The organism is Clostridiales bacterium, from assembly GCA_015243575.1.
In the GTDB taxonomy this organism is placed as follows: Bacteria; Bacillota; Clostridia; order Peptostreptococcales; family Anaerovoracaceae; genus Anoxybacterium; species Anoxybacterium hadale.
Map to the genome: position 1 here is coordinate 2421790 of CP042469.1, position 115343 is coordinate 2537132.

The following is a 115343-nucleotide window of genomic DNA, read 5'->3' on the forward strand; positions in this document are numbered from 1 at the left end:
TTCTCTCCGTTTACAAGCGCATAATCTGTGAAGTCTATGGTGTCAATAACAGCAATTTTTCCGCCGTATTCCTTCTGAAACCGTGGCATATGATACCTTACCTGAGGACCCAGCAGCAGGATGTCTGTATGGTCAAGCCTGTCGTTTGCCTTATCAAAGGGGGCAGCGTCAACATCAACACTGATTCCCTTTGCTTCCGCAGCTTCTTTTATCCTGTCAATGAGCATGCCCGTGGACATCCCTAAGTTGCACAATAATGTAATTGTAAGCATTTAAACCGCCCCCTCTTTCATCGTTTCGTATAAATGAATGAATTCTTCCGCCATATCCCGCATCAGCATCGCTGCTGTCAGGTGATCCTGTGCGTGTACCATCAAAAGAGTAATTTCTGTTTTTGTCCCCAGCATTTCCCCCCTGATCAGTTCAGTCTGTACTTCATGGGTTCTAACCATGCCTTCTTTTGCTTTTTCGATACATTCCCGAGCTTCGGTAAAATTTCCTTCTCTTGCATGGGATATGGCTTCCATCGAATAACTCCGTGAGTCACCTGCACCGGCAATTAACTGCATTGCCATTTCAAAAATGTCCACTTCTGTCTCCTCTCAGTTTTCTCCGAATTTCATTGCAAATAACTCTTCAAGTGTCTTTGCTGCTACCGTTTCATCAGAACCTTCAATTTCTACCGTTAAAGATTCTCCGTATTTCGCATTCAGCGTGATTACGCCCAGTACAGTTTTTAGATCAAACACCTCACTTTCCTTCTTTACGAAAATTGAGCTTGCAAAGCTGCTGGCGCAGCGTACGATCCTGCTCGCAACGCGGGCATGAATTCCAAACTCGTTCAAGATTTTAAGTTCCATTGTTATCATCGTCTTACCTCTTTATGACTAAATTGTTGTTTCAAAAACTCCTCCAGTTCCTGAGCTGAATCAAAAAGCAAAGCTTTTTTCATGATTTCTGCCGCATCGGAGCTTCTGGTTTCGCAGATGATTTTCCTGACCTTGGGAATCGCAGGAATACTCACACTGAGGTTATCAACCCCCATTGCCACCCATAATGGAATGAGTGCGGGGATTTCACCTGCCTGACCGCAGATATCCACTTCAATTCCATTTCGTTTTCCGCATTCGCAAATATGTTTGATTGCTCTTAATAATGTCGGTTGGAAATATGAGTTCAAACCGGTTACCCTTTGATTCATTCGGTCAGCAGCAAAAAGATATTGAGTCAGATCGTTTGTCCCGATACTAAAAAAGTCTACTTCTCTGGCAAACCGATCCGCATCAAATGCAGCAGCCGGTGTCTCTACCATCATCCCTATGTGAATGGCTCCAGCATGAGGGATTCCCTTTTTCTCCAGTTCCGCCTTGACTTCTTCCGCAAGTGCTCTCGTTCTTAAAACCTCGTCAATGGTAGCAATCATCGGCACCATAAACGATGTATTTCCTCCGGCTCCTGCCCGCAATATGGCAGAAATTTGTGTTTTAAAGAGCTCCGGATGATCCAAGCAATATCGAATGGCACGATACCCCAGAAATGGATTTTCTTCCTTTTCAATCCCCAGGCTCCCGATATTCTTATCACCGCCAGCATCCAGGGTTCTGATAATCAAAGGCCGCCCTTCCAGCCTCTTAGCTATGTTCGAATAGACCTTATACTGAAGCTCTTCCGTCGGTAAGCTTTCACCAGCCATATACAGAAATTCTGTCCGAAACAGCCCCACTCCTTCTCCCCCGTTTTCCAGCAAAGCTGTCACATCATTTTCCGAGGTGATATTGGCATAGACCTGCATCTTTGTTCCATCCAGCGTCTGCGTGGCGCATTTCTTGTATCGATCAAGCTGCTGCTTTTCTATCTTTTCTTTTGCGGTATATGCCTCATATTCCGCCGTCTGCGCCTGGGTCGGATTGGTGATTACCTCGCCGGTACTGCCGTTCATGATTACCATTTCTCCGTGAATCGCCTGATCCAAAAGTCCCTCTATCCCTACGATACAGGGTATGTCCATGGCTCTGGCAATAATTACGCTGTGGGAGGAGCTGCCTCCCTTCTCAAGCAGGATTCCCTTTACTCTATCACGGTTGATTCCTGCCGTTTGTGACGGGGTCAAGTCGGCGGCGGCTACAATGGAATCTTCCAAGATACCAGTCAGGGTTTTCTGTTCTTTCCCCGTGAGGATAGCGTTGAGTCTTCTTGAAATATCAACCATATCGATGGTACGCTGCTTCAAATAATCGTTGTCCATATTCTCAAAAAGCGCTATATACTTTTGAGCCGCAATATGAACCGCATATTCGCAATTGACCTGTTCCTTTTGAACAGCAGTCTGAATGAGACCTAAAAAACCGGTATCCTCCAGCAGTAAAAGCTGGTAATCAAAAATCTCCCGGTTATCTGCTGCCATATGTTCAGGCATTGCCCCCATAATTTCTTCCAACTGTGCCCCACAGACTTCCTTTGCTGCTAAGAAACGCTGATATTCTGTTTCAGGGTCATCAACAATTCTCTTTTCTATTAGAACGGTATCTTCATCCAGAAGATACGTTTTGGCCTTTGCCATTCCTGGCACAACACCGATTCCAACCATTTTCATCACCCTAATCATTACTGTTTTATCTGTGTTATCCTCAATTAAACATAATCTTAGCATGGTGCATTTTAAAAAGGAACGGTGCAAAAGTCCATTTAATTGCCAAAACGATATGGAAAAGAAGATTACTTTTTTAGAATATAATGGAATAAGAATCCATCTTGTAGAAAATAACGAATTTATTGCTACATTGGCCACACAAAAAACCGTTCGTTGCCGAACGGTTTTTGTGAGTAAGCGATGATCGTTATCTTCACACTGCTGCGCTTACAGCGTTATAATATCGTTATGTTCACACTGCTGCACTTACAGTGTTATAATCCTGATGTGTTTGCGGATTGTGAGCAGGTTGAATGCGGCCACCTACAGATCTACTTCTGTACCATAATAAATGCAAGTAAAGAGTTGTTCCATTTCTGCAGGAGTTATTGGTCTCGGGTTGGAACCGGTACAGGCATCTCCTACTGCCAGTTCAGCAATCAGCGCGATCTTTTCCTTGAACTCGTCTTCCAGAATGCCGAATTCCTTCAGGCTCTTTGGAATGCCAAGGGCAACATTGTAAGCATCAATCTTGTCACAGAGCTGCTTCACTAATTCAGCATCAGTTCCCGTGAGGTCGACACTTCTGGCGATATCCGCATATCTTGCCTCTGCGTTCTTTGCATTAAACTTGATAACATAAGGCAGGTAGATTGCATTGGCACAGCCGTGAGGAATATGTCCCGTGGAGAATGCTGCCCCCGTTTTGTGGGCCATAGAATGGACGATTCCCAGCAATGCGTTGGTGAACGCCTGACCTGCCAGACATTGGGCATAGTGCATCTGCTCTCTTGCCGCCATATCTCCCTCAAAGGAAGCAGGAAGATATTCAAATACCATCTGGATTGCCTTGATGGCAAGGGGATCGGTGAACGGTGAATTCAGCGTGGATACATAAGCTTCCACCGCATGGGTCAGAGCATCCATACCAGTATGTGCCGTTAAGGTTGGCGGCATGGTCTCTGCCAGATCCGGGTCAACGATGGCGATGTCCGGTGTGATATTATAGTCAGCCAGCGGATACTTTACGCCCTTGGCATAGTCAGTGATAACGGAGAAAGCCGTTACTTCCGTCGCAGTACCCGATGTGGAAGGAATGGCAACAAACTGAGCCTTCTTTCTGAGTGTAGGGAAGGAAAACGGCTGGATGATATCTTCAAAGGAAGTCTCGGGATATTCATAAAATACCCACATGGCTTTGGCTGCATCAATGGGAGAACCGCCGCCCATGGAGATGATCCAATCTGGTTCAAATTCTCTCATCATCTCCGCACCCTTCATAACGGTCTCCACCGAAGGATCGGGCTCAACATTTTCAAATAATTTGGTTTCAATTCCGGCTTCTGTCAGATACGCCACCGCACGATCCACAAATCCAAACTTTTTCATAGAACCGCCGCCCAGGACGAGTACGGCTTTTTTTCCTTTCAGGCTTTTCAGCTGTTCCAGGGAACCTTTTCCGTAGTACATATCTCTTGGTAATGTAAATCTCATCGTAACAACCCACTTTCTTCTTAGAACGCGTCTAAAATCTCACTGCACGCTTACGGCACAAGTAATATTCAAACATGTTCCAATGTTAAAAAAATAATTATCCAATATGTACTTTTTAATTTGCAATTGTCGTGCCAAGTAGCAAATGACTTCATATCCTCAGTTATTTCAACGTTCGCAATCGAAGTATTTTTATAAAAAAAAGAAGCGTTGCATATTCCAACACTTCTTGCGATTATATACGATGCATTTTCCAACACTGTTGTTTTTTTCGACAGTCTGTTTCCTGCATATTGCCAATAGTTTAACATACCTCGTTCAGAAACGCTGCGGACTCCTGCATGTTTCTATAAGAAAGCACATGTTTCAAATGTCCGCAGGTTTCAAATATCCGCAGGTTTCAGATGTCCGCAGGTTTCAAATATCCGCATTTTTAAATGCCCTTCTCTTTCTGATACCTGTTGATTTTAGCATGAAGTGTGCTTCGGTTCACCCCTAGCACCTGTGCCGCTCTGGTGATATTCCCTCCGCATTTTTCAACACAAGTCAGGATTGCTCTTTTTTCCCATTCTTCCAGGGAGCACATGTCGTAGAAAGAACCCAAAGGCGTCTCCACTTGATATGGTTCCGACTCTTGAATTTCAAATTCCAGTGAAGTATTTCCGTCCATATTCACAATGTTTTCAATACAGTTTTCCATTTCTCTGATATTCCCGGGCCAGCGGTATCTTAGCAGCTTTTCATAAACGTCCAGCTGAACCTTTGGGATGGGTTTTCCCAGCTTTACCGCTTTCACTTTTAAAAAGTGCCTGATCATCAGTTCTATGTCGCCTTCCCGCTCCCTCAGCGGCGGAACATAGATGGGAATAACGCTTAATCGGTAGTAGAGGTCTTCCCGAAAGGTACCCCGTTCTATTTCTTTTTTCAGATCTTTATTGGTCGCTGCTATAATTCTTACGTCGGTTATGGTGCACTTATTCCCTCCCAGCCGATTGACACAGCCCTCCTGGAGCACCCGCAAAAGACTCACTTGCATATCCAGCGGCATTTCCCCGATTTCATCCAGAAACAGGGTTCCTCCATTGGCTAGTTCAAATTTCCCAGGATGGCCTCCCCGCTTGGCTCCCGTAAAGGCGCCCTCTTCATATCCAAAGAGTTCACTCTCAATCAGGCTTTTGGGAATGGCTCCGCAGTTGATTGCTACAAAGCTGCTGTTTTTCCTGCTGCTGTTGTTATGGATGGACTGGGCAATCAACTCCTTACCCGTGCCGCTTTCTCCCTGAATCAAAACGGTAGAGGGACTGTCAGAGATGCTTTTCACCTGAGCTTTCAGCTTCACAATACTTTTGCTTTCTCCGATAATGTCATCAAACGTATAAGCCGCAATCATCCCTGTATATTTGTTGATCATATTATAAACATTTTGGATATCCTTAAAAACCGCCACGGTTCCGGTAATCTTTCCATTCGGGTTCTTGATAGGATATACGCTTAAATCAAACCGGTTCTTCTTTTGATTTCCAAAGTAGATGATCTCCCTGTTTTCAAAGGCATTCTTCTCCTTGAGCTGGGTGATGATCCACTCCCAGTTTTCCAGTATCTGACGTGCTTTTTTTTGCAGAATTTCCCCTCTGTCGATTTCCAGCATCCTGCACAGATTATTGTTGACCGCCTTTACCACGCCGTTTGTATCTGCCGCAAAAAAGCCAGAATTCATAGAGTCCATTACGGTACTGAGGTAATCATAGGCTCCTTTTAATTCCGTTTCGGCTTTCTCCGCCGTAAGCTGATGTTCGATGGACTTAACCGCTGCAACCACAAGCCCCAGCGTGTGGGGGTGGGCAGACTGACGCCAGCCGGTGAGATTCAGGCATCCGATGATTGCCCCGTTCTCGTCATGAATCACTGCAGCAGAACAGGTCCAGATATAAAAAGCCCTGATATAATGATCCTCACCCGAGGTTTGAATGGAGCAGTCCTCATGGAGTGCCGCACCCATGGAGTTGGTTCCAGTACTTTTTTCACTCATATCCGAACCAACCACGATTCTGGCCTTGGCTTGTCCTTCCAAAATGTCTTCGTCCCCAATAATGGTCAAAACCACCCCGCTTCGGTCCGTGAGATAGATGGAAAAGCCAGAATCCCGGAGCACGTCATACAGGATCTCCATAAATGGTTTAGCGATTTGAATGAGTGCATCGTTTTCTTCCAGTACCGCCGCGAGTTCTGCTCCCTGCAAGATCCATGCAGGACCCGGACGATCCTTATCTACACCATATTGAGCCGAACGCTCCTGAGAGCGCCAGATAATATCTTTATATTTTGCTGTTGAGTTCATCGATCGTTCTCCTCATGGGATTGAATTTTGCATAACTGGCTTTATGGCTATATTAAAGCACAAACCGCAGATAGAAATCAATTTTTTTCATTAGCTGAACTTATTTCAATCGTTCTGGCATTACGTATCGAGATTCTCAAAGGTTACGATTTTACCAGCTTCATCAACATAGAAGTTCGCCTCATATACACTGCTTATGGAACCATACACAGAATTGTCATTGTACTGCTTTATAATGGAGGCTTCACCAATACCGCACTTTTGAGCATACTGCCTTGGGGACAGAATATTGCCCGTCTCATTGTCATAATACCAAATAATCCGGTGACGTCCGCCTCCCGCATCTACGATACCATATGCTTCATTCAGCACAAGAGCCGCTGTGTTTTTCCATGTGTGTACCTCGTAGTCAACGGAATATTCCGCCAGTCTTCCCTGATAGAGCGGCGAATCATCTCCCGCTTCCAATTGACTGAGCAATTCCTGATAGAGCTCCAGATCGATATTTGCGTTAATTGCATCCCCGTTAGGGACATTGTCAGAAACCTTTGGCAAACGGATCTTGACGTGGGATATATATGGAGGATTGGCATTCGACGGATCTCCCAGCTTCTCCCATGGAAGTTCTATGTCTTTGGAAAAATCCGCGAGGGTTTCAACCTGAAACGCGCTTTTTTTGTTTACAGGCTGATTGACTAAGTTTTCTGGATTACCCGCACCGTCATAAACATACCTTCTCTCATATGCAGCGATCATTTCGATGGAGGAAACCTTTCCGTTCTTGATGTAAAACGTAATATCATTGGAGGTCTGATCATCCGGGTAGTAGAAATAGGCATACTCAACCCCCTTGTTTCTTTTACCAATCGGGCTACTGTCAGATGACCTTGCATTTCTGAGATAATACAAATCATCAGGATACAAGCGCAAGAGTTCCCTTTGAGAGGATCCCACGGAGATTCCTCGGTAGGTTTTCGGCCCCCACGGTCTGTCGGTACACATATAGCTGACGACAGCAAGCGCCTCCTTGGAATCAGGCATATTGTAGTGTAAGGTCTGGATGAGAAAACCGGCTATTTCACCAGAAGTGGTAAGATTACCTCTGTCTTCATATTCAGTCAGGGCCGAATAATCTGCAAAATAATCGGTATATTCCACCTTCCTGTTTGTTAGTCTCAGATAGGACGGTACGGTGTATTGTTTATCGTTCAAACTAATGCGCAAAGGTTCTGACCCATCTTCAAAAATAAAAGAGTACTCATCAATGGTACGGTAGGCATCTTCATTAAAATCCGCATCATAATCGGGGAAGTGTTCCTTGAGATATTCTACACACCACGGGTCTGAAAATTCCGGGATTCGTACAACATTGCTTCCGGTAATCTTGTCATCTACATAGCTGACAATCAAAATTAAATCGCCTGGCGCCGAATCAGCGGTGTAGGGTGTTGTCTTTTCAAAGGAAATCCAGCCTTCTTTGTCCAGTTCGAAAGATAGGCTTTTTCCTTTTAAAACATTTGCATCGGGCAAAAGCCGATAAGAGAAGTAATAAAATTCCTCGTATGCTGATTTGATGCCATCGATGACTCGTTGACCTACCAGCCTGTCGTAAATATCAACTCGCTTTGCAAGCTGCAGGTTGGTGATCTCACTATCCAGAATTTTAATTGCTGCAAGCGAACCATTGTCGTCCAGCAGATTCCAGCCGCTGGTATAAAATTGTATCGTCTCATCAACCTTTTGCTGGGCCTGCGCAAGAACCTCCGGCGAAGCAGCCACCTTTTGTTCCTTAGGCAGCACCGGCACATCGCTTTCTCCGCTATCTTTCTGGCAGAGTCTGTAAATCCCCAGGCCGGAAAGAAATAAAACGCAGGCCAATAGAACCCATAGAATTTTTTTGTCCCGGAAGTGAATCAAGATTTGTTTCATGTTAACCATGCCCTTTCTGATTTTTTTACGTACTGACAAAGAGTACGCCATAGAAATCACATGAAAGATGTTCTATTAAAGCGATGCATAGAGAAAACAAGGCGTATTTTTATATCTATAATAACAGAATTAGTAACCACAATATTTACAGAGGATATCACAAAGAAAGCTTCAATACCGTTAGTATATCACAAGAAAAAAGATGCCGTCTATCGCACAGACGAAAATAGAGGCGTGCTGCGCCTCTATTTTCGTTGTTAACCTATTAGCCCAAGGAAGCACTGATTCAATCATCAGTTTAATCGTTTCCCTGTTCTACTCCCGATCCGATCTACATTCCAATATACTTTACATAATCCTGGACGGACATAAGGGGCATCTCCAATTTTGCCTTTGTTATTTCTGTAACCTCCCCACTATGTGCCATCTCAAAACCGGCCCGTTCTACGACCTCCAAATATTCATCAACCGTGCTTTTGACTGCTTCATCGGTACTTTTCAGGAGCTTTCCGCAGTTTCTGTAGATTTCCAAGCTGGGGTTACATGGCGCAGAAACCGCCTTCATGATCTCGAAATTCTTATCCCCGGGGAAACCGCAGTTTGATATCACTACGAATTTCTGTTCCTTAGGTTTGGTGTCGGCCAGATCAAAAGTTTCGTTGGTCTGTACGATTAACGGCGATTTCAGGGGCACGAGACGATCCAGAAAATTTTTCAGCACTGCCGTCATATTCCATGTGAAAACAGGGGTACCTAAACATACGACATCAGCTGTCATATACTTTTCAAGCAGCTCGGTCATATCATCCTGCATAATGCACTGACCCGGTGTTTTAAACCAACATGCAAAGCAGCCCTTACAGTATCCGATGTTCTTATCAATCAAAAATACAGTTTCCGTTTCTGCCCCTGCCCGCTGGGCCCCCTGCAGAAATGCTTTATCTATCACATGGGTTGCGCTGTTTTTTCCGGCAGGGCTTCCATTAAAATTCACAAATTTCATTTTTCTTTCCTCCTCATATTCATCATAATGTACTCCCGAAAGATTATCAATCTACGCTTCGTAGAGCTGTGGCAGATAATATTAATATGGGCTTTGCTTTTCTGTAATAGAAACCCAGTCGTAGATTATCTGCAATCAAAAGACGGCTGCTATTGAGGTTTTGATCTCAATAACAGCCGCCTTCAATTTAATGATTACCGACGTCGCTTATAAACAAAATAGTACGTTGCCAGAGGCCACCAAGCCAGTGCAAAAATGGGGTAGACTGCCCAGATGGTATGCGGTGTGGTGATCACATTCGTAGAAATGAAGAATGCCGCGCTCAGAAGTGTACCGCATATTGAAAATGACATGGCATGCCCTCGTTTGGCAAGCCCAATGCTAAGCGGCCACCAAAGCAGTACATATGCCGGAAAAATAGCCCATGGGAATCCGGTATAGATCCGCATATTTAGTACAATATAGTAGGCGATCCCTACTGCGCTCAATCCGACAGCTGCCATCGGTCCATACGCCCTTTTGCCCAAAAAAACACAGATGGGCCACAGAAGAACGGGGAAAATTGTGAAAGGCACCCATGGATAGGATGGTGAATTCATAAAATTATCTGCGGTGAAAAATGCGAGAATGACGAGCGAACCGATGACCGAATACGCTTTGGCAGTACTCGGCCTCATCAGAGAGACGCTAAGCGGCCACCAGATCACAGCAAAGGAGGGGTAGATAAACCAAGGAGAACTCCACGAAGTCAGATAATTTGTGATAAAAAGAAAAACAATGATTACGATACTTCCCACAATGGAAAAGCCCATTGCATAACGGCGGTTATTTTCAATATACTTATTCAATGATATCATCCTCTCTGTTTCTTTCACGAAGCTGGTTGAAATACATTGCAATAGGCCACCATATCACTGCAAAGGCTGGATATATAAACCAAATCGATCGTGGGCTGTAGTAAAAATTCATAAATAGAAGAAGCGCTAGAATGAGGACAAAAGCTGCCACAGAGTATAGAAATGACATACTCTTTCCGCTTTTTTGACGGAACCAATAAAAGAAAATCGACATAGGCCACCATATCACGGCGAATACAGGGTAAACAAACCAGATATGTTCGGGTGTGTAATAAAGATTGATAAAAAGGAATAGCACAGTGATGATAGCACCACCCCAAATCGAAAAACCAAGTGATAGTCCTAGGTTTTTGTTTTCTATGATCCGAGCACTGTCTACAAGTTCTTTCTGGATATCATCGATATCACCAAAATCCTCAATCGTGATTTGGATCGCTTCGTCTTCTGACTGACCCTGAGAAATCAAGTCAGCCACTTTATCGCTAAGATCCTGGTTTATTTCCAGCATCATCTCAGTTTTTCTTTTGCTATCGGGAATATCCCGAAAAAGCCTGTTGATATGTGTTTCTATTTTTTTCATTCTAACCCCTCCATAAAAATGTCGATGATCTCGCGAGCTTTGTGCCAGTTTTTGATTTCTTCTTCAAGATAAGCCTCGCCAGATTCGGTTATACTATAATAACGGCGTCTGCTTCCATTGGATACATTGCCAAGATATGATTCGATATACCCCTTTTTTTCGAGCCTTTGGAAGACTGCATAGAGCGTTGCCTCTTTTATCTGAAACTCTTTACCAGTTCGGCTGGCAATCTCTTTTGAGATCTCATAGCCGTAACAGTCCTTTTCAAAAATCATCCGTAATATGATCGCGTCCAGATGCCCCCGTATAATATCACTGCTTATCAATAAAACTCCTCCTTATCCTTGCCTCAAAGATGCCTCAACGCAACGGAGAATACTCTGTCAGGCAGTACTCTATCAGGCATAGTTATTTTAGCACAATTATCGTAGCATGAATTACTCTATCTGTCAAAGTAATTTTTATATTTTTTATCACGTGCAGTAAATAACACTTTTGAATCCCATAAAATAACCTTGAGATTCAAAGATTACTTACTTTCTTACGATTGTATGTTTAATTTGACCACATAAAGTGGTAATATAAAGCTATGAGTAAAGAAAATATAAACACACAAAAAACCTCCTATTTGATTAAGAGGTTCATACCTTATTTCAAGCCCTACAAGCACATCCTTGCATTGGATCTGTTCTGCGCCACTCTGACTACCTTATGTGATCTGGTTTTACCCGTGATTGTACGAAGCCTGACAAATAAAGCTGCATATCATTTAGAGCAGCTAACCCCCAGGCTGATCCTGACCATAGGCACGATCTATCTGGCGCTGCGTATTGTTGATGTAATTGCCAACTATTATATGGCCAGCGTCGGCCATATCATGGGTGCTCGTATCGAAACGGATATGCGAAAGGATTTATTTGAGCATTTGCAGCAGCTTTCTTATTCCTTCTATAACAACACGAAGATCGGACAGCTGATGGCCCGAATCACCAGTGATTTGTTTGACGTTACAGAGTTTGCCCATCATTGTCCGGAGGAATATTATATCGCCCTTGTAAAAATCACCGTAGCCTTCTGTATTTTAGGTGCAACAAACATATGGCTTACGCTGCTGATCTTTGCATTAATCCCGGTCATGATCATTTTTGCAATGCGATATAGTCTCAAAATGAGAACTGCATTTAAAAAATCCCGAAATCAACTGGGAGAAATCAATGCGCAAGTGGAAGACAGCCTACTCGGGGTGCGGGTGGTAAAATCCTTTGCCAATGAAGATCTTGAGGCAGAGAAATTTAGAAAAGGCAATGAGGGGTTCCTCGACGCGAAAAAGGAAGTCTATAAGTATATGGCTGCATTTCAGAGCACGACCCGCTTTTTCGACGGGCTCATGTATCTTGTTGTAGTGGTTGCCGGGGCGATTTTCATGATGAAAGGACTCATAACCCCGGGAGATTTTATGGCATATCTCCTGTATGTTGTCATGCTCCTTGCGACGGTAAGAAGAATCGTGGAATTCACAGAGCAATTCCAGCGCGGTATGACCGGCATCGAACGTTTTATTGAAGTGATGGACGAAGAGGTCGAGATCAAAGATGCAGCTGACGCAATTCCGGTACAGAAAGTAAAAGGAAATATACGGTTTGACCATGTCAGCTTCCATTATAAAGATGATGATGAGAATGTGTTGACCGATCTTAATTTTGAGATCAAAGAGGGAGAAAACATTGCATTGGTAGGGCCGTCAGGCGCAGGAAAGACAACACTCTGCAATCTGATCCTGCGGTTTTATGATATCACGGCAGGTTCCATACAGGTTGATGGAAACGATATCCGAAATGTCACAACACATAGTCTGCGATCCCAAATCGGAATGGTTCAGCAAGATGTCTATCTGTTCTCAGGTACCGTTTACGATAACATTGAATACGGAAGACCGGGAGCAACCCACGAAGAAATCGAAAAAGCTGCCAGGCTGGCAGGCGCAGACAAATTTATCGAAGAACTGCCAGATGGCTACAATACCTACGTGGGCGAGCGGGGCGTTAAATTATCAGGCGGACAAAAGCAGAGAATTAGTATCGCACGGGTGTTCCTGAAAAATCCCCCGATCCTGATCCTGGATGAAGCGACATCTGCCCTTGACAATGAGAGCGAACGGCTGGTTCAGCAATCTCTGGAAGAGCTTACAAAGGGACGAACCACCCTAACCATTGCCCATCGACTGACGACGATCAAGAATGCAACGAAAATATTCGTCCTCACCGACGACGGGATTGAAGAGTCGGGAAATCATGAAGAGCTGCTGGCAAAAGGCGGCTTGTATGCGCGGCTCTGGATGTAAGGTGAAGACTATTGTAAAGCTTCTATTGCAATACTTCCCCCTCTGGCAATTTCAACGGGGCTGCTGACCCGTCCGCGAAGTAGTTTTATCAGCTGGTCGTTTTCTTTTTCTGACCGCACGCATTCCAATAAAACAGAATCTTTATTAAAATCCAATATATTTACACCGTAAACCTGAGCAAATCGAAAGAGCTCTGTTTTTTCCGCTTCCGAGCACTTTAGAACCTTGAGATACATGAGCTCTTTGTTATGGATTGGAAGATCGGTATAATCAATCACCTTGATCACCTCAACGACGCGGTTGATCTGTTTCTTGATCTGCTCAAATGTCGTATCATCGCTGGATAGGCCAATCGTCATTCTTGAAATCGTCTCATCCTCCGTGGCACCTACCGTCAGGCTGTCCAGATTGTATGATTTCCCGGAAAATAGCCCTGAAATACGGGCAAGCACGCCCACCTCATTTTCGACAAACAGGCAAAGCCATCGTTTCTTCATAGAAAAACCTCCTCCATTTCGCTGTCCATAATCATTTCGGTAAGCGGGCTTCCCGGCGGGACAATTGGCAGAACATTTTCCTCCGGCGCAATCATGAATTCGATTACCGTAGGAACAGAGCGATTCCTTCTCGCAGCCTGAAACGCCGCCTCTATCTCCTCAGACCGCGTCACCCGAATGCCAGACGCGCCATAGCTTTCCGCCAGCTTGATAAAATCTGGAATATAGGGCGGACAGCTGCTTCCAGGATTGCTGCACTGCGCTTCGCATTGTTTTCGATACCGCAGACAGGTGCTGGAATAGTGTTTCTGATAGAATAACTGCTGCCACTGCCTCACATTGCCGAGGTAACCATTATTAAAGATACATATGATCACGGGCAGCTCCTGAACCACAGCGGTCGCCATTTCCTGAAGATTCATCTGCATTCCACCGTCTCCGCATATGGCGATGACGTCTTTATCAGGGTTTCCCAGTTTTGCGCCCAAGGCGGCAGGGAATCCGTATCCCATGGTCCCCAGCCCCCCGGAGGTCAACATCATCCTGTTTTCATCCAGCTCCAAAAACTGCGTCGTCCATAGCTGATTCTGACCAACATCGGTCACTACAATAGAATTTTGAAAGCTATGGTTTATTTGCTCAAGAATCCCTTGGGGTGTAAGTCCTTCGCTCTTTCTCTTCAGCGGATAAGCTTCTTTCCATCCTGCGATTTCACTGAGCCAGTCCCTGCAGTCCAAACGGCTTGTTTTTTTCAGCAGCAGTTCAATCGCTTTTTTCGCATCTGCAACGATAGGAATATCTACCTTGACGTTCCGGGAAATAGAGGCAGGATCAATATCAATATGGATCAGCGTGATATCTTTTGCAAAGGTCTCTGTCTTTCCTGTGATCCGGTCATTAAAACGAGTTCCGATGGAAAGCAGCACATCGCAGTCACTGATGGCCCGGTTCGCAGCATAACTTCCGTGGATCCCAATATTACCAATATACAAAGGATGGTCTGTTGGAATGGCACCCTTTCCCATAATGGTTGTAACAACAGGCATTCCGATGGATTCAACAAGCTGTTTCATTTCTTTCTGCCCTTGCGCAATATTGACTCCGCCGCCGATCAAAAGCAAAGGTCTCTTCGCCTGTGCAAGAACACCAATTGCTTTTTTGATTTGCCCCTCGTGGGCTGTACTTCCAGGCTTATAACCTCTGAGCGCAACCGTTTCAGGATAGGTATCCTCTCCAAGCGCACGCTGGATATCCTTCGGCAAATCTACTACAACAACACCCGGCTTTCCGGTTCTCGCAATATAGAACGCCTTTTTAATAATTTCTCCGAGGTCTTTGCGATCTCGAACCGTAACAGAATACTTGCAGATATTCCTTGTGATGCCCACGATGTCAACCTCTTGAAACGCATCATTTCCAATCAGGCTTGTGGCCACCTGGCCCGTAAAACAGACCAGCGGCACGCTGTCATAATTGGCTGTCGCAATACCGGTGACCAGATTGGTTGCCCCGGGACCGCTTGTTACGAGACAAACCCCTGTTTTACCCGTGGATCGCGCGTAACCATCCGCCGCATGGATCAACCCCTGTTCGTGGCGAGGAAGAATCACCTCAATCTCATTCTGCCCATACAGGGCATCAAAAAGATCGATTGCCTGACCGCCCGGATAACCAAACAAGATTTCAACCTGTTCTTCCTTTAATGCTTTTACAAAAAGCTCCGCACCTGAGATTTCCATTCTTTCCTCCTATTCCAAGGCAATGCAAGTGAACACTTGCATTTCATGTAATTTTAATGGCACCATCTGTTTGACGGTACCATTAAAATTCTTCTATTTAGATCTGTTCTAAATATATAAGGATTGTAAGTTCGTTAAGATATCCAAATGGTTAATGAATAACGTTTCGTTTCCTCTTTTCAGGCATGCTGTATCCCGGTGAGAAACAAGGATATGCTGTTTCTAATGTATTCTTCCTGCTTTACCCCTGTCAATTCGTCTCCGAAGGATGCTTTCAGAAAAGTAAAGCCAAAGGTGGCCGAAAAGATGGTCATGGCAAGGGATTCAAAATCACAGCTTTCGATTTTACCCCTTTGATGCATCTGTTCAAAGTACGAAATCAATGCCTTCAAGAAGGCTTCTGGAATTTTCATAATATATGGCTTGGTCTCTTCATAGATCTGCGGAGCGCGCAGACCCACCGAAAGGCTGACAAAATCCTGTGTGACACGCTGCAGGTAATTTCTCATGAACATTTCCAGATCAGGCTGCAGTTCCCATTTCACATTCTGAAAGACAGCCTGTGACACATTTGCCCGCCATTTCTCCTGCTCCATACCCGATAATACGATATCCTTCTTCCCGTCGAACTTTCGAAATATGGTGCATTCATTGACGTGGGACCTGCTTGCGATATCCTTCGTCGTTGTTGCAACATAGCCCTTTTCCTTGATGAGCTCCATCGTGGCATCGATTATTTTTTGTCTGGTTTCGTCCAATGCTGATCCTCCGTACGAATGCTGTTCCACGTGCAATTGCTGATCTTCCTCGTGCAAATGCTGTACCTCATGCAAATGCTGTTCCTCGTGCAAATGCAAGACCTGACCGTGCAAGTGATTACTTGCATTCTATCTTGTTTCTACGGAAGTGTCAAGAAAAATAAACTCGTAGGCCCATTGTTGTTTGTTTGCTTTATTGAACAATCAGAAGAACGCGCAGCCAAAGCCACCTCTTTAACCTTTGCTATTGATAGGATATTCCTTCTGCTTCAGTTTCACGTAGATAAAGAAGGGAATACCGATCAGGATCAGCAGAAAACCATACATAACGTACTCCGCCCCTGACCCGAAGACTGTGTACACTGAGTAGTAAAAGGCGATCAGGCTGACGGCTCCTTTGCGGATAAAGTCCATGATGTTCAGCGGTCTTCGGAATTGTACTGACAACATCAGATCTGAAGCCGCTCCAAATGCATAAAAGATCAGGTAGGATACAACCGCCAGAAGCACCAGAAAATTATAAAGGCTTATGCTCGTATTGAAATAGCTCAGGAACATGACAACTGACATAAGAACTCCATTGAGCAGCAGAGCGAAATCCGGTGTCCGATATTTCGGATGGGTCTGAGCAAACTTTTTAGGAAATAGTCCCTGCTCTCCCAGTGAGTAAGCAACACGTGCGCCTGACAAAATCCACGCGCCTATGCATCCAAAGGCCGAAACAACGACGCCCAGAGAAATCAATCCGCCTGCCCAGTACCCGCCGGTAGCCTGTTGTATGATATCTGAAAAAGGTGAAGCTGAAGCAACCAGCTTATCCTGAGGCATATTTCCCGCCGCCAGGATGATGAGAATCAGATAGATTAGGACAACAAATATCGTTCCGATCAATGTAGCCTTTTTCACCGTAGCAGCATCTTTGACTTCTCCTGCGTTGACACTCGCCCCCTCAAACCCGATAAAGGACCAAAGGGCGAAGGCAACCGCAATAGGAAGCGTGGAGATTCCGCTTACGTCTGGACTGCTGACAGTGCTGTAATTTTGCGGATCAATGTGGAACGCTGCAATTACCATAAAAAGCAGCAGCGGCACCAGCTTCACCAGTGTCAGAATCAAATTGAGGTTTCCCGCCGCTTTAACGCCCAAATAGTTGATGGCAGTATAAATCCAAATGACCACCACCGATAAAACGATCTGACTGAGCGTACTGTTGGCCAGTGCGGGGAAGAAATATCCAGCGTAGCTGATTCCGCCTACGATAATTGCTCCGTTTGCGATCCAGCACCCACACCAGTAGGACCAACCGACGATAAAGGCGGGCAAGTCTCCGAAGGCTTCTTTTGTATAAGCGACAGCCGATCCGGTTACCGGGCTGCGCTCTCCCAACCGAGCAAAGGATACGGCCAGAAAGACTGTTCCGAGCCCGGTGATGACTAGTCCGAGAAAAGAAGCTTTGGGGTTGCTCAATTGAGCAAACCCCTGGGGTAGCATATAAATTCCGGTACCGATCATTTGCCCCACGATGATTGCCGTTGCCGACCATAGTCCGATTTCCCTTTTCAGTTGACCGGATTGCTCTCCCGAGCAGGTAGGACTGGACGATCGATCCCTGATATTCTTAATCAATTTCATAAGCTTACCAACTTTCTATACTTGAGAGAAATATTGGCTGGAACCATGGGTTTAATCCTGCATTTGTGCTGCGACTGCCCGTTTTCTGATATAGAAGGATGCGATAATACCGATGACACTGACAATTCCCAGGTACAAGAATACATAGGTATAGCCGCTTCCACCATACTTGTCAATCCAGGAGCCGAACAGCGTCCACATGAAGAAGTCAGGGGAATAGCCGATCACGGATGCGATACCCACGGCAGTGCCCATTATGAGAGCAGGAATCCTTGTCTCACTTGCGATAGAAAACATGATACCATACAATGCGAGACCAAACAAGCCGGGCAGCAGGGTATAATAGCTCACCAGGGTCACACTGGCCGTTGATGGGATTGCCAGTACCCCGAAATACAATAAGGCCAGCAGGGTGAACAGAATCATGAACCAGCGGCTGGTGGAATGGAAGACCTTGTCTGCAATCATACCGCTGACAGGCGCCAATAAATAGAAAATATAGGTTCTGATGATGGACAGAACGCCGGATTCTTCTGGAGTGATACCGACCACTTCCGTCAGATAGGGGGTAAACATGGTTCCTCCGCTGTATCCGACGGTATAGGCAGCAAAGATGATGAACGCAAAAACCCATACAGTAGGATTGCGCAGCACTTCTCCAAGCTGGCTGACCTTGAATTCATTGATTTTCACATCGGTTCCGATATACAGCTTTTCCTTGACAAAAATAAATACCAACAGTGCGGCAATCAGCGTACTGGCGGCATAGGTCAACACGCAGATGGTAAACTTTGCAGATCCGTCAGCACCCATGCTTGAAAGATTCAGTGCCACGGAATTCACGATGGCGCCAGTTACGCCGTTGCCCAGGTAGTAAAGGCCGAACAGGAATCCCTGTTCCTGCTCCGTACCAATCATACGGATGGTTTTCATCAGAGAACCCCAGAACACAAATGTTGTTGAAAATGCAAACAGGAACCAGATCATCAGAGCTGTCCCATAACCTGATGCAACGCTGAGGATTCCAGTCAAGATTGAGGTTGCAAGCAAAGAAATCAAAATGCACCTTTTCGTGGATAACTTGTCTGCTATCATTCCTCCAGGGATATAGAGGGCCATACAACCGATGGCATAAGCCGTGGATAATACACCCAACTGCGTGTTGGTGATGGACAGGGCTTCAAGCTGCCAATCATAAAACACATAACGGATATAAGGGATCAGATAAATGGACCCGCCGGCAACACCAAGAGACAGGATTGCCAGATACTTGCTGGTTCGACTCATAATAACCTCCTTAATAAATGTAATAAAGAATAAAATGAATAGGATAACATTGCTTGGCCGGAGCCGCCCGCAGACGCAGAGTCTGCGGTGCCTTTTCCGGCTGGGGTTATTGTTTGATTTACAGGGATCGTTTGATTTACAAGTGGCGTGATTATTGTTTGATGTACAGGGCATCCACTGCGCAGATCCCTTTCTCATAAACAAATATGGGGTTGATATCCAGTTCCCTCAGTTCCTTTGCCCGTTCCGCCGCCATCTCTGAGATCCGGACGATTGCGTCCGACAGCGCATCAAGATCGCTTTTTGGTGCACCCCGATATCCATCCAGTATGCGAAAGCTCTTTAGCTTCCTTATCATATTGTCCGCTTCTTTCCTTGATATCGGAGCCAGCGCCATGGACGTATCCTTAAAGATCTCGACAAAAATTCCGCCGAGACCGACCAGAACGCAGGGTCCGAACTGAGGATCATTGTTAACCCCCAGAATGACTTCCGTGCCTTTCTCCGCCATACTGCAGATCTGCACGCCCCTGATATCTGGATTTTCGAAATGCGTCTTTGCATTTTTCAGTATGGTATCATACGCTTCCATTACTTTTTCGGGGGAATCGAGATTTAGAATAACGCAGCCCACATCGGATTTATGAAGGATATCAGGGCTGTCAACCTTGGCCACAGCCTTCACAAGCTTCAGTCTGGTGAAGATTTCCCCAGCTTCTTCCCTATTACGTGCTACTTCGAAGATGCCGCAGTCGATGCCATATTCCTGGATCAGTATTTTGCTTTCACTCTCCGTAAGTGCAGTGCTGGCTCTGCAGGCCGCTTCTTCCGGCTGCGGTTCAGCCTTCTCTTCTTTGAACAATTCGGCTTTTTCTGCCAGCGACGACATTTGGTTCGGTACCAAATCGCCGAGGATTGCAACTTCCAGATTATGATCCTCAGGCCGGTAGCCTGTAAAATCCAATATGTTTTTTATAATCTTCAGCGCATAGAGTGAGGTTGGAAGCACCGGGACACCGATGCACTCCAGCTTCTTTACATAATCCCTGTTGCGTGTATTCTCTGCAAACGGAAGCATTAAGCAAGGTTTTGCCCATTCTTCCTTCATGACCCGTTCCAGCGCCTCCGACATATAGTAGATTGCATTATCGGAAATTTCTTCCAGCAGGGTATAACCGATTGCCACGATTCCCACGGCGGGATCCTTCATGACTGCTTCACAAACAGATGCGAATTTATCGATGTCATAGGACAGCGATGCCGTAGAATCCAGCGGATTATTGACGGTAGCATAGCTAGGAAGGATCGCTTCCAGAGCCTTTACGGTTTTTTCGCTGAAGTCTGGATAATTCAAACCGGTGATCTGACCGAGATCGGCGCAGATACCCGTCTCTCCGCCTGATAAGCTGATACTGGAAAATCCGTTGTTTTCAGGAAGCTTTTTCAGAACCGCCAGCGCTTGAGCTGTAGAAATGAGTTCTTCCAAATCGTCAACGCGGATGACACCGAACTTGTCAAACAGAGCATCAAATACTTTGTCACTGCCGGAAAGGCTTCCGGTATGAGAGGCTGCCAACGCCTGACCCTTTGCAGACCTTCCGGTCTTCAGCACGACGATGGGCTTACGCCTTAGCGCCGCTTTCTTCAGGGTTGCGGCTAGCTTCGCAGGCTGCTTGCTTCCCTCCATATAAAGAGCGATGACCTGGGTATCCTCGTCGTCTACTAAAAAATCCAGATAATCTTCTATGGTGGTGATCTTCCCGTTTCCGGACGAAATGGCGTAGGAGAAGCGGATGCTTGGGGCTTCCATCATGGAAAGAACCAGCTGGCCGCTCTGTGAAACCACTCCTACAGCGCCCTTTCTATCTCTTTCATTTGAAATAAACGCGTAAGGATAAATCATATCCACATAATTGGCATAACCTGCACAGTTGGGACCCATAAGTGCAATATCAAGCTCCTGACAGAGTGCCTTGAGCCGCAGTTCAGCCTGAGCACCTTCTTCGGTGCCCACTTCGCCATAGCCGCTGGCAAATACAACTGCCCCGCGCACCCCCTTTTTCGCCCCTTCCCTCAGAAAATCTTCTACGGTGGACATCGGCGTTGCGATGACGAGCAGTTCAACGGGCTCCGGCAGGTCGGAAATGGAAGGATAGCAGCGAACACCTTGAACCTGATCCCGCTTTGGATTTATGAAATAATAATCTTCGGGATTCATATAACGGATGATGTTTCTGCACGTATCGCCTCCAAACCCTTCTTTTTCGCTGGCTCCGATGACGGCTATCTTTTTCGGCTTTAATAATTTACTGATATCCATCTTTCCGCTCCTTATATTTCTTTTTTGCTTGTTTCCGTAAAACCTGTATAGAAAACAAGCTCGTTCTTTGGATTGCTTTTCCCTTTTTCCAGGAAGAAGTTTTCGATTCCCTTCCATGTGATCTCTGCGTCAAACATTGCGCCGGAGGCTGCCAGAGCTCCCAGCATGACGATATTTGCTCCTTTGGGATTCTCTGCTTCGTCCGCGATGCGGGTGGCATCCACTTCATAGACCTGAATGTCTTTACGGAAATTATATTGACCGATCAGCGTTTTGTTGGCAATGACCACGCCGCCGGACACCACGTTTTCTTCAAACTTGGCAAGAGAAGGCATGTTCATAACAACCAAAATATCGATTTTTGTTACAAAGGGGCTGGCTATTTTTCCGTCGGAGATTTTTACGTTGCAATTGGCGGTTCCGCCTCTCATTTCACTTCCGTAGGAAGGTATCCATGTTACGTTTTTACCGACATCTACGCCGGTTTTTCCCATGATGAGACCAGCTGTAAGCACACCCTGCCCGCCGAATCCTGCAAATATAAGATTCATTATTTGCCACCTCCTTTGAACTCGCCCAGAGGGTATACGGTCTGAACCGTCTGGTTGATCTGCTTGCATGCGTTTAGCGGTGTCATTCCCCAGTTGGTAGGACAAGGCGACAGGATTTCCACAAGGCTGTATCCCTTTTTGTTTTTCTGCGCCTCAAAGGCTTTGCGGATATATTTCTTTGTTTTTGTAATTTCCTTGATATCCGTCATGGTTCCTCTTGCCAGATAAGCGACATCCAGCGTGCTCATGAGCTTGATCACGTCCAGCGGGTTTCCTGTGATGGAAACATCCCTGCCATAGGGCGAGGTTGTCGTGCGTTGATTCTCCAATGTGGTGGGAGACATCTGACCGCCAGTCATGCCGAAGTTATTGTTGTTGATGAGGATCACAGTGATGTTTTCATTGCGGATTGCGGCATACATGGTCTCTGAAAATCCGATGGCAAGGGCGTCTCCGTCGCCCTGATAGGAGAAAATCATGTTGTCGGGTCTGCACCGCTTTAAGCCCACCGCAACGGCGGCAGCGCGTCCATGCTGAGACTGAACAATGTCGACACCATAGGTATCAGGCATCAATGAGGAACATCCAACAGCAACGGCACAGATTGCTCCCTTGTCCTCATTCATTTCCTCCAGCACCTCCGCAACAAGCCGGTTTACAATACCATGTCCGCAGCCGGGACAAAATTTATGATCCACGTAAAGGATTTCCGATCGTCGTTTTTCCATTTTAGTAAACCTCCTTTGCGTTGCCGGCAAAGATGTCCCTTACAGCCGACAGGATTTCTTCCGTCTCGTAAACCTTCATTCCTCCGCGGATCGGATAGGTGGGCCTGCACCGTGAGGCCATCACCACGTCCTCAATCATCTGAGACAGGCATGACATTTCCACACTTGCGAAATACTTGACATGCTCCAGATTTTCGAACGCTTTTACCGGGAAAGGATAGAGAGTGATCGGACGGATCAGCCCGACCTTCATGCCTTCTTTTCTTGCAGATTCCACGACTTCCTCGCAGATCCTGGACGAAATTCCATAGGCAACCAGAACCAGCTCTGCATCCTCGGTCTGGACTTCTTCCCACCGCTGCTCGTTTTCAACCATTTTATCGTATTTGTTTTTTAGGTAATTGTCATAATCCAGGTTGTAATACATGATGGAGGTGTGGCGCTTGTTCTGACCGACACCTTTCCCCTTCATGGCCCATGGCAGAGCGTCCTGATCATGGTTTTTCATCTCCGGAAAATCCACCGGCTCCATCATCTGGGCGATGGAGGCGTCGGAGAGGAGAAGAACAGGATTTCTGTACTCTTCCGCTTTGTCAAAGGCAACAACCATTAAATCAACGGTCTCCTGTACGGAATTCGGGGCATAAACGAGACATCGGTAGTCTCCGTGGCCGCCATTTTTTACCGCCTGCCAGTAGTCTCCCTGACCGGTATAGATATCCGCCAGACCGGAGCCATAGCGCTGCACATCCACGACCACGCAGGGAAGCTCAGCGGATGCGATGTAGGAAATCCCCTCCTGCATCAGGCTGAATCCAGGCCCGGAAGAGCTTGTAAAGGCTCTGGCACCGGCAGCAGCAGCACCGTAGACCATAGAAATTCCCGAAATTTCGGATTCTGTCTGAAGGAAGACTCCTCCGACCTCCGGCATTCTCCATGATAAATATTCCAGAATTTCGCTTTGGGGAGTGATGGGATAGCCTGCGAAAAATCGGCATCCGGAGCGGATAGCAGCCTCAGCCACTGCATCATTCCCTTTCATCAGTTTCTTCGTCATGCCTTGGCCTCCTCCTCAAATATCTCATATACATAATCCGGGCACACATTGTAGCAGATTCCGCAGGTAATGCACTTATCCCGGTCCACTTCCGTTGTCATATATCCGGCGCTGTTGATGGGGCCGGTCATGGTCAGAGCTCCTTTGGGACAGTTGACGATGCAGTAATGACAACTCTTGCAGGATTCTCTGTGAATGATAAGCTTCTCCATAATCTCCTCCGTCTATATGTCAGGTGTATCAAAGGTGTCGGGAACAAACAATTCCCGGGCAACCTGCCTCGTTGTTTTCTTCTCTGCCGCTGCCTTCTCAAAGACAAGACGGGTGTTCTTCCGGATCAGAGATACCGTGTCATCTACAATGGCTTCGGGAACACAGGGCACCAGACCGAACACAGCTACATCGTAAATCCGAATGCCTCCGAGATTTGTCACAAAATCCACGCAGATATCCACGTTTCTCTTTGCCAGAATTTCGTCCGCTTCGGCAGTGACCGGAATATTGGCCGCTTCTACGATCAGGCTGGCTTTTACCTTATGAGCATTGTCCTTATGGATCACGTCTTCCAGTGCAGCAGGAACGAGAATATCACAGTCCACATCCAGCCATTCGCTATTCTTCAGTACCTGATAATGGGGTTCGAATGCGCTCTGATCCAGCTCTCCCTTTGCTTTTCTGGTTTCTACGAGCTTCTTGACATCCAGCCCATCCTGACATACCACCAGGCAATTGGCATCGGCAATTCCCACAACCTTATATCCCATTTGATCAAGATTAATGGCCATGGAAGCGCCTACGCAGCCGAAGCCCTGAAGGACGACAGCAGCGCCTTCTCTTCCTGATTTCATTTTCCAGGCTTCATCCAATCCTGCGGCACAGCCGTAACCGGTGATCATGTCATACATCTTAAACCCATCATAGGTCATATCGCAAAGCTTGTCGTGTTCCTCGATACATTTGATGATTCTTGGATCCGTCTTCATCTCCTTTGTGGCTGGCAGCCCGATCCCAAGCTCGTCCAGAATCCCCAGCACATCACCGTAATCGACCCCTAGATCCCCTCCAATGGATACCCCTGCCTTAATGTAGGGAGCCATGGCAATCAGATATCTTCTTAAGACGTCCTTTGCGTCAGGTGCTTTATAATCATAAGCGATTCCGCCCTTACAGCCTCCCGTGGTCTTTGATTCGGAAGCTTTATATTTATATCCCATCGTAGTTGCCAGACGGACGACTTCTTCTTTGGTAACCGTCGGGTGCATTCTGGTACCGCCCCCGCAGTAATGGTTTACAAAATTATAGGCACAAAGCCACCCTTTCGCATCGCTTTCTACATCATTCCATTCGACAATCGCATAAGGTCTTTTTTCCATACTCTTATTCCTCCATCTTCATCATCAACTGACAAGGCGCAAGGTGCGTCATATTTTGTCGATTGATGAATACTAGAACGTGCTCCATTAACTGATAACAAGCGCTTGTTTGCCTCAAGTGTATATGCATACTGCAAGCTGTGTCAATGTCAAAAAATCCGGCGAATACTTGTGTTCTAAAGCAAAATATAGAATCAAACGTCTAATTTTTAATGTTATTTTTTGTATTAAATTAAAAACATAATTCTACGTATACGTGTATATTTTTATATTGCATTATCTTGTTGCGTTGTCCCATATACGTGTGTTATATTTTAAACAAAGATGAAAAAGGAGGTGATTATTTGGATATCACATCTCTGCGGCATATGGCCATGGATAATATCCTATCTAAAATTCACAGCGGCGAGTTTTCACAGGAGAACATCATTACAGAAACGATGATTTGTGAAGCGCTGAATATCAGCAGGACACCGGCGCGGGAAGCGCTGATCGAGCTGGTGGCCAACGGGGTTTTGGAAAGGGTTCCCAGAAAGGGTTACGCGATAACAAAGTTTGATCATAAAACAAAGCTGGGGGCCTATGAAATTCTGGCGAATATGGATGCGCTGGCAGCCAAGCTGGCCCTTCCCAACATGACCACTGCCGATCTCGACAAGATGCGGGAGCACATCGATCTGGCTAACGTTGCAATCAAATACAAGAATTACCCGGCTTACTGCGAACAGCAAGAAAATTTCCACAGCGTTTATATCAACAAATGCGACAACAAGCAATTGATGGCGCTGTTAAAGCAGATCAAGGCGACGCTGGACCGATACACGTATTACAGTAAAGATGAGACTGAGCTCTTTGCCATATGCGCTTCCATGAATAAGGAGCACTTGGAAATCGTAGAGCTTTTTGAAAAGGGTGATAAAAAGAAGCTGTTTGAATATCTTTCTGACAACCATTGGTCGACAAAAGCACCTCATTTAATATGAAGGAGCCGCTTTGTCGAGGCTAGCGAACTGGAGGCGAAGCCATTGGATTCCGTTGTATCCTTCCCGTTGCAGGCGTGTTCGGGACTTACACCGACAGACATGGTCCCGCTTCGCCGGACATACGCCCACTTACATCAAAACATGCCGCCAACCGGCAGCATGTTTTGGTGGGAATTATGTTATGGCTAGGAATTATGTCATGGATCGAAATTATGTTATAGATCGGAATTATGTTGCTTGACCGGTATGTTTATACTTCCTCGTTTATGATTTCACAAGAAAGTAAATCCTCAAAGGTTTGTCTGCGGATTGACAGCTGATCCGTTCCGTTCTTGATAAATACAAGCGCCGGCTTTGGTGTCATATTGTAATGGTTCGACATGGAATAATTGTATGCTCCCGTATCTAAAACCGCCAGATAATCTCCCCTCTCCAGTTTCGGCAAACAGATATCGTAAATCAGAACGTCACCTGTTTCGCAGCATTTCCCTGCAATAGTTACCAGCTCTCTTTTGGGTTGATCTGCTTTATTTACGGCTACAGCATTGTATTTTGCCCCATATAGGGACGGACGAATATTGTCTGGCATGCCGCCGTCAACGGACACATACGTCCTGATGCCCGGGATTTCCTTAATGGTTCCAACAGAATATAGCGTGATTCCTGCGTTTGCGATGATCCACCTTCCTGGTTCGACGTACAGCTCTGCCAATTTCAGTTCATTTTCCTGAAGCAAGTGATTCAATTCGCTTACAATTGTATCCATGAACACTGCAAAATCAACGGTTTTATCCTTTTCGATGTAGTCAACGCCATAGCCTCCACCGATGTTAAGCACCTCGGTATCAATTTGTAATTGATCCTTGATCACTTTCATCTGAGCAACTATTTTTCGGATTGCTTCTAAATAAAATTCCACCTTAAAAAGCTGCGAACCAATATGAAAATGCAGCCCTGAATAATGCAGATGGTCTGAAGCCATGATTATTTTTATAGCATTCTGCAGTTGGCTCAGCGAGACGCCAAACTTGCTGTCCTTTTGCGCCGTATTCATGTGCCGATGCGTTTCAGCTTCAATGGAAGGATTGGTTCGAATCAACAGCTCCACCTTTCGATCAAGTCCGGAGACTAAGTCTGAAAGCAATTCAATCTCGGAGATGCTGTCTACGACGATTTTGCCAACATGATTCGATATCGCATATGTAAGGTCATCTGGGGTTTTATTATTTCCGTGAAATACGATATGCTCAGGGTTGACACCAGCTTTTAGTGCAGTATAGATCTCACCGCTGGAAACCGCATCTACACCTATGGTTTCGTCCATCAATATTTTGCACATTCTCTGTGTCAGGAAGGCTTTGCTTGCGTAAAATGCCTTTGTACCAGGATACTTATCAAGTAGCGATTTTCTGATCACACCTATTTTTTCCCGGATGATGTCCTCACTCACGACATAGAGCGGAGTACCATATTTTTGGGCCAGCGCCACAGTGTCCATTCCTGAAAAGTAGTAGTTGCTGCTTTTTTCCATTTTGTTACTCCTTGTAAGTTATTTCAAGTGGATATCCCGCTGTTCCATCAGTATCAGAGCAATGCATTTTCGAGGATGGACAGCGTGCATTGATTTGCATCCAGTCTGGCTCTCGCACCAATCGGTATTGTCATCTTGTGTACTCCATGACCGCATTTCAGCCCTCTTATCGTTGGAATTCCAAGCGGTACGATGATGTCTTGAATCACTTCCTCCAGCGTAAGCGTATCCTCGAGGCCGCTTTCATAATCCAGAAATTCTCCGATTACAATACCAGCGCATTGCTGCAGCTTGTTTGCCAATTTGAGCTGATTCAGCATCCTGTCAATTCGGTAGACCTCTTCATCAATGTCTTCAATAAAGAAGATTTTTCCCCCGGTATCAATTTCGTATTTCGTTCCTATGGTAGATAAGATCAAAGCCAGATTCCCCCCTATGACAGGGCCTTCCGCCACACCTCCCACAAGGCTGCAAAGGTTCTCCCCTTCTGGGTTTTTCAGAAGGCCAATCGGCTCGGAAGCGGTGATGGCACGAAGAAAGCATTCCAGGCTATAGTCGCTGTCATCCACAGAAAGGTCTGTAGCAACCATCGGACCGTGAAAGGTAATCACATTGGCAAGTTGACTAAATGCAATATGAAAAACCGTAATATCGCTGTATCCAACAAAAACCTTTGGATGTTTTCGAATAAGGTCGTAATCAATCATATCCAGGAGCCTGCCTGATCCGTTGCCTCCCCGCACGCATAGAATGCCGTCAATCCCATCGTCCGCAAACATACGGTTGATATCGTCTGCTCTGATGTCATCACTCCCCGCCAAATACCCTCTCTTGTGATTGAGGGACTCTCCGTATACCAGATTGAACCCATATCGTTCCAACAAGTCTGCGCCCTTTTTTACAGCTTCCTTAGATGCGGCGCTCCCTGGCGCAATCAGACCGATCGTGTCGCCCGCTTTTAAATGTCTACCTTTGTTCATATCATGAAACCCCCTTGTCAATTAACCAGATGCACCCATGTAATGGATCAGTGCTACAACAGAGAAGCGCTGATTTTGGAATTTATCAACGTTACACTAGATCCGTTCTTCTTCTTTTGTATCCCAATAATCGGTCTTAATGCCAATCACTTCAGACGTAAATCGTTCCCCCTTTGTCCTTATATAATGGTCTGTTGCCTTGATTACGTACTTGGAACCGATCAATATAATCGGAACGTTTGCAAGCACCACCATGAGGTTCGTAAAGTCAGAAAGATACCACAGGTTTCCAAGTTCAATTCCTGCAAGAACGATCAAAGCACCAAACGGTACGAGAATACAGGCGCCCAGTATTCTGATTCCAATTGTAACACGTCTGTCTTTGGAGATTCTGCTCACTGCAATTTCCGCAAAGCTGATCATACCGATCAGCGTGGTGTGAGCAAACAGGACATAGCCAAATGCTGTAATAAATTGCGCTGCAGTGCCGAATACAGCGCCTGGTGCCAATACTTTCACCGATGCGAGATAAAGCGGTAATTTTGAAGCCTTGATGGAATCCCATGCAACACTGCTGTCACCCGTCCAAATATGAGCCATTACAATCACAAAGCCCGACATGGTGCAGATGATCATGGTATCTAGAAAAACACCCAAAACCTGAACAAAGCCCTGCTCACAGGGATGATCGTTATCAGCGGTAGCAGCCGCCATGGTGATGGTTCCCTGACCAGCTTCATTTGACATAAGGCCTCTCTTGATGCCCTGTGCGAGAGCTACCCCAAATCCGCCGCCAAATATCGCTTCAGGCTTAAATGCCCCTGTAAACACAGCACCGAAAAAGTATGGGATTTGATCGAGGTTGAGCAGGATCAGGATAAAAATCATTAGAGTGTATAGAACCGCCATTACAGGTACCAATGCGTCGGTAACCTTTGTTACTCGCTTGATTCCTCCCATGATAATTGCGATCGTCGAAACAACCAGAACAATTGCAATTACGTAATATACCGCGGACTGGCGGCCAAAAGTGGTATGTGCTACAACGTCAGCAACAGCTCCGACCGATGTGAATACGTGAAAGGTTTGTCCAGGAAGACAGAGCAAAGCATACATCACAAAAACGATAGAGAGAAAAATACCTGCCCCTTTTTTATCCGCCAGCAGCTTTTGACCGTAAAAAGGAAGTCCACCCACAAATTCATTGCCTTTCTTTTCCTTAAAGATCTGTGCGAGAACTGCTTCCGAATAAGCGGTAGCCATTCCAAAGAAAGCAGACACCCACATCCAAAATAGCGCTCCGGGACCTCCCACTGAAATCGCGCCGGTAACTCCGATAATGTTGCCCGGGCCAATTCTCATGGCTGAGCTGAGAAAAAAAGCAGAGAGGGGACTTAGCCCTGTATCCGACACCTTCTTCTTGATCAAAATTTGAAGCCCTTTTCTAAAGTGACTGATCTGAATAAACCGGGTTTTAATTGTATAATAAATGCCTGCGCCTACCAGCAGGATGATTGCAAAAGAAAATTTACCAAGCACCGGGATACTCGCATACCAAGCAAGATTGGTCGGAAACTCCCAAAGGAAATCTGTAATCGGTACCATAAATTCGAAAAAATTGTTGATCATTTCAAATATTCCATTCACTTATTCTTCCTCCTAATTTCATCGTTTATCGAAAGGGATTTTAGAGAAATGCTGATTGAATGGAGGGTTCACAGATGTAATTTATCAGCACTTCCTTAGCTTCAAATATCAAGCATCTTTATCTGTGCGCTGAAATTTGCAGCGCCTGCAAGCTGAATATCGCAGTATTTTTGATCCGAGTCAAATTTCATCCAAACCTTATTATCACCTCCCAAGTTTTTCACCAGCACCGGAGACTTCATGCCCCAGAGCATTGATGCGACCACCGCACTAGCGCAGGAACCCGTCCCGCAGGATTCCGTTATGTCCTCCACGCCCCTCTCATACGTGGTATTTTGTATCATATTATCATAGAGGGTCTGTACAAAGTTCACATTGGTTCCTTCGGGAAACACTTCATGATTGCCGTCCAAATACCTCCCGATCCTCTTCATTTCTTCCAGACTTTCCACACAGTTCTTTTCAGAAATGATCACAACATGAGGCACCCCAACTACCAGATAAGTGTACTGAATGATCCCATCCCCGTATGCGATCGTGTTCTCAAGCGTCAGGCTGGAAAGGTCCACTCTCCCCATCGAAATCATCACTTCATTTCCCAGGATTTGCCCTTCGACAATCCCCGCCAAGGTTTCAAATCGCATTTTTTCACTGGCCATACCGCTATAGAACGCATATTTCGCAATACATCTTGCACCGTTTCCGCACATTTCTCCTTCCGTACCGTTGCTGTTAAAAAGTCTCATTTTAAACTCGGCGATCTCCGATTCTTCGATTACAAGGATTCCATCGGCTCCAATTGAAAATTTTGTATTGCACGCCTGAATCGCCAAATTCCGCAATTCCTCATTCGTGTATGCCCTTTTAAAATTCTCCAGCACCAGAAAATTGTTACCGTTGCCATTCATTTTAGTAAACTCAATCAATTTGCTAACCTCCACACCAATGCGTTACGGATATGATTACGCAAATAGTATGCCAACGTTGAAATTGCTTGACTTTCTAAAAAGAAAAGGATTATAAGTTCACATAAATGAACCCATAATCCCTCAAGTATCTCTTTTTTGCCGCATATCCGTTATCGCGAGTTCACATTAGCGAACTCACGGTTCATTATTCCGAACCTTTTCAATTTCTTTGTATTTATTGAAGAAATTTGTCTTACCAATGCCCAGCAGCTGGTATGCCTCCTTCTTTTTTCCGCCGCATACTTCAAGGGCTTTTAAAATGGCGCTCTTCTCCGCTTCCGACAAAATCTCCTTCATGCTTGAAAGATGAAGGATCTCCACTAGATTTTCTTTATCACCCTGTGCAGGCTTTATCTTGTCAGTATGGAATATGTAATCCGGAAGACTGGTTTTAAATAAAGTCCTCCCCTGTGATAAGGTGATCGCTCTTTCGAGAATGTTCTCCAGCTCTCGAACATTCCCCGGCCAATCGTAATGATACATCGCTTCAGTAAACTCTTCAGAAATATGCTCTATGTTCTTATGACACTTGTCGCATAGTACAGGCAGCATACTTTTCATGAGATAATAAATATCCTGTTTTCTCTCCCGCAAAGGAGGTATGGAGATCGGAAAAACATTGAGCCGATAGAACAGGTCTTCCCGAAAGTTTCCAGCCTCCATAAGCTTTCTAAGGTTCTTGTTGCTTGCGGCGATCACTCTGACGTCTATCTTGATATCATTGATTCCGCCAACTCTTGAAAAGCATTTGCTTTGAAGCACGTGTAGAAGCTTTGCCTGGAGTGAGAAGGGAACATCTCCAATTTCGTCCAGGAAAATGGTTCCTTTATCTGCAATCTCAAATTTTCCGATCTTCTGGTAAAATGCCCCTGTAAACGAGCCCTTTTCATGTCCGAACAACTCGCTTTCAAGAAGATTTTCCGGTATTGAGGCACAGTTGACATAAACAAAGCTATTCTTTCTCCTGGCGCTCGCTTGATGGATCGCTTCTGCAAACAGACCTTTACCGGTACCACTTTCGCCTTGTAGCAGTATGGTCGAATTGGTTTCTGACGTTAGTTTTGCCATCCTGATTGTCTCATGCATCACAGAACTTTCACAAATAATGCTTCGAAATGCTTTATCTTGTATTTGCTTCAGCTCACTATAGTCACGATCCGAATGATCAGAGCCGCCTTCCATGCTGATGGACCGCAGTTCACTCAACTCAGTGATATCCAGTATTTTCAGCATTGCCCCCTGTATTTCTTTGTTTTCTTCAATGGGATAGATGGAGCATCTTACCGGAATACCATTTAGTGATGATTCCATGGAAGTCACCTGGGCTTGCTTCCCCTTTGCCACTTCCAGCAGCTCATTGATAATAAAGGAGGATGTATGGAGGTTACTGATATGTCTGTTGATGATTTTAACCGGTTTTAAGTCCTTGCCTTTCCCTGCATAGCTGCATCCATAAAGAATATTCTTCAGTTCTTCCGCTCTTGCGGTGTATCCCTTTGATTGATAAAACTTGATCTCCAGGCTGTCTTTGTCAAGGATTACCATATGGCCTGCACACCATAAATAATCGTAATCAAACCGGTCGTCTCCAACTTTAATCGTCAGGCACCGTTTAACAAAGTCTATCCTACCTTCCAGCTCTACTCCCTTTATCTTTTTCTTTAGGATCAGACCGCTTTGGACCGGCCCATTCATATCAATCCATTTGGCCTTCCCGCTTCCCAGCTTTTCTCCTTTGGCGCCGATTGCAACAATCGCATCCCCGGTTTTTACGCCAGAGGAAGGAATGCCGATCAAATTCAGATCGGCAGGCTGTAACCCTCCGTCATCACCGCCAAGTAAATTGTCAACAAGAATTACGATGTCCCCATCCTTGATCTGCCCCCCCTTATGGGTTCTCCCAGAATGGAGCGACAATCCGAAAATGTCCTGCGCGACATGATTGTACACTTTAATCATGCCCTCCTTATTGACAATGATGACCCCTTCATCGATCAGATCCAGAGCTCTGTTTAAGAAATTCAATCGCAAACACTCCCTTATATCGGTTTCTGCTATCGCCTGCCCTTTTCTGATACCTATCCTAAAGTATTTTCCAGCATAGTTCAATAAACTGTATCAAAAACATTAATTAATCTTTTGTATTTTCAGCAACAACCTTTCCAGTATCTAAATCAATTGTTAAGATCACGCTGCTTTCAGCTGAATTAGAACTGACCTTCCTGCATTCAATTGAAAGTAAGTTGTTGTTTATTGAAGGTTCTGAGGCAACAAAAGCACCCGAATTGTTCTTTTTCACATTAAAATAATAATCACCCTGAATTTGATTTTCCAAGCTGTATTCCCGTTCATCGCCGCCACGTTTTCGGATAATAAGCCTATAATTGTTATCCCATGTCGTTGTAGGATACCCCACATAGTATTTATCGCTATAATAGTAATCCGTTCCCGTTGCCCTAGGCAATGTTGCACCAATTACACTGTCGGATATAATTGGGCGAAATGGATCACTGCTCTTTATGTTCAGTCCATTTTGTTTATCATATGAGTATTCCCAACCAAATTCCTCGACGGCAAACCTCCAGGTCAGAGGGAAATAGGTTATGCCGCGAAAGTTTAGAATGGGATATTCTTCCTTTTGATTATCAAGATATTTACTCGGATTTGTTGTATTTAGAGCAATGCCATATTCTGCAACTGTGACAGGATACTGTTTCTTGTTCGGTGTTTTCGTTGATGACATTTTTAATTCTCCATTACGATCCTCCGCAACTCCGACAAACAAAACGCTTTTGTTTCCATAAGAACGGCTCTTTTCATACCAATTTACTTTTACATTCAAAAATCTCGCATTATCATATGTCATTGGGAAATACGTAATACCCATATATAACAAGAATGGATATTGGTTATATACACTCTCCATTGCTTGCCCGTTGACGGTAACTGGAAACGTTGGAATGGAGGCGGTTACAGTTTTTGCATATACTTCTGCCGGAGCTAATAGAATCGTCAGACTCAACAAGATAATTAAGCTTGTACTCTTCACGGTATATTTCCTTCGATTTCTCCATTCATATCTTCGCATGATTGTTCACCTCCCCTAGTCACGGTGATCGGAACCGTTCCTTACTTCAGCTTTTCAACATTGATTCGATTGGTGGTATTATTATAATAGCAGATGTTATCCCCTTCTATAGAAACAGAATTGAGCCTGATATCTCCTTCCCGCTCCATGATCAGCTTGCCGTTTTTGTCGTAAACCCACATCCATTGGCTTGCGACACCATTCTCTTTTGCAGGATTCTTTCCGATATCGCAGATCAGGTATTGCTCTCCTTTATCACCTCTCAGTGCCATATTAGAGCAAAATATGATTGGGCTCTCCGCGGGAATTGAAGCTGCAGTCCCTTCTGAACTTGAAGCCGCAATCCCTTCGCCTCCTGCTGTAATGAACATCCTGTTTCTGTCTGAGAGATATAGCTTGCCGTTTAATACAGCAAAATCGGAAGCAAAATTCGTAGCAGAATTATTAAAGTTATAGAGGGATACTTCCGTGCCGTCTTGGAGATTCCTTTTCATAATTTCCTTATCCGTGTTGTAATAAAGGTAATTTCCCTCAATTTGAAGTCCCGATGCCTGATCGGTAATGCGCACGGCCTCGTCCGTCTTGATATTTACCCGGTACACCGCTTTTCCCGCATCCCCGGAAAAAGGCTGCGCCAGAAGGTAAAGCTCATCTCCTGCGAGATATACGCCTGGCCGTCCGCTGTATCCATCCATCTCACTTTTGTAATCATAGTAGTTTTCTCTCCCGCCCAGATTGACATAGGTACCATCTTCCGCCTTCATCTCCAGCCGCGAATCTTGTCCCATCTTCAGCTCCCGGAAGGCAAATGTCTTTCCTCCTGTGGAATAAACCTCTCCTGCATATTCTCTGCTGCCATTCAGCTCCCTCAAGCTTCCGTCCGGGTTTAAAGCAAATTGATGAGGGGTTCCCATGGACGCGCCCTCCGTATGAAAGTATAGCCTCGCCACACCATTTTCGTCGTTAAAAAGATTGTTGATCCATCCCATGCTATGATAAATCGTTTTCGTTTTCGTCAGATCGGCAAAGGACGTCTGCATGATGTCGTTATTCTCACCAAGGTAGTAGATGTAGCCATGGTTTACGATGATCTCGGGCTTATCTCCCTCCTTGACTTTGTACTGGGGAAGTTCAAACTGACCTACAGGCGTAATCGCAGGCTGAGGCAACGGCGTATCCTGATTTTCCTCTATGCGTACCGTCTTGGCTGCCCCATCCCAGGAAACCGAATACCCAAGAACCTCAGACACCGCACGGATGGGCATATAGGTTCTGCCCTCAATGATGTGCGGAGCCGCATCGAGCTGGTATAACGTGTCTTTGTTGACTCGCATAATCTGGTCTTCAGCGATCAGCTTGATGACGCTTTTATCTTTAGATATGAGAATGTTTCGTTCCCCAGAGCCCGGATCTGTCTCAAATGAGACCGTGGCCCCAATTTTCTCCAGCGCTTTTCTTATGGGCACCTGTACTCTGCCCGCATTGTCAATAAAGGGAATTCCCATCCCGTCGTCGCCGGAAAAAATCAGCGCTGTCCCATCAATGATAATGCTGATTTCCTTCTTTTCTTCTGCATAAACCACACCATCTTTTTGACAGGCCGCCGCCTGAAAAGATAATGTTACAACCAATGCCATTACTATGGCTCCAATACGCTTTGCCATGTTGTCTCCCTCACTTTTATCCGATTAATTTTTAATGTATTATGTAATCGTTCCAATTAATTTAGACGCGATACCCCGTTAGTTGGTTCCCTCCTGCTATTTGACTATAAGGGTGTAACAAAATCAATTGAGCGGCTCTGATCTCAATTCAGTATTTGTTAGAAAATCTACTGGAACCCTAATTATTATACCAACTGCGAAGAGGTTCGTTAGGGAAAAATCGTCTTGATCAATTCCATAAAACATGCCGCCTATGAGGGCGGCATGTTTTATGGAAATTATGTGTCTTCTCCTAAGGGCGTGTAAAACCCACCCTACTGGAGTAAGGGGTCATTTCTATGTGCCCTGAGAAAATCGACGAACAGCTCCATGGGGAGAGTTCGCTCAAATTTCAGGGGAATCTTGTAGCGGGAGCAAAAGATATTGATCAGGGAATCTACCATTGCCCACTGAACAGTTATGAAACGCTTGTGCCTTTTTCTGAGATCCTCAATCACCCGATAATTTGTTTCATTCTTCAAATAGCCTGCAATGATCAGGTAGTCGAAATCCGAATTACTCGCGAATTCCATCACCTGCTTCCCATCCGATGCAATGCCGGCTACTTTAAAACTCTCTATGGAGGAAAGAAATTCTGCTAATGCCCTTGCTTTATCCATTAAACGGTCGGAAATAATAAGGACTTTTATTTCTTTGTTTTTCATTTCAAGGCTCCTTTGGTCAACCAACTTAAGATACAAGTCTGTATGTTCCCCTGTATTATTCATTGTGATTATTATCATCGTATTTTGCATAATTAAATTATATCTTCCTAAAATAAATTTATACGAAAACTGCATAAAAGTCAATATGCAATTTTCGTATAAAGTAAAATTGCATGGGGTGAATGAAAATGTATCAGAATATTAGAAATTTAAGAGAAGACAAAGATTTAACTCAACAACAAATGGCCGACTTTTTAAACATTACACAAGCTACGTACTCTCGCTATGAAAGCGGAACCTTGGACATCCCCAGTGCGATCTTGATTAAGCTGTCAAAATATCATAATGTTAGCACCGACTATTTGTTGGGACAAACCAATAACAAGAAGCCTTATGGGAATAAGTAGAGTGCTATGTCATTTGCAATAAAAACATAAGAGATTATTTATCATCCTTAGAAAATCATAACATGGTTCACCATTAACTCCTTAGAACAAGATTCCGCCATAGTAACCAGTTGGTGACTACTTACAACTACATATCATTTACATGCAACAGCTCCTGAGCAGATCAGGAGCTGTTCTCGATTTACCTTTTATGTGTGCTTGCACTCATGCACATGCTTTTTTTACAATGTCTATGGATTATAAGTGTTTTGATTCGGTACTACTCCGTAGTTACTGATACACCACAATCCAAATAGCTACACAGATGATCTGCAATCGCTCTAGCAAGCATAGGCGGCACCGCATTTCCTACTTGCTGATATTGGGAATCTTTGGACCCACAAAACACAAAACTATCAGGGAATGTTTGCAAACGTGCAGCTTCACGAATACTCAATGCTCGGTGTAGCACAGGATGAATCCACATAGATTTACGAACATTCACTACAGTGCCCGAAGGTTCATCATATATCAATCGAAGATATATAGTATTTTGTGTGCGCTTGGAATCAGAATAACTTTTCTTGAGTTCTTCAGGAAGGTTATGAAAATTTTGGCCCTGCTTAATTTCCTTAAATCTCTTAAGCGCAAGTTCAGTTGTTTCAGTAGATATATGGTTACGTAATATAGTAGAATCTCTCAATGCCAATCCTAAATCAGACATCCCTTTAGGTGCCTGATCCAAGTGGGCCCCTTTGTTACCCTCATTGATATCGGTTGTTGTAATAACTCCCTCTAAATCCCATATGGCATCGTGGACAGTTCTAAATTTTCCATTTTGAATTGTTCCCTTAGGTAATTCAAGATGGTGTGCGATGTTTTTCTTTACGCCTAAAACTACATAACGCATTCGCTTCTGAGGTACACCAAATGTAGCCGCTGATAAAACGCCTTTTTCAATGGTATATCCTTTGCATCCAGCTCCTAAAATAGTTACTATATAGTCTAAGACAGACATGGATTTGACATGAGCCACTAAGCCATCGTCAACAGAAAACCACCCAACCGCAATGGTATTATCTTTAATTTCCTTTGCTTTTGAGAGCATACGTTGAAGTAAAATGGATGGCTTTATCGCTTCGCAAAGTCCTTCAATCATATTGTTATCATAATAATGTTGTAGTGCATTTCCTGCAATTCGCCCCTGCTCAATAATAAAGTTGTTGCCCTGACAGGCAATCAACTTTGCAGAAAAAGAAGCCAGTCTACGCTGGTGCTTTGTTAATGCCGCCTTGAGTTTTTCCTCGTTATTACGGTTTTTGAAGACCACATTTAGCGCCAGATAATCATTTTCTTCCCACAGATAATTAGCAATTAAAGTTGAGTCCGACACGATGTCAATTACACCATTAAAAATGAACTCTTGTTCAAGAAGTTGTATTTGTGAATCGTCTGTGGAAATGCCATATTTTTCAATGTCATCTGCATCCTCATCGGAGACGAAAAAACGATGAACTTCCGATTGAAGCATGCTGACGTTTTCCATTAAAAACGCTTTGGGTTCCAAATGAAGAACCGCTTTAACAAACTTCTTTACAAGAGAGTTATTAAGGCTTATCGCATGATTCTTTTGTCGATTGGCATTAGAAAAGCCTTGACATGGTGGGCCTCCAATAACCACATCTATTTGCCCCAACCGCTGCTTTGTTTCTTCTAACAGGGCATCCTTGACGTCGCCGTACATACAACTTTTATCAATTTCATGGTTACGAAGGTAGGTGCACTGCGCATTAGGGTTCATTTCAAATGCGGCTTTCACAGTAAAGCGACCAGTTTGGAGGAATCCGTAACTGAGTCCGCCTGCACCCGCAAATAAGTCGACTATACTATATTTTTGCGATGTCTGATCACTCATAGCTTGAATCCCTCCTCATATAATCTCCCCAATAATGCAACAAGCTTTTTGCTCTGTGCCGGTGTTGGAACTTTTAACGGTAGCTGACAGGCGATGCGCAACGCCATATGTTCTTCCGGTGTAATCATCTGTTTGCTTGCGGCAAAATCCATTGCGTTACGCCATTGGGCTGGGGGAATTTCTACTACCTTTGTCATTGCGTCAGCATCCATTTCAACACGCCGGTCCGCTTTCGCATCTCTCACGACAGTCCTCATCGATTCCTGCCCAACTAAACAATCACAAATTTCACTTGGCAATTTGTATTCAATATTTTGAACACTACTCCAGCAGCCCTCACGTTTACACCATTGGGTTACATTTTCTACGCCACGTTTTGGATCCGTTAGTTTGTTATATACATACGCTGATAATTCTATAAGTACATTCTGTACTGCAACCGGAACATTTTGCCGAGTCCAGATTCCAATTAGATCTAAGTCTTTCTTGTGAAACTGCATCTGTATTAGTTTATGCAGAATAGCCATAGAGTACGTCACAATGTTCGCTCTATACCCCTGTTGATACCATGGCTGATGCGGTATCATCGTTTCAGTATACCTAAAAACCAGGCATAGCGCAACGGATTCCTGAAAATATTTGTCTCCGAAAAGCAATCCTTCGTCCTTGTCCCATGCATCACTAATTTTTTGCGCAAACTCTGTAAAATTGGCCTGCGCCCCCTTGCTGACGATATGTGGTAATCCCTCCCAAGTGTTGCGCACTTTTGCAAGATCAGTTTTAGTAATGAGTTGATCTTTGGGGTTTTGCAATAAAAATTTCTTCTTTTCACTGGGGCTCATGCGCATTTGCTTCTGGAGATATTGGCCACGTGCCCTTTCATAAAACCACTTGGTTTCAAACTGCAGTCCGCCAGTACCTCTTGCACCTAAACGGAGAGAACAACGCTCCATCTGAACATGGAAGGGATGGGTAGAGAAGAAGTCCGCATCACTAACTTTATTTTGGCTATTTGAAGATCGAGAGATATTCTGAACCAGCGTGGTTGCGTCATCCTCCTCCAGAGTACGTTCAATCACAGTCAGCTTCATCTGTACAAAAATTGCTCCCAGATTCGCTTTATCCTTATAGTTATACCTTGCACTTGAGAGAGAAGCTGTTGTTTGTCCTCCGTTAATTATTTGAAAATCCTGTGCTGACACAAGAAACAGGCCTTGCTCAGTATGCTCAATTTGTACATCCATTGCGGTTGCCGATATTCCATTATTGTAAGCGAAGAACCGTTCTGGCTGTTGCAAGATAGTGGTGCGTATCTTCTTGTTTACCGCCACCTTTGTAGAGAGAAATGAGCGGACGTTGCCTTCCAACAACGAACTACCATATTTATCATAGATATCTGCAAGCATGATACCTGGTATAATACATAGATAGCTTTTGAAGTCATCGGTAGCAGTGCCACTCGCTTCCAAGCAGGGAATGCCCTTTTCAGAGTGATCTTTAAAGTTGATCTCTATGATATGACGTCCAGTGTCAGAGCCGCAAAGCTGAAACAGACGATCAATGTCCCAAATCTGACACTCCGAGGGAACACCGTCAACATCATCAGATTCAAGTATTTTGATAGTTGAGCTAATACCAGCTGTTGTAAGAATTAACAGCTGGTATTTGCGGATTTCCTTACGTTTTTCACGCAACAGGTCAACTAAGTCTGAACACGGGCGACTCATCTCTACATTTCGATGAAGTTGGGTATTAAGAGCATTATCAATAAAATAAATCAGCCGGTTTTGCAACTGACCTGCCTGTGTTTTCGCAAGGGTGCGCATATCATCAGATACGTCATAGTCTGCAATAATCAAGGTCATGGTCTTGTCAAATTCATCGTAGGCATATCCATCTACACGCAGTTTGCGATTCTGCTTTCCTGTTCCTTCGAAGTACGATGAGGTAAAGTCCATGAGATATTCGGATTCCTGCAAATAACGGGCAAATGAGCTGACAAAAGAAGCGCAAGAACCCTCACCGGTCGCTAATGCATCGGCTTTAATGTCTTCGAGAAAGTCTTTCCTGAAATCTTGCGCTTCCATCTGATTACTCCTTCCGCCAATTTACTAAAGAGGGCAAATCTAATTCATAATGCAGCGAGGATACTTGTGGTGGCACGCTGTTTTTTATAAGCCTCGGGAAATCCTTGTCTACCACATACCGTAGCGTACCAGAACAGAAATACTTTTGTTCTGAATATTCCTGTAAATCTATGTATCCGTAGGCACTAAGTTTGGCGCGAAGCAATTCAAGTGCTTCAACGTCATCAATAAGCATCGTTCCGATTCTGTGAACTACATCATTAAGCGAAAATGCCCCTTGCTTGTCTGGCGCAACCTTATCAATTTGTTGAATCACCAATTCTCCTTCATCAATACAATCAAGTTGTTCCAAGGACGATATTGTGACACTGGTTGCAGACACACCGATGCTCTTTATCTCAAACCAACCATCAGAATACACGAAGTCTTGATCGGCACCATCCGCTCCTGACCATCCTTGTATCGCAGATAAGTTTGCACCAACAGTTGTAATTCGTTGTTCTAAAAATAAAAGTTCACCAAGTAACCCCTTGCGGCTATGCTCATCCATCAGACCATTCCGTTGGGTTTCCAGTAGCTTGCTCCATTGCTTATAACGGCTGATCACTAATTTAAGAGCTTCCGTCTTGTTAGTTGCAGAGCGGGAATGTTCTATAATGTCACAACAAAAAATTGCAAACACATCCTGTTGCTCATTGCGTAACAGCTCAAAAGATAATGTCCAACAGTTATCGGATTCTCGTCTGCGACGGCTTACTATCATAGACTTTGAGGACTCAACTATGCCAAATTCCGTGTCACTGACAAGTAGAAGCGTGCGTTGGCTGATAGACTGATAACCAATATGCCATTCCAGCGGATGTTGTGTATCAATCTGTAAAAATCCACCATCTTTGTACTTAATGCTGTTCCATTGATTTTCAAGGAGTTCAGGAGTTATTTTCATTCGTCTTCATCCTCCTCTGTATCATAGTAGCTGCGAAGTTCAACCAGATTCACCATATAATTGGCAATTCTCTCAGCTCCATTATCGGGGATTCCGATTCCTAATGCAAAAAGATAGTCAGGAACTCGCACGCCCTCATCAATTTGGCTACGAAGATTTCCTTTTTCATCAGTCCCTATCTTATCAACAGCAACAATATGCAATACTAAAATTGGTGGACGATCTATCTCAAGGTATGCCTTATCAGGAATATTCCGCACTCCAGGATTATTATCCTGAAACTTCTTTATCGCTATTTCTCGGGCCTTTTCCGCCAAACCAATCTTGGCAGCCCCTCCCGAACCGACACGAACCTTGGTTCCACTTATGCTAATTTGTCCACTGGTTGCTTTGACAGTACGTTTCTCTGTTTTTATCGGCAATATTTTACCATTACAAAACAGCTCATTGTAGATGCATCCATCACCTTCGGCAATAAAAACATCCCAATCACTCATATCATCGGTGTCTCTAATGAAATCAGCCAATGCAGTACCTTGAAAGTTCAACTGCCATGGATGAGTTTTGAAGTCCCGCAGGAGCTGCTCAATTTCATCTTTTTTGACACCCGACCAAAAATATCTTGAATCCTCTCTGATTATTCTCTGACCAATCGAAGAAAGATTTCTCACGAACTCTTTGAATACCCTCTCATTTGCGGCCAAAATGTTTGCATCCGTTCTCAATCGAGGGGTTTCAAGCAGACGGCCGGATATAGTAATGGGACGACTAACAAGCGTAGCTGATCGCATCTTATTCCTCGCCGTAACAATAAGTGAGGCAGGGTCTTGACGAACCTTTAACCCGAATTCCATAGGCGTAAGATTCGCATCCCTCATCCTAACAATTTCTCGTTTTAATTCCTCGGCAGCAGCTGTTATATATCCATACCAGTCAATGGCCTCAATGCTGATCCATATTTTGAAAAGGTCATCATAACCTGGACGGTAACCAAACCAACGACCCATTTGAAGAAGGGTATCATACATAAGAGATCGACGATAAAAATAGCTAACGCACAATCCCTCAAGTGTAAGCCCCCTTGAAAGACTATTTCCGCCAACAGCGATTACTCGTAATCCTTCTGCCTTATGGCTATAATAATCCAAGCCAGTAGAGCTGCTTTTTTGGTTTACCGAACGAACTACAATTGGAGCAACCGAAGCAAAAAGATACTCGGATAAATATTTATGCCACGGCATAGGACTGTCTTTTGAACCAGCTTTTTCTGAGAGGTAGTGCTTAGTCCATATTGCTTTTAGGAATGCAATATTATCGATCTCATCACTTTTGTTTTCAGCTAAGCAGGCATAGTTTTGCAGATCCGAACGGATATCCTCTACCCACCTATAAACCAAATCACTAATCTGGTTCTGAACATCAGTAAATCTACTGACGTGAATCATCATAGAGCGATGCTCTTTTCTATCGCCACGAACATCACGGATACCATTAGCAAGCAAAAAATATGCAATCGCCTCTCGCATGCTTGGAGGCAATTCATAAACAACGAGATCCTTCTTATGGTTGAAAGGAAAGAAGGCATCAAGCTCTTGGGGATATAGTTCTTCAAGCGCTTCTTTGAATTGAGCTTCTTCACCAAAGATACCTTCTGCTCCGATATAATTTGACGGTGGCGCAAGTGAATAAATAAAGTCTCTCGGGAATAAATCATCATCCCGCATTTCATCTGTTGTTTCAGGATTGATAAAAATATTTGCGTAGGGCGTGGCCGTAATGCCAAGATACGATGCCTGTCTGAACAGTTTCAAGAGGCGGCGTATCGCGTCGTTGATTGCTGTAGGGTCTTCGTCTTCTTTCTTGGTATTAACAGAAGCGTTATCGGCTTCATCGTCAATTAACAGCATAGGAAGATTAATGGCCCCTCTTGCATCAAGATTATTGCTTTTTAACCACTTGATAAGATTGTTGAGAATGCTTTTGTTTTTCTTAATGACGAATAAAACGGTAGTATTCACGTTATGCAGTGACAATTTTAATGCACGAAGAATGTTTTTATCAAAGTCTTTCGTAACGGATGTAAATGTCGCAATTTGCTTTTCCTGTCCATATTTTCCTACGCCAACAGGCACATTTTCAATCTCTTGCTTAGGGTCTAAAAGGTATTGGCTCATCCTTCCCGAAAATTCGGCATCAAGACGTTCCTGCGTTTGCTGACGTAAATTTTCCATTGTTCCTGCCAGAATAATAATAACACGGTAGCCGGTATCTGCAGCCTTATTGCAAATTGCGGTGTAGTTAGCTGTTTTCCCGGATTGAACATCGCCAAGTACAAGTCCACGTCGTTGAAATGGAGCATCGCTTTTGGGATCTCCAAGATAGTCAACAATCTCATCCGAAACGCGCCCAAGATTTCCTGTTACACGAGGATTCCAGTGCTTTACTTCCTCAAGGAATTTTTTGTATCTGTTCCAAAAGAAGAAATCTAATGTCGAACGCCGCGCTGAAAGCCACGGCAGATGCTGCTGCCTGTCTTTTATGAGAACGCCTAAGTCCATTTGTACGACGATATTAGCTTTGACTTTGCGTTTGATTTCTGCAAATTCTTCATCACTAACAGGATACAAAACGGCCAGTGATTGACGCAATGCATTCACTTCAGCATCAAATTCCGCTTCGGTAGGCGGAATATCCGGATATTTTGTATTTATTGTTGTTGAAATAATGCCTTCAAGCAATTCAGTACTAGTTCCCGCCATGAGTGTTTCCTCCTACCTTGTATTTTTCAATAAGCTGAGGGTAATATACGAATGGCTCTGAAACAGAAAGCCGATCCAGTAGCTCCGCCTTTCCAGAATCAGTTGGAATTTGGGCAAGCAAGTCTTGTAGCAACGCCCCGACAACTTGCACCGTAGCTTCCGTTTCATTTTCCACGGGCTTATCAGAATTCAAATCCAAATATAGTGAACTGAGAGGAAGTTCGCTCTCAATCGCTTTTAGCAGATTTTCTATATTTTTCTTTACCTGTTGCGATTCGTCTTCAAATACTTCAAGTAGCGGATGGTCTCTATTTATGGTGTAATACGTTCCGCCTTGTTTTCCCTTAAACCGTTGCCAGACATGGACTATGGAGTCATTAGTTTCTTTCTTTCCCCGAAATATCCACGTTCTCTTGCTGTTTTCGGCAAGCCTTTCAACTACTGAATTGAGATTGTTTCTCACTTCTTCTGGTGGCATTGCAGTGGATTTTTTTATATCAAGTGTCCAGAGATTATCCAGTTTATTGGGAATATCAACTTGAACGCGAGCCAGTTTGGAGAGCTCAGCCTGTCTTATCATCCGAAACCATGTACCCCATACCAACAAACGTTTATTTCTATAAATATAAAAGCCTTGGCTTTTGCGCAACCCATCTTTGCCGCCAAGGGCTGCTATTTCCTCGTTGGTTAAGTTTGAGATATGGGGAAGTATATAGGGGCGGACAATAACCTTTGAACCTTCAATATTCATAATTTCATCAGACATTATCTGTGTATTTCGTTTTGAAAGGAATGGGTCGGCAGGTTCGACAGGAGTGTTATTCATCATTAGTTGCATTTTTTTAAGACCTGGTTCCCCGCTTATATATCGGTGAAAAACTAAAGAGAGATGACTACGCACATCATCCATCTTTTTTCCCATTGAGCGGCTAAAGTCCAATTCACCGACTTTAAGCCTATCGAGGTTTTGCCAAACCACAAGAGTTCCTGATTCTAGTTTCCTCAACTCCTCAATTTGAGGAATTGCATTGAAGTCCTCCTCCGAATCAAGAATTAATAGCGACCAATCGTGAGCATGGATCACATGGTCAATGTCCCAGCAACAAGCTTCTATATGGTTATGTTGTTTACTAACGACAGTTAGCGTCCTGCATTGCGATAATGACGCCGTTTTCAAGCCTAACCCAAAACGCCCCAAGTCATTTGCAGAACGCTTCTCATTGGGATTTTGACTCCCATAACGCATTGCGGTTTCAAGTGCATCGACATCCATTCCATAACCATCATCAAGAATGGCTATGTAAGAATCCCCCACTGGAAAGAAGAAAATTTCTATGCATGAAGCTGATGCCGATAGACTGTTATCGACTATATCAGCAATCGCCGTCTCTAATGTGTAGCCGATGGCGCGAGTTGATTCTATTAGAGTTGGCGCATATGGTGGGAGAGGCTTCGTTTTCATGGAGACACTCCTTTCGCAAAGAATATCATCGGATATTCTGATAAAACTCGTTATTGGATATCTTTAACCTTAATTCAAAACCATCATAAAAATGTGTTCTAAAGCAAATTACTACAAAGAATTTCTTATAACGACACAATATAACATATCCTCTACCTTCTTTTTAAGATATCATAACGAAGTCAGACAAAGCAATATGTAGAATGAAAATATTTCCATATTTAATTTGTTTATTCTAGTTTTTGTTAGTTAGACAAGTTGCAACACCTGCAGTTACTCTTTTAAAAGTCACCAGTATCCCATTTTGCATATATTTGCGATAGCATGAAAAAAAGGAACCAACACCAAATTGGTTCCTCCCATTATCTATTTATGTCACCTAAAATTCAACCCTCGGTGCCTCCGCCTCCTTCACATTCCACGCCATGTTCCAAATATAAGCCGAACCATGGGATATACGGAATATGACGACCTCCGTATTTACTTCTGACTGCTGGACATTTCCCCACAGCCATGCCCGTTCCTCTTTCAAACGCTCTTCCAGCGCTTGGTCATTCAGGATTTCAACCGTTCCCGTTACGCGGAGCATCTCGAACTCCGGTTGATCCGCGTTTCGGATAAAAGCCGCCTCCATCTTTGGGTTCTCTTTCATTTGACTGTACAGGCTCTTCGCCTTTGCGGTGTGATAGTAAAACCCGGTTTCGTCGGCAAACCACAGCAGCATACCGCGCACCCGCGGCTGATCGCCCTCACAGGTTGCAAGCCAGCTGCTTGGATTTTGATTTGCAAACAACAGAACTTCCGTAAGCAATTCATTCATGATTCAATTCCTCCTTTTGTTTTAATAAAACCATTCTAAACAAAAGAGGGGATGGATCGCTTTCAATATTCCAGTGCAAATTATCAAAATTCTGCGTTCTTTGACTGTTGAATGCTCTGACGAAAAGCAGTTGGAGTCATTCTGTACTTTTCAATGAAGCAGGAGGAAAAATAAGAGGAGGAGTTGAAACCGCATTTCAGTGCAATTTCAGTCATATTATCGGCACTGTTGATCAACTGATTCCGTGCTTTTTTTAGTCGCATGGTTTTTAGAAAATCAATCGGAGTCTCTCCGGTAACGGATTTGAATATCTTTGAGAAGTGGCTGGTTGATAGATTGGTCAGCGCTGCCAGTTCTTCTACGGTTACCTTTTCTGCAAAGTGGCTGTTCATATAGGCGATGGCTTTATCTACCTCAAATCGATCGTATAACGGAGGCAGCTGATGGGTACTGGAAAGAACCGATCGCACGATCAGATGTGCCACAGCCAAAGCCAGCTGGTTTAAGTATTCAGAGTTCCTGCGTTCGTATTCACTGGCTTCCAGCATGAAACACTTCAGCAAGCCTAAAAGCTCCGAGTGCGGCTCGAACTGCTCGCCGTGAAAAACGGGCAATGACAGTTCATACTGATCAAGAGTTTTACAAAACAGTTCAGAATCGATCTGAATTGCAATATAGCTTTGAAAGCCGTCCTGCTCCGGCTCCTGATGCGGAAAGCCCGGTGACATGGCAACCAGACATTTGCCATCGGAAATATCGTAAGAGATACGTTTGCCATCAAGGATTAATTCATTGGCAGAATCAAAATAGTAGACAAATGAAAATGCAGGATGGGTATGACTTGGCGTAACAGCATACTCACATTGTCCACTGGCGGGCATAAACAAACCAACCATTGGATGTAAAAAGCAGTCGATATTCTCGTAAATCAAAGCGCCCGTATTTTCGTCCAGCGGCCCAATCAGCCGATTCATAATCTCCAGGAAATCCCTGCGCAATATCATATTAATACCTCCATTCACACATTTCCTTTCTCTTAATATGATAGATGGGGACAGTATATTGCCCTACATAGGAAAGGAATGCGATAACTTTGATTTATGAAAAATATCGGGATGTGTATTCATTAACCCAGGGAGGACTCACCGATGTTCCCGGTATTCTGGTTGGCCATGCAGAAGATAAAAGCGGACGTACAGGATGTACGGTAATCCTTTGTCCCAGCGGAGCATTTCCCGGTGTCGATGTCAGCGGTCCCGGGACGCAATCGTGACCCAGGTCGGCACCGCTGGAGCGTTGGTGCTGGAGCAATCAATCATAAGGGGCGCCCTGGAAGCGCAGAAAAACAGATGCTAGCCGCCTTGCGCCCGTTCCTCAATCCATATAAAGTTCTAGATCCGCATAATAATGCAGTCAGCAAATAATGCGCCAGCCCATCCTTGCCTCATCTGCTAAACTTACTTATAAAATCCACGCAATAAAGTTCCAGCTGTTTTAACCCCTCCGGCTCAATGGGAAAATGACCGGCCCCGTATAACAGTTTTAGTTCTTTTTTGCAGCGCAGCTCGTTAAAAAACAATTGACTCAGTGAGAGATCTGTCCAGTTGTCCCTCTGCGGATGTACAAGCAGTACGGGACACTTGTCAAATTTGCAGGGCTCTATTTTTATCAGAGGGTTAAGCATGGAGTATAAAAATTCGATCGATACGTTTGCCCCTGAGGATCTTTTATCCGCCATGAGCAATTCGGCAAGCTCCTGATTGTTCACAATTGCACGCATGTTGCAAACTGCTTTCATCGGCAGTTTCATGGCGCCAAGCGGTCTGTGCAATAATTTGAGAAATGGCTTCCCTGCAATTGCAGCAAGCGGATTGCTGGCAGTTTTTTTCGTGACAGTAGAATTGCGTTGATCCAATAGACAGGTCGCCATTACCCCATTGATGGAGTCCATTTCACAGGCGACTTGATAAGCAAGCATCCCACCGGCACTTAACCCGAAGAGAAAGAGCGGAACATCAGCCCTTTGAAACTGCTTGGCAATTTCTACTCCGTAATCTACCCAATGATGATAAGAAATTGTACCCGTATAATCCGTATATCCATAAAGCGGAAGATCCGGACATATAATCTCGTACCCCTGCCGGTTCAGAGGAACTGCGATAAGGACAGCAGTCTGCCATTGCCTCCAACACCATGAAAGAGAATAATTGTCGCTTTTGGAGCCTCCGACGGATAATGATCAATATGGATTCTGGCATTTCCTGCCTGGATAAATACTTCATCCGGCAGGTTTTCTGAAAAAAGGCGATTTTCATAAGGTAAAAATACCTGAACCTTGCGCCACGTCTTTTCGTTTGAATACATCCGTTCCCCCCCACTGGCTCTCTTAAATCCGCGCCAAACCGGCTCTTCTTACGAATCAATACAGTTATTATTATACTGTCGGGTCCACTGCTGTGCAATGTGTTTTGGAGGGCAGTGACGAACCCGTATGGTATCAGTGACAATAAAACATCTTCAATTTAGAGAATAAGACAAGAAAGGAAAAACAATGGATATTTTTAATAATGAAACAAGCGGTGCAGCCAAATGCGCGATTATTCTGATTATGGAGAATGTGCAAAATAATGCTGATCGCGATACGCTCAAGGTTGTCCGTGACGAACTTGAAGTTACAATAAAAGCAAAGTATGCCCAGACATCCCGCAACGATCTGAAAGCACAGAGGCCAATGGATGCCTATATCGCATACTACAAAAATTTGGGTACACCTATCATGTGCTGTCACAGCTCGAATCCGTCATAAAGGGCAAACCCATTCCAACCGGGCTTCCGGCAGTGGAAGCAATGTTTATGGCTGAGTTAAAAACATGCTCCTGACAGCAGGCCATGATCTGGATCAGATTCAGTCGCCGATCAGCCTGCGCATCTCAACTGGCAAAGAGGGCTATACTACGATGAGTGAAATCTGTAGTAACCATACCGGAAGATTGCATGATCGCAGATCAGAAGAGCATTCTTTCAAGTATTCTTCGGGGCCCGGACTTGAGAACTGCCATTACCAAGCATACCACTCGCGTAATTTATATGGTATATGCGCCGCCGGGTGTGGAGGAACAATTGGTATATAACCATTTAGGCGACATTGAAGCTTATGTTCACATGACCTCGCAAGAATCAGTGACGCGGTTAATCGGAGTATATTAATCGGTTATTAATCGGCTCCTTTCTTTGGCGGATGCACTGTGATAAAATTGATTGATGATAATAAATTGAGGTAAACGCTATGAAAAATTATACTGGAGAGGAATTATCCGAGGCCCTTCGCGCTATTAACTCGATCATTCATAAGTGTGAAAAGGCGCAGGAGAAATTCCCCGAGGGCAAACCGCAGCACACCCTGCTGCGCAACCGATTGAAAGCAATGTATCTATCGAAAGAACTGATTACAGAGGAACTGTCTAAAATAGGCCCCTCTGCAGTACCACAGACTTCGGCACAGCAGACTAGAGCACACGCTGCAGCAGCACAGACTTCAGCTAAGCAGACTAGAGCACCCCAGACTTCAGCTGAGGATAACTGCAGCTCAGCGTTGCTGCTATCGAACTTAGATCAGTTGCAAACCACAGATTTGGGCATGGAACGAATCCGAAAAAACCTGAATCTGGACACGGATGATGTAGTTCTCTGGTGCCGCGAAAAAATTAAAGCACCAAATGCCATTGTTACCCGAAAGGGCAAGAACTGGTATATTGCTGCAGATGGCTGTGAAATAACAGTAAATGCGCGCAGCTTCACCATTATTACCGCTCACAAGCGCACCATTTAAAGTAGCTTTCACAGACATCCTTGTTTACTGTTACGAAAGTGCTAATTCCGCCTGCCACATGGCATTGTATTTTCCATTTAGGGCGAGTAGTTCCTCATGTGTCCCGAATTCGGCAATTCTGCCTCTTTCGACGACAAGAATCCGATGGGCACCGCGCACCACAGAAAGTGTGTGTGCAATCATAATCACGGTTTTCTTTCTGGCAGCGGCACGCGCGGCCTGCTTGACCGCCAACTCATTTTCGATATCCAGGCTTGCGGTTGCCTCATCGAGAAGAAGAATCGGGCTGTTTTTCAAAATCGCTCTTGCAATGGATAAACGCTGACGCTCTCCGCCGGACAGGAAATTCCCATTTTCACCAATCCTTGTGTCATATCCTTGGGGCAGCTTCAGAATAAAGCTTTCACAATTTGCCTCCCGGCAGGCGCCCTCCACTTCAGCGTCCGTAGCAGACATCCTAGCATATCGGATATTATTACGCACCGTATCGTCAAAAAGAAAAATGTCCTGATCCACCATGGAGACCAGACCCAGCACCTGTGCCGCCGGTACGCCCTTTACAGACTGTCCTCAATGGAAATGCTGCCGCTTTGGGGTTCGTAATATTTAGCGATCAAATTCAGAATGGTGGATTTTCCGCAGCCCGAATCCCCGACTACCGCTGTAAGTTTTCCATCCTTCGCTGTAAAACTGACTCCTTGCAACACCGGTTCGCCGGGATGATAGGAGAAAGAAACATCCTCCATGACAACGTCAAACGCAACGGGTAAAAACCGGTATTACCGCCGGTCTCCTCCTGCTCCTTCATCATACCTGTAATTTGCTTTTGAGATCATCATATTTTTATAACTGGTCAAGTCAATGAAAATCGTTCCGCACAGCTTGGAATAGAATAAGGGAAGCATGCACAGAAGCAGATAGGAGACAGTTTCCAGTGCCCTCGGCCCATGGTATGGAAGCAGTCCACATGGTCAGCGGAAGGGTCATCCAAGTAAAATGGAATAGACAAACCCGATGGGAATCACCTTTGCTTCATAATAGAAGCAGATGTCGCTGAATGCCTTCATTGCCGCGACAGTGGTCTTGTTGCGAGCACCGCCCACCCCATAGGCACGCAGAGTCTGAATTCCAGAGACATACTCAACGATACTGCTGACCGCTTCTGCACTGATGGCATTCTTCTGGTTTCCGTATTTGTTTACTGCGCGAAAGGAAAGCCAAAGCGCCGGGATCAGAAGCAACCCTCCAAGCAGGATTCCCCGGCCGGAAGCCAGATGCTTCCTACAAATACTACCAGCATCGTGCACAGGGAGATGTTCTTCGCCAGATCCCCAGCCTTATGGGTCAGAATTTTCTCATAGCTGTTTACATTGGCTGTCAGCGTATTGATATAGGTTCCACCTGCCCTGTGAAAACCGGGATAAAGGAATCCGCCGGCTTGTCGCCAAGAAACAGACGAATCTGCCTGCTGACTTCTGCGCCACCAATTTGTGACCGCACATAGCCGGTGCTGTAAATAACAAGCCGCATCACAAAAATTGCCGCCAGGCTTCCGGCAAGAACATAAATCCTGCCCATGTCAAGCATTCCACTCCACAGTGCCTGCATCACTGCGTAAAGCAGCATGAAATTGCTGCCGGACAAAATGCCTTCCATAACGTTCAGCATCAGTCCGATACGGAAATTCTTATTCTTTCTCATGGGGTTTGCCTCAGTTTGAGGAAATCGCATCTTCCTCATGGGGTTTTCCTCAGTTTCCATAAACGGTGCCTTTCCATTAGGATTTACTTCAGTTTGCATGATCTGTGCCCCCTTCCTGACGATACTCGATCCTCCGTGCCGCTTCATAATCGTCCCATGCTTTTTTGTAATAGGTGCTGGCTGCCAGCATTTCCTCATGGGTTCCAGAGCAGGAAATCGTCCTATTTTCAACCACCGCAACCTGATCGCACATCCCCACAGCACTCAGCCGGTGCGCAATGATAATCACTGTTTTTCCATGGCATAAATTTGCAATGGCCCGATCGATTTCCACCTGATTTTCAGGATCAGCAGCCGACGTAGCCTCATCCAAAATCAGGATGGGCGCATTTTTCAGGATGGCTCTTGCAATGGCGATCCGCTGCTTTTCACCACCTGAAAAACGGGAACCAAAGCTGCCGACCTTTGTGTCGTACCCTTCAGGCAGAGACAGAATGAAATCATCAATCTGTGCCGCCCTCGCCGCAGCCCGCACCTGCTCCAGCGTCGCCTCGGTGCCCATGCGGATGTTTTCAAGCACGCTCTCCCGTGTAAGGAATGCTTTCTGAAAGACAATGGAAATATTTTCGAGAAGTGCTTCGTATTGTATTTCCCGAACATTTTTCCCGCCGATCAGGACTTCGCCCTCCTGTACATCATAAAAGCGGGAAATCAGTTCAATAATGGTACTTTTCCCGGCGCCGGAGCTGCCTACAAGTGCCAGCTTCTTCCCCTGCGGAAGCTTCAGATTACAGTCGTGCAGCACATCCGTCCCACAGTCCCGAGCTGGGCCGTCCGCCCTTCCGCCAAAGCCGGCATCCATCCTGTAGGAAAGGATACGTTTCTCAGTTCGATCTCACAGCTTTGCGGAAAGCGCTGCCGCCCTCAAAAGCAGGTATGCTAAGAGTTCTTTTGCCTTGCGAAGTCCGTTTAACACCTCTGCAAAACCGCTGCCCAATTCCTGCAAAGGACGCAACTCCGTCAGATATAAGGAACCGACAAACGCAAACAATAAGAAGACGCTGGCAGCAAAGAACCCTAAAAAGAACATGCCGCCGACAGGTACCATGAGCGACATACCGCATTCCACAACGATGACGAAAGCCCATATAAAGGCCCCATTTTACAGGACATTTCATTCCAGACGTCATTTTCCTCCTGTATGGCCTCTGAGAATTTCTGAAATGACCGGCTGCCCATGTTGTAAGCCTTGATGAGCTTCATGCCGCCAATGTATTCAATCATTACTGAATTGAGACTTGTAATGGCATGGCTGGCTCGCCCATTAGAGTGCCCGCCCACGGAACATCATCCCCATAACCACCATCGCAAGGAAGAGCGGAATCAGGAAATCAGCGCAAGGGTACATTGACTGTGAGCAGATAAATAAAAATCGCAGCGCGGGCCTACCAGATAATACACTAGCTCCGGCAGATTGTGCGCCAGAAATAGCTCCAGTTTTCGATATCCTCATTCATGACAGTCTTAATATCTCCGGTGCGCGTTCGCGCACCCAGCGGAACACGTGCCATATGCTGAGTAATCATGCACCGCACCCGAAACAGCGCACCGTAAGCACCTTTGTGGGAAAGGACTCCCGCAAATCAAACAGCGCAAATCGTCCGGCAACAGCTGCAGAGGCCATCAGAGCACACTGCGCGATCATCTGCCGTGTGCCGATACCTGTCAGCACCGCATCCATGAGGCGATACAGCGCAAAGTATGGAATCGCCGTGCAAAGCCCGCTGATCAACGCAACCAATACGGACAGGTACAGATAATATTTATCCCGCCCAGCCCATTGAAGCAGCAGAGCAAGAGTTTTTCCTCTTTGTGTTCCATCAAAATACCTCCATTCACAGATCCGCTCCGAACAGCGTTCGGAGCTTTTCCTGATTTTCCCGGTTTACCAGCAAGTCATCGGACATTTCACCTTCGTCAAGATGTAACAGGCGGGAGCATACACTGCATACAAATTCATAGTCGTGGGTAACGACGAAAATCACCTGCCCATCTTGGACAGCCGTTTCAATAGCATCCCCACCTGCGTCATACTATCATAATCCAGACCGCTGGTGGGTTCGTCAAACTCTCCAACATCTTTCTTGCACATCATACTCACCGCTGCTGCCAGGCTGCGCTGCCCTCCGGACAGTGTGCCTGGATGCTGTTGTTTCAATAGACTGAGTCCCAACAGTTCCAGCGTAGACTCCGCCAGTACTAAATCCGGATTCTTTATCCCCAGCATACATTCCTGCTCCACACTCTCGGCGAATGGAAGTTCACGTCCTGCATTACGAGGTAAGCGCGCTTGCTCCGCGCTTTATGGCTCTGGGGAACGCCCTCCCAGAGAAATTTACCGTCGCAGTTCCGGTGCAGCCCACAAGCTGCGAGAAAGGTCGTTTTCCTGCGCCATTATGCCCCACCACACAATGATTTCTCCTGCTGATGCGGTCAGAGACAGGTTCTCTAAAACCTTCCGATTTTGTAGCTTACGGATACGTTTTTCAGTTCCAAAATCGGGGTGGGCTTTCGTGGCCGAGATTCTCCGGGCAAACGGACCTCCTCCATGCTGACAGCGCGAAGCCCCATATTCTGCCGCATCCGTGCAGGAAGCCGACGCAGCTCTTCTGGTGTGTAAACCCCTGCGATTTCTCCCTGTTCCATATATACGATGCGGTCGGCAAGCTCCAACAGATAATACAGCCGGTGCTCCGCGATCAGGATGGTCTTTCCCTGTTGCTTCACCAGCAAAAGGTGCTGCCTCATCGTCTGGATAGACGACATGTCCAGATTGGAAGACGGCTCATCCAGCAAGAGAATCTCCGGATGCATGGCATAGACGGAAGCAAATGCAATTTTCTGCTTTTCACCCCCTGATAGTTCAAAGATATTTCGTCCAAGCAGCGGCGCAAGTCCCAGCTCCTGTGCTGTACAGTCTACCCGACTGCGCAGCTCCTCCGGAGGAAGTGCCGCGTTTTCAGGCCAAAAGCAATCTCGCTGTCGGTATCCACATTGAAAAACTGCGTACGCGGGTTCTGGAACACGGAGCCGATTTTTTCTGCAGTTCGATACAGGGGCGTTCTGGCAACCTCCATCCCGTTCACCATCACGCTACCAGTAAGCTCTCCGATAAAAAAGTGTGGTATCAGGCCGTTCACCAGCCGGGTAACCGTGGTTTTCCCGCAGCCGCTGCGTCCGCAGAGAAGAATACACTCGCCGCTCCTGACAGAAAGGCTGAAATTCTTCAGTCCGCCGTCACCTTGACCGGAATATGAAAAAGTTACATTTTTAAGTTCAATCATTGTACCCTCCTTTGACCCTCTCCTTACCAAAACCGACCTGCAGCCAACCACCCGGAAAAGCAAATTGCCGCGAAAAGATCAGAAAACCCAAACTGAAGTCGGGTCAGGCAGGTGCGGGTATGGGATTTTCGATTCCCGCGTCACTGCTGCTATTGAAAGCTCGTCGGCGGTTTTGGATGCTGACATCATCAGCGGCACATAAACACACTCCAGGGTCATGGCGGGATGGATAATCAGACCCACCAGTGTCGGGGAAACATCCCGCAGCCGCATGGCATCCTTTATAAAGCGCCAATCCTCTCTGACGACGGGAAGGTAGCGCAGCATAACAGCCAGCGGAATCACCAGTTTTTTAGGTACGTGTATGCGGTTCATCGCAGCCATAAATTCTGTTACCTTTGTTGTGTATATAATGATTCCAGCCATCATTCCACAGGGGTATACCTTATGTACGAGTCCTAGAAAAGCAATCAGGGTCGTCCGAAGATTACCATCCGCAGTATTCAGCATCAGTACCGTTAACCCATAGAATATACCGTAAACGGCGGCGGTGATAACGCTGCAGCGTATCCGCCCCAGACAGATACCAACAACGGCAATCAGCATGACAAGGCACAGTTCGTATGATAGCGACGGCGCCATGGCGGCGGATAAAATTACGACTACCAGTAGAAACAGCTTTGTTCTGGGGTCAAGGGCAATGGAATGATATTGTTTGTTCATGCTGTGAGGCCCGCTTTTTCAAATTGCTTTTTTAGAAGCTTTGCACCGATCCATCCGCTGGCGGCTGCCACAATTGTACCAATCAGAATGACGGCCAGCATCCAGGGCGGTGCGGCGGCATTCATGGTATCGAGATAATCCTGCTCGGTTCCGTTCTTCAGCATAGTACTGCTCCATCCTGCCGGATCAAGGAAAAAAACGATGTAGGTCCCTGTAGCACCAAGGCAAAGCAGCACGTAGGAAAGGATATTCATTTTTTTGCTCTTATAATCTTTTATTCCGGCAGTCAGATCCGCTATGAATCCCATTACCATATATCCAAGATCCATGGCCCAGTGCATGCCGGTGGCAAAGAAGATCAGCCCTACGATAATGCCGAGAATCGTGATTGTCCAGCGCTTCGGTACTTTTGCAACCAGAAGCAGGAATATGGGACCGCAAAGCAGTGCGGAACCAAGCGGCATATAGAAGGTGAGTACCGGATTGGGTGCAAATGGAATCCCTCCAATGAGTGTAAAAATAAAAAACAGCGCCGTAAAAATTCCTATGGTTACAAGATCTTTTACCGTGAGCCCCTTTATTTCGGAATATATTTCGTTGGTCATATGGTGTTTCCTCCTTGTTTTTGACGATCCCCTGTCATAATCCGATTGCCCATCAAGACTAATTGCTCATCATATTGACAGAAAGGAAAGGTCTCAGTATAATTCAGTTAGTTGCTTCTAACAACGTAGTTCAGTATACCTGTTTTAGAAGATTAGCGTCAACGGTATGGAATACGGTTTGTCTTTATCGTATAAACTTCCGTCCGATCGTGACAAGGAGGTGATTTTCAATTGAATGATATTATTGACGATATCTACATGCCATTGTTAGTGGAGCATGGTTTTACCGCCGAACCGGATAATGATCGATTTGGCGCCATGGGCCTATGCTGGAGATTGTCAGAGGAAATAGGCCAGGGATATTACTGGACCTATGGACAAAAAAATCTATTTGATATTAAAGTTCATGACTTTTATTTTCATGAGGATTCGTTTTTGGAGTTTAATCTTCCTGAATGCCTTAGCATTACACAATATGAGTCAATCTCCGGGAGGAACTGACCCTTACCGCAGGCTGACAGCAGGATGCATAAAACGATCATTGGAGGATATCAGCCTTATAAGATTCTGGTACACAAGAAAATTCCGGTCCGCGCATCGGCATTGAAATTATGCCGGCCTATTATGAGGATCATCTGAAGAAACAATATCCGGGGGAATATACAAATCCCTACGATGCATTCCGCTTTGTGGATCAAACCACAGAGTTTCCTGAAATGGTCAAACTCTTGTCCCAGGTAAAAAACTATTGCGGCGAAGGATTCTCGGCGAAACTGTTTTATGAAGCGAAGGTGGCCGAAGCTGTTGCTCTGGTTTTTGAGCAGCAAAAAAAGAGTCGGACAAAATCCGCCTCTAAACTTTCATCACAAGACTTACAACAGTTGAAAACGGTCACAGCCTACATCAATGATCATTTCGCGTTTGATCTTCCCTTACAGCTCCTTTCGAAGATTGCTTGTATGGGAACGACGAAATTAAAGTCCAGTTTTAAGCTTTATCACAATTGCACCATTACGGAATACATTCAGCAGCGGCGTATGAGCCAGGCAGAACATCTTCTTTCCTCCACCGGCCTGACAATCGGGCAGGTGGCACAGACGGTGGGTTATTCCAATGCCGGCCGTTTTGCCGAACTTTTCCGTCTAAGCACCGGTTTGCTGCCCGGAGAGTACAGAAAAATATCTTTTGACTGATCTTGTAAGTATTTTTGCCTTGACCATCATATCTTTATGATATATTATTAAGATATATTATTCACAAAAAGGATGTACACGCATGAAAGAAAATACAGGCAAATCAAAATATGTCATACTGGGAATGCTGGCGCGGATGCCGCTTACCGGCTACACGATTAAAAAATGGATTGAGAACGAATATAGCCATTTCTGGCAGGAGAGTTACGGTCAGATATACCCTTCTCTTAAAAAACTGGTCGCCGAAGGGCTTGCCGTCAGTTCCGACAATACGGAAACCGGAAACCGTCGCGGACAGATCTTATACAGCATAACTGACGCAGGGAGGAAAGAACTTTCGGATTGGCTTCGCGAGGAGCCTGAGATTGAAAAACTCCGATATGAAATCCTTCTAAAGGTTTCCTTCGGCGGTAATACTGAGCCGGAAGTACTGCTCGGACATCTAGATGATTTCATCAAAAGAAACGAAAAGCTGGTCAAGGATATGAACGGTTACATGGAGCATTTTGATGCACTTAAAGTCCAGGGCACGGACTGCACTTACAGCCAGCTAACCGCACTCTGCGGCGTTTATATCTATTCTGCAATGAGAGATTGGGCTGTTTTGGCCAAGGAAATAATTTCAGAGAAAGAAGTTGTCAGAAACAGTGAGTAATCAATCAGCTTTAGAATATGTCAGAAACAGTGAGTGATAGAAAAAAAAATGAATCATGAAGGAGAATTATAATGAGTACTTTGGTTGTATATTTTTCATTTGACGGCAACACAAAATTTATTGCTGAAATCATTGCCAAAACAATGAACGCGGATATTATCGAATTAAAAACCAGCAAGCAATACCCCACAGAAGGATTTTCCAAGTATTTCTGGGGAGGAAAGAGCGTTATTTTCGGTGATAAGCCGAAGCTCATCAACGACCATATTGATTTAAACCCGTATGAGACCATTTTAATCGGAACGCCGGTCTGGGCAGGATCATATACCCCGCCGATAAAGAGTTTTATTCATCAATACGAGCTTCAGGGCAAACGGATCGCTTTGTTTGCGAGCCACGCAGGAGGCGGTGCCGAAAAGTGCTTTGCCAAACTGAAGGTCACTTCCTGAAATAAGTTCCTTGGCGAAATCGCCTTTGTGAACCCCAGGAAGAATCTTGAGGATTGTTCAAAGAAGCGGTCAGTTGGGCGTCGGATATTGGAAGGCTTTATACTTAGAACATGCAATGCTGCATATGGTCGAAGCGTAAGCCGTATCACATGGAGGCTCAGTTGATATTCGACTGTGAAAGCATTGAATTTTTATGGAATAATCTTTGCGAAGACAAGCCGTGGTAGCTTTCCCTCAGTACATGTCTTCTGAAGGTGCCGAGCGCGGCATAAGCCAAACAAGCCCGAGGCTAATGAAGGAAGATCTGAGATCTTTCTAAATACCCACTACAGCCATCCCAGCAGTACGTTCTCCTCTCGCCTCTATATCCCTGCCGCTGAACTTTTGCAGAGTCAGTTCAGAAACAATATTCCCGTCCTTCATAAACAAAACTCTGCCCGCTCTGGCCGCAACTTTTGCATCGTGGGTCACAAGCAATATGGCAGTACCTTCTTTGTTGATGTCCACCAGCAGTCCCATGATTTCCTCCGCCGATTTTGAGTTGAGCGCACCGGTTGGCTCGTCGGCAAAGAGAATCTCCGGTGCATTCATGAGGGCACGGCAGATACTGGCCCGCTGGAGCTGGCCGCCCGAAACCTCTGTGATATCCCTATTTTCCAGCTCTTCAATCCCCGTTCTCTTCATCAAGGCTTTCGCCTTTTGCGATTTCTCAGTATCCCTCTTGCCCTCGTTTGCGGCGGGAAGGATGATATTATCCAATAGATTCAGGTTTCTCAGCATGGTGGGCTGTTGAAATACAAAGCCCATTTTTGTCCTGCGAATATCCGCCAGTGCGTTTTCACTGAGCGCAGATAGTTCAGTACTGCCAAATTTCACCGACCCGCTTGTAAGCTCGTCCATGCCGCTGAGGGCGAACAGTGTAGATTTTCCCGATCCGGACTGCCCCATTACGGCAACAAACTCGCCTTTCCTATTTCCACATTGACTCCGTTCAGTACCTTGATCTTTTCATCACCCCTGCCAAAGATTTTCACCATATCTTTTCCGGTAATGATATGATTCATCATGGCAGGCTCTTTCCCTCTCATCATGTGATTTATCATTCCAGGCTCTTTCCCTCTCATCATGTGATTTATCATGCTAAACCTCCTTAATATGTTCGGATATTTTTAATGTCTGGATGCCGGAAATGCCCAAAATGGTGGCGGTGGCGACGCAGCCTCCAATGAGCAGAGGTGAAACAAGATAGACAAACCATGGGTTTAACACAAAATCAAAGGTTGCTGCACCAAAGGAAGAAACGATTGCGATACCCACAAGCTCTCCCAGTGTGTTCGCCAAACGTGCCGAAGATTACACCCAGTGCCAGCACGGTGATGGAGCGCGTAAATACTGCCTGCGGATATCCGCACAGGTGAATCCCATTGATTTTAGTATGGCGATGGGATATCGATCTTTTATCACCAGCATTTTTATAAACAACAGCGTAACCAGCAGTGTAAGCAAAGCGGTTGCCCAAATGGCAACTATGGAAGCCATTTTGATGGCGTCCGCATAGAACCGAGCATCTGCCCAATGCTTTCGTCGATACCGGTAACCTTGGCGAAGGAAACTGTTCCCTGTACTGTGATATTGCTGCCTCTACGCCCTGTCGGTCACGAAATGTGGCTGCAATTCCAACACTCAAAACATCTCCATTTTTACGTCAAAGTGGCTTGTGCCGTTCGGCCGCCGCTGGTGACATCAGAGTAAATCCACAGACTGTGAGGTGCTTTTCCGCGCCGTCAACGAATAAAATGATTTCATCTCCAACAGTTTTTCGAGGTCTTTTGCATTGATAATAGAGAGCAAGTTCTGATGCTGATTGCGGAGCACGGCCATTGGAGTAGGTAATCGGAAAAGCAGAGTAGTCACCAAATGTCACCCGGCTTCTCTATTGTCCCATCATCCACTTTCCGGTCCAGCATCCTACTGGTAAACAAAGCGTACTTTTCAACATTCTGATCCGCAGCCAGCACATCAGCAACTTGACCTTTCCTGCAGCATCCTCCACCTGTGTCCGCATCACCCCAATATTAACGTCGCAAATTCCCATGCCCATGTAGGTGATGAAGCTTTTCGAAGAAATGGTTCTGCTGATATTTTGAGGCACAATCATAAGGAATGATGAAATGACCAGTACCGTCAGCATAGTGACATACAGTTCTTTCCGAGAACATCCTTGATTCAAGAAAGATGTTCCGGGAAAAAGCCTGTTATTACTGAGTCGGAAGGTTCTCGCCGATTTGGATTTTTCCGCGGAGCACCGAATCGCAGTGCCTGCACGGCGGATATTTTACGGGCGCCGCGGCACTCCGCTCACATAAAGCAGAACGCTTCCGCAGATTACCGTCGCCCCCAATAATCCGCAGAGCAATCCGGGCAATGAGCTTCCGCTTTCGCCCATGTACAGTCGAAGATTTTGCATGAATAGCGTTTGAAGCGGCAGGGAGGCCACAAAACCCAACATGCAAGCTGTCCCCGCAATAACGCCGTACTTGGCAAGGTAGATCTTTTTTATTTGCGATACCCGCATCCCAATAGCCTTCAGTACACCGATTTCTTTATAATCCTCTTCAATCTTAGCGAGCAGCGTAAATCGGATACACAAAAATGCCACGATGATGACAAGGATTCCAATCAATACCAGCACGGCAATCATGATGCCGTCGGTAATGCCGTTGATCATTTTCACTTGATTGTAAGTGATGGCGGGCGGACCGTTTGCAGGAAGTCCTGCGCCTTGGTAAGCCGCTTCGAAAGCTGGTAAGGAAGCATCCTTAGACAACCGAAACTCAATGAGATTTTCTAGCTGTCCGAATTCACGGACCCTTTCAAAATCCGCTTGGCTCACAAGGAACCGCTTGGAGCTTACAAGCGCCGCGTTCATAATCGAATCACGTAAAAACCCTGCAACGGTAAATGAAATGCCGTGAATGATCACCTTATCTCCAATTGCTATATTTCCTTCCTTCATATAGTAGATCGGGACATATATTTCGCCGTCTACGGGACGGATGACTTCACTGTTCAAGTTTAGCAGGTAATCGAATTTCTCGCCCTGCACAGAAAGTCCATTATCCTGTATGCTTCCGGCAAGGGAATCGTCTCCGATGATAATGTCCGCTCCCTCGATGTTGAGGAACGGAAGTACCTGATACTCCTCTACGCTGTTATTCGCATCGGCAAAATTTCGAATCTGTTCCAGATCTACATCGCCTGTGTGCATCTGCATGAAATGAAGGGACTTTGCCGAAATCAGCATATGATCGATGGCACCAAACAGATTTATGGTAAGCGAAGCGGCCAAAGAGGTCAACATGGCAGAAATGAGTATAAATGCCATAATCGTCCCGGTGATCAATTTACTTTTTCGTATATCGTTCTTGATCATTTTTTGATACTGAATCACAGTCTTCAACCTCCATCTTATTGAATGCTGAAAGTTTCGGAAAATGCAGGACAAACGCCTTTGTATAGGGTGAGGCTGCCTCCGATACAAAAACCTCGCCGAAATGCTGCTCCATCACCTTTTTTACAATGGCAAGACCAAGGCCTGTTCCACTGCTGGCACTTCTTGAATCACTGCCGGTGACAAAAGGCTCAAACAGGCTTCCGGCGATGGCCTCCGGGATCGGCGCTCCGTTATCGGCAATTTGTATCTCAATATGACTAGGTTCATCCGTCAGTTTCACGGACAAAGACTGCCCGCCGGGTTATGGCGGATTGCATTTGTCAGCAGATTCCCAATAGCACGGCTTATTTCCAATGAATCCACCATCCAAAATACGGGTTCATCCGGCAACCGTAGCTTCAAACGCATCTGCCTGCTTTCAATTTCGCCAAACAACGCGGCGCAAGATACGCGGATCAGCTCTGCAAGGTCAGCCTCCGCAAAATTCATCTTGTATTGCGTACCCATCTTGGAATAGGAAAGCGCTGGTCAATCAATTGGTTTACCTGCGTGGATTTCGCTTTTATCGCCAGATGGTATTCTCTCTGTTTGTCCGGTTCCTCCACCATGCCCCTGGCCAGAGCCCCGGCATATCCGTAAATCGTTGTCATGGGAGTTTTAAGGTCGTGGGCAATGTGTGAGAAAAGCTGCATCCTTTCATATTCCATTGTCATTCGCTTTTCTTCGGAGTCTTTCAGCCTTTGAACCATATAATTGAAGGCGTCACGCATTTCACCAAATTCAGTCTCTGTTTCAAAATCAAGCTTAGTGTCCAAATGGCCCGCCGTAACCGCCTTGAAGCCTTCTTGCATGTACTGTACAGGTTTCATTATTTTCCTGCTGACCCTGCGCCCAAAGGACAATCCCGGTCAAATAGACTGTCGCCGTGATAAGATTCCAGAAAACCGAAACTATGATTTGCAGTTTTGGGTCTCCTCTGCCAGCGGAGAAGACGCTAGTTCCGAGAAGTTCATCCGTTATCGAATGTAATCATACTGAACAAAAGCTCCAAAATCAGAAGCGTCAGTGCAATTCCGATGGTATATCCTATAAAACTGAGCATGATGACTCTTTTGAAGCTGTGCTTTTTCTTCATGTACGTACCTCCAGACGATACCCTAACCCCGAACGGTTCCGATGGATACTCCGCCGCCTGAGGGAAGTTTGCTGCGCAGCTTGCTGATGGCTACCATCACCGTATTGTCGTCCACGATGGCAGTCTCCTGCCAAGCAGCTTCATAAATCTGCTGTTTGGTGTATACACGCCGGGACTTTTCATTAATAGCTTCATCATGTTATATTCCGTGGCGGTGAGTGGAATGATTCCGCGCCAAAGCTTAGTGTGCAAGCGCAAACATCCATACGCAATTCGCCTGCCTTCAGTAGCGCGCTTCGGAATTCTCCTTATATCCGTCATATCGGCGCAATTGGGCTTTGATCCGGCAGTGACCTCCAATGGATCAAACGGCTTTGTCACATAATCGTCCGCACCCAGATCAAGTCCCAATATTTTCTCATGGTTCTCCGTCTTGGCGCTCACGATAATAATGGGGAGATCGCTGTGTTCTCTCAAACCTTTGATCAGCTGATAACCGTCAAGCTCCGGCATCATAATGTCTATGACAGCCAGGTCAATCCGTGCAAATGCCGCCTGTCTCAGCGCGTCTGCTCCATTTTCAGCTTGTATCACCGAATAGCCGTCCTTTTCTATATATAGCCGCAGAAGCTCGCGAATTTCCTTCTCATCATCTACAATCAGAATCGTTTTATTCATGGTCTCCTCCATTCCACCGTCAATCGGTGGCACAAATTCGGTATGAAGAATGAGAATCGCTCTTCTCCCTCGTCATACCTTCAAGCCGTATGTTCATTATCGTTGCCTTGTCTTTCAGTTTACCATGTTTTATCTTAACATTACCTTAAATTCTATTACTGTTTGTCAGTCATTCCTGCGACTTTACTCTCTCTTACGGCTAGCGATAAGCGCTGTTGGTTTTGGAAAAGCAGGTTGACGGGTTCCCTCGCGCAGTCATCCTCTGCAGCTTAAGCTACAAATAAAAAAATGAGGTGTAAAACCTCATTTTTCATAAGCATGGGTAAAAGGGAATTCAATCATGGCTCTCCTTTACTTCAAAAGATTCCTGCTGTAAAGTCTCTAAGGCCATATCGCTATCTCTTCTTCCTCTCCTTTTTGACTGGCTGATATTCTCTGGTCGTCTCTTCTCCCCTGAGGATTCGAAGAGCCCCCAATGCCAGAGCTTCCATTTCGTCTTCACCTGGTATGATTTCGATCGGCGCAATGAAATTTACCCGTTCTGCAATCATATTGGTGAGCATCTTGGAATACGCCAGCCCTCCCGTAAGGATAATCAAATCGATGTCGCCTCTCAAGACAGGAGCCATTTCTCCAATCCCCTTAGCAATTTGATATGCCATGGCTTCATATACCAGCTTTGCCTGATCATTGCCTTCCACGATCATTCTTTCGATTTCTCTGCAGTCGGAGGTCCCGAAATGCGCCTTTAAGCCTCCTTGACCTCGAACCTTCCTGGCCATTTCCTTTTTATTGTATTTTCCGGAAAAACACATCTCGATGACATAGAAAAGTGGAACGCTTCCCGAACGTTCCGGAGCAAAAGGGCCTGCATCATCTCCAATCGCATCAATGATTTTACCATTTTCATGAATACCGATGGAGATTCCTCCCCCCAGATGGGCCACAATCAAACGCAGATCTTCGTATTTCCTTCCGTGCTTTGCCGCCGCCTTACGTGCCGTGGCTTTCATATTCAGGACGTGGCACATGCTGCGCCTACGCACATCTGGCATCCCCGTTATTGCAGCGAGATCTGGAAAATCATCCGCCGTAACCGCGTCATAAATATAGGCATTGATTCCAAGAGGCATTGCGATTTCCGAAGCCAGCAGTGCTCCCAAATTGGAAGCGTGTGGGGAAGCCTCCTCATTATAAATCGCATCAATCATGGTTTCCGTTACAAGATACCCTCCTCCTAGCATATTGGGAAGAAGGCCTCCCCTGCCCGCCACCGCTGATAATTCCGAGAGCTCCACCTTATGTTCTGATAAAATAGAATAGACTGCCCTCGTTCGAAAACCCATCTGATCCAGAATTTCATCAAAGCGGTTCAGCTCTTCAGCAGGATGCTCGATGCACTCGGAAAAAATTCTCTTTTCATTTTCATACAGGGCTACCTTTGTTGACGTAGAACCCGGATTGATCGCAAGAACTTTATAATTCATTCCGTTACTCCCTTCCTGTTACAAATAGCAAATCGGTGCTTATAAGCGAGCCTCCCCCTCTTTCCTGGACAATTCTGAAAATCCATGGCATCCTATCATTACTCAATGGGAGCTAAGCTGGCCTGAAAATGACGTAGAACCGGCGGCTCCCAGGTAATCTTGTAGCCATGGCGGATGCTTTCACGACGTTTCCAGACCTCATGAATGGCTTCAATAACCATATCGTAGTGACTTTGGGTATAGACACGGCGCGGTATTGCAAGCCGTGTAAACTCGTTGATCGACTTGAGTTGCTTTCCAGTATCGGGATCATTGCCAATCATGTACGAACCGATATCACAGGAACGCAGGCCGCATTCCTTGTAGAGCTCCACTGCCAGCACCTGTCCGGGGAATTCATCGTATGGCAGCTGAGGATAGAATTTTGCAGCATCAAGGAAAATTCCATGGCCGCCTGCCGGACTTTGATAAGGAATTTCCAGTTCATCTAGCCGATCACCAAAATACTCCATTGTACCAAGACGGTAGCGCGCCCAGTTTTCATCAAGACCCTCATACAGACCGACCGCAAGGCATTCAAGATCGCGACCGTTGAGACCACCATAGGAATAAAAGCCCTCATAGCTGATACAGTTTGCTTTGAGATTCAAGATGTAAGGTACATTCTCATCCTTGACGCCGATTAGCCCACCCATATTGACAATGGTATCTTTCTTTGCGGACATTGTAAAAGTATCTGCCAAATCGAAGAAGGCTTGGATAATCTCTTTAATCGACATATCTTTACATTCCGGCTCGCGCATTTTAACGAACATCGCATTTTCTGCATAACGTGCCGCATCAATATTGAGATGAATCTGATATTTTCGACAAATCGACGCAACCTGGCGCATATTCTCCAAGGAAACCGGCTGACCCCGGCAGAATTGTTGGTAATCGTCATAACAACCATGCCGATATTTTCAGGGCCCTTTTCCTGATCATCTCCTCCATCTTCGCTGCATCCATGTTTCCCTTAAACGGAGCACGCAGCTGACTATCCGCACCTCGGGATTGCAGCACTCTAGGCGCGGGCTCCAGCCAACTCAACATGTGCACGTGTCGTATCGAAAAATAGATTTGCGATCGCATATTTCCCTACCCAGGAAACAAGGAAACAGGACCTTTTCCGCAGCTCGCCCTTGATGGACAGGCTGAATGTAGCCATATCCAAAGACATCCTTTGCAGCTTCGATCAACTTATAATAGCTTTTCCCACCTGCATAAGCCTCATCACCGAGCATGAGCGCTGCCCACTGTGCGTCGCTCATAGCGTTGGTACCGGAATCAGTCAGGTATCGTATACGTCCTCGCCGCGCAGGCGAAAAGGTTGTACTCTGCCGCTCTGATGTACTGCTCACGCTGCTCGCGAGTCGTCATTTTGATCGGTTCCACCATCTTGATACGATAAGGTTCTGGAATAAAATGTGCCATAATACTACCTCCATTTTTTTAGTTATATAGAGCCCCGGTCCCCGACAGTAAGGCAGGTAGCGGACAGCACTGGAACACATTTGGTTTTTTCTGAAAAGTTCTGGTGCCCTGAAACTCCAAATGTTGTCAACTTCTAGGGTTGCAGAGTACCAGGATCGCTCCCAGGCAAATAGAAAGCATCGCCGCCATAAGCACGCGATATTCGTGAGGCAACAGGAAGGTTACGGTATGTGCCGGAATCCAGAAGGCTGGAATCGTCCTGCAGACTACAAAGGTGACGAATCCTTTTAAATCGGCGGCGTCCAGCACCTCACTCAAGGTTATCTTCCTCATCTTTAGCATTCTGCCCTGGCCCAAATCAATCCATGTATCGGTAATGCGATGGAATAACATAAACGAAGGTCCAAAGACAGATTCATAATTGTGCTGATAAAAAGGCTGTCACAAGAATTGGAAAGAGTCCCTCCCTTTGACAAAAGGAAGGTATCCTCTCATGCAGCTTCGAACCCCTGCGTCAAACAAGGTGAACATTAGAGTTACCATCATTCCGATGATGCCCCAGACGATAATGCGCCACAAGACCCCAATCGGCTTCTTCCAGTAACCCACCACGATTCGGATTGCCAGCTCACCCATGCTGGCCAGAACAGCAAACTTAAAAAGCCCATCAGGTAGGGGATGTTTGCATATTGGTGCCTCCATGATTATTAATACATGCCTAGAATCAATCAGGGCTGCCCTAACTGCTTTTGCGCGGATGCCGCTGATAATACCAGTGAAAGGTATTTCTCCTCTGCCGTAGCTCCTCTTGATACCAATACAATCGGAGCGCCGGCGCCGGTGATCATACCAGCCATCTTCGCGCCAGCAGTGAACTGGAAGGCTTTCGCCAGCAGGTTACCGCTGGTCATATTGGGCATGAGCAGGATATCTACATCTCCCGTAACTGGGCTGGAATACCCTTGATTCCGGCTTCGGCACTCATGGCCAGATCATAGGAGATAGGGCCTTCCACGATGCACCGGGAAGTTTCCCGGTTCATCGCCGCAGCAGATCTCCGTCGATGGATTCCTGCATTTTCGGGTTTACCTGCTCTGCCGCCGCCAAAACGGCAACTTTAGGGTTTTCATAGCCTAAGCCAATAAGAACCTTTACCGCGTTCATCAGGATCTGCGCCTTTTCGCCTGTGTTGGGATACGGCAGCATCCCGCCATCGGTCAATACCAGAAGCTTATGGTAACTTGGCACTTCAAAAATCCCGAAGTGGGACATCACGCCCCCCCTCTGCAGACCTCGTTCCTTGTTTACCACTTCTCTGAGGAGGTCCGCCGTCTGAAGCTTTCCTTTCATGAGAAAATCCGCTTCTCCTTCACGCACCATCGAACTGCCCTGCGGTCCGCCATATCATCGTCGCTGATATCAAGAATCTCTGCTTCAGGAAAGAAAACCCTTCTTTTTCATAATACTTTCTATTTTGGTTTGGTCCCCAATTAAAATCGGTACCGCAATCCCATTTTCATAGGCCCTGTGAATTCCTCCAGGGTATGCTCATCATGGGCTGCTGCAACAACCACTTTTTTCTTTTGAGGATTTTTCTGTACAAATTGAATCAGCTCTTCAAAATTTTTCATCATTCACTCCGCAAGTAAGTATTTCAATTTTCTTACACTCGGTGTACTGTTGCGTTGAAGTTTAGCAAGCAGTAAACCTAATAGTCGGTGTATCAGAGCACTAGTTTGTTACGGTGCTCTTTTTTCTGTAAAAAACGATATAAGCAAAGATCAGGACAATTGCTGCTGCAACGATCATTGCCGTAACAGAATGGAATTTATCCCAATACCCTTTAAAGAAGATGACCAGAACGATCAGGGGCAGGGCATAGGATACATATGCTCTGACTGCAGCAGGGAACCTTCGACCTTCCTGCATTGGCCTCATTGTAAAAGCCTTGCCAGCCCCAGCCGTACCGATAGGTACAGAACATCAGGTAAACCAGAGAGCCTAATGGCAGGATGTTGTTGGATACAATAAAATCTTCCAGATCCATGACAACTGTGCCTTCACCTAGAGGCGCAAATCCGCTCCACAGGTTGAATCCTAAAATACAGGGCATCGATAAAATAATAACTGCTACGATATTGATCATAACCGCTTTTTTTCTTTCCCAGCCCCATAAATCGATGGCAAAGGAAATAATATTCTCAAATACGGCAATGATGGTTGTCAAAGCAGCAAAGGACAGGAACACGAAGAAGAGTGCGCCCCAGATGACTCCTCCTGTCATATGATTGAAAATATTCGGCAGTGTGATGAAAACTAGGCCAGGGCCCGCACCGGGTTCTACGCCGAATGCAAAACACGCCGGGATGATAATGCCGGCCATCAGAGCAACCAGTGTATCCAGCGCTGTAATGCTGACGGCCTCTCTGCAAGGGAACGGGATTTATCCAGATAGCTCCCGAATATGGCCATAGATCCCATTCCGAGGGACAAAGTAAAAAACCTGACCCATTGCCGCAAATACGACATTACCAATTCCTGTTCCACCAGCCTTCCAAAATCAGGCTTCAGGTAAAAGCTCAGTCCGGTTCCTGCGCCTTCCAGTGTAACGGAACGGACAGCCAGCACGGCCATCAGAAGGATTAGGCATATCATCATAACCTTTGTTACCTTTTCTACTCCGTTCCTTAAGCCCATTGCACAGATTCCGAAGGAAATTAAAATTGCGAGGATCGTCCAAATCGTAAGGGTTGCCGGGGAATTGAGCATTTCACCAAAACTACCGGCGACCTGATCCGGAGCCAGTCCTGAAAAATCGCCTCTTATTGATTTAAAGCAATAATAAAGCATCCAGCCTCCGACCATGGTGTAGAACATCATCAACATATAATTGCCCGCCATTGCGATGTAGCCGAACAAATGCCATTTGGTTCCTTCCGGCTCCAGCACCCTAAAGGAAGAGGCGGCGCTTTTCTGGCTTCCCCGACCTACTGAAAATTCCATGATCATAATCGGCAGACCCAGTATTACAAGAAATAATAAATAGATAAGAATGAATGCCGCTCCACCGTAAAGGCCAGTAATGTATGGAAATCTCCACACATTTCCCAGGCCGACGGCACAGCCGGCGGAGACCAGGATGAACCCCAGCCTTGAAGCAAATTGTTCTCTTTCTTATAGTGTTCCCTCCTAAATTTGATATCCCTCTTTAAATGCATTCCAGTTAATTTCTTCGAAGCCCCTTTTTACATTTTTTCTGATCAATGCTTCCCAGTCGATCTCATCCAGGCGCATCGCCTTTACCAGCGCTCCCAGCAATACAACGTTCATCGTCTTAGAATTCCCCAGATCTCGTGCTATATCGCCCGCTTTGATTACTACGGTGTCGGCTGCTTCCTGTAATATCTCCAAGACGCCCTGTGGATATTGTTCCGCTCCGATCTGTATCGGTATCGTAGGCATCTCGAAATCATTGACCACGATCTCACCTCCCTGCTTTAAATATTCGATCCATCTTAAAGCCTCCATTTTTTCAAAGGCCACGATCACGTCGGCTTCACCCTTTCCCATGATTGGGGAATATACCTTATCTCCAAATCGTATCTGTGTGCTGACGTTGCCCCCTCTGCGACATGCCGTGGATCTCCGACATTTTACATCATAGCCCGCTTTTAACAAGCCTTCCGTTAATATCTTACTGGCAAGTATGGTTCCCTGCCCGCCGACTCCGACCAACAGAATATTTTTATGCCGCTCATATCAGAACCTCCTTATGCACCGTCCATAATTGTTAATCGCATCAAACCTGCAGACCTGTTTGCAGACGCTGCATCCGGTACAGGATTCAGCGTTGATCTACTGTCTCGCCTGCGAGGATAGCGGGGCATCCGGTTTTACACATCGCTTGCACTTGGTGCATTTTCCTGGTCAATCACACACTTCTTCGGACGAAGATCAAATTCTTTTGTCCTGATCAGTAAACTTTTCAAAATACAAGGCCATTTTGCGATGATAACAGCGGGCTCATCCTTGCTTAAGTCCCGATCGATTGCTTCTTCTGCTTCTTGGAGCATGAGCGGATTCAAAATCGTGATATTTTCTTCTTTTACTCCGATGGCCTTGCAGATTGCCGGAATGTCGGCCTCTATGGCAGGCTCGCCCATAAGCGTATATCCGGTCCCAGGATTTTCCTGATGACCTGTCATTGCAGTGATACGGTTATCTAAAATAATCGTTACGCTGCTTCCCCGGTTATAAACGGCATCCATAAGGCTTGTTATCCCTGAGTGGAAAAAGGTAGAATCGCCAATGACAGATACAACCTTCTGGTCGGAGCCCGCCATTTTTAAAATGGTGGATGCGCCGTGCCCTGTGCTGATGCTTCCGCCCATGCAAAAACAGGTATGCATAGCGGAAAGCGGCGGGGCTGAACCTAAAGTATAGCATCCGATATCTCCGGTTACAATGAGCTTCTTCTTTTTGCTCAAAGTGTAGAATATTCCTCTATGAGGACAGCCTGCGCAGAGTGCCGGAGGTCTGGCGGTCGCTTTTTTCTCCACCTTTAAGGCTTCCGTTTCTGTCCCCAAGACAGCCTTTCGGACGATATCGGATTCAATTCATCCATTTTGGGATGATTTCTTTTCCGATGCACGAGATACCCGCCATTTTAGGTGGTTCTCAATATATGGGTCCATTTCCTCTACATACAGCTTCTCTACACTGGCGGCAAATTTTCTGATTTTTCCATTGGCATGGGAAAGGTCATGCCCAGCTTTAAGTAAGAAGCGTCTTTTCAACACTTCCTTGGCGTACTGATATGCGACGCCCGAACTAATGACACCTACTTTGGTTCCGTTGTATTCCTCACAGTTGATTTCAGCCGCATTGGAATAGTCCTCCATAGCCTTAAGCCGTTCCTCCAGCTTTCTTCTCATCACTTTCCCATTAGCCGGAGTGGCTACATATTTGGTGATGTTATGCTGGTACGGGATCACTTCCTATCCACTCTGTCCTCAAGCTCCACCAGACTTTTACTGTGACAGACTCTGGTTGTCATGCGCGGCACAGGGAGTGTCAAACCGTTCGCTCAGTTCGAGCCCAAGTTTGGTAAAATCCTTGGCTTCCTGGCTGTCTGAAGGTTCCAGCATCAGGACTCTGGCTGCAGCCGCATAATTTCTGTTGTCCTGTTCATTCTGGGAGCTGTGCATTCCCGGATCATCGGCTGAAACAATGACACACCCCTGTAACGCCGGTATACGCAAAGGTAAACAGGGATCAGCACCACATTGAGGCCTACGTGCTTCATGGCGCCAAAGAACGGAACCTCCAGCCACGGAGCTCCGATTGCCGCTTCCAGAGCCACTTTTCATTCGGGGCCCACTCACAATAAATGTCGGCTTTATAACTGACCATATTTTCAAGAATCTCAGTACTGGGAGTTCCCGGATAAGCAGAAGCAAATAAAGACCGCCTTCATATGCGCCCTTGCTACCGCTTCGTTTCCGGTGAGAATGGTTTTCATGATTCACCTCCAGAAATAAATTTCAAAATTCGAAATATTTAATTAAATTCATAGCAAGTCTTATGCCAGTCATCGGTTTGAATATTGTTTATCTCTGTACTGATTCAGAAACGGCCTATTTTACCAAGCCTCAACGATAGAAAAATATCTTGCGGCAAAACGGATGCGGTTTTGGGTTTTACGGGTTTTCTATAAATACCAAATAGAACCACATATTCCTTATCTGACTCCAAGATCGTTTCCTGTTCTTTTCCTGCGCTTTTCCTGCTCCTTTCCTGTAATGCGTAAAGCCTTACTTTGATATATTTTCTAGAATAAAAATACGGGGTTTAGGGGCATTCACGAAGTTACCGTTAAATCCAAAAATCCGTATTTCTTGTTTTTATTCAGAAAGTCACTATTTCCGGTTGGATAGATAAGCCATCCCTCTTGAGGTGATTACCGTACCGGCTTTTGTTTGATGAATTACCACCAATCCTTGTTTTTCGAGCGCTTTTAATATTCTGCGAATTTCCTGCTCTCCCAAAACTCCATGATCCTTTGCCAGGTGGCTAATGCTCCTTCGGCCTAGTCTCTGCCGTTTTCCAGACCCTCTTTCAATAACCCTAAAACAAAATACTTTGTTCATCTGCTTGTTCAGGGTTCACAGCCTGAATCAGCCGTTCCTGCTCTGAAATATTTTCTGGTCTATCCACTGCAAAAGATGCGTACAGAGGAACGATCTGAGAAAGCTCATTGATGCCGATAACCGAATGAGTCAGATTCGCAAAATACTCCATATAATTGCGCAGTTCCCGGACATTGCCCGGCCAGCTGTACCGCTCAATTCTCTCCATGCTACTTCAGTAAGATCAAACTTTTGCCCAGCGCATTCCAGCGCCGCCAAAATCCTGATATCCTCCGTGCGCTCACGCAAGGCAGGGACTTTCAAAGGCAATACGCTCAGACGATAGTATAAGTCTTCCCTGAAGGCCCCGGTTCTTGTCAAAGCCCTCAGATCCCGATTGGTTGCGGCAATAACCCTCGCATCCACATGAATCACAGAGCTTCCTCCAACCCGGGTTACCTCTCTTTCCTGCAGCACTCGAAGCAGACGTTTTTGCAGGGAGGTTGACATTTCTGATATCTCGTCCAAAAACAAAGTTCCCTTATGTGCCAATTCGAAGAATCCGAGTTTACCCCCTTTTCGCGCTCCTGTAAAAGCTCCCTCTTCATATCCAAATAATTCACTCTCAAGAAGGCTTTCTGGAATAGCCCCGCAGTTAAGGGCGACAAACTGATACGGTCTGCGTTCAGAGGCATTATGAATAGCCTGTGCAAACATTTCTTTTCCCGTACCGGTTTCGCCTGTGATCAAAATTGAGGAGTTGGAAACCGCCATTCGCTGCGCAATGTTCTTGCACTGCATCATCGCCTTGCTTTCTCCTATAATATCGTCAAAACCGTACTTTGCGCGGTATCCCTTTCCCATTAGAAGCGTCCGCAGCTTATGCTGTCGGACCTCCTCATCATAAAACCGTTTCATTACGGCAATCGCACCATAATGTTTCCCAGAATTAAAAATGGGCTTTACCGTCACCACCATATTTTCTCCATGAATCGTTTTAAGAGATTCAATCACAGGGGTTTCCGTTGATTACTTCCCGAAACGGTATTTCAGGAAAAGTGTGATTCCGTTTTTCCCAGTGCTTCCTCCGGTTTGATTCCGAAAATGGATTCCATCCGCTCGTTGCAATTTCGTACCAGGCCGGTTTGGTCAACACTGATTACAGTACCGTCGATGACCTCGAATAAAATTTTAACCGAGCTATTGAGTCTGTTTGCGTGCTCCAGGCTCCAGGCAGTCCTTATTCGGTGACTGAAATTCCATAAAATCTTTCCGAATGTTTTGCTGACGAGAATGTCCTCTCTTTCCAGCCTGACCCCCATTTCAAGGATTGTCACAGTATCAAGTACCGGTTCAAGCAGATCGATTACCATCCTGGCATCAGGTATTTCCGCTCCGGGAATTCCTGAAGTAATTACAGTTTTATCCCGGAAGACTTCCATATCAGACAGGTCTGCAGGCATATTAATATGAGTGGCTCCTGATTCCATAAGGGCTTTTAACAACTCAAGAGCAGTTTCCATACTGTCTCCGGCTACAATAGCCGGACAGCCCTTCTCTAATTTTCTGATTGGCTCCAATCCTGCTGTCTGCAATGCCGTCCTGATAAAAATAATATTGTCCTCACTTGCGATATTGGTACGGATCTCTTTCAAGATATCATAAGACTGTACCATCACAATACTGTCCTTCTCAAACATTTCAGGAGCGGAGTACCTTTGACAAACAGCTTAATGTCAATATCAGATCCAAATAAGCTTAGCAGTTGATCTGAAAAAAACGGATCACCTGCCTGCGGTATCCTGCAATAATAACATCTTTCGCCATTCTATCCTCCAATGTTTTATCGTTCGATCTTTTTAATTGGGGAGAAAGGGTTTATTCTCAACAGTATTTTATCAGTATATTTTTAACTCTATTGTAATGATTTTATCACAATATGAAAAAACAGTCAAAAGGCTCTAGTTTTAGAGTAGGATTTGAACGATAGATTATAGATGATAACGCATTGGCTTAGTTTGAAATGTTCTTAATAAACTCCCCAATGTAATATGAAACTTCATCAGTATTTGACCAATACAAATAGTGTTCTGAATTTTTAAGCTTCACTTGTTTGCTGCGTTCAGACCATGAGGCAAGCTGAAGCTGCACACGATTCCATTCGTTACCGTTATCAGAGGAAAGAACAAGTGTAGGTATTTCACACAATGAATCCCCAGCGAGGACCTTTGCTGCATTTTCATTGATGCATCTAATGGTACCCAATGAAGCTGAATTTCCGCAAATCGATAATACATAGCCTTATCTAAGCTTCCTACATTCTCTGGCAGGCGAGAATTTCTGATACTCTCACCATACAATGGTAATAGAAATCCCAACTCCCCTAGAAGACGATTCAATCCAATCGTTCTGGCAAAAGCAATTCCCCGGTTTATTATCCCTGCCAGAACCTCGGAATCTGTGCTATAGAATTCAGGGCTGCCTGCATCCAGAAATATGATTCCTTTCACCTTTTGGGCGTGCAACTGAGTGTAAGCAATCGCTTCAAGAGAACCAAGGGAATGACATATTAAAACTACTGGCTTATCTGGACAGACAGTGTCAACCAGTATCGATAGTTCATTGACCAAGTTTTCAATTGTTCGGTTGCTTTTGGAATCTGTACTCCAGCCGCTTCCGGCATGGTCAAACGTGACGGTTTGCCCCATGACTGACAATTCATTTTGTAATCCATAAAATCTGTATAGGCGCATGGGGTTCCCGAACCTGCGATAAAAACAAATGCCAAGTCTCCCTCGCCTTGTGAATAGTAATGCGCTCGATAAGCGACTAAATCAGCATATCGTCCGATTGCAGGATAGTTTTTCCCATTGATACCTGATAAAACAAATTGCCAAATTGACCCTAAAACTAGAGTGAGGACCAGAAGGCTAGAGATGCCAACTCGTTTTACTACGATCTTTCGTTTCATTAGTGCTCCTAAATTGCAGATTGATCTTTTCCATTTTGTATTAGCTTATTACAAATGATACAAAAAGTCACGTATGAGTTCAAATCCTCATACGTGGCTTATGTTAATTGATAAAGAAATGGATCGCCGCCTGCTCATAGCACTATCTATAAAAATAGCGGTATTAAAAAGGTTAACAATATGTAAACCATTCCTGCCATTGCTGCAAACAAAACTAACGGGATTTTTCTGCCTGCAAAACGATTCGATAATGCCCCTTTCTTTGGACATACAACAATGCATTTTTGACAATTAAAACATTCAGCCGATATTACCTTCTTCATTTTATGCACCTCTAGATTTGAGGGACATTTCTTTGTACACAACGTGCAATTGATGCACTTATCTTCGCATCGGACGATACCACTGGGGCTAAACCGACCTGCAACTCCGGCGATAGCACCCTGTACGCAGATATATTTGCAGAAGAAATGATCAATAAAGAATGAGCCAATAATTGTTACAAATATCAACATAATACTGATCCAGGCTAATCCAGGCAATATTATGTTATACTGCTCAAATACATCGTCAACACTGATTTGTAGCAGAAGCTTGCCGCTTGCAATAAAGAATACTGCGAAACCAGTAAGTATGATGTATTTCACTGCTCTAAGATATTTATCAAGTGTTGCCGGAACTATAACCCTTTTTTTTAAAAGCTTGAATCCTATAGCTCCAACAATCCTTTGCAGCGCCCCACCATGCACAAACCCGCAAAAGCTTCTTTTGAAGATAATGGAAAACAGGATAAATATTATCGGAACTGCTATAATGCTAAGTTGAACTGTATTTTCGAAAGCCTCCTCAATAAGGAAACTAAAACTAACGGGAATATAGTTAGAAAAAAGAATGGCCGCTTTTGCTAATTTCTTTGTATTCATATTCATTACATGACCTCCGTATATTGGGTTTGGTTTACCTCTACCTATTTCAGTAAAGTTGGTTGCATTGCAGGATAATACCAATCTGTTGTATTAAAACCTTCACAAAATACCTCCTGCTTATTTATGTGATAATCATATCAAATCACATTAAACAAACAGGAGGTATAAAATTAAACAAATCCTAAACTCTCTCCAAGCCCCTATGTTCCATTGAATAACCTAATAACCATATAATTTTATCTTATCGATTCAACCGGTATCCCGCACCCCATACTGTCTCTATGATTTTTGGTGTTTTACTGTCATCCTCAATTTTTTCACGAATACGATTGATATGCACCATAACCGTTGCACTGTCCCCAACATAATCATATCCCCATATTTTTTCAAACAATTGTTCCTTTGAGAAAACAATATTAGGGTTTTCAGCCAAAAACTTTAATAATTCAAATTCTCGGTTAGGAAAACGAATTTCTTTCTCACCCTTATAGACCTTCCACCCATGCAGTAGAACTCGAATATCACCAATTTGTATCTCATCGCCCTTCTCATCAGGCTCTATCTGATTGGCTTCTTTTAATCGTCTATACTGTCTTATATTTGCATTTACTCTTGCTACAAGCTCTGCGGGATCAAAAGGTTTCGTAATATAATCATCTGCACCAAGTCCCAGACCACGAATTTTATCAACAGATTGCGTCCTTGCCGTTACCATGAGAATTGGAATATTGAGTTCATCTCTTATCTCTTTGCATATCTCATAACCATTCTTCCCGGGAAGCATAAGATCCAGCAGTAGTAAGTCAAAATTTTCCATGTGCAGAAGTGGAAGTATTTTATCTCCGTCACTTACAATGAATGTTTCAAACCCACTCGCTTCCAGATAAGTCTGTTCTATCATACTGATATCATCATCGTCTTCGACAATTAGAATTCTATATTTTGCATTCATCTAAATCACCACATTCATCCAAAATTGGTAGTCTTATTCGAATCGTAAGACCGTTGCTGTTTTCTGCATCTACTGAACCTCCCATAGCATCCACTAGATATTTGACAATATAAAGACCTAGACCATTCCCTTCTTTTCTATTCCTTGACTCATCACCTCGAAAAAACTGTTCAAAAATTTGGGGAATCTTATCTTCTGAAACTCCACAGCCATTATCAGCGATCTCAAGTACTACAGATTCATGTTCTTCAAAAGTATTAATGGTAATTTCAAGCTGATCTGTTTCTGAATACTTTTTACTATTTTCCAGTATATTGTCAAGGATTCGTTTCATTTGTTCTCTGTCTACATTTGAAAACACACCTTTTTTGATATCTTTTATTTTAATTTTTACAGATTCATTCTCTATCAATAATTCATATCTTTTCACATAGTCTTCCAGATACTCACTCCACTCTATCTTTTCTAAAAACAGTGGCATATTACCTGTTTCAAGCTTTGAAAAATAGAATAACCTTTCCAAAAGCCGATCCATTTCTATCGTTCGTCTATAAGCTGTATCAAGAAATGTTTCTCTTAATTCAGGTGTTGCAGCAACCCCATCCTTGAGACCTTTTATTGTTCCTCTAATTGCCGTTAATGGAGTCCTTAAGTCATGAGAAATTCCCGCCACCATTTCAACTCTCGCCTTTTCATAAGAATCCTTTTCTGCATTCGCTTCCGTTATTTGTTTCTGCATTTCATTAAATGCCTCACAGACATATTCAAATTCAATATCTCCTTGTATTTAACAGGTTCAGAAAAGTTTCCTTTTTTCATTCTTTTCGCCCCTTCTGCCAACGCATTTAAAGGATTGGTGATATGTCCTATCAGTCTCTTAGTAAAAATCTGACTAATAATGAGTAAGGCACCTATGCAAAATATACCATCAATCAGCAATAGTATAAGTATCGTAGGCAAACTATTTTTTTGAAACACGGATTCATGGTATTCTCCTGCAATTGCAAACACTTTTATTTTCTCATTCATATCATTTCGTATTAGCACAGTCATAGAGTCTTGTACATAAACATGAACCTTTCCATCTGTTTCCAAATAATCTCCAATATAATCTGTAAGCTCACTCACAGGAAAATCAGTATTTGAGTAAATCACTTCACGATCTGTTTCAACGCAAACAGAATATCCATAACGATTCAATTTTGCTGCAAGATTGTTTATCGCCTCTTCTTTTGGAGATGGATTCCAATCTGTCAGGATATTTCTTATTTGTTCGGTATTATCTGCCAACTCAGACGAATCAATCATGCTGTCTTTATATGTGCTCTCATATAAATTTACTACAAACATATTAACGAAAAGAAATAGACTTAAAGTTACAAGTACCATGCTGGTATTAGAAATAAAAATTCTGCGTTTTACCGTCTGCTTTTCCTTATTCATCGTCCTCCTCCTCGTAATAGGTGTCACAGAAAAAATCGTAAATTTCATTATAAATTTTCTCCATTTCGTATTTATGATAATACTCTTTTGGTGTCAATTTATCAAGACTTGTCATTTAGATCGTCGAAATCCTCCGAACCTGCATGAATTAAAGAAAATTGACAAGTTCTCATATTAAGACTTGTCAAACCCATCTTGGGGAAGGTGGTTAGAGTGTGCCAAGCAAGCTTGGGGCAAAAAGGCGGCTCCGTAGGGGGCTCTGCCCCCTCTCGGCGGCAGGCCGCCATGCCTTTTATCCTACAGTTCACATGGCTTTCCCTGCCTGTTACCCCCGATGCAGTAATTCGTCAATCGCTATTTTTTAGCACCAATCGTCAAATAACGATAGACTTTACAAGGGAAAAATCCTTTCTCCCTTGACCCTCTTGTGGACGCGAGTTCTCTCCTCTAAGCTATGAAAATAACAGATTCACTCCTGATTTATGTGGTGAGAGTTACACCGATTTGCCGTTCTATCCTTAAGTCTCAAATCTGCCGCCCTTCGCCCACCTCCATTTCATTACGCTGTCCCATTTTTCATTACAGCTGAAGCTGTGAAAAATGAGCAATCCAGGGCTCGGGCCATCTCGCGGAAAACCATCCGCGATGGTTTTCTGTCCGCTCGATGCTCTTTCGAGTTCGCCTCACAACCCTGACAAGAACACAAAACAAAAACGCCGTCCATTTGGACGACGCATTGTTTTTTGTGGTGAAGGTGGTGAGAGTCGAACTACACGTCCAGCTTGCTCACGCAAGCTCCGTAGGGTGCTCTGCCCCCTCTCGGCGGCATCTTGCGATGCCTGTCACCCCCGGAGGGGTAATCCGCCAATCACTATTTTCCAACACAAATCCCTAAATAGCGATTGGCTCTGCAAGGGAGAAATCCTTTCTCCCTTGACCCTCTTGTGGACGTTCGTTCTCCTCTCACCACACAATCAAAGCAAAAAATAAAAATGAGGCACGAGGCCTCATTTTATTTTTTGTGGTGAAGGTGGTGAGAGTCGAACTCACGTCCGAAAGCATTTCCACAGGACTTTCTCCGAGCGCAGCTAATGTTTTTTTGTTTCGCCTCTGTCAGCGCCCGTTAGCAGGCTCTGTCATTGGCTATCCTATTGTTCCCCCGTGCTACTAGGAGCTCACACGGAGTTTTCCTGTATAATTGACGCCAGGTTTCCCACCTACAGGTGAATGGGAGCTGACGACGCGCCGCTTAGCGGCGGCTGCTTATGCAGCTAATGCGTAATTGTTGTTATTTTTAGCGTTTATTTTAAACGTGCCTCTTTTAACGTAGACTAGGCAACTACGGCTCGCTTATCCGGCTTCTACACCCCCGTCGAAACCTTTACACCCCCAGATCATGCAGACACGATCACAATACCCTGGGCCCTTTAAAAAGCCAATGAGAAAGGTAATCGGTGCTGTCATACATCAAGGTTTTCGGTTTAACTTCCGATGTATAATAGTATAATACCACAGATTTGTGGATTAAAACAGCCTAAAACTTTTGCTGGTTTTGGAAAATTATCTACATTTCATGAATCAATGCATCAAAGCATTCAAGATCGAATTCAACGATGTCATATTTTTCAGTATGAATCAAAATGTCATGAACGTGTGTGGATCGGAATTCCATGATTAAATAAACCTCTTCTACCTCTTCCGGTTTAATGGTTACCATACAAGGGTTATGTAATCCGAGTATTGTCCTTTATCCACGACCAGCGGGTACTGGTTATATTTTGTTTTCACAATCACGGGGTTCTCCAGCGTCACCTGTTTGGTCTCTGTGGCTTTTCTAAGGTGTTCCAGTGCCGCTGCGTCCAATTTCATCAAATACATACCTGATTCTCCTTTACCATATTTTTTGCTCTAGTAATTCTGAGCAGATCGCTTCATTTCCTGCTGGATTCTTCTGTCGGATTCTCGTTTTGCCAGATCGTCCCTCTTGTCGTAATTTTTCTTTCCTCGTGCCACTGCGATTTCCATCTTGGCAAGACCTTTTTCGTTGAGAAAGACGTTGAGGGGCACTAAGGTCAGGCCCTTCTGGGTCGTATAGCCGATGAGCTTTCGAATCTCCTGCTTGTGCAGCAGCAGCTTTCTCGGCCGCAGCGGATCTACGTTGTAACGGTTGCCCTGCTCGTAAGGACTGACATGCATTCCGTAGATGATGAGTTCGTTTCCATCGATCTTTGCGTAGCTTTCCTTTAAGTTGAGGCGGCCCTGCCGCATGGACTTGATTTCGGTTCCGGTAAGCACCATGCCTGCCTCGTAGACCTCTTCAATGAAGTAGTCATGTCTGGCCTTTTTATTATTTGCTAAAATCTTTTTTTGCTTCATTTCGTCACCTGTCCGTAATCATATTCGATGGTTCCAAGCTGTACTTTCATAGGCGGTGCTTTAATTTGACTGATTGATTAGACCGATATCGCTGAACGGATACAGTCTCAGGTCTACCCTGCCCAAAATATCGGATACAGCGATTTCACCGATGCTGGGATCACGGCTGTCCATGCTGTTGGGGCGGTTGTCTCCCATGGCGAAGATATGGCCTTTGTCCACGGTATATGGCGCCATATCACCGGGAGTTACGCCTCCGTAGATATAGCTCTCATCAAGAGCCTCTCCATTGCGGTAAACCACACCGTCCTTAATCTCGATCACATCATTCTCAATTCCGATGACCCGCTTGATCAGATCCTTTTCCTCACCGCTGTCGCTGTAAATATGAGCCTTGAATACGATGATGTCGCCCCGTTCCGGTTCGCCGGCAAGATATGGAATCTTGTTTACGATCAGATAGTTATTAGGCGATATCGTCGGGTACATGGAAAATCCCTTGACCAGCGTCGGTTTAATAAAGGTTGTAATTACAAGCGCAATCACCAGCGCCAGTATGATTGTTTTTGCAAATTCTATAATTGTTTTTTTCATAAAAGTTTTTCCCCTTAATCCCTTAGTGCCTTGACGATTTTAATCCAGACACGAATTATTTTTACCCTCAAGTCTGTGATTCAAACACGCTCAGAGCCTACAGAAGCGCTCATACGGTTCGCTCTCAGCTGTTTGGATTTCACCCCAAATTCAGCAATCTCTAATTTAGCAGACCGATTTCATTGAACGGATAGAGACGAAATACTGCTTTTCCATAGACGTCTGAGATTTTAATGCATCCGACGCTGGGATCACGGCTGTCCGTACTGTTCTGACGGTTGTCACCCATGACGAACAAGCTGTCTTCCGGCACCGTCAGATCCTCTATGTAGCCTGATGTATATGCCTCTAATGTATATGGTTCCTTTTGTTCTTCCCCGTTGATAAAACCTTTCCTTCTTCAATCCTGACGGTATCTCCCGGCAGGCCGATGACACGCAATCAAAAGCTTCTCATCCCTGACTGGGTTTTCAGATTGGTATGGAAAACAATGATATCTCCCGGATTTGGTTCGCCGAAACGATAGGCCTGTTTACTCAGAAACAGAAAATTGTATTCCTGCAGGGTGGGCATCATGGACGTCTCCCTGACAAAGGTTGGTTTGATAAACTGCAGGATGATCACTGCGATAACCACTGCAATGAGAATGTCCTTTATCCATTCTTTCAACTCATTCATATTCATTTTATCCATATTTCACTTCCATTGTTCATTTATTTTTTGAAGACTTCGCTCCTCATATTCTTTTTTCGTCAATCTATCTTTCCGATTTCACTGAGTGGCCAAACAGTGAAGGAGCAATAACCACGCAGATCCCTCATATTCAAAGGACCTACCCGAGGATCTCTGCTGTCAATGCTCTCTTCCCGGTTATCACCCAAAACGAAAATCTCCTCTTCACCAAGGAACAGCGGTCCTACCGATCCTTCTGTGCTTCCTGTTATGTAAGGTTCTTCCAACAATTCATCATTTCGATACACTCTGCCGTTTTTAATCTCAATTTTGTCACCTGGCAAGCCGATGACGCGGCGTACTGTGTTATCACCTTTCGCCTTCGTCGATAAAATCAGACCGAAATGCAACCACCTGCTGAAACCGAGGTGCACCCCGCACAGCGGAATAAGTTTGCTTTGATACGATCATCACCTCGCCATCACTGATTCCTGGAAGCATGGCGCTGCCGTCAGCGGTAATAGGTCTGACAAACATGGTGATAAGCCAGGCAAGTATCACGGGGTAGATGTAAATTCTATATTTTTCCTTGAAAGGTCTGTTATCTTCGTAATTTGCCATAATCATCTCCTATCTCGTTATCCGAAGAGACGCTCCTGGATGGACTCAAAATTTGCAGGCAGATTTGCCTTCACTTCCAGCCCCTTCATATATTCCAAAGTTTCTGCGCCGTCGTCGAAGCACAGCCGATAAGCGTGAAGCAGCTGTGTGGTAAGTTTGAACTCATTCGCAATTTTTTTATCCCTGGCAGAAGATCCGTACTTGACATCTCCGATCACAGGGTAACCTGCCTTTGCAAGGTGTGCACGGATTTGATGGGTTCTTCCCGTTACAAGTTCCACTTCCACCAGCGTATAACCTTTCGAAGCTCTCAGGGGGCGGGCGATGGTTTCCATCACCTTTCCTCCCTCAACTGCCAGGTCCAGTACTTTAACCGTATTGCTTTTTTCGTCCTTTTCCATTTTGTCCTTTAACTGCAAGCTTTTATTCAGTTCTCCATGAACAATGGTTAGGTAATATTTTCTGACATAGCCCCGTTCCCGGATCATTAGGTTTAGACTTTGAAGAGCCCGGTTGTTTTTGCCGAAAATTACGAGTCCCGTAGTGTTCCGATCCAGGCGGTTCACTGGGGAAGGAACAAAGGTCCGCTCTCTTCCCGGCAGGTATTCTCCCTTTTCCGCAAGGTAGCCTGCAACCTGATTTGCAAGGGTATTCTTTTTTTCTGTTTTGTCCCCATGGACCAAAAGTCCGAAGGGTTTTTCCACGATCAGCACGTTCTCATCTTCATAGGCGATCTTAAACTGCTTTTTCGCTTTGCTGAGGACTTTCTTTTCCTGTAAGGCCGCAACCTCATCTTCTGAAATGTAAAGGCTGAGTTCATCACCCAATGCAAGAAGGGTTTCCTCCGTAGCCCGCTTCCCGTTAACCTTGACATTCTTTCGTATCATTTTATAGATATGGCTCAAAGGAGCATTCTTGAAATATTTTTTGAGGAACCTGTCCAACCTCTGATTTTCTTCATTGCTGCTTATGGTTATTTTTATCATTTGTCACCTGCAGCATCCGCTAGTGAAGTTTTCTCCCTTCGCGAAGATGCTGATTTCCTAAATTAATTCAAATTAGATTATACAACATATGGATACTGAAATATACCCATGTAAACAAAACTTAATAAAAAACAGGGGATTATTGTTTGTCATTATCCATCAATTATGATAAACTAAAAATCAGTTTAGGGAAGCACATTTTCTCTGATTTCAGTGCCTGATTTTGACTATCAGGGTACTGGGAATACGAAACGTCAGCATACAGGGGGACACACAAATGAAAAAGTTAAAAGATATTTTCTATGATATGAACGATATATTGGTGGCGCTGATTATTGTTGCTGTAGCCGGCCTGATTATCTCATCAAATATTGATACCATTCTGGCCTACCCCTCCCAGATTGCAGGGGAAATTCAGATGCCTGAGAAAGAAACGCCGACCAATTATGCTGATAATCCACCCATCACAGATCCCGGCAGCGGTACACCGGAACAGTCTGGCAACACAGACGGGACTGCAGACGGTCAGCCTGATGGCAGCCAAAGTCAGACAGATGACGAAAATGGAACTCAAGGACAGAACGGAAATGACAGTCAAGGCCAGTCCGGCGGACAGCAAGGCGGAGGCTCCCAGGGGAACTCCGGTACAGGAGAAGTGGTCAATTATTCTGTTTACATAGCGCCTGGTTCTACCGGCGAACAGATTGCCAATATTATGGTCGGTGCAGGACTCTTTAGCAGCAGGCAGGAATTCATCAATGCGGTGAATGCAGTGGGAGCAGAAAGTAAGCTTCAGGCAGGAACCTTTATCATTCCTTCCAATTCAACACCCTCACAGGTTATTTCCATAATTACAAAATAGTGATTCGTATAAGACCGGGGCTGAACCAGCACCCGGTCTTTCTTTATGGAATGCCCTATTTATGGAATGTGCCCTATTTATGAAATGCTTCTTATTTTATAGGTTGCATCCTACTATTTTGGAGCCTGTCATCTTTTATAGATTGCAGCCTATTATTATGGATATGGAGCTGTCATCTTTCATAGATTGCAGCCTATTATTATGGAACCTGTTATCTTATTAAGAAACCAGTCCTCAGTTATAAGGCAGCACGGCTTCCGACTGCTGCCGGGTCAATCCTCCGATTCAAGAAGGTGGATCAATTTGTCAAGCCTCTCCCGCTGCTCTCCGTTCATCATTGCCCGCAGTGCTTTCACAGTTTTCATCTGCTTTTCGAATTGTGCCTTATCCTTTTTCATTGTTTTCTTGACTTTTAATATCTCATCAATCAGTTCCTGATCGCTTTTTCCCTTGTACTTATCGGCCAGGTTGGACATTTTATCCCGCTCCTTCTGAGGAGGGGCATTTCTCTTAAACCCCATCTGTTCGGCCAAATCCATCATCATTTTTTCATTGATATCCATGATAACCTCCTTTCCGGATACGCCCTAACGTCTCATCGTGCCGCAGGCAAACCGGCGGCATCGATTGTAGAAAAATTCTTTTATCTGTGCGTTTCAACGGGGCGAAGCCACGTTATAATATATGCACAAACTGGTCTTTGTTTTCATATTATAGTGAATAAAACTTTTCTGGACCGAAGGCATATTGCAAACGGCAGAAACGGAGGTACGATACATATGAACCCTGCTTTAATTGGAATCATCATATATTTGCTCACTCAGGGCTCGGGAAAAGGCCTTGGGGGACTTTTTCCGTCCTCTGGAATCGGTAAGTTGGGCATACCTTCCATTAATCGGGGCATTTCATCTGCCAGGCTGGGTATTCCGGCTCTGAAAGATCCCGGTTACTTTGATACCTTCCGCATGGAACTTCTACTCGATCGGCTCCATAATATGACTCAAACCCTGGAGAAAGTCAATCATCTGAATCAGATGCGCGGAGTACCGATGAACCGTGATAATTCCATAGATCGGATTCAGGAATCTCTCGAAGCAGTTCGCGGGATGCTCTACAGCAACAAGTCTACAAAACAGATCGACAAACTCTCAAACACACTCTCCGGAGTCAAGAGAATTGGTGACATGCAAGGAATTATGACCAACATGGGACCAATTCTATCCATGCTTTCTAATGAAAATGATAAATAGTTACCAAAAATATAAAAAACATATATGCAATCCTTCCAATTTAGGGTATAATACCTGTAGTTGATATTGTAATTCATATATAACTAACATCGAATAAAAATAGGAGGGAATTTATTATGGCATTTGTAACAACAAAAGACATGTTTGCAAAGGCTTTAAAAAGCGACCACGCTGTTGGAGCCTTCAATGTAAACAACATGGAAATTATCCAGGGTATCGTTGATGCCGCAACGATTGAAAACGCACCCCTGATTCTTCAGGTATCTGCTGGTGCAAGAAAATACGCAAAACCTACTTACCTTGTAAAGCTGGTAGAAGCTGCGATTGAGGACTCCGGTCTTGACATTGCACTTCATCTTGACCACGGTGAAGACTTCGAAATCTGTAAGAAGTGTGTTGATGACGGTTTTACATCCGTTATGATCGACGGTTCTAAGCATTCCTTTGAGGATAACATCGCTTTGACCAAGCAGGTAGTTGAATACGCACACGCAAAAGGCGTTGTTGTAGAAGCTGAGCTTGGTAAACTTGCCGGTATTGAAGATGATATCAAGGTTGACGCTCGTTCCGCTACCTTCACAGATCCTGATGAAGCAGCTGAATTCGTAGAAAGAACAGGCGTTGATTCACTGGCTATCTCCATCGGTACAAGCCATGGCGCTTATAAATTCAAGGGCGATCCTTTCCTTGATTTTGAAAGACTGCAGAAGATCAGCAGCCTGATCCCCAACACTCCTCTTGTTCTTCACGGAGCATCCACGGTCCTGCCTGAATTCGTTGCTCTTTGCAACCAGTACGGCGGAAATATCCCCGGAGCACAGGGTGTACCGGAAGATATGATCAGAACAGCTGCAAAATATGGTATCTGTAAGGTTAACATCGATACAGACCTTAGATTGGCTATGACTGCTGAAATCAGAAAAATCTTTATGGAAAATCCTGCAGAATTCGACCCAAGAAAATACCTCGGACCTGCAAGAGATGCAATCCAGAAGATGGTTCAGCATAAGATTAAAAACGTTCTTGGCGCAAGCAACACAAGATAGTTTATAAAGACAACCAAGTTCTATCATAAAGATAAAACAAAAACAGAGCTCACTCCAGAGGCTCTGTTTTTGCGTTATAAGGAACTGATTTTTGAAGAATAGCAGACCTCTTCTGAGAAGAAGTCATTCTTTTTTCCAGATTGAGATAAATCACCGAACCTAAAATGAGGGCTCCTCCCAGAACTGCGCCCGATGACACCTTATCATTCATGAGAAGGATTCCTGCAAAATATGCAATGACTGGTTCAACGGTATTAAAGATAGCTGCATTGCTTGATCCAATATATTTTACTCCCTTACAAAAGGAAATCGCTGCGACAAAGACACAAAGAAATGCAAGCAAAACAATGTACCAGGCCTGCCTCAATGTCTGAGGAAGAACTGGCTCACCTGCGACCAGACAGCGAACCAGACTAAAGAAAAGTGGCGGAAGCAGCATATATCCAATCACGACTTCCGAATCAAGCGCTCTTGTACGCTTCTCACCCAGCCCAATGGCATACAAACCGTAGAAAAATGCAGCCGCCAGAGCAAGAATCACCCCTGTCCAGTTCAGTTCGATTCCCTCACCAGGTGTCCAGATCACGAGGAAAAGCCCACCAAATGAGCATACCAGACATAGACTTCTAGTTCTGTCAAACCGCTCTCTGCCTACTAGAACTTCAATGATAACGACAATGCTGACATATAAAAACATTAGAAGAGAGGTAATAGCTCCCGGAAGGTAACGATAACTCTCACTCATAGAAATCATCTGCACGACAGACGCACAGCCAGTGAACAGCATAAAGACAAGATGCTTTCGCTCCACCTTATAGGGAAGACGTCTGAGGAAAATCGTCATCCAGATGAGTACTGCCCCAAATCCGATTCTCCCGACCAGCATTGTGCTTACGCTCAATTCTGATTGATAGGACAATTGCGTCAACGCTGGCATCAGGCCATATGCGATACAAGTGATCATAACGAAGAGAAAACCCTTTACCCTGGAATCCAAAGAATTCATATGACGCCCCATTTCTTCCTGCCTCAGTAATATGACTTCATTTTATTCCAAAATTTGAGGGTTTTCAACATATTTCATTCGACGTTTCGAAGGAGATATGGGTTATTGTTGAGATTCAGCTCCACTGATGGCACCTTCTTTTACCGCTTTCTTTTTCTCCTTGAGACGGATGTCTGACAGCTCAGCAAATTTTAACTGATATTTCTCTGCCAGAGCCAGACCCTCCACCGAGGGCTTAAGTTCTGAGGGATGATGGGCATCTGAATTGACGAGCACCTTCACATCATACCCGGATGCGATCTCCCAAAAGGGATCGAGTGGATATTGAAACCGCTTGATGCCGCAAATATCCGTAATTCCTTTACGAAAACCATTTCCGTTAATTTCCAGAGGCATGTTATAAGCCTGTGCCGCTTCTATCATATAGCGGGAGCAGGCTGCCGTTTCTTCATCCCAGGGAGCATAAAAGACACCAAAAAGATCAGGATGGGCAAGAAGGCTGAAAATTTGAGACTCGATGCCTGCAACCACCGCTTCCGCATAGGCTTTGAGCACCTTCTTGTCAGCGCCTGGCTTTTCCTTCCAGAAATAGACCAAGCTGCCGTCACAATGGAATAGATGCTGAGCCTGAATCAGATAATCCATTCCCCATTTGCCAAACAGTTCTTCTTTATAAAATCCCTCAAATTCTTTAAAATACTCAGTTTCCAATCCCAGGAGCATCTTCAGGCTGGGGTGAGCTTCCTGAGCAGTATGAAATGCCTGTATATAATTATCCACCTCATTGAGACTCATTCTGATCTCTATATCCTGATCCTTCGGCAGCGGAGTATGATCCGAGATGCCAAGGACGGTATAACCGCTCTGCTCAGCCTGACGGGCTAAATCGGGAATATCTCCCTGTGCGTGCTTACATCGGTAAGTATGAGTATGAAATTCTAACATTTTTAGTAAACCTCCGGTTCCAACAAAAAAAGACTGACCCAGAGAAATATCTGAGTCAGCGATAAATCTTCAATTACGAATTAACAGATTCTCAGATGCCTGACCATCAGGCCTCTTTTGATTAAACGATGGCTGCGCCCTTTTGCAGTGCAATGGTTCCGGTTCTCGCAACCTCGACGATGTTATATGGTGTCAGTAGATCGATAAGAAGGTCTATCTTCTCAGGCTTATCGCTCATTTCGACAGTCAGCGTGGTATGGGAAATATCTACGATTTCACCCTGCATAATTTTTACGATGTCAATGATTTCACCCCGTTGATCTGCTGACATTTTCACTTTGACCAAGACCAGCTCTCTTCTGGTGATTTCTTCCTGATCCAGCTTTCTGACCTTGATGACGTCGATCTGCTTGTTCAGCTGCTTGGTAACCTGCTCTGCGATATAATCATCCCCGTCAACCAGTAGGGTGATTCGGGAGATGTTTTTATCTTCCGTAGTTCCCACCGCCAAGCTGTCGATGTTAAAGCCTCTTCTGGCAAAGAGACCTGAGATTCTAGCCAGGACCCCCGCCTTATTTTCTACTAATACTGATATTGTGTGCTTCATAATCGTTACCTCTTCATTGCGACTACGCCGGTTTTCACCAACTCAATAATACCGTACGGCTTGAAAATTTCTATCATCTCGGTAATTCTGTCTTCCGAATCCAGTGCTTCAAGAATCAAGTAATCCTTACTCATTTCTATCACTCTGGCATTGCACGCGTTTGCAACCACAATAATGCCGACTCGGTCGTCTACATCCGCCTTCACCTTCATAAACAAGAGTACCTTGCTGATCATGCTTTCCTGCTGAATATCTTCAATGGATATAATATCCTCGAGCTTTTGCAGCTGACTGATTACCTGGGCAATCACGATATCGTCTCCCCGCACGACGATGGTCAGTCTGGAAAACCGCTCATCCTCCGTAGAGCTGCCGATAAAGGAATCAATGTTGTAGCCTCTTCTCCGGAACAGGCTTGATACTCTGCTGGTCACACCCGGGGTATTGTTTACCAGTGCGGATAACACGTGCTTCATAATTTACCCTCCAAACCTTGTCAGACGGCGACGTTATCTGTGCTTTGCCTGCTGCACAGTTACATCGACGACTCATTTGCATCTACAACACATTCAAGCAGGAATACCCCTTTATTGCTCAGCATCTGGCTGATTGCTTCATCCGCCTCATCCATGCTGTCGATGCTTCGCCCTGGGATTCCATAAGCCGCGGCAAGTGCCACAATGTTAGGACTCCCGGTAAGATCTACTCCGCTTTCATTATTCTTATAGGCCTTTTTCTGAATTTCCTTAACCAGTCCCAATTTATTATTCTTCATTACAACAATCTTGACATCCACGTTGTTCTGGCAGATCGTAGCAAGCTCCATCATCTGCATCTGGAAGGAACCGTCTCCGCATACAGCGACTACGGCCTTATCCGGTGCAGCGAGCTTTGCTCCAATGGCTGCAGGGATGGAGTAACCCATGGTTCCCATACCTCCAGAGGTCAAAAAACGTCCGGACCTTACCTCGCAGTTTCCTGCGGACCAAATCTGGTTCTGGCCTACGTCTGCGCAGTAAATATGATCATCCGGCAAGGTTTTAGATAAGAGATTTACAAACGCCTTTGGATTGATACCCTCTTTTCTCGGCTCATAATCCAAGGTCAGTTTTTCTCTGGCGGCCTTCAGAAGACCGGTCCATTCATCGGACTTTCTCTCCGGTTCTTCCTCCATAACCTGCTTAAGAATTTCTTTTGCATCCCCAACGACAGGGATAAAGGTATCAAGATTCTTTCCGATTTCCGCCGGATCGATATCAATATGCACGATTTTCGTATTCTTGCTGACGTTTGCCGGCAGCAGGACAGCCCGATCGGAAACTCTTGCGCCGATGATAATCAACAGATCCGAATCGCTGATGGCACGGTTCGCGATGGATTTTCCGTGCATCCCCAGCATACCCATATAGAGCGGATGAGCCGTGGGTATGGCTCCAATACCCATCATGGTTGATACAACAGGAATATTAATGCTTTCGCTAAATTGCATCAGTTCCTTTTGGCCCTCAGCGGCAAAGATTCCTCCGCCAACGCAGATTACAGGCTTCTGCGCATTGTTTATGGCTCTGAGCACTCGTTTAATCTGCCCTGCATGGCCCTTAATCGTAGGCTTATAGCCTCTCAGTTCCACTGATCCGGGCTGATAAAAATCAAGCTTATCCGTCTGAACATTGACCGGGATATCAATGAGTACCGGCCCCGGTCTTCCTGTAGACGCGATGTGAAACGCCTCCTTGATGATACGTGGAAGGTCTGCAGCATTTTTTACCAGATAGCTGTACTTGGTAAAGGGCTCAGCTGCACCGGTGATATCTGCTTCCTGAAAACATCTCTTCCCAGAAGCTCACTGGAAACCTGACCGGTGAATGCGATTAGAGGTACACTGTCCATATAGGCAGTTGCCAGCGCAGTGATCAGATTGGTTGCGCCGGGACCCGAGGTAGTCATACAGACTCCCGGTTTCTTTTTAATGCGAGCATAACCACTGGCTTCGTGTCCTGCATGCTGTTCATGTCGTACTAAAATATGCTTAATCGATGATTTTGTCAGTTTATCGTACAGCGGGCAAACCGTTGCCCGGGGTATCCAAATGAACTCTACCCTTCATTTTCCAAACATCTTACAATGGCTTCTGCTCCTGTTATCATGTTTATGCCTCCTATATCTTTGTCGAGGCTGAACACTATAGGTCCAGACTAAACTTCAACTGTCCATCCGAATTTATCTTCAACATTTCCAAGCTGTATCCCCGAAAGCACATCGTAGAGTTTCTGGGAAAGCTCTCCGATTTCACCGTCATGAATCTGGATCTTCCGCTCCTTCCAGCAGAGCTCTCCCACCGGGGAAATCACTGCTGCGGTTCCCGATGCAAATACCTCGGACAGCTTGCCGCTGTCATAGGCTTCATAGACTTCGTCGATGGTGAGTCTTCTCTCTGAGACTGTGATGCCCCAGTCCTTAAGAAGATGAATCACGGAATCTCTTGTAATACCGGGAAGAATGGTACCTTCCAGCGGAGCGGTGATCACTTCACCGTCGATCACGAAAAAGGCATTGGACGTACCGATTTCCTCAACATACTTTCGTTCTGTACCGTCGAGCCAAAGCACCTGAGAGTAGCCCTTATCGTGGGCTTTTTCCTGGGATTTGAGGCCGGCTACATAATTTCCGCCGATCTTGCTGTATCCAGTACCGCCGTGGGCTGCTCTCACATACTCATCTTCAACAAAGATCTTGGTGGGAGCAAGGCCGCCTTTATAATAGGCTCCAACAGGAGATAGGATTACCATAAACAGATATTCCTTGGCCGACCGGACACCCAGAAAGGGCTCGGTAGCAATGATAAAAGGTCTGATATAAAGAGACGTTCCTTCTTTTTCCGGCACCCAGTCAGCATCCACACGGACCACTGCCTTGATGGCTTCTACGAAAAGCTCTTCATCAAGAGCCGGAATACAGATTCTGTCGTTTGTCTTGGTTGTTCTTTTTGCATTCATATCCGGACGGAACAGAAGAATTTTTCCTTCCTTTGTTTTATAGGCCTTGAGTCCTTCAAACATTTCCTGGGCGTAATGAAGCACCGCCGCCGCCGGATCCAAAGTAATCGGTGCATACGGCACAACTCTGCCGTCATGCCAGCCTTTACCCTCGGTATAATTCATGACAAACATATGGTCGGAAAAGACTTTTCCGAATTCCAGCGTGTCCGGGTCCGGCTTTTGCTTTGGAGATAGCGTTTTGGTTACTTTAAATTCGTAGTTCATTTCAATCACCCATCCTTTTCTATCTGATCAGGCTATGCACCTGATTGCTTACATATTTCGTCTTTTATTTCTGAATCAAATTCTAATTCAAATTTCTAATTTTAATTCAAATTCTGATTCTAATGTTATTCTACTTCTGATACTCTTCAATCAGCTTTGTCTTGAGCTCCCACAAATCTTTTGACAGATCCACATAATACTCGTGGGGATTTTCAAAACGAAGAATCTCTTCCCAAAGGGTGTCGATCTGCTCTTTGCAGTAATCTCTGATGGCATCAATATCAGGTGATTCATAGACACAGACGCCTTTTAGAAAAATAGGCACTCTCAGATTTTTGGCATAGAAGTTGGACACCTTTTTCCGCTTCCATATCACCTTGGGATCAAAGATCTCATACTCGCTTCCCTCTGGAATCTTTTCGTGATCAAGGGTGATTACATCTGCAATGGCCTTATCGGTATCCTTATCAAACAGACGGTACACCGTCTTAAATCCGGGATCGGTTATCTTCTCAACATTCTCGCTGATCTTCATCTTCGGAACAAGGACGCCGTCCTTTTCCAGTGCTGCCAGCTTATATACGCCACCGAAAACAGGCTCTGATTTTGAGGTGATCAGCCGCTCCCCTACGCCGAAGGAATCGATGCAGGCCCCCTGACCGATCACGTCTCTGATGATGTACTCATCAAGGGAGTTGGAAACTACAATGGAGCATTCCTTCAGGCCTGCCTTATCCAGCATTGCTCTCGCCTTTTTAGTAAGATAGGTCACGTCTCCGCTGTCGATTCGAATGCCCATCTTCTGGGGCTTCATTTCTTTAAATACTTTAATTGCGTTGGGAATCCCTGATTTCAGGACATTATAGGTATCCACCAAAAGGATACAATTGTCGGGATAAACTTCCGCATAGGCTTTAAAAGACTCGTATTCGCTGGGGAACATCTGAACCCAGCTGTGAGCCATGGTACCCATGGCAGGAACCTTAAAATCACGCTCTGCTACAGCGCATGCCGTACCGATGCAGCCGCCGATATAAGCTGCTCTCGCACCGTGAACCGCACCGGAACCACCGTGGGCTCTTCTCGTACCGAATTCCATGACACTGCGGCCCTGGGCCGCCCGCACAATGCGGTTTGCTTTTGTTGCGATCAAGCTCTGATGATTGATGGCCAAAAGCATAATGGTTTCTATAAATTGAGCCTGGATCACAGGTCCCCTTACGGTAACCAACGGTTCTCCCGGAAATACAGGAGTTCCTTCAGGAACTGCCCAGACATCACATTCAAATTTAAAGTCTTTCAAATAGTTCAGAAATCCTTCGCTGAACATATCCTTCTCTCTCAAATATTCCATGTCCCGTTCGTCAAAATTGAGGTTTTTAAGATATCCAATCAGCTGATCCAGCCCTGCCATAATGGCAAAGCCTCCCCCATCGGGAATCTTTCTGAAAAACAGATCGAAAAATGCTATATCGTCAGCCATACCGGTTTCGAAATAGCCGTTGGCCATGGTCAGTTCATAAAAATCAGTCAGCAAGGTCATATTATGATTCTCTATCATCGGTAAACTCCTCCGCTCGTCCTTTTTCCTTTATTACGATGTATCCTGCAGCAATTACGATTGCTCCTCCCAGCGTTTGGACAGGCGATATGGTCTCCTTTAAAATCAGCCAACCAAACAGGGTCGTTGTAACCGGCAGGAAGTTGGAAAATATTGCTGTCACTGTAGGGCCCAAAATAAGTAATGACCTTACCTGAATAATAAATCCAATCCCGGTGCTCAGGGTTCCAAGATACAGGATACCGCCCACAACTTCCATGGATACAGTACCCGGATCGGGCAAATGGGTCAGCGCAAAGGGCCAGACCAACAGAATTGTACAAATCAGCTGGTTCAAGGTCAGGGTTACGCTCCCATAACGTTCATGAAGCGACGCGGTCAGGAAGTTATAAAGGTTCCAGGAAAGCACCGCGCCGAAAGCCAACAAATATCCCACGATTCTACCCTGGAGCAGGATGCGGTAATCCACACCGATGACCAGGATGATACCAGCGATACAGAAGAGAATGCCAAGGTTCATCTTCTTTGTCGGTTTCCTTTTATAAATCACCCGCTCAATGAGAATAGAAAGAGCGGGAACAAAGGCTAATACTATGGTGATGAGTGATACGGGGAGAAAATCCATTGCCGTATATTCCAGATAAAAATATCCGACTTCTCCGAAGATAGCACAAAGAAGGAAGAGGGGAATATCTTTCTTCTGAAAAAGCTTCCTACCTTCCATCTTTAGTTTAATTAACAGCACTACGACAAACCCGATGCTGTATTTAAAAAATACAAGTGTTAGCGACTCCATGACATCCAGTGCCTGCTTTGCAAAGATGTATTCCAATCCCCATGCAAACATGAGCAAGGTCATCAAAAGGTACATGGTCTTTCGTTGCTTCAATCTTTCACCACCGATTCACTATCGATGCTATTGTAATTAATATTGTATTTTACCACAAAAGTGTTCTATCGTAAAACCTTTTTTAAAAATTCTCCAGTGTAAGAGTTTTCGATCTGCGCGATATCTTCCGGACTGCCTTCTCCAATGATCATGCCTCCCCGGTCACCGCCGTCGGGTCCCAGATCGATAATATGATCCGAAGTCTTGATGACATCCAGATTATGCTCGATGACTACAACGGAATTTCCTGCGTCTACCAGGCGGTTCAGCACCTGAATCAGCTTGTCCACATCAGCAAAGTGCAGTCCTGTGGTAGGCTCGTCTAGGATATACATGGTTTTTCCCGTACTCCGCTTGGAAAGCTCGGAGGCAAGTTTGATTCTTTGAGCTTCGCCTCCCGACAGCTGAGTCGATGGCTGTCCCAGTTTGATATAGCCCAGTCCCACCTCTTCCAATGTTTCCAGCTGTCTCTGTATCGGCGGGATATGTTTAAAGAATTCCAGTGCTTCGGTAACATTCATGTCCAAAACATCAAAGATACTCTTCCCTTTGTATTTTACTTCCAGAGTCTCACGATTATACCGTTTTCCCTTGCAGACTTCACAAGGGACATAGACATCCGGCAGGAAATGCATCTCGATTTTAATGATACCGTCGCCGCTGCAGGCTTCGCATCGACCACCTTTTACATTGAAGCTGAATCTTCCTTTGCTGTACCCTCTGAGCTTGGCCTCGGGCAGCTGAGAGAACAAATCCCGGATATGGGTGAATACACCGGTATAGGTCGCCGGATTTGATCTGGGTGTACGCCCGATTGGGGACTGATCGATGTCAATGACCTTGTCAATATGTTCAATCCCTTCAATCTCCAGGCATTTTCCCGGTTTTGTCTTCGCCCGGTTAATTTCAGATGCAAGGGTTTTATATAAGATCTCGTTGACCAAGCTGCTTTTGCCCGAACCGGAAACACCAGTGACACAGACGAAATTTCCCAAAGGAAATTTGACATCAACGTTTCGCAGATTATTTTCCGTGGCACCGATTACTTTGATAAATTTGCCATTGCCCGGTCTTCTGACCTCCGGCACCTCAATTTTCTTTTCTCCGGTGAGGTACTGCCCTGTAATGGAATCCTTGCAGGCCATGATGGCGTTCACATCGCCTTCCGCGATAACCTGACCGCCGTGAATCCCCGCTCCGGGTCCGATATCGATGATATGATCCGCTGCAAACATGGTGTCCTCATCATGTTCGACGATGATCAGCGTATTACCCAGATCAGTGAGGTTTCTCAAGGTCTTCAGCAGCTTCTCATTATCCTTTTGGTGCAGTCCAATGCTGGGCTCATCCAGAATGTACAGGACACCGACGAGACTGGAGCCGATTTGGGTAGCCAGACGAATTCGCTGGGATTCTCCTCCGGACAAGGTTCCTGAGGAACGGGACAGGGACAGATAGTCCAACCCAACGTCGATGAGAAAGCTGAGCCGGGCTTTTATTTCCTTAACGATTTGGTGGGCGATGATCTCATCCTTTGTACTGAGCTTGAAGCTGTCCACAAACTTCAGTGCTTCCCGAATGGAAAGCTCCGACAGCTCGGCGATGTTTTTTCCAGCAACAGTAACCGCTAAAACCTCCGGCTTTAGTCGCTTACCCTGGCAGACATCACATGGAATCATGCTCATGTACTGCTCCATCTTTTCTTTGATGTATTCGGAGTTGGTCTCCTGATATCGCCGTTCCAGGTTGTTGATAACTCCTTCAAAGGGATGGTTTCTGTAGGACTGGGAGCCGTTGCTTCTGCTCTCATAGAAATACTGAAGATTTCTACCTTTGGTACCGTACAGAAGTTCATTCTTAAATTTTACAGGCAATTTACTGTAAGGTGTGGAAAGATCCACCCCGTGATCCTTGGCAAGTGCCTCAATCATTTGGCGGTAGAAGGTTCCGAATTCCATTGAGGAAAAAACATCTCCCAGTGCGCCTTCATCTATGCTCAAATTTTTATCTGATATAATCAAATCCGGATCAATTTTCTGAATAAATCCCAGCCCGTTACAGGATGGGCAGGCACCAAACGGACTATTGAAGGAGAACATCCTTGGTTCCAATTCTTCGATGCTGATTCCGTGATCCGGGCAGGCAAGTTTTGTGCTGTAAAGCCGATCTTCCCCTTCTGCGGCCGCATCCTTTTGTACCAATCCGATCACAAGCCCTTCTCCATGACTAAGCGCCAGTTCAACGGACTCCGCAAGCCGCCCCTCACTGCCTTCCTTAACCACAATACGGTCGATCACGATTTCGATGGTATGCTTATAGGTTTTTTCCAGCTTGATTGGCTCGTCGCTTAGGGAGAGAATTTCTCCATCCACCCGCACTCTGGTGAAACCTTCTTTTTTGATTCTTTCAAGAATCTTTTCATGCTCACCCTTCCGCTCTCTGATGACTGGTGCAAGCACAGTGATCCTCGTTCCATCCGGATAGTCCATCAGACTATCTACGATTTGATCCACGGACTGGCTGGCAATTTCCTTGCCGCATACGGGACAATGAGGAACTCCGATTCTCGCATACATCAACCTTAGGTAGTCGTGAATTTCAGTCACCGTACCTACGGTAGAACGGGGATTCTTGCTGGTGGTTTTCTGGTCTATGGAGATTGCGGGGGATAAGCCTTCAATATATTCCACATCGGGTTTTTCCATCTGTCCAAGGAACTGTCTCGCATAGGAAGACAGACTCTCCACATATCTTCTCTGACCCTCAGCATAGATGGTATCAAATGCCAGGGAGGACTTCCCCGAACCGCTTAATCCTGTGAGCACCACCATCTTGTCCCGTGGGATCTCTATATCTATATTTTTCAAATTGTGCTCGTTAGCACCTTTCACAACAATATTCTTTGTCATTCTTTCCTCCAAATGAGTTGAAATTCCAAGCCTCACCTATTGGCGCAGCTTAAAGTCCATAATTCTGTCTCTCAATTCAGCTGCACGTTCAAACTGCAGGTTTGCTGCGGCCTCCTTCATTTCCTTTTCCATCTTCTTAATGTAATCAGCCAGTTCCTTCTTGGTGAGCTCCAGCGCGCTTCTGCCCTGATAGTACTCATCCCGTTCCTCTGCCACTCTTGTGGCTTCAATGACTGCTCGAACTGCCTTTTCTATCGTCTTCGGCGTAATGCCGTTCTGTTCGTTGTATTCCTGCTGGATTTTCCTTCTCCGTTCCGTTTCAGAAATGGATTTTCCCATGGCTTCACTAATACCGTCGGCATACATGATTACCTTTCCGTTAACATTTCTGGCCGCACGGCCGATGGTCTGAATCAGCGAGGTCTCCGTACGCAGAAAACCCTGTTTGTCCGCATCCAGGATGGCCACAAGGGACACCTCCGGAAGATCCAGTCCTTCCCGCAGCAGATTGATCCCGACCAATACGTCAAAGACGCCCAGTCTGAGATCTCTCAGGATTTCCATTCTCTCCAGGGTATCGATTTCCGAATGAAGATACCTGACTTTAATCCCTACATTTTTCAGGTAATCGGTTAGGCTCTCGGACATTTTTTTCGTCAGCGTGGTCACTAGAACCTTTTCCTTCTTCGCCGTCACCTGATTGATCTCTCCGATGAGATCATCAATTTGCCCTTCTGTCTTTCTGACCTCGATCACAGGATCCAGCAGCCCCGTTGGCCGGATGACCTGCTGAGCCACCACATGTTTGCTTTGTTCCTTTTCATAAGCGGCGGGGGTTGCGCTTACATAGACGATCTGATTGACCAGCCCCTCAAACTCATTAAACTCAAGGGGGCGGTTGTCCAATGCCGAAGGCAAACGAAATCCATAGTCCACAAGAGAAGACTTTCTGGAGCGGTCTCCCGCATACATGGCCCGAAGCTGGGGCAGCATGACGTGGGATTCATCGATAATAATCAGAAAATCCTTTGGAAAATAGTCAATCAGAGTATATGGCCGGTTTCCCGGCATAAGTCCGTTGATGTGTCTGGAATAGTTTTCGATGCCCTTGCAGGTACCCACTTCCCTCAGCATTTCCATATCATAACGAGTACGCTGTTCAATGCGCTGCGCCTCGATGAGTTTTCCCCTGTCCTTAAACCACTTCAATCGCTCTTCCAGCTCTGCTTCGATGGAAACGATCGCTCGTTCGGTGTTTTCCTTCGTAGTAACATAATGGGAAGCAGGGAAGATAGAAACATGGTTTCTTACCCCCAATATTTCTCCGGTCACTGGATTGATCTCTTTGATCACTTCTATTTCATCACCAAAGAGTTCAATGCGCACGGCGTTTTCCGCACCTGCTGGAAAAATATCGATAATATCGCCTCGTACCCGGAAGGTACTTCTCGTAAACCCCAGGTCATTTCTGGTGTACTGTATATCAATCAGCTTCCGCAGGATCTCATGCCGGCTCTTTTCCATGCCTGGCCTCAGTGAGAGAACCTGGTTTTCGTAATCCACCGGACTTCCCAGCCCATAAATGCAGGAAACGCTGGCTACGATGATCACATCGCGGCGTTCTGCCAATGCTGCGGTAGCCGAGTGGCGCAGTTTTTCGATCTCGTCGTTGATATCCGAATCTTTTTCAATATACGTATCCGTCGAGGGCACATATGCTTCAGGCTGATAGTAGTCGTAGTAACTCACAAAGTATTCCACGGCATTTTCCGGGAAAAATTCCTTGAATTCGCCGCAGAGCTGTGCAGCAAGGGTTTTGTTATGGGAAATGATAAGCGTGGGACGCTGAACATTCTCAATCACGTTTGCCATGGTAAAGGTCTTGCCCGAGCCGGTAACTCCCAAAAGAGTCTGATGCTTCTCACCGCTGCGAAGTCCCTCTGTAAGCTGTGCAACAGCCTGTGGCTGATCCCCCATCATCTTGTATTCAGAAACAAGCTTAAATCGATTCATTTCATGATTCATTTCGTGATCCATCCTGTATAATTATTTATCTTATCCATCTGTCCATGCTGCCAATGCAAATGTAATATTTATCCTTTTTTGTTTTTCTTTCGGTCAGATTTTTAACGTTAGTATATCATATACCCATAAAATTTACAACATAAATGCGAACATTTGTTCCTTTTGCGAAAAAATATTACCAAATCCATCTTGTTATTTATTCTTGACTGTATTATAATCAATTAATACAAACAGTTAATCTGCTTAATCCGGGCAACCGGAGCGGGAGAACCAACTTTGGGGTGTATCCGGGCAACCGGTAGGGCAACTCTTCAGCCCGAACCCGTCAGCTAATCTCGTAAGCATTGAAGAGTCACTGGGTAAGATAGAATGTTACCCTTATTAGCTCGCCCAATTCGCGCACCTGATTATTTATACAGTAAATATTCATCAGGCAGCATGGAATGCTGTCCGATTCAGTGTCGGACGCAGTAAAATGCCTCCACCTGACCATGTTTACATATCAGCCGTCTGGTAGCATTGGGATGAAATTCCGGATTTTGACGAACCGAAATTCCTTCCCGGCAAATGAATTGTCGGCGGACTTATATCGGGAATCCCTTCCTGTATTGGAATTCCAGCGCTAATATTTTGTGTACTCTTTGGTGATGCTGTCTATTGCAAACAGTGTCATTTTTTATTTTATTAAGGAAGCGCTGATTGAACGGAAGGTGCTGATGATTGTGTTTTACGATCAGATGTACGCCTGTAACAAATCGCAATTCCCTCAGCACCAATCTGATGGAAAGGTGCTTATTATTGAGAACAATAACTAGGAAAGGCTATTCGACGGGGGGTGTATCTCATTGATAGAAAAGAAAAATGCAAAAAATAATAATTACAACGAGTCCGTTCTGGTAACCAATCCCTATGAAGCTGCTATGAATCAGGAGCTTGAAAAGTCTTTTGTGCAAACGATGGCGGACCATCTTGCCGAATCCAATGCCATGGACAGTTCCCTGTACAGCAAGTACGATGTAAAGCGCGGATTGCGTGATTCCAATGGAGCCGGGGTTGTAGTCGGCCTGACAAGAATCGGTGATGTTCAAGGCTACGAGGTCAACGAGAAGAAGGAAAAGGTAGCAGTGGACGGAAAGCTGTTTTACCGAGGCATCGACGTGGAAGACATCGTCAACAGCTGTCTTTCGGATGATCGCTTCGGTTACGAAGAAACCAGCTATCTTCTTCTGTTCGGTACGCTGCCAAACAAACAGCAGCTTGAAGACTTCAAGAAAGTAGTTGGCCTGAAGCGTGAGCTTCCGCTGGGTTTCGCAAGGGATATGATCCTGACGGCTCCCAGCAAAAATGTAATGAATAAATTGGCAAGGAGCGTTCTTGCTCTTTATTCCTATGACGAAAATCCGGACGATGTATCCATAGAAAATGTGCTGCGCCAATCCATCAATCTGATCGGTTATTTTCCGTCTCTGATTGCTTATGGGTATCAAGCAAAGCGGTCTTATTACGATAATCAGAGCCTTCATATTCATTATCCGGATCCCAAGCTGTCCACTGCTGAAAACATCCTGAGATTGATGCGTCCCATGGGCGAGTATACCGATATCGAAGCAAAGCTGCTGGATATCTCCATGATCCTTCATGCAGAACACGGCGGCGGAAACAATTCCTCGTTTACAACCCATGTAGTATCATCTACAGCAACGGATACTTATTCGGCCATCGCGGCGGCAGTGGGTTCTTTGAAGGGACCAAAGCACGGCGGTGCCAATGTGGAGGTTCTGGAGATGATGGCTGACATCAAGGCCAATGTCAAAGATATTACCAACTATAAAGAAGTTGAAAACTATCTGATTAAAATCCTCAAAGGCGAAGCCAACGATGGTTCCGGTCTGATATACGGTTTGGGCCATGCGGTCTACACTGTATCCGACCCAAGAGCCACGCTTCTGAAAAAGATGGCGAAAAAGCTTGCGGAAGACAAGGATCTTCTGGATGATTTCATGCTTTATGATTTCATCGAACATAGGGCTCCGATCCTCTTCATGGAATCAAAGGGCACCAGCAAGCCTATGCCCGCTAACGTGGATCTTTATTCAGGGTTTGTTTATAATGCCTTGAACATCCCCACCGATATCGCGACTCCGATCTTTGCTTGCTCCAGGCTTTCCGGCTGGTGCGCTCATAGAATCGAGGAACTGGTGGCTGCTGGTAAAATCATGCGTCCGGCGTATAAATGCGTTCAGCCTCATTTAGAATACACGCCGCTTTCTAAACGATAAAATTACATTTTCTTTATTCTCATAAAAAGATAACCGGTTGCATGTCGTTTTCGATTCCTGGTTAGGAACGACCAAAACAAATGCAATCGGTTTTTTATTTCAGCTTCCCAATCTTCCGGCAAAATCTTTTTCTAAATTCGTCACATTTGTTGGATTTTTATAAAAAAATATGATAATATAATCAAGTCATTTGGAGGTTGTCATATGATGCGTCATATCCTTGTGTGGATCTATATTTTCGCTGGTTTTTTAGGGATGTTCAGCAATTTTCTCTACTGGCTTATGTCGAAGAAAAGCTTTCTTCAAGGCTCTAGGGAACGTTTGGAACTTCAGAAATTCGTGGTCTGTACCTTTTTAATCGGGCTCGTGAGTTTTTTTACTTTTTATAGCCAATACATCATACTACTGCAGCCTGAGAGCACAACAATTCAGATTTTAGACTATTTGCTTTGGGCTTGTTTTTTGTTTTACTGGATAAATTACCTGGATTCAATGGTTGGCAGTTCCAAACTTCGGCTCATGAAAAAAATCGTAAAATACGGTTCCATCTGTTATATTGGTCTCTGCCTGTTAATCACCAGAGGTCTATGGGGTCTTAATTTCAAAATAGCGAATATCAGCTTCAGTTCCCTTTTTCTGCTGCTTGATGTTCTGTTTTGCATACTGGCGCTTCTTGTGGTGTGTTTGTATGCTGTCCGCGCAAATTCACAGACGAAACATAAGCTTTCCGGCCCTTATATCCTCGTGATCAGTTTTGCGCTGATCCTTTATGCAAGCTATGAATTCTTGCATTATGCTCGTATCTTCAGCAGCTTCACTGCCTACAGCACATGGGAGCTGGGACCTTTTAATGCCACGGCGTTCTTTCTGCTTTTTTCCAATTTGATCACTTTGATCTATGTATATTACAATGATTTTTCCACCAGCTTCATCATAAATCATGTGGAGGAACCCGTAAATCCAATCCAAAATTCGTCAGAACTGAATGACAAGGCAAGCCCTGACTCAGATACAAAAACCACATATGAATCCACAGACAGCATCGCTGCTTCTATAGGACAAGATGAGCGGGAAAATGTTCCTTCCCTTTACAATCTTACCCCAAGAGAACAAGAGGTGATGGAGTTCATTTTCAAGGGCTACAATAACGCAGAAATCGCCGACGAGCTCTTCATCTCACAGAATACGGTCAAGCATCACATCTATAATCTCTTTAAGAAACTCAACGTTAAAAACAGAGTCGAACTGATCTGCTTACTTCGGGAATACTCCCTATAAACTTTAAATTTCAATCGCGAATACTCCGTATAACCCTTAAATTTCAACACGATACAACAAAATAATACTGCAGTGCCATTGGCCTTTTTCTCACTTTAGGATATAAATATGTAGGAACCTTTATGTCCACGGTTCACGGCATCGGTTGCCGATGCTGCATTTATTTAATCTAAAGTTTTTTGGAAAGAGGTGTTTCTTATGAGTTCACAAGGACAAAACGAACTCCACAGAGGTCTGAAAGCAAGACACATGAACATGATCGCAATCGGCGGCGCCATTGGTACCGGTCTGTTCGTTGCACTTGGCGGATCTCTCAGCGAAGCCGGACCGGGCGGCGCACTGCTCGCTTACGGTGTAATCGGTGTTATGGTTTATTTCTTAATGACCAGCTTAGGTGAAATGTCAACCTATATGCCCGTTTCCGGTGCATTTGAAACCTATGCTACAAAATTTGTAGACCCAGCATTAGGCTTCGCGCTGGGTTGGAACTACTGGTACAATTGGGCAATCACGGTTGCTGCCGAGCTTGCTGCCGGATCTCTTGTAATGAAATTCTGGCTGCCGGAATCAAGCTCTCTGATGTGGAGTGCACTGTTCCTGGCGGTTCTCTTCCTGCTCAACTTCTTCTCCGCCAAAATGTATGGAGAAAGCGAATTCTGGTTTGCGGGAATCAAAGTCGTAACCATTATTATTTTCCTTGTCATCGGCCTTTTGATGATCGTAGGTATCATCGGCGGTCACTCCACAGGATTTGAGAATTGGACGATTGACAACGCTCCTTTTGCCGGCGGAATGATGGCAATCATCAATATCTTCATGATCGCAGGATTTTCGTTCCAGGGAACTGAACTGGTCGGCGTTGCTGCCGGTGAAACGGAAGACCCTGAAAAAAATGTTCCAAAGGCAATCAAAACCGTTTTCTGGCGAATTCTGATTTTCTACATCGGCGCAATTATCATCGTGGGCTTTATTCTGCCCTACAATGATCCGAATCTTCTTTCCTCATCCGGTGAAGTTACGGATATTGCCATCAGCCCCTTTACGCTCATCTTTGAAAGAGCGGGGATTGCGGCTGCGGCTTCCATCATGAATGCTGTTATCCTGACCTCTGTACTGTCCTGCGGAAACTCCGGTATGTACGCTTCCACCCGTATGCTTTATGCCATGGCTGTGGAAGGAAAAGCACCAAAGATCTTCCAGAAGGTAAACAAGAGAGGTGTTCCTGTACCGGCTCTGGTTCTAACCGCTTTGGTCGGCGCTCTTTGCTTCCTCACTTCACTGGCAGGAAACGGCACTGTCTACATGTGGCTGGTTAGTGCATCCGGCCTTGCCGGCTTCATTGCCTGGCTGGGAATCTCCATCAGCCATTATAAATTCAGAAAAGCGTATCTTGCCCAAGGACACAGCCTGGATGAGCTGAAATTTAGAGCAAAGTGGTATCCCTTTGGACCAATCCTGGCAACGGTTCTCTGTGCTATCGTAATCATCGGTCAGGGAATGTATGCCTTCTCAGGCGATACGGTTGACTGGCTGGGAATCATCATCGCTTATATGGGGATTCCGCTCTTCCTTTTGCTCTACCTCGGATACAAAGTATCTAAGAAGACAAAACTGGTGAAGCCGGAAGAAGCTGACCTTTCAAAAGGATTTGCAAAAGCAGACTAATCGAACTTCAGATCAAATGGATACAAAAAGTAACGGCGTTTCGCAGAATTTTGCGAAACGCCGTTTTGTTTATTATCAGCTAGCAGCTATATGATTGACCCTTTTGTGTCTTCATGTTAGCAAATTCTTGGCAGACCTTCTCCATAGAGGACATCGACGATGCGGCTTCCGCCCAGCCTTGTCTTCATATAGACGCCTTTTCCGCTCACAACCTGTGCGATGACAGCAGCTTCTCCGCCATATTCTGTCTCTCTCATTAATGCCAGAGCTTTTTCTCCGTCCTCCTGTGCCACTACAGCAATCATCTTGCCTTCATTCCCCATATATACAGGATCCAGGCCCAAGATGTCACAGAAACTTCTCACCTCAGGACGAACCGGGATGGACTCTTCCTTGATCTCTATACTGCAATTTGACGCATCAGCAATTTCATTGAGAATGGTTCCTAGTCCCCCCCTTGTTACGTCTCTCATGGTTTTCACACGGATGTTGTTTTCCAGCAGCAGCTGCACCATCGATTTCAGGCAGGCGCAGTCGCTGGCGATCTGATTTTCAATCCCCATTCTGGCACTGAGTATACAGGCATGATGATCTCCAAGGGTCCCTGACACTAATACAAGATCTCCTTCGGTGCAGTTTGCCGCTCCGATGGTCCTTCCCTCAGGAATGATTCCGATGCCGGAGGTGTTGATAAACAAGCCTCCCTTGCCTTCTACAACCTTTGTATCCCCTGCTACGATTTTGACCCCTGCCTCCTTGGCAGTCTTCGCCATAGAAGCTACAATCTCCTCCAGCAAAGAAAGCTCCAGACCTTCTTCCAAAATAAATCCTGCCGTCAGATAGGCGGGGTCTGCGCCCATCATCAGAAGATCGTTTACCGTACCGCAGACGGACAGTTTTCCAATGTCTCCTCCTTTAAATACCACTGGGGTGACCACAAAGGAATCGGTACTGTATGCAAATTTTCCGTGGAGCTCCAATACCGCAGCGTCCTCCATCTTATTTAACACTTCATTGGAAAAATACTTTCCGAAGATATCTTTCATCAGCTCAGCAGAGGCCTTTCCTCCGCTGCCGTGGGACATATTGATCTGCATCTTCTTCTCCTTTCACAGCATCCCGATGTTCCGGTGCCAGATCCCGCAAGCACCCTCGGAGGACACCATGCATGGACCATATGGATTCATGGGGTTGCAGCCTGTTCCGAACATGGGACATTCATTGGGGTTAATTCTGCCGACGATGACGTCCCCGCACCTGCAGGCCTCAGGAAGCTCAAGATCCCTGTCAAGGCCCTTGCTTCCCCCATCATAAAGCGCAAATTCCGGTCTGAGATAAAGCCCGGAGGCTTCGATCATACCCAAGCCCCTCCACATTGCGGCACCAGGTTCAAAATAGCGGTCAATCACGCTCATGGCTTTCTGATTTCCTTCTGTCCGCACTGCATTCTTATATAAATTGTGAACACCTTTTTCTTTCCCTGACTCCACCTGGAGCTGCCTCATGATATCGTAGACTCCTGCCAGAATGTGCTCCGGCTCAAAACCAGCTACCACAAAAGGCTTCTGATATTGTTCCGCCAGATTCTCATACGCAGCGCTGCCGATAATAACGCTCACATGTCCGGGGCATAAAAAGCCATCGATTTCAGCCTCATTCTCACAAATCCATTCCAGGGCCGGCATGACCGTTTTCAGCGCTGTCAGCAGCCGAATATTTTTAACACCTCGCCCGACCGCTTCTTCAAGGGTAAGCGCATAAGCCGGTACAGTGGTTTCAAAACCTACGCCGGCAATCACGTATGTCGTTCCCGGATTCTTTTCTGCCCTGTCCACAACCTCCATAGGAGAATACATCAATTCCACCTTGGCTCCGTTTCCCTTGGCTTGCGACAGGCTTCCTTCCGTACCGGGAACCTTCATCATATCTCCGAAGGTTACGAGAACGTGGTTCTCCGTCATTGCATACTCGATGCAACGGTCGATATAGGCCGCCGGAGTCACACAAACCGGGCATCCGGGACCTGAAATCAGTTTAATTTTGGAGGAAAGCAGACTCCTGACGCCGCTTTTAAAGATGCTTGCGGTATGAGTTCCGCAAACCTCCATAATCTTTCGCTCCGGTCCTTTATATTCTTTTAACTCGGTAATAATTTGCTCTATATTCATGCCAGCTCATCCAAATCATGAAACAGTTCGATGAGTTCCAGTGCTCTGTCTTTCTCCATAATTTCAATGGCACAGCCTGCATGAACCAACACATAATCACCGATCTTCGCATCGATGAGGCCAACATTCACATCCACCAGGTTGCCGTTGAAATCAGCCTTTGCCCGATGACCATCAAGGGATATAATCTTTCCCGGTATTGCAATACACATATTCTCTTCTCCTTTTTATTTCCAAGCATCCTGCTCGCGCTTACAGTAGTTTTCGCTTTACAACAATGGCCTTTTCGGGGCACATTTCCTGGCAGCAATAGCACCGAATGCATTTCCGGTAATCGTAAATCGGAACCGGTTTACCTTTCCCGCTTTCTTTCCGGTTTTCAGGAAAGAAAACTGCTTTCTCTTCCACGGGACATGCTGCAACACAGGCGCCGCAGCGTATGCATCGACTATTAACGATAACCGGTTTTCGAGCCAGCACTTTCAATTTATCAAAGACAGCCCATTTGCCGTGAGTAGTTTTCTCCCTTGAGACGTCAAAATTGGGATTTCCATAATCGCTAAGATTCTCAATCCCCAGAAGTTCAATTTCTTCTTCCTTCCATTGCCCCAAGCCAAATACCTGGCCATAATAAACGGTCGGCACCAATTTGGGGTCAAGATCCACCAACCTGCAAAATGTGGCATCCAGGGCCACAGGGTCCGAAGAAATGAGAATTAGACCCATTTTTATGGGGTTTCCCGATGCAGGTCCGTTGCCTTCCATGGCAACTACCGCATCCATAATATGAAGTCTTGCTTTCAGCAGGAGGTTTAAGTCCACGAGCATCTGCGCAAAGCTCTCTGCATCCGGGTATTTGGCATGCGCCGCACCCTTATTCAGTCCGTAGACACAGCCAAAAATGTTTTTCACTGCACCGGTAATTCTCTCCAGCTGATGGGTTTTCATTTTGCATAGATTTATAATTGCATCGGAATCCAAAACACCCTGACAAAGCTCGAATTTTCTGGTGACTCTATTTCTCGTATACTCTACGGTTTTCCCATGGGAAAAGTCGGCTAGCGTGATATTGAAACGGTCTGCAACCTCTTTGATTCCGCAGAATTCAGCGGTCTTTTCTACACTCCCCGGATGTCCCGGAGAATCTCCATAAACAATGGCTTCATATCCGGTTTTCCGGAGGCTTTTAGCCACAGCCTCAAAGACTGTTGGGTGAGTGGTAACCGCCTTATCTACATCCGCTCGGTTCAAAAGATTTGGCTTCAGCAAAAGCTTTTCCTCTATTCCCGCAAAGCATTCCCAGCCTCCCAAAAGCGAAATTCCTTTTTCAATTGCCTCCGAAACCTTCCCCTGATCATAGCTGTCGCATGGAATTACCGCAACCTTGCTCTTCAAAACCAATCCCCCTCCTTTTATAGCACCTTGTTTTATAGCATCATTTCTCTATTCTCTATTCTCTATTCTCTATTCTCTATTCTCTATTCTCTATTCTCTATTCTCTATTCTCTATTCTCTATTCTCTATCGATCTTATCATTATGCGATTTTTTAGTCAAATACTTCATCCCAATGTAGTTTTGTCCAAGGCAAACGCCTCCGTCGTTGGGCCCCACCGACACGTTATAATAAACAGAAAAGCCGTCGCTCCGCAGAAGCTTCAGCGTTTTCTCCATCAGGATCTTATTCTGGAACACGCCGCCGGTTAGAGCTGCTGTTTCAATTCCCCTCGCCTGACGAATTCTGTTGCAAATCAAACAAATCATTTCCGCAGCCGCGTCGTGAAAGCCCAAAGCGACACACCGTTTATCGATTCCCGCAGCTTGCGCTACCTGCATCTGTTGGAATATCGTTCTTGCAGAGATGATATGATCGTCATCCGCTCCATCACAACTATTTTCACTTTGCCCCTTTTCTAATATTTCAAAGTGCATCTCCCATGGCTCAAGTCCCATCTGAATCGCCTCGACGGCTGCATTTTCCAGCATGATCGCACATTCGCCCTCATACCGGTTGAAGTCATGAATCCCTGCATACGCAGCGATGCTGTCAAACAGTCTGCCCATGCTGGAACTGTTGATGGTATTGATATTATGATGCAGCCCCGCCTTTACCATCGGCCAGCGAAGATCAACAGGCTCACGCAGGGAGGAAAGAATATCGGTTCCATCTCCTGAGCTCAAAGTATCATTCTGACTTTGATAATGGTATAAATAGCTGAAAGCGGATTTCCATCCCTCCTTCATGGAGGAATCACCACCGAGCATTCTGATATATTCCAAATGAGCCGCTCGCTCAAAACAATCATCTTCACAGATGAGAAATTCACCGCCCCAGATCGCTCCGTCGGTACCATATCCCGTTCCGTCGAAGCTGACGCCAATCACTGCACCTTTCAAATCATGCTCAGCCATTACAGAAGCCACATGGGCATGATGATGCTGAACCTTTATATGGTCAATTCCACAGCGTTTTGCATACTGCTCAGCATAATTTGTAGTAAAGTAAAGCGGATGAAGATCGCTGACAACCAGATTCGGTTTCATGCGGAACAACTCCGCCATTCGTTCAATATTCTCTTTAAAAATCAAACCAGCTTCTCTGCTGTCCAAATCTCCGAAGTACTGGCTTATATAGGAAAAAGATCCTTTGCTTAAGGCAAAAGAAGCTTTCAGCTGGCCCCCCATAGCAAGGATCATATCCTCCTTGCCAAGACGTTCATTGATATATAAAGGTACCGGCGCATAGCCTTTAGACCGTCGAATCATTTGGGGCTGTCCATCAATGACTCTGACCACGGAATCATCCAGCCGGATCCGTATTTTTCTCTCATTATAAAATACTGCAGCAAGCAGTCTCTCGCCATCTTCCTCCCGGTCCAGATGGTCCTGAAGTGCAAACATCTCCTGATCTTCATTGATAATGGGCATATCGGAAAGATTAGCGCTGGTGACTATGATCGGCCCGCAGAAGTCAATGAGCATATGCTGAACACCCATGCTGGGCAGAAAAGCACCGATGAACCGGCTGGTCTTGTAGACCGCAGGACTGATTTCTTCGTAATCCTTGCTTATGAGCTCTGAATTCAAGTCCAATACGCTGCGTCGTTCAAGCAGTACAATTGGTTTGGCTGAGGACTGCAGCAGCGTTTCCTCTTCGCTGCTCAAGTAACAATATTCCTTAATTTGATCAATATCGCGAAACATCACCGCGAAGGGTTTTTCTTCTCTCACCTTAAGTCGACGTAGATTTATGACCGCGGTTTCATCGAATGGGCTGCAAATAAAGTTATATCCGCCCACTCCTTTCAGTGCAATGATTTTGCCTTCATTAATATAGTTTGCAGCCAAGAAAACAGGCATAACGGCGCGATCTATGATTCTTTCATCTGCGTGTATTCCGATGACTCCAATGGAACAGGCCTCCATAGAACAATCTTCGTTAGAAACCTCTGTAATCGTTCCCTCACTCCCAGACAGTCGGTAGTTCAACATCGGCCCGCAATCGTGACATGATACGGTCTGCGCATGGTATCTTCGGTCATCTCGATCTGTATACTCCCCACGGCAAAAATCGCACATAGGAAATTCAATCATCGCAGTGTTCTCACGATCGTACGGAATTTTATCGATGATAGTGTATCTAGGTCCGCAGACCATACAACTGATGAAAGGATGCATGTAGCGGGGATTTAGGGGATTTCGCAGTTCCTCCAGACAATCTGGGCAAATGGAAAGATCCGCCGGAATCATTGCGGCTTCATCATCTCCTTCGTCACTATCCAGTATGGTAAAGCTCTTAAAATCTCGTCGTTTCTGTTCTTCTATACGAATATAAACGATTTCAGCAGGTAAAGGCTTTTCCTTTTTCAGTGCGTCTAAGAATGCCTCAATCCGTTCCTGAGTATCCGTTAGAACAATGTCAACCAAACCGCCGATATTGAGGACTTCTCCTCTCATCCCAAAGCGGTCTGCCAGTTTAGCAACAAAGGGCCGGAAGCCGACCCCTTGAACGATTCCCCATATTTTAATTTTTACGGTTTTTATGCGGGGCATATTACGATCCTCATTTGTGATGATGCGAAATTTGAATCATCATTCATATTAATGGGAAATATTACGATCCTCAGTCGTGATGATGATCATTGTGTTCATGGTTGTGGCCGTGGTGAGCTTCATGATCGTGTTCGTGGGAATGCCCGTGGCCGTGGTGAGCTTCATGATCGTGTTCGTGGGAATGCCCGTGGCTGTGATCATGCGTATCATCGTGCTGATGCGCTATCGCTTTTGCATTTGCGGCTTTCTGTTCGATCCATCGCGCGACTTCATCAAAGCCTTCCCCAGTTTTACCAGAGACCTTGAACACCGGTACTTCTTTATTCAGAATTCTGACACCCTTCATGAAGAATTCCTCATCGAAATCAAGATATGGGATCAAATCCACCTTATTTAAGATAATCGCATCCGCCTTTTCAAAAGCTAAGGGATATTTATAAGGCTTGTCGCTTCCTTCAGTAACAGTAGAGATCAGCATTTTACAGTGCTCTCCGATGCTGAATTCAGCGGGACAAACCAGATTTCCGATATTCTCAATAAACAGGACGCCTTTCTCATCAAACTGGATGTTTCCAGCCATATTATGGATCATGGGAGCATCCAGATGGCACGCCCCAAAAGTATTGATCTGATACGTATCAATCCCCAGAGATCTCAGATCCTTTGTATCCAGATCCGATTCAATGTCGCCTTCGATTACATATGGCTTTAATCCGTCCAGATTTTTTATGATATTCTTCAGTGTGGTAGTTTTGCCCACTCCCGGAGCGCCCATAACATTGATCACATAGATTTGCTGTTCCGTGAGGCCTTCATTGATATGAACTGCAATATTGTCATTTTCTTCATGGATGTTGGCCATCAGATTTACTTTCAGGACATCGTGCATAGTAGTTCCCTCCCCCATAAATGGAATTTCATTAACTTGTATATCATTCGCTCTCCTGCCGAGAGCGGTTTTTTCACAATTCATCTTGACTTATTTTGTATTATGCTTTGATCAGAAGTCGATCGGAATAATCCAGCCAAGAATGGCAGTAGAAATCTACAAATTAAAATTTGTGATTTCCTTGCATAAGTTCGCCTTTAATACGGGGGCAGGGCATTGGGAATGGCTGGCGTTGAGCAGATTTCCTAATATTTTCAGCTGAGACGCATGAAATTTTTAGTAGATTGCAAAGCAATCCAGCCAAGAATGTGATCCTTCACATTTTGGCGCACTAAAAATTAAAAGGCGAAGCCAGAAAATATGAAAGCTGCGATCCGTACAGACATTACCAATGTCCTACCCTTTATCGTTCTATTTCAATGGACTCAATATAAAACTCCTTCCCGATCTCTGTCGGTTCTCCGTCTCCCCCGCATTTGGGGCATGAGAAAGAAAGGAATTCACGTTCAAATAGTTCTCCGCAGCTGGTGCACTTCATCTTTGGTGTCACATGCTCAATCTCAATGGCAGCGCCTTCACAGAGGGTTCCTTTGGAAATCACATCAAAATACATCTGGATGGAATCACCGACAAAACCGGAATAATCCCCTACCACCAGCTTTATGGATTTAATTTGAGAAGCACACAACTCCGTTGCGTGCTTCTCTGCTAGTTTAATAATTTGCTCTGTAATTGGAAATTCGTGCATTACTCTGCCTTTGCTTCCTGTTTGGGCGTTTCTTCAGCTGATTTTGCTTCTGCCGCCGGTGCAGCTTTCACTGCTGCTTCGGTTTTTGCTTCAGCGGGTGCTGCTTTTGGCACAGGCTTTGGTTCCGGTGCTGCTCCGATATAGGTGTCCACGACTTTTTCTGTGCTTGGCGTCGTGTATGTATTCTCGTTCGTCAAGCACTTCTTGGGACAAACCTCAACACAGCAGCTGCACTGGATGCACTGCATTCTTTCAATGGTCCAGGATCTGTTTGCCTTGTCAACAACGATGGCGTTGGTTGGGCACTTCTTCTGACAGATGCTGCAGAAGATACAATCATTGATCTGATTTTCAATGTGCCCTCTTGTCCGCTCCTGCCACTGTCTCGGAATCACAGGATACATGAGAGTGGCCGGCTTCTTGAACAGGCTTCTCATAACCAATTTACCTAATT

86 protein-coding genes, 1 other RNA gene and 19 pseudogenes (2 of these 106 only partly in view) are annotated in these 115343 nt (G+C 45.2%); 15 read left to right on the plus strand and 91 right to left on the minus strand.

Features of this window, described 5'->3' with window-relative positions; translation table 11 throughout:
- From FRZ06_10645 to FRZ06_10695, 11 genes and pseudogenes are all read right to left on the minus strand, one after another.
- Window positions 1-272, minus strand: the 5' portion of a protein-coding gene (locus FRZ06_10645; protein QOX63772.1) for a PTS sugar transporter subunit IIB. Its footprint begins 46 nt before the window's first position; the window shows 272 of its 318 coding nt (coding positions 1-272); the start codon lies at window positions 270-272; its stop codon lies off the left edge, out of view.
- A complete protein-coding gene (locus FRZ06_10650) occupies window positions 273-569 on the minus strand; it encodes a PTS lactose/cellobiose transporter subunit IIA (protein ID QOX65908.1) in 297 nt (98 codons plus the stop codon). It abuts the gene before it with no gap.
- 33 nt (window positions 570-602) lie between these two features.
- A complete protein-coding gene (locus tag FRZ06_10655; GenBank protein QOX63773.1) occupies window positions 603-869 on the minus strand; it encodes an HPr family phosphocarrier protein in 267 nt (88 codons plus the stop codon).
- Complete coding sequence (ptsP, locus tag FRZ06_10660; GenBank protein ID QOX63774.1) at window positions 866-2587, minus strand: phosphoenolpyruvate--protein phosphotransferase; 1722 nt, start codon at window positions 2585-2587, stop codon at window positions 866-868. Before ptsP ends, FRZ06_10655 begins: the two co-directional genes overlap by 4 nt.
- A gap of 366 nt (window positions 2588-2953) precedes the next feature.
- Complete coding sequence (locus tag FRZ06_10665; protein ID QOX63775.1) at window positions 2954-4123, minus strand: iron-containing alcohol dehydrogenase; 1170 nt, start codon at window positions 4121-4123, stop codon at window positions 2954-2956.
- 433 nt (window positions 4124-4556) lie between these two features.
- Window positions 4557-6461 (minus strand): PAS domain-containing protein, encoded by a 1905-nt coding sequence (locus FRZ06_10670; protein QOX63776.1) that lies wholly within the window; start codon window positions 6459-6461, stop codon window positions 4557-4559.
- A gap of 120 nt (window positions 6462-6581) precedes the next feature.
- Window positions 6582-8390: a hypothetical protein gene (locus tag FRZ06_10675; protein ID QOX63777.1), complete on the minus strand. Its 1809-nt coding sequence runs from the start codon at window positions 8388-8390 to the stop codon at window positions 6582-6584.
- A 331-nt stretch (window positions 8391-8721) separates the two neighbouring features.
- A complete protein-coding gene (locus FRZ06_10680; protein QOX63778.1) occupies window positions 8722-9393 on the minus strand; it encodes a flavodoxin family protein in 672 nt (223 codons plus the stop codon).
- Between the two features lie 194 nt (window positions 9394-9587).
- Window positions 9588-10241 (minus strand): 2TM domain-containing protein, encoded by a 654-nt coding sequence (locus FRZ06_10685; GenBank protein QOX63779.1) that lies wholly within the window; start codon window positions 10239-10241, stop codon window positions 9588-9590.
- A 184-nt stretch (window positions 10242-10425) separates the two neighbouring features.
- A pseudogene (locus FRZ06_10690) lies at window positions 10426-10830 on the minus strand (hypothetical protein).
- Window positions 10827-11156, minus strand: coding sequence for a PadR family transcriptional regulator (locus tag FRZ06_10695; protein ID QOX63780.1), 330 nt, complete (start codon window positions 11154-11156; stop codon window positions 10827-10829). Before FRZ06_10695 ends, FRZ06_10690 begins: the two are co-directional and overlap by 4 nt.
- Before the next feature lie 263 nt (window positions 11157-11419).
- Between FRZ06_10695 and FRZ06_10700 the strand changes: the two genes are divergently transcribed.
- Window positions 11420-13171 (plus strand): ABC transporter ATP-binding protein, encoded by a 1752-nt coding sequence (locus FRZ06_10700; protein QOX63781.1) that lies wholly within the window; start codon window positions 11420-11422, stop codon window positions 13169-13171.
- Window positions 13172-13179: 8 nt separating this feature from the next.
- Here the strand turns inward: FRZ06_10700 and ilvN (FRZ06_10705) are convergent, their stop codons facing one another.
- The 11 genes from ilvN (FRZ06_10705) to FRZ06_10755 all read right to left on the minus strand — a co-directional run bounded on the left by ilvN (FRZ06_10705) (window position 13180) and on the right by FRZ06_10755 (window position 25113).
- Complete coding sequence (gene ilvN / locus FRZ06_10705) at window positions 13180-13668, minus strand: acetolactate synthase small subunit (GenBank protein QOX63782.1); 489 nt, start codon at window positions 13666-13668, stop codon at window positions 13180-13182.
- On the minus strand, window positions 13665-15407 hold the full coding sequence (ilvB, locus tag FRZ06_10710; GenBank protein ID QOX63783.1) for a biosynthetic-type acetolactate synthase large subunit: 1743 nt from the start codon (window positions 15405-15407) through the stop codon (window positions 13665-13667). Before ilvB (FRZ06_10710) ends, ilvN (FRZ06_10705) begins: the two co-directional genes overlap by 4 nt.
- 179 nt (window positions 15408-15586) lie before the next feature.
- A complete protein-coding gene (locus FRZ06_10715) occupies window positions 15587-16165 on the minus strand; it encodes a TetR/AcrR family transcriptional regulator (protein ID QOX63784.1) in 579 nt (192 codons plus the stop codon).
- A gap of 234 nt (window positions 16166-16399) precedes the next feature.
- Entirely contained in the window at window positions 16400-17797 is a 1398-nt protein-coding gene (locus tag FRZ06_10720; protein QOX63785.1) for an amino acid permease, read from the minus strand.
- 51 nt (window positions 17798-17848) lie between these two features.
- Window positions 17849-19288 carry an MFS transporter gene (locus tag FRZ06_10725; GenBank protein ID QOX63786.1) on the minus strand — a complete coding sequence of 480 codons (1440 nt, stop codon included), beginning with the start codon at window positions 19286-19288 and terminating at the stop codon, window positions 17849-17851.
- Window positions 19236-21404 carry an acetate--CoA ligase family protein gene (locus FRZ06_10730; GenBank protein QOX63787.1) on the minus strand — a complete coding sequence of 723 codons (2169 nt, stop codon included), beginning with the start codon at window positions 21402-21404 and terminating at the stop codon, window positions 19236-19238. Before FRZ06_10730 ends, FRZ06_10725 begins: the two co-directional genes overlap by 53 nt.
- A gap of 11 nt (window positions 21405-21415) precedes the next feature.
- Window positions 21416-21958, minus strand: coding sequence for an oxidoreductase (locus tag FRZ06_10735; GenBank protein ID QOX65909.1), 543 nt, complete (start codon window positions 21956-21958; stop codon window positions 21416-21418).
- The gene (locus tag FRZ06_10740) at window positions 21955-22683 is read right to left on the minus strand and encodes a 2-oxoglutarate oxidoreductase (GenBank protein QOX63788.1); all 729 of its coding nucleotides are present in this window, start codon (window positions 22681-22683) and stop codon (window positions 21955-21957) included. The genes FRZ06_10735 and FRZ06_10740 overlap by 4 nt, the downstream gene beginning before the upstream one ends.
- Before the next feature lies 1 nt (window position 22684).
- Window positions 22685-23740, minus strand: coding sequence for a 3-methyl-2-oxobutanoate dehydrogenase subunit VorB (gene vorB / locus FRZ06_10745; protein QOX63789.1), 1056 nt, complete (start codon window positions 23738-23740; stop codon window positions 22685-22687).
- Window positions 23737-23952: a 4Fe-4S dicluster domain-containing protein gene (locus FRZ06_10750; protein ID QOX63790.1), complete on the minus strand. Its 216-nt coding sequence runs from the start codon at window positions 23950-23952 to the stop codon at window positions 23737-23739. Before FRZ06_10750 ends, vorB begins: the two co-directional genes overlap by 4 nt.
- 12 nt (window positions 23953-23964) lie before the next feature.
- Window positions 23965-25113, minus strand: a complete 1149-nt coding sequence (locus tag FRZ06_10755; GenBank protein QOX63791.1) for a Glu/Leu/Phe/Val dehydrogenase — start codon at window positions 25111-25113, stop codon at window positions 23965-23967.
- Window positions 25114-25457: 344 nt separating this feature from the next.
- Here FRZ06_10755 and FRZ06_10760 point away from each other — a divergent pair, with 344 nt between their 5' ends.
- Window positions 25458-26096: a GntR family transcriptional regulator gene (locus FRZ06_10760; protein QOX63792.1), complete on the plus strand. Its 639-nt coding sequence runs from the start codon at window positions 25458-25460 to the stop codon at window positions 26094-26096.
- Between the two features lie 250 nt (window positions 26097-26346).
- Here FRZ06_10760 and lysA read toward each other — a convergent pair whose 3' ends face one another.
- The 8 genes from lysA to FRZ06_10800 all read right to left on the minus strand — a co-directional run bounded on the left by lysA (window position 26347) and on the right by FRZ06_10800 (window position 36678).
- Window positions 26347-27627 (minus strand): diaminopimelate decarboxylase, encoded by a 1281-nt coding sequence (gene lysA, locus FRZ06_10765; GenBank protein QOX63793.1) that lies wholly within the window; start codon window positions 27625-27627, stop codon window positions 26347-26349.
- Window positions 27628-27680: 53 nt separating this feature from the next.
- Window positions 27681-28607 (minus strand): LD-carboxypeptidase, encoded by a 927-nt coding sequence (locus FRZ06_10770; GenBank protein ID QOX63794.1) that lies wholly within the window; start codon window positions 28605-28607, stop codon window positions 27681-27683.
- Window positions 28608-28703: 96 nt separating this feature from the next.
- Window positions 28704-30254 (minus strand): alanine:cation symporter family protein, encoded by a 1551-nt coding sequence (locus FRZ06_10775; protein ID QOX63795.1) that lies wholly within the window; start codon window positions 30252-30254, stop codon window positions 28704-28706.
- 101 nt (window positions 30255-30355) lie between these two features.
- On the minus strand, window positions 30356-31180 hold the full coding sequence (locus tag FRZ06_10780) for a diaminopimelate epimerase (GenBank protein QOX63796.1): 825 nt from the start codon (window positions 31178-31180) through the stop codon (window positions 30356-30358).
- A 177-nt stretch (window positions 31181-31357) separates the two neighbouring features.
- Entirely contained in the window at window positions 31358-33247 is a 1890-nt protein-coding gene (locus FRZ06_10785) for an AAA family ATPase (protein QOX63797.1), read from the minus strand.
- Window positions 33248-33353: 106 nt separating this feature from the next.
- A complete protein-coding gene (locus FRZ06_10790) occupies window positions 33354-34310 on the minus strand; it encodes a hypothetical protein (protein QOX63798.1) in 957 nt (318 codons plus the stop codon).
- 41 nt (window positions 34311-34351) lie between these two features.
- On the minus strand, window positions 34352-35974 hold the full coding sequence (locus tag FRZ06_10795; GenBank protein ID QOX63799.1) for a copper amine oxidase N-terminal domain-containing protein: 1623 nt from the start codon (window positions 35972-35974) through the stop codon (window positions 34352-34354).
- A 314-nt stretch (window positions 35975-36288) separates the two neighbouring features.
- Window positions 36289-36678 carry a hypothetical protein gene (locus FRZ06_10800; GenBank protein QOX63800.1) on the minus strand — a complete coding sequence of 130 codons (390 nt, stop codon included), beginning with the start codon at window positions 36676-36678 and terminating at the stop codon, window positions 36289-36291.
- Between the two features lie 188 nt (window positions 36679-36866).
- Between FRZ06_10800 and FRZ06_10805 the strand changes: the two genes are divergently transcribed.
- Window positions 36867-37085 carry a helix-turn-helix transcriptional regulator gene (locus FRZ06_10805; GenBank protein QOX63801.1) on the plus strand — a complete coding sequence of 73 codons (219 nt, stop codon included), beginning with the start codon at window positions 36867-36869 and terminating at the stop codon, window positions 37083-37085.
- Window positions 37086-37344: 259 nt separating this feature from the next.
- Here FRZ06_10805 and FRZ06_10810 read toward each other — a convergent pair whose 3' ends face one another.
- The 7 genes from FRZ06_10810 to FRZ06_10840 all read right to left on the minus strand — a co-directional run bounded on the left by FRZ06_10810 (window position 37345) and on the right by FRZ06_10840 (window position 48057).
- Window positions 37345-38979, minus strand: coding sequence for a DNA cytosine methyltransferase (locus FRZ06_10810; GenBank protein ID QOX63802.1), 1635 nt, complete (start codon window positions 38977-38979; stop codon window positions 37345-37347).
- Complete coding sequence (locus tag FRZ06_10815) at window positions 38976-41066, minus strand: AIPR family protein (GenBank protein QOX63803.1); 2091 nt, start codon at window positions 41064-41066, stop codon at window positions 38976-38978. Before FRZ06_10815 ends, FRZ06_10810 begins: the two co-directional genes overlap by 4 nt.
- A gap of 4 nt (window positions 41067-41070) precedes the next feature.
- Entirely contained in the window at window positions 41071-42012 is a 942-nt protein-coding gene (locus tag FRZ06_10820) for a PD-(D/E)XK motif protein (GenBank protein QOX63804.1), read from the minus strand.
- Complete coding sequence (locus FRZ06_10825) at window positions 42009-44771, minus strand: endonuclease (GenBank protein ID QOX63805.1); 2763 nt, start codon at window positions 44769-44771, stop codon at window positions 42009-42011. Before FRZ06_10825 ends, FRZ06_10820 begins: the two co-directional genes overlap by 4 nt.
- Window positions 44758-46233 (minus strand): ATP-binding protein, encoded by a 1476-nt coding sequence (locus tag FRZ06_10830; protein QOX63806.1) that lies wholly within the window; start codon window positions 46231-46233, stop codon window positions 44758-44760. The genes FRZ06_10825 and FRZ06_10830 overlap by 14 nt, the downstream gene beginning before the upstream one ends.
- Before the next feature lie 379 nt (window positions 46234-46612).
- On the minus strand, window positions 46613-47053 hold the full coding sequence (locus FRZ06_10835; protein ID QOX63807.1) for a pyridoxamine 5'-phosphate oxidase: 441 nt from the start codon (window positions 47051-47053) through the stop codon (window positions 46613-46615).
- Window positions 47054-47136: 83 nt separating this feature from the next.
- Window positions 47137-48057 carry a helix-turn-helix domain-containing protein gene (locus tag FRZ06_10840; protein ID QOX63808.1) on the minus strand — a complete coding sequence of 307 codons (921 nt, stop codon included), beginning with the start codon at window positions 48055-48057 and terminating at the stop codon, window positions 47137-47139.
- A gap of 89 nt (window positions 48058-48146) precedes the next feature.
- Here FRZ06_10840 and FRZ06_10845 point away from each other — a divergent pair.
- Window positions 48147-48323 (plus strand): annotated as a pseudogene (locus FRZ06_10845) (peptidase S58 family protein).
- A 174-nt stretch (window positions 48324-48497) separates the two neighbouring features.
- On the opposite strand, the pseudogene FRZ06_10850 reads toward FRZ06_10845, so the two are convergent.
- A pseudogene (locus FRZ06_10850) lies at window positions 48498-49417 on the minus strand (alpha/beta hydrolase).
- A 187-nt stretch (window positions 49418-49604) separates the two neighbouring features.
- Between FRZ06_10850 and FRZ06_10855 the strand changes: the two are divergent.
- Window positions 49605-50260 (plus strand): annotated as a pseudogene (locus FRZ06_10855) (hypothetical protein).
- 79 nt (window positions 50261-50339) lie between these two features.
- Window positions 50340-50882 (plus strand): DUF3781 domain-containing protein, encoded by a 543-nt coding sequence (locus FRZ06_10860; protein QOX63809.1) that lies wholly within the window; start codon window positions 50340-50342, stop codon window positions 50880-50882.
- A 30-nt stretch (window positions 50883-50912) separates the two neighbouring features.
- On the opposite strand, the pseudogene FRZ06_10865 reads toward FRZ06_10860, so the two are convergent.
- From FRZ06_10865 to FRZ06_10885, 5 genes and pseudogenes are all read right to left on the minus strand, one after another.
- A pseudogene (locus FRZ06_10865) lies at window positions 50913-52508 on the minus strand (ABC transporter ATP-binding protein).
- A gap of 163 nt (window positions 52509-52671) precedes the next feature.
- Window positions 52672-54486: pseudogene (locus FRZ06_10870) on the minus strand (ABC transporter ATP-binding protein).
- Window positions 54479-55927 (minus strand): annotated as a pseudogene (locus FRZ06_10875) (ABC transporter ATP-binding protein). Before FRZ06_10875 ends, FRZ06_10870 begins: the two co-directional pseudogenes overlap by 8 nt.
- A 23-nt stretch (window positions 55928-55950) precedes the next feature.
- Window positions 55951-56650, minus strand: a pseudogene (locus FRZ06_10880) (energy-coupling factor transporter transmembrane protein EcfT).
- Window positions 56647-57255, minus strand: a complete 609-nt coding sequence (locus FRZ06_10885) for an MptD family putative ECF transporter S component (GenBank protein ID QOX63810.1) — start codon at window positions 57253-57255, stop codon at window positions 56647-56649. The pseudogene FRZ06_10880 and the gene FRZ06_10885 overlap by 4 nt, the downstream one beginning before the upstream one ends.
- 231 nt (window positions 57256-57486) lie before the next feature.
- On the opposite strand from FRZ06_10885, the pseudogene FRZ06_10890 reads away from it, so the two are divergent.
- From FRZ06_10890 to FRZ06_10900, 3 genes and pseudogenes are all read left to right on the plus strand, one after another.
- Window positions 57487-58448 (plus strand): annotated as a pseudogene (locus FRZ06_10890) (helix-turn-helix transcriptional regulator).
- Between the two features lie 82 nt (window positions 58449-58530).
- A complete protein-coding gene (locus FRZ06_10895) occupies window positions 58531-59103 on the plus strand; it encodes a PadR family transcriptional regulator (protein QOX63811.1) in 573 nt (190 codons plus the stop codon).
- 71 nt (window positions 59104-59174) lie between these two features.
- Entirely contained in the window at window positions 59175-59552 is a 378-nt protein-coding gene (locus FRZ06_10900) for a flavodoxin (protein ID QOX63812.1), read from the plus strand.
- 315 nt (window positions 59553-59867) lie between these two features.
- Here the strand turns inward: FRZ06_10900 and FRZ06_10905 are convergent.
- From FRZ06_10905 to FRZ06_11040, 28 genes and pseudogenes are all read right to left on the minus strand, one after another.
- Window positions 59868-60616 (minus strand): annotated as a pseudogene (locus FRZ06_10905) (ABC transporter ATP-binding protein).
- Window positions 60617-60692: 76 nt separating this feature from the next.
- Window positions 60693-62985: pseudogene (locus tag FRZ06_10910) on the minus strand (ABC transporter permease).
- Window positions 62957-63292, minus strand: a complete 336-nt coding sequence (locus tag FRZ06_10915; protein QOX63813.1) for an ATP-binding protein — start codon at window positions 63290-63292, stop codon at window positions 62957-62959. The pseudogene FRZ06_10910 and the gene FRZ06_10915 overlap by 29 nt, the downstream one beginning before the upstream one ends.
- Window positions 63293-63491: 199 nt before the next feature.
- Window positions 63492-63875, minus strand: a complete 384-nt coding sequence (locus FRZ06_10920; GenBank protein ID QOX63814.1) for a HAMP domain-containing protein — start codon at window positions 63873-63875, stop codon at window positions 63492-63494.
- Window positions 63876-64163: 288 nt separating this feature from the next.
- A complete protein-coding gene (locus FRZ06_10925) occupies window positions 64164-64328 on the minus strand; it encodes a winged helix-turn-helix transcriptional regulator (GenBank protein QOX63815.1) in 165 nt (54 codons plus the stop codon).
- Window positions 64238-64831: a response regulator transcription factor gene (locus FRZ06_10930; GenBank protein QOX63816.1), complete on the minus strand. Its 594-nt coding sequence runs from the start codon at window positions 64829-64831 to the stop codon at window positions 64238-64240. Before FRZ06_10930 ends, FRZ06_10925 begins: the two co-directional genes overlap by 91 nt.
- A 383-nt stretch (window positions 64832-65214) precedes the next feature.
- The gene (gene buk, locus FRZ06_10935) at window positions 65215-66306 is read right to left on the minus strand and encodes a butyrate kinase (protein QOX63817.1); all 1092 of its coding nucleotides are present in this window, start codon (window positions 66304-66306) and stop codon (window positions 65215-65217) included.
- Window positions 66307-66404: 98 nt separating this feature from the next.
- A pseudogene (locus tag FRZ06_10940) lies at window positions 66405-67779 on the minus strand (tryptophanase).
- 126 nt (window positions 67780-67905) lie between these two features.
- The gene (locus FRZ06_10945) at window positions 67906-68112 is read right to left on the minus strand and encodes an Mpv17/PMP22 family protein (GenBank protein ID QOX63818.1); all 207 of its coding nucleotides are present in this window, start codon (window positions 68110-68112) and stop codon (window positions 67906-67908) included.
- Between the two features lie 395 nt (window positions 68113-68507).
- A pseudogene (locus tag FRZ06_10950) lies at window positions 68508-69413 on the minus strand (phosphate butyryltransferase).
- 97 nt (window positions 69414-69510) lie between these two features.
- Window positions 69511-70929: pseudogene (locus FRZ06_10955) on the minus strand (sodium-dependent transporter).
- 39 nt (window positions 70930-70968) lie between these two features.
- Window positions 70969-71520: an indolepyruvate oxidoreductase subunit beta gene (locus tag FRZ06_10960; protein ID QOX63819.1), complete on the minus strand. Its 552-nt coding sequence runs from the start codon at window positions 71518-71520 to the stop codon at window positions 70969-70971.
- 18 nt (window positions 71521-71538) lie between these two features.
- A pseudogene (locus FRZ06_10965) lies at window positions 71539-73300 on the minus strand (indolepyruvate ferredoxin oxidoreductase subunit alpha).
- 397 nt (window positions 73301-73697) lie between these two features.
- Window positions 73698-73928: a hypothetical protein gene (locus FRZ06_10970; protein ID QOX63820.1), complete on the minus strand. Its 231-nt coding sequence runs from the start codon at window positions 73926-73928 to the stop codon at window positions 73698-73700.
- A gap of 129 nt (window positions 73929-74057) precedes the next feature.
- Window positions 74058-74885, minus strand: a complete 828-nt coding sequence (locus FRZ06_10975) for an AAA family ATPase (protein QOX65910.1) — start codon at window positions 74883-74885, stop codon at window positions 74058-74060.
- Window positions 74886-74956: 71 nt separating this feature from the next.
- Window positions 74957-75607, minus strand: a complete 651-nt coding sequence (locus tag FRZ06_10980) for a PAS domain-containing protein (GenBank protein ID QOX63821.1) — start codon at window positions 75605-75607, stop codon at window positions 74957-74959.
- A 405-nt stretch (window positions 75608-76012) separates the two neighbouring features.
- Complete coding sequence (locus FRZ06_10985) at window positions 76013-76660, minus strand: alpha/beta fold hydrolase (protein ID QOX63822.1); 648 nt, start codon at window positions 76658-76660, stop codon at window positions 76013-76015.
- A 364-nt stretch (window positions 76661-77024) separates the two neighbouring features.
- The gene (locus tag FRZ06_10990; protein QOX63823.1) at window positions 77025-77807 is read right to left on the minus strand and encodes a hypothetical protein; all 783 of its coding nucleotides are present in this window, start codon (window positions 77805-77807) and stop codon (window positions 77025-77027) included.
- A gap of 238 nt (window positions 77808-78045) precedes the next feature.
- Complete coding sequence (locus FRZ06_10995; protein ID QOX63824.1) at window positions 78046-78756, minus strand: response regulator transcription factor; 711 nt, start codon at window positions 78754-78756, stop codon at window positions 78046-78048.
- Window positions 78740-79495 (minus strand): HAMP domain-containing histidine kinase, encoded by a 756-nt coding sequence (locus FRZ06_11000; GenBank protein ID QOX63825.1) that lies wholly within the window; start codon window positions 79493-79495, stop codon window positions 78740-78742. The genes FRZ06_10995 and FRZ06_11000 overlap by 17 nt, the downstream gene beginning before the upstream one ends.
- Complete coding sequence (locus FRZ06_11005; GenBank protein QOX63826.1) at window positions 79480-80199, minus strand: hypothetical protein; 720 nt, start codon at window positions 80197-80199, stop codon at window positions 79480-79482. The genes FRZ06_11000 and FRZ06_11005 overlap by 16 nt, the downstream gene beginning before the upstream one ends.
- A 1022-nt stretch (window positions 80200-81221) precedes the next feature.
- Window positions 81222-81590: a transfer-messenger RNA gene (gene ssrA, locus FRZ06_11010) on the minus strand.
- Between the two features lie 517 nt (window positions 81591-82107).
- Window positions 82108-82575 (minus strand): SsrA-binding protein SmpB, encoded by a 468-nt coding sequence (gene smpB / locus FRZ06_11015; GenBank protein QOX63827.1) that lies wholly within the window; start codon window positions 82573-82575, stop codon window positions 82108-82110.
- Window positions 82576-82635: 60 nt separating this feature from the next.
- Window positions 82636-83169, minus strand: coding sequence for a signal peptidase I (gene lepB, locus FRZ06_11020; protein QOX63828.1), 534 nt, complete (start codon window positions 83167-83169; stop codon window positions 82636-82638).
- Window positions 83170-83329: 160 nt separating this feature from the next.
- Window positions 83330-83862: pseudogene (gene lepB, locus FRZ06_11025) on the minus strand (signal peptidase I).
- A gap of 59 nt (window positions 83863-83921) precedes the next feature.
- The gene (gene lepB / locus FRZ06_11030) at window positions 83922-84290 is read right to left on the minus strand and encodes a signal peptidase I (GenBank protein QOX63829.1); all 369 of its coding nucleotides are present in this window, start codon (window positions 84288-84290) and stop codon (window positions 83922-83924) included.
- Window positions 84211-84462 carry a hypothetical protein gene (locus FRZ06_11035; GenBank protein ID QOX63830.1) on the minus strand — a complete coding sequence of 84 codons (252 nt, stop codon included), beginning with the start codon at window positions 84460-84462 and terminating at the stop codon, window positions 84211-84213. Before FRZ06_11035 ends, lepB (FRZ06_11030) begins: the two co-directional genes overlap by 80 nt.
- A gap of 17 nt (window positions 84463-84479) precedes the next feature.
- Window positions 84480-85448 carry an RluA family pseudouridine synthase gene (locus FRZ06_11040; protein ID QOX63831.1) on the minus strand — a complete coding sequence of 323 codons (969 nt, stop codon included), beginning with the start codon at window positions 85446-85448 and terminating at the stop codon, window positions 84480-84482.
- A gap of 277 nt (window positions 85449-85725) precedes the next feature.
- On the opposite strand from FRZ06_11040, the gene FRZ06_11045 reads away from it, so the two are divergent.
- Complete coding sequence (locus FRZ06_11045; GenBank protein QOX63832.1) at window positions 85726-86310, plus strand: endolytic transglycosylase MltG; 585 nt, start codon at window positions 85726-85728, stop codon at window positions 86308-86310.
- A gap of 272 nt (window positions 86311-86582) precedes the next feature.
- Here the strand turns inward: FRZ06_11045 and FRZ06_11050 are convergent, their stop codons facing one another.
- On the minus strand, window positions 86583-86873 hold the full coding sequence (locus FRZ06_11050) for a hypothetical protein (GenBank protein ID QOX63833.1): 291 nt from the start codon (window positions 86871-86873) through the stop codon (window positions 86583-86585).
- Window positions 86874-87089: 216 nt separating this feature from the next.
- Here FRZ06_11050 and FRZ06_11055 point away from each other — a divergent pair, with 216 nt between their 5' ends.
- Together FRZ06_11055 and fba are read left to right on the plus strand one after the other, a co-directional pair.
- Window positions 87090-87560 (plus strand): hypothetical protein, encoded by a 471-nt coding sequence (locus FRZ06_11055; protein QOX63834.1) that lies wholly within the window; start codon window positions 87090-87092, stop codon window positions 87558-87560.
- Between the two features lie 116 nt (window positions 87561-87676).
- Complete coding sequence (gene fba / locus FRZ06_11060; protein QOX63835.1) at window positions 87677-88606, plus strand: class II fructose-1,6-bisphosphate aldolase; 930 nt, start codon at window positions 87677-87679, stop codon at window positions 88604-88606.
- Window positions 88607-88655: 49 nt separating this feature from the next.
- Here fba and FRZ06_11065 read toward each other — a convergent pair whose 3' ends face one another.
- The 10 genes and pseudogenes from FRZ06_11065 to uvrB all read right to left on the minus strand — a co-directional run bounded on the left by FRZ06_11065 (window position 88656) and on the right by uvrB (window position 101799).
- The gene (locus FRZ06_11065) at window positions 88656-89624 is read right to left on the minus strand and encodes a DMT family transporter (protein ID QOX63836.1); all 969 of its coding nucleotides are present in this window, start codon (window positions 89622-89624) and stop codon (window positions 88656-88658) included.
- Window positions 89625-89714: 90 nt separating this feature from the next.
- Window positions 89715-90557, minus strand: coding sequence for a histidinol-phosphatase (locus FRZ06_11070; GenBank protein QOX63837.1), 843 nt, complete (start codon window positions 90555-90557; stop codon window positions 89715-89717).
- A 121-nt stretch (window positions 90558-90678) separates the two neighbouring features.
- Entirely contained in the window at window positions 90679-91164 is a 486-nt protein-coding gene (gene ilvN / locus FRZ06_11075) for an acetolactate synthase small subunit (GenBank protein ID QOX63838.1), read from the minus strand.
- Between the two features lie 5 nt (window positions 91165-91169).
- Window positions 91170-91640, minus strand: a complete 471-nt coding sequence (ilvN, locus tag FRZ06_11080) for an acetolactate synthase small subunit (protein QOX63839.1) — start codon at window positions 91638-91640, stop codon at window positions 91170-91172.
- A 59-nt stretch (window positions 91641-91699) separates the two neighbouring features.
- A pseudogene (gene ilvB / locus FRZ06_11085) lies at window positions 91700-93311 on the minus strand (biosynthetic-type acetolactate synthase large subunit).
- Window positions 93312-93359: 48 nt separating this feature from the next.
- The gene (locus FRZ06_11090) at window positions 93360-94427 is read right to left on the minus strand and encodes a branched-chain amino acid aminotransferase (GenBank protein ID QOX63840.1); all 1068 of its coding nucleotides are present in this window, start codon (window positions 94425-94427) and stop codon (window positions 93360-93362) included.
- Between the two features lie 130 nt (window positions 94428-94557).
- Window positions 94558-95988 (minus strand): nicotinate phosphoribosyltransferase, encoded by a 1431-nt coding sequence (locus tag FRZ06_11095; protein ID QOX63841.1) that lies wholly within the window; start codon window positions 95986-95988, stop codon window positions 94558-94560.
- On the minus strand, window positions 95972-96877 hold the full coding sequence (locus FRZ06_11100; GenBank protein QOX63842.1) for a DMT family transporter: 906 nt from the start codon (window positions 96875-96877) through the stop codon (window positions 95972-95974). Before FRZ06_11100 ends, FRZ06_11095 begins: the two co-directional genes overlap by 17 nt.
- A gap of 65 nt (window positions 96878-96942) precedes the next feature.
- Window positions 96943-99786: an excinuclease ABC subunit UvrA gene (gene uvrA / locus FRZ06_11105; protein QOX63843.1), complete on the minus strand. Its 2844-nt coding sequence runs from the start codon at window positions 99784-99786 to the stop codon at window positions 96943-96945.
- 36 nt (window positions 99787-99822) lie between these two features.
- A complete protein-coding gene (gene uvrB / locus FRZ06_11110; GenBank protein ID QOX65911.1) occupies window positions 99823-101799 on the minus strand; it encodes an excinuclease ABC subunit UvrB in 1977 nt (658 codons plus the stop codon).
- Between the two features lie 932 nt (window positions 101800-102731).
- Here uvrB and FRZ06_11115 point away from each other — a divergent pair.
- From FRZ06_11115 to FRZ06_11125, 3 genes are all read left to right on the plus strand, one after another.
- Entirely contained in the window at window positions 102732-104090 is a 1359-nt protein-coding gene (locus FRZ06_11115) for a citrate/2-methylcitrate synthase (GenBank protein ID QOX65912.1), read from the plus strand.
- A gap of 204 nt (window positions 104091-104294) precedes the next feature.
- Entirely contained in the window at window positions 104295-105368 is a 1074-nt protein-coding gene (locus FRZ06_11120; GenBank protein ID QOX63844.1) for a response regulator transcription factor, read from the plus strand.
- Window positions 105369-105566: 198 nt separating this feature from the next.
- Complete coding sequence (locus tag FRZ06_11125; GenBank protein ID QOX63845.1) at window positions 105567-107033, plus strand: amino acid permease; 1467 nt, start codon at window positions 105567-105569, stop codon at window positions 107031-107033.
- Between the two features lie 116 nt (window positions 107034-107149).
- Here the strand turns inward: FRZ06_11125 and hypE are convergent, their stop codons facing one another.
- The 9 genes and pseudogenes from hypE to FRZ06_11170 form a co-directional block, all read right to left on the minus strand.
- Window positions 107150-108130 carry a hydrogenase expression/formation protein HypE gene (gene hypE / locus FRZ06_11130; protein ID QOX63846.1) on the minus strand — a complete coding sequence of 327 codons (981 nt, stop codon included), beginning with the start codon at window positions 108128-108130 and terminating at the stop codon, window positions 107150-107152.
- A gap of 12 nt (window positions 108131-108142) precedes the next feature.
- Window positions 108143-109201, minus strand: a complete 1059-nt coding sequence (hypD, locus tag FRZ06_11135) for a hydrogenase formation protein HypD (GenBank protein QOX63847.1) — start codon at window positions 109199-109201, stop codon at window positions 108143-108145.
- Window positions 109198-109413, minus strand: a complete 216-nt coding sequence (locus tag FRZ06_11140; protein QOX63848.1) for a HypC/HybG/HupF family hydrogenase formation chaperone — start codon at window positions 109411-109413, stop codon at window positions 109198-109200. The genes hypD and FRZ06_11140 overlap by 4 nt, the downstream gene beginning before the upstream one ends.
- Before the next feature lie 40 nt (window positions 109414-109453).
- Window positions 109454-110602, minus strand: coding sequence for a DUF362 domain-containing protein (locus tag FRZ06_11145; protein QOX63849.1), 1149 nt, complete (start codon window positions 110600-110602; stop codon window positions 109454-109456).
- A gap of 112 nt (window positions 110603-110714) precedes the next feature.
- A complete protein-coding gene (locus FRZ06_11150; GenBank protein QOX63850.1) occupies window positions 110715-113252 on the minus strand; it encodes a carbamoyltransferase HypF in 2538 nt (845 codons plus the stop codon).
- A 73-nt stretch (window positions 113253-113325) separates the two neighbouring features.
- Window positions 113326-113478 (minus strand): annotated as a pseudogene (locus FRZ06_11155) (hydrogenase accessory protein HypB).
- Window positions 113479-113490: 12 nt separating this feature from the next.
- A pseudogene (gene hypB, locus FRZ06_11160) lies at window positions 113491-114141 on the minus strand (hydrogenase nickel incorporation protein HypB).
- 403 nt (window positions 114142-114544) lie between these two features.
- Window positions 114545-114889 carry a hydrogenase maturation nickel metallochaperone HypA gene (hypA, locus tag FRZ06_11165; protein ID QOX63851.1) on the minus strand — a complete coding sequence of 115 codons (345 nt, stop codon included), beginning with the start codon at window positions 114887-114889 and terminating at the stop codon, window positions 114545-114547.
- Window positions 114889-115343, minus strand: the 3' portion of a protein-coding gene (locus FRZ06_11170; protein QOX63852.1) for a 4Fe-4S dicluster domain-containing protein. It continues 13 nt past the right edge of the window; only the last 455 of its 468 coding nucleotides appear in the window; its start codon lies off the right edge, out of view; its stop codon occupies window positions 114889-114891. The genes hypA and FRZ06_11170 overlap by 1 nt, the downstream gene beginning before the upstream one ends.

Excerpts from the sequence above, each read along its gene's own strand:
- FRZ06_10650 (QOX65908.1), bottom strand. The coding sequence starts at position 569 with ATGCAGTTAATTGCCGGTGCAGGTGACTCACGGAGTTATTCGATGGAA.
- FRZ06_10655 (QOX63773.1), bottom strand. The coding sequence starts at position 869 with ATGATAACAATGGAACTTAAAATCTTGAACGAGTTTGGAATTCATGCC.
- ptsP (QOX63774.1), bottom strand. The coding sequence starts at position 2,587 with ATGGTTGGAATCGGTGTTGTGCCAGGAATGGCAAAGGCCAAAACGTAT.
- FRZ06_10665 (QOX63775.1), bottom strand. The coding sequence starts at position 4,123 with ATGAGATTTACATTACCAAGAGATATGTACTACGGAAAAGGTTCCCTG.
- FRZ06_10670 (QOX63776.1), bottom strand. The coding sequence starts at position 6,461 with ATGAACTCAACAGCAAAATATAAAGATATTATCTGGCGCTCTCAGGAG.
- FRZ06_10675 (QOX63777.1), bottom strand. The coding sequence starts at position 8,390 with ATGAAACAAATCTTGATTCACTTCCGGGACAAAAAAATTCTATGGGTT.
- FRZ06_10680 (QOX63778.1), bottom strand. The coding sequence starts at position 9,393 with ATGAAATTTGTGAATTTTAATGGAAGCCCTGCCGGAAAAAACAGCGCA.
- FRZ06_10700 (QOX63781.1), top strand. The coding sequence starts at position 11,420 with ATGAGTAAAGAAAATATAAACACACAAAAAACCTCCTATTTGATTAAG.
- ilvN (QOX63782.1), bottom strand. The coding sequence starts at position 13,668 with ATGAAGAAACGATGGCTTTGCCTGTTTGTCGAAAATGAGGTGGGCGTG.
- ilvB (QOX63783.1), bottom strand. The coding sequence starts at position 15,407 with ATGGAAATCTCAGGTGCGGAGCTTTTTGTAAAAGCATTAAAGGAAGAA.
- FRZ06_10720 (QOX63785.1), bottom strand. The coding sequence starts at position 17,797 with ATGAAATTGATTAAGAATATCAGGGATCGATCGTCCAGTCCTACCTGC.
- FRZ06_10730 (QOX63787.1), bottom strand. The coding sequence starts at position 21,404 with ATGGATATCAGTAAATTATTAAAGCCGAAAAAGATAGCCGTCATCGGA.
- FRZ06_10740 (QOX63788.1), bottom strand. The coding sequence starts at position 22,683 with ATGGAAAAACGACGATCGGAAATCCTTTACGTGGATCATAAATTTTGT.
- vorB (QOX63789.1), bottom strand. The coding sequence starts at position 23,740 with ATGACGAAGAAACTGATGAAAGGGAATGATGCAGTGGCTGAGGCTGCT.
- FRZ06_10750 (QOX63790.1), bottom strand. The coding sequence starts at position 23,952 with ATGGAGAAGCTTATCATTCACAGAGAATCCTGCAAGAGTTGTCATTAC.
- FRZ06_10755 (QOX63791.1), bottom strand. The coding sequence starts at position 25,113 with ATGGAAAAAAGACCTTATGCGATTGTCGAATGGAATGATGTAGAAAGC.
- lysA (QOX63793.1), bottom strand. The coding sequence starts at position 27,627 with ATGGAAAAAAGCAGCAACTACTACTTTTCAGGAATGGACACTGTGGCG.
- FRZ06_10770 (QOX63794.1), bottom strand. The coding sequence starts at position 28,607 with ATGAACAAAGGTAGACATTTAAAAGCGGGCGACACGATCGGTCTGATT.
- FRZ06_10790 (QOX63798.1), bottom strand. The coding sequence starts at position 34,310 with ATGCGAAGATATGAATGGAGAAATCGAAGGAAATATACCGTGAAGAGT.
- FRZ06_10795 (QOX63799.1), bottom strand. The coding sequence starts at position 35,974 with ATGGCAAAGCGTATTGGAGCCATAGTAATGGCATTGGTTGTAACATTA.
- FRZ06_10800 (QOX63800.1), bottom strand. The coding sequence starts at position 36,678 with ATGAAAAACAAAGAAATAAAAGTCCTTATTATTTCCGACCGTTTAATG.
- FRZ06_10805 (QOX63801.1), top strand. The coding sequence starts at position 36,867 with ATGTATCAGAATATTAGAAATTTAAGAGAAGACAAAGATTTAACTCAA.
- FRZ06_10810 (QOX63802.1), bottom strand. The coding sequence starts at position 38,979 with ATGAGTGATCAGACATCGCAAAAATATAGTATAGTCGACTTATTTGCG.
- FRZ06_10815 (QOX63803.1), bottom strand. The coding sequence starts at position 41,066 with ATGGAAGCGCAAGATTTCAGGAAAGACTTTCTCGAAGACATTAAAGCC.
- FRZ06_10820 (QOX63804.1), bottom strand. The coding sequence starts at position 42,012 with ATGAAAATAACTCCTGAACTCCTTGAAAATCAATGGAACAGCATTAAG.
- FRZ06_10825 (QOX63805.1), bottom strand. The coding sequence starts at position 44,771 with ATGGCGGGAACTAGTACTGAATTGCTTGAAGGCATTATTTCAACAACA.
- FRZ06_10830 (QOX63806.1), bottom strand. The coding sequence starts at position 46,233 with ATGAAAACGAAGCCTCTCCCACCATATGCGCCAACTCTAATAGAATCA.
- FRZ06_10835 (QOX63807.1), bottom strand. The coding sequence starts at position 47,053 with ATGAATGAATTGCTTACGGAAGTTCTGTTGTTTGCAAATCAAAATCCA.
- FRZ06_10840 (QOX63808.1), bottom strand. The coding sequence starts at position 48,057 with ATGATATTGCGCAGGGATTTCCTGGAGATTATGAATCGGCTGATTGGG.
- FRZ06_10860 (QOX63809.1), top strand. The coding sequence starts at position 50,340 with ATGAAAAATTATACTGGAGAGGAATTATCCGAGGCCCTTCGCGCTATT.
- FRZ06_10885 (QOX63810.1), bottom strand. The coding sequence starts at position 57,255 with ATGACCAACGAAATATATTCCGAAATAAAGGGGCTCACGGTAAAAGAT.
- FRZ06_10895 (QOX63811.1), top strand. The coding sequence starts at position 58,531 with ATGAAAGAAAATACAGGCAAATCAAAATATGTCATACTGGGAATGCTG.
- FRZ06_10900 (QOX63812.1), top strand. The coding sequence starts at position 59,175 with ATGAGTACTTTGGTTGTATATTTTTCATTTGACGGCAACACAAAATTT.
- FRZ06_10920 (QOX63814.1), bottom strand. The coding sequence starts at position 63,875 with ATGAAACCTGTACAGTACATGCAAGAAGGCTTCAAGGCGGTTACGGCG.
- FRZ06_10930 (QOX63816.1), bottom strand. The coding sequence starts at position 64,831 with ATGGAGGAGACCATGAATAAAACGATTCTGATTGTAGATGATGAGAAG.
- buk (QOX63817.1), bottom strand. The coding sequence starts at position 66,306 with ATGAATTATAAAGTTCTTGCGATCAATCCGGGTTCTACGTCAACAAAG.
- FRZ06_10945 (QOX63818.1), bottom strand. The coding sequence starts at position 68,112 with ATGAGGAAGATAACCTTGAGTGAGGTGCTGGACGCCGCCGATTTAAAA.
- FRZ06_10970 (QOX63820.1), bottom strand. The coding sequence starts at position 73,928 with ATGAACAAAGTATTTTGTTTTAGGGTTATTGAAAGAGGGTCTGGAAAA.
- FRZ06_10975 (QOX65910.1), bottom strand. The coding sequence starts at position 74,885 with ATGGTGGTGACGGTAAAGCCCATTTTTAATTCTGGGAAACATTATGGT.
- FRZ06_10980 (QOX63821.1), bottom strand. The coding sequence starts at position 75,607 with ATGTTTGAGAAGGACAGTATTGTGATGGTACAGTCTTATGATATCTTG.
- FRZ06_10985 (QOX63822.1), bottom strand. The coding sequence starts at position 76,660 with ATGCGCCTATACAGATTTTATGGATTACAAAATGAATTGTCAGTCATG.
- FRZ06_10990 (QOX63823.1), bottom strand. The coding sequence starts at position 77,807 with ATGAATATGAATACAAAGAAATTAGCAAAAGCGGCCATTCTTTTTTCT.
- FRZ06_10995 (QOX63824.1), bottom strand. The coding sequence starts at position 78,756 with ATGAATGCAAAATATAGAATTCTAATTGTCGAAGACGATGATGATATC.
- FRZ06_11000 (QOX63825.1), bottom strand. The coding sequence starts at position 79,495 with ATGCAGAAACAAATAACGGAAGCGAATGCAGAAAAGGATTCTTATGAA.
- FRZ06_11005 (QOX63826.1), bottom strand. The coding sequence starts at position 80,199 with ATGAATAAGGAAAAGCAGACGGTAAAACGCAGAATTTTTATTTCTAAT.
- smpB (QOX63827.1), bottom strand. The coding sequence starts at position 82,575 with ATGAAGCAAAAAAAGATTTTAGCAAATAATAAAAAGGCCAGACATGAC.
- lepB (QOX63828.1), bottom strand. The coding sequence starts at position 83,169 with ATGAAAAAAACAATTATAGAATTTGCAAAAACAATCATACTGGCGCTG.
- FRZ06_11035 (QOX63830.1), bottom strand. The coding sequence starts at position 84,462 with ATGGCAAATTACGAAGATAACAGACCTTTCAAGGAAAAATATAGAATT.
- FRZ06_11040 (QOX63831.1), bottom strand. The coding sequence starts at position 85,448 with ATGATAAAAATAACCATAAGCAGCAATGAAGAAAATCAGAGGTTGGAC.
- FRZ06_11045 (QOX63832.1), top strand. The coding sequence starts at position 85,726 with ATGAAAAAGTTAAAAGATATTTTCTATGATATGAACGATATATTGGTG.
- FRZ06_11050 (QOX63833.1), bottom strand. The coding sequence starts at position 86,873 with ATGGATATCAATGAAAAAATGATGATGGATTTGGCCGAACAGATGGGG.
- FRZ06_11055 (QOX63834.1), top strand. The coding sequence starts at position 87,090 with ATGAACCCTGCTTTAATTGGAATCATCATATATTTGCTCACTCAGGGC.
- fba (QOX63835.1), top strand. The coding sequence starts at position 87,677 with ATGGCATTTGTAACAACAAAAGACATGTTTGCAAAGGCTTTAAAAAGC.
- FRZ06_11065 (QOX63836.1), bottom strand. The coding sequence starts at position 89,624 with ATGGGGCGTCATATGAATTCTTTGGATTCCAGGGTAAAGGGTTTTCTC.
- FRZ06_11070 (QOX63837.1), bottom strand. The coding sequence starts at position 90,557 with ATGTTAGAATTTCATACTCATACTTACCGATGTAAGCACGCACAGGGA.
- ilvN (QOX63838.1), bottom strand. The coding sequence starts at position 91,164 with ATGAAGCACACAATATCAGTATTAGTAGAAAATAAGGCGGGGGTCCTG.
- ilvN (QOX63839.1), bottom strand. The coding sequence starts at position 91,640 with ATGAAGCACGTGTTATCCGCACTGGTAAACAATACCCCGGGTGTGACC.
- FRZ06_11090 (QOX63840.1), bottom strand. The coding sequence starts at position 94,427 with ATGAACTACGAATTTAAAGTAACCAAAACGCTATCTCCAAAGCAAAAG.
- FRZ06_11095 (QOX63841.1), bottom strand. The coding sequence starts at position 95,988 with ATGATAGAGAATCATAATATGACCTTGCTGACTGATTTTTATGAACTG.
- uvrA (QOX63843.1), bottom strand. The coding sequence starts at position 99,786 with ATGACAAAGAATATTGTTGTGAAAGGTGCTAACGAGCACAATTTGAAA.
- uvrB (QOX65911.1), bottom strand. The coding sequence starts at position 101,799 with ATGAATCGATTTAAGCTTGTTTCTGAATACAAGATGATGGGGGATCAG.
- FRZ06_11115 (QOX65912.1), top strand. The coding sequence starts at position 102,732 with ATGAATCAGGAGCTTGAAAAGTCTTTTGTGCAAACGATGGCGGACCAT.
- FRZ06_11120 (QOX63844.1), top strand. The coding sequence starts at position 104,295 with ATGATGCGTCATATCCTTGTGTGGATCTATATTTTCGCTGGTTTTTTA.
- FRZ06_11125 (QOX63845.1), top strand. The coding sequence starts at position 105,567 with ATGAGTTCACAAGGACAAAACGAACTCCACAGAGGTCTGAAAGCAAGA.
- hypE (QOX63846.1), bottom strand. The coding sequence starts at position 108,130 with ATGCAGATCAATATGTCCCACGGCAGCGGAGGAAAGGCCTCTGCTGAG.
- hypD (QOX63847.1), bottom strand. The coding sequence starts at position 109,201 with ATGAATATAGAGCAAATTATTACCGAGTTAAAAGAATATAAAGGACCG.
- FRZ06_11140 (QOX63848.1), bottom strand. The coding sequence starts at position 109,413 with ATGTGTATTGCAATACCGGGAAAGATTATATCCCTTGATGGTCATCGG.
- FRZ06_11150 (QOX63850.1), bottom strand. The coding sequence starts at position 113,252 with ATGCCCCGCATAAAAACCGTAAAAATTAAAATATGGGGAATCGTTCAA.
- hypA (QOX63851.1), bottom strand. The coding sequence starts at position 114,889 with ATGCACGAATTTCCAATTACAGAGCAAATTATTAAACTAGCAGAGAAG.